Source organism: Streptomyces gelaticus (genome assembly GCF_014649535.1).
Classification (GTDB): Bacteria; Actinomycetota; Actinomycetes; order Streptomycetales; family Streptomycetaceae; genus Streptomyces; species Streptomyces gelaticus.
This window is the reverse complement of record NZ_BMTF01000014.1, coordinates 1-115,343: the sequence shown is the minus strand read 5'-3', so window position 1 is coordinate 115,343 and position 115,343 is coordinate 1. Positions and strand designations below refer to the sequence as shown.

96 protein-coding genes, 1 tRNA gene and 7 pseudogenes are annotated in these 115,343 nt (G+C 69.6%); 63 read left to right on the top strand and 41 right to left on the bottom strand.

Going from position 1 to position 115,343, the window contains the following annotated elements; translation table 11 throughout:
* The first annotated feature begins 42 nt into the window (after positions 1-42).
* On the top strand, positions 43-621 hold the full coding sequence (locus tag IE107_RS20770) for a hypothetical protein (RefSeq protein WP_189545328.1): 579 nt from the start codon (positions 43-45) through the stop codon (positions 619-621).
* A gap of 23 nt (positions 622-644) precedes the next feature.
* Here the strand turns inward: IE107_RS20770 and IE107_RS20765 are convergent, their stop codons facing one another.
* The 4 genes from IE107_RS20765 to IE107_RS20750 all read right to left on the bottom strand — a co-directional run bounded on the left by IE107_RS20765 (position 645) and on the right by IE107_RS20750 (position 3,859).
* Positions 645-1,172, bottom strand: a complete 528-nt coding sequence (locus IE107_RS20765; protein WP_229867136.1) for a GNAT family N-acetyltransferase — start codon at positions 1,170-1,172, stop codon at positions 645-647.
* 88 nt (positions 1,173-1,260) lie between these two features.
* Positions 1,261-1,614, bottom strand: a complete 354-nt coding sequence (locus IE107_RS20760; protein ID WP_189545327.1) for a hypothetical protein — start codon at positions 1,612-1,614, stop codon at positions 1,261-1,263.
* Between the two features lie 449 nt (positions 1,615-2,063).
* The gene (locus IE107_RS20755; RefSeq protein WP_189545326.1) at positions 2,064-2,684 is read right to left on the bottom strand and encodes a dihydrofolate reductase family protein; all 621 of its coding nucleotides are present in this window, start codon (positions 2,682-2,684) and stop codon (positions 2,064-2,066) included.
* 140 nt (positions 2,685-2,824) lie between these two features.
* Positions 2,825-3,859 carry a hypothetical protein gene (locus IE107_RS20750; protein ID WP_189545325.1) on the bottom strand — a complete coding sequence of 345 codons (1,035 nt, stop codon included), beginning with the start codon at positions 3,857-3,859 and terminating at the stop codon, positions 2,825-2,827.
* 102 nt (positions 3,860-3,961) lie between these two features.
* Here IE107_RS20750 and IE107_RS20745 point away from each other — a divergent pair.
* Positions 3,962-4,558: pseudogene (locus IE107_RS20745) on the top strand (LysE family translocator); the annotation flags it as partial.
* Positions 4,559-4,602: 44 nt separating this feature from the next.
* Positions 4,603-5,061 carry a PaaI family thioesterase gene (locus IE107_RS20740; protein ID WP_189545324.1) on the top strand — a complete coding sequence of 153 codons (459 nt, stop codon included), beginning with the start codon at positions 4,603-4,605 and terminating at the stop codon, positions 5,059-5,061.
* A 428-nt stretch (positions 5,062-5,489) separates the two neighbouring features.
* Here the strand turns inward: IE107_RS20740 and IE107_RS20735 are convergent, their stop codons facing one another.
* Together IE107_RS20735 and IE107_RS20730 are read right to left on the bottom strand one after the other, a co-directional pair.
* Positions 5,490-6,566, bottom strand: coding sequence for a protein kinase family protein (locus IE107_RS20735; RefSeq protein WP_189545323.1), 1,077 nt, complete (start codon positions 6,564-6,566; stop codon positions 5,490-5,492).
* A 233-nt stretch (positions 6,567-6,799) separates the two neighbouring features.
* Positions 6,800-8,386: an FAD-dependent monooxygenase gene (locus tag IE107_RS20730; RefSeq protein ID WP_189545322.1), complete on the bottom strand. Its 1,587-nt coding sequence runs from the start codon at positions 8,384-8,386 to the stop codon at positions 6,800-6,802.
* Between the two features lie 195 nt (positions 8,387-8,581).
* Between IE107_RS20730 and IE107_RS20725 the strand changes: the two genes are divergently transcribed.
* Positions 8,582-9,121 (top strand): CGNR zinc finger domain-containing protein, encoded by a 540-nt coding sequence (locus IE107_RS20725; RefSeq protein ID WP_189545321.1) that lies wholly within the window; start codon positions 8,582-8,584, stop codon positions 9,119-9,121.
* Between the two features lie 108 nt (positions 9,122-9,229).
* Here IE107_RS20725 and IE107_RS20720 read toward each other — a convergent pair whose 3' ends face one another.
* Positions 9,230-10,174, bottom strand: a complete 945-nt coding sequence (locus IE107_RS20720) for an N-acetylmuramoyl-L-alanine amidase (RefSeq protein WP_189545320.1) — start codon at positions 10,172-10,174, stop codon at positions 9,230-9,232.
* 535 nt (positions 10,175-10,709) lie between these two features.
* On the opposite strand from IE107_RS20720, the gene IE107_RS20715 reads away from it, so the two are divergent.
* A complete protein-coding gene (locus IE107_RS20715) occupies positions 10,710-11,198 on the top strand; it encodes an LGFP repeat-containing protein (RefSeq protein ID WP_229867129.1) in 489 nt (162 codons plus the stop codon).
* Positions 11,199-11,335: 137 nt separating this feature from the next.
* Here IE107_RS20715 and IE107_RS20710 read toward each other — a convergent pair.
* Positions 11,336-12,147, bottom strand: a pseudogene (locus IE107_RS20710) (EamA family transporter).
* A 39-nt stretch (positions 12,148-12,186) separates the two neighbouring features.
* On the opposite strand from IE107_RS20710, the pseudogene IE107_RS35125 reads away from it, so the two are divergent.
* The 3 genes and pseudogenes from IE107_RS35125 to IE107_RS20700 form a co-directional block, all read left to right on the top strand.
* A pseudogene (locus IE107_RS35125) lies at positions 12,187-12,500 on the top strand (LysR family transcriptional regulator); the annotation flags it as partial.
* A 62-nt stretch (positions 12,501-12,562) separates the two neighbouring features.
* Entirely contained in the window at positions 12,563-13,141 is a 579-nt protein-coding gene (locus tag IE107_RS20705) for a sugar O-acetyltransferase (RefSeq protein WP_189545318.1), read from the top strand.
* A gap of 10 nt (positions 13,142-13,151) precedes the next feature.
* A complete protein-coding gene (locus tag IE107_RS20700) occupies positions 13,152-13,697 on the top strand; it encodes a TetR/AcrR family transcriptional regulator (RefSeq protein ID WP_189545317.1) in 546 nt (181 codons plus the stop codon).
* A gap of 14 nt (positions 13,698-13,711) precedes the next feature.
* Here IE107_RS20700 and IE107_RS20695 read toward each other — a convergent pair whose 3' ends face one another.
* Positions 13,712-14,668, bottom strand: coding sequence for a hypothetical protein (locus IE107_RS20695; RefSeq protein WP_189545316.1), 957 nt, complete (start codon positions 14,666-14,668; stop codon positions 13,712-13,714).
* A 513-nt stretch (positions 14,669-15,181) separates the two neighbouring features.
* Here IE107_RS20695 and IE107_RS20690 point away from each other — a divergent pair.
* Entirely contained in the window at positions 15,182-16,063 is an 882-nt protein-coding gene (locus tag IE107_RS20690) for an alpha/beta fold hydrolase (protein WP_189545395.1), read from the top strand.
* Between the two features lie 611 nt (positions 16,064-16,674).
* On the opposite strand, the gene IE107_RS20685 is transcribed toward IE107_RS20690, so the two are convergent.
* Positions 16,675-17,937 (bottom strand): phosphatase PAP2 family protein, encoded by a 1,263-nt coding sequence (locus IE107_RS20685; protein ID WP_189545315.1) that lies wholly within the window; start codon positions 17,935-17,937, stop codon positions 16,675-16,677.
* Between the two features lie 708 nt (positions 17,938-18,645).
* Between IE107_RS20685 and IE107_RS20680 the strand changes: the two genes are divergently transcribed.
* A complete protein-coding gene (locus IE107_RS20680; protein WP_189545394.1) occupies positions 18,646-19,761 on the top strand; it encodes an AI-2E family transporter in 1,116 nt (371 codons plus the stop codon).
* Positions 19,762-19,846: 85 nt separating this feature from the next.
* Here the strand turns inward: IE107_RS20680 and IE107_RS20675 are convergent, their stop codons facing one another.
* Positions 19,847-21,970 (bottom strand): amylo-alpha-1,6-glucosidase, encoded by a 2,124-nt coding sequence (locus tag IE107_RS20675; protein WP_189545314.1) that lies wholly within the window; start codon positions 21,968-21,970, stop codon positions 19,847-19,849.
* Positions 21,971-22,095: 125 nt separating this feature from the next.
* On the opposite strand from IE107_RS20675, the gene IE107_RS20670 reads away from it, so the two are divergent.
* From IE107_RS20670 to IE107_RS20655, 4 genes are all read left to right on the top strand, one after another.
* Complete coding sequence (locus IE107_RS20670; RefSeq protein ID WP_189545313.1) at positions 22,096-23,145, top strand: LacI family DNA-binding transcriptional regulator; 1,050 nt, start codon at positions 22,096-22,098, stop codon at positions 23,143-23,145.
* A 176-nt stretch (positions 23,146-23,321) separates the two neighbouring features.
* Positions 23,322-24,566, top strand: coding sequence for a sugar ABC transporter substrate-binding protein (locus IE107_RS20665; RefSeq protein WP_189545312.1), 1,245 nt, complete (start codon positions 23,322-23,324; stop codon positions 24,564-24,566).
* A 5-nt stretch (positions 24,567-24,571) separates the two neighbouring features.
* Positions 24,572-25,720, top strand: a complete 1,149-nt coding sequence (locus IE107_RS20660; RefSeq protein ID WP_189545311.1) for a carbohydrate ABC transporter permease — start codon at positions 24,572-24,574, stop codon at positions 25,718-25,720.
* The gene (locus IE107_RS20655) at positions 25,717-26,637 is read left to right on the top strand and encodes a carbohydrate ABC transporter permease (RefSeq protein WP_189545310.1); all 921 of its coding nucleotides are present in this window, start codon (positions 25,717-25,719) and stop codon (positions 26,635-26,637) included. The genes IE107_RS20660 and IE107_RS20655 overlap by 4 nt, the downstream gene beginning before the upstream one ends.
* A 49-nt stretch (positions 26,638-26,686) precedes the next feature.
* Here the strand turns inward: IE107_RS20655 and IE107_RS20650 are convergent, their stop codons facing one another.
* Positions 26,687-27,892 (bottom strand): hypothetical protein, encoded by a 1,206-nt coding sequence (locus IE107_RS20650; protein ID WP_229867127.1) that lies wholly within the window; start codon positions 27,890-27,892, stop codon positions 26,687-26,689.
* Positions 27,893-28,098: 206 nt separating this feature from the next.
* Between IE107_RS20650 and IE107_RS36165 the strand changes: the two genes are divergently transcribed.
* Positions 28,099-28,362: a hypothetical protein gene (locus tag IE107_RS36165; RefSeq protein ID WP_189545309.1), complete on the top strand. Its 264-nt coding sequence runs from the start codon at positions 28,099-28,101 to the stop codon at positions 28,360-28,362.
* 15 nt (positions 28,363-28,377) lie between these two features.
* Here IE107_RS36165 and IE107_RS20640 read toward each other — a convergent pair.
* Both IE107_RS20640 and IE107_RS20635 read right to left on the bottom strand, forming a co-directional pair.
* Positions 28,378-28,451: transfer RNA gene (locus IE107_RS20640), tRNA-OTHER, on the bottom strand.
* 312 nt (positions 28,452-28,763) lie between these two features.
* The gene (locus tag IE107_RS20635; RefSeq protein WP_189545308.1) at positions 28,764-29,687 is read right to left on the bottom strand and encodes an RNA polymerase sigma-70 factor; all 924 of its coding nucleotides are present in this window, start codon (positions 29,685-29,687) and stop codon (positions 28,764-28,766) included.
* A gap of 199 nt (positions 29,688-29,886) precedes the next feature.
* Between IE107_RS20635 and IE107_RS20630 the strand changes: the two genes are divergently transcribed.
* Complete coding sequence (locus IE107_RS20630; RefSeq protein ID WP_189545307.1) at positions 29,887-30,372, top strand: carboxymuconolactone decarboxylase family protein; 486 nt, start codon at positions 29,887-29,889, stop codon at positions 30,370-30,372.
* 224 nt (positions 30,373-30,596) lie between these two features.
* Positions 30,597-30,743 carry a hypothetical protein gene (locus IE107_RS20625; RefSeq protein ID WP_189545306.1) on the top strand — a complete coding sequence of 49 codons (147 nt, stop codon included), beginning with the start codon at positions 30,597-30,599 and terminating at the stop codon, positions 30,741-30,743.
* An 8-nt stretch (positions 30,744-30,751) separates the two neighbouring features.
* Here the strand turns inward: IE107_RS20625 and IE107_RS20620 are convergent, their stop codons facing one another.
* Positions 30,752-31,468 carry a hypothetical protein gene (locus IE107_RS20620; RefSeq protein ID WP_229867126.1) on the bottom strand — a complete coding sequence of 239 codons (717 nt, stop codon included), beginning with the start codon at positions 31,466-31,468 and terminating at the stop codon, positions 30,752-30,754.
* Between the two features lie 376 nt (positions 31,469-31,844).
* On the bottom strand, positions 31,845-32,381 hold the full coding sequence (locus tag IE107_RS20615) for a hypothetical protein (RefSeq protein WP_189545304.1): 537 nt from the start codon (positions 32,379-32,381) through the stop codon (positions 31,845-31,847).
* Positions 32,382-32,745: 364 nt separating this feature from the next.
* Here IE107_RS20615 and IE107_RS20610 point away from each other — a divergent pair, with 364 nt between their 5' ends.
* Together IE107_RS20610 and IE107_RS20605 are read left to right on the top strand one after the other, a co-directional pair.
* The gene (locus IE107_RS20610) at positions 32,746-33,456 is read left to right on the top strand and encodes a class I SAM-dependent methyltransferase (protein WP_229867125.1); all 711 of its coding nucleotides are present in this window, start codon (positions 32,746-32,748) and stop codon (positions 33,454-33,456) included.
* 117 nt (positions 33,457-33,573) lie between these two features.
* Entirely contained in the window at positions 33,574-34,230 is a 657-nt protein-coding gene (locus IE107_RS20605; RefSeq protein WP_189545303.1) for a hypothetical protein, read from the top strand.
* Positions 34,231-34,557: 327 nt separating this feature from the next.
* Here the strand turns inward: IE107_RS20605 and IE107_RS20600 are convergent, their stop codons facing one another.
* Together IE107_RS20600 and IE107_RS20595 are read right to left on the bottom strand one after the other, a co-directional pair.
* Entirely contained in the window at positions 34,558-34,887 is a 330-nt protein-coding gene (locus IE107_RS20600) for a thioredoxin family protein (protein WP_229867124.1), read from the bottom strand.
* 80 nt (positions 34,888-34,967) lie between these two features.
* Entirely contained in the window at positions 34,968-36,026 is a 1,059-nt protein-coding gene (locus IE107_RS20595; protein ID WP_189545302.1) for an RNA ligase family protein, read from the bottom strand.
* Positions 36,027-36,360: 334 nt separating this feature from the next.
* Between IE107_RS20595 and IE107_RS20590 the strand changes: the two are divergent.
* The 6 genes and pseudogenes from IE107_RS20590 to IE107_RS20570 all read left to right on the top strand — a co-directional run.
* Positions 36,361-36,603, top strand: a pseudogene (locus IE107_RS20590) (MBL fold metallo-hydrolase); the annotation flags it as partial.
* Between the two features lie 140 nt (positions 36,604-36,743).
* Entirely contained in the window at positions 36,744-37,103 is a 360-nt protein-coding gene (locus IE107_RS20585; RefSeq protein ID WP_189545301.1) for a rhodanese-like domain-containing protein, read from the top strand.
* Positions 37,100-37,840 (top strand): sulfite exporter TauE/SafE family protein, encoded by a 741-nt coding sequence (locus IE107_RS20580; RefSeq protein WP_189545300.1) that lies wholly within the window; start codon positions 37,100-37,102, stop codon positions 37,838-37,840. The genes IE107_RS20585 and IE107_RS20580 overlap by 4 nt, the downstream gene beginning before the upstream one ends.
* Before the next feature lie 49 nt (positions 37,841-37,889).
* A pseudogene (locus IE107_RS35115) lies at positions 37,890-38,105 on the top strand (hypothetical protein); the annotation flags it as partial.
* A 200-nt stretch (positions 38,106-38,305) separates the two neighbouring features.
* Positions 38,306-39,283 (top strand): SGNH/GDSL hydrolase family protein, encoded by a 978-nt coding sequence (locus tag IE107_RS20575; protein ID WP_189545299.1) that lies wholly within the window; start codon positions 38,306-38,308, stop codon positions 39,281-39,283.
* A 243-nt stretch (positions 39,284-39,526) separates the two neighbouring features.
* Positions 39,527-40,195, top strand: coding sequence for a response regulator transcription factor (locus tag IE107_RS20570; RefSeq protein WP_189545298.1), 669 nt, complete (start codon positions 39,527-39,529; stop codon positions 40,193-40,195).
* A gap of 292 nt (positions 40,196-40,487) precedes the next feature.
* Here IE107_RS20570 and IE107_RS20565 read toward each other — a convergent pair whose 3' ends face one another.
* From IE107_RS20565 to IE107_RS20550, 4 genes are all read right to left on the bottom strand, one after another.
* Positions 40,488-41,267, bottom strand: a complete 780-nt coding sequence (locus tag IE107_RS20565) for a helix-turn-helix transcriptional regulator (protein WP_189545297.1) — start codon at positions 41,265-41,267, stop codon at positions 40,488-40,490.
* 31 nt (positions 41,268-41,298) lie between these two features.
* The gene (locus IE107_RS20560) at positions 41,299-43,002 is read right to left on the bottom strand and encodes an amidohydrolase (protein WP_189545296.1); all 1,704 of its coding nucleotides are present in this window, start codon (positions 43,000-43,002) and stop codon (positions 41,299-41,301) included.
* 348 nt (positions 43,003-43,350) lie between these two features.
* Positions 43,351-44,397: a hypothetical protein gene (locus tag IE107_RS35795; RefSeq protein ID WP_189545295.1), complete on the bottom strand. Its 1,047-nt coding sequence runs from the start codon at positions 44,395-44,397 to the stop codon at positions 43,351-43,353.
* On the bottom strand, positions 44,388-45,185 hold the full coding sequence (locus IE107_RS20550) for a hypothetical protein (protein ID WP_189545294.1): 798 nt from the start codon (positions 45,183-45,185) through the stop codon (positions 44,388-44,390). The genes IE107_RS35795 and IE107_RS20550 overlap by 10 nt, the downstream gene beginning before the upstream one ends.
* Positions 45,186-45,801: 616 nt before the next feature.
* On the opposite strand from IE107_RS20550, the gene IE107_RS35105 reads away from it, so the two are divergent.
* Positions 45,802-46,146, top strand: coding sequence for a hypothetical protein (locus IE107_RS35105; protein ID WP_229867122.1), 345 nt, complete (start codon positions 45,802-45,804; stop codon positions 46,144-46,146).
* A gap of 262 nt (positions 46,147-46,408) precedes the next feature.
* Here IE107_RS35105 and IE107_RS20545 read toward each other — a convergent pair whose 3' ends face one another.
* Positions 46,409-47,425 carry a LacI family DNA-binding transcriptional regulator gene (locus IE107_RS20545; protein WP_189545293.1) on the bottom strand — a complete coding sequence of 339 codons (1,017 nt, stop codon included), beginning with the start codon at positions 47,423-47,425 and terminating at the stop codon, positions 46,409-46,411.
* 102 nt (positions 47,426-47,527) lie between these two features.
* On the opposite strand from IE107_RS20545, the gene IE107_RS20540 reads away from it, so the two are divergent.
* Positions 47,528-49,408 carry an amidohydrolase gene (locus tag IE107_RS20540; RefSeq protein ID WP_189545292.1) on the top strand — a complete coding sequence of 627 codons (1,881 nt, stop codon included), beginning with the start codon at positions 47,528-47,530 and terminating at the stop codon, positions 49,406-49,408.
* A 234-nt stretch (positions 49,409-49,642) separates the two neighbouring features.
* Positions 49,643-49,822: a hypothetical protein gene (locus tag IE107_RS20535; protein WP_189545291.1), complete on the top strand. Its 180-nt coding sequence runs from the start codon at positions 49,643-49,645 to the stop codon at positions 49,820-49,822.
* 507 nt (positions 49,823-50,329) lie between these two features.
* Here IE107_RS20535 and IE107_RS20530 read toward each other — a convergent pair.
* Positions 50,330-50,890 carry a hypothetical protein gene (locus IE107_RS20530; protein ID WP_189545290.1) on the bottom strand — a complete coding sequence of 187 codons (561 nt, stop codon included), beginning with the start codon at positions 50,888-50,890 and terminating at the stop codon, positions 50,330-50,332.
* A gap of 45 nt (positions 50,891-50,935) precedes the next feature.
* Positions 50,936-51,076: a hypothetical protein gene (locus IE107_RS20525; RefSeq protein ID WP_189545289.1), complete on the bottom strand. Its 141-nt coding sequence runs from the start codon at positions 51,074-51,076 to the stop codon at positions 50,936-50,938.
* A gap of 219 nt (positions 51,077-51,295) precedes the next feature.
* Between IE107_RS20525 and IE107_RS20520 the strand changes: the two genes are divergently transcribed.
* Positions 51,296-52,840, top strand: a complete 1,545-nt coding sequence (locus IE107_RS20520) for an FMN-binding glutamate synthase family protein (RefSeq protein WP_189545288.1) — start codon at positions 51,296-51,298, stop codon at positions 52,838-52,840.
* 226 nt (positions 52,841-53,066) lie between these two features.
* On the opposite strand, the gene IE107_RS20515 is transcribed toward IE107_RS20520, so the two are convergent.
* From IE107_RS20515 to IE107_RS20505, 3 genes are all read right to left on the bottom strand, one after another.
* Entirely contained in the window at positions 53,067-54,068 is a 1,002-nt protein-coding gene (locus IE107_RS20515; RefSeq protein WP_189545287.1) for an alpha/beta hydrolase, read from the bottom strand.
* 161 nt (positions 54,069-54,229) lie between these two features.
* The gene (locus IE107_RS20510) at positions 54,230-55,456 is read right to left on the bottom strand and encodes a radical SAM protein (protein WP_189545286.1); all 1,227 of its coding nucleotides are present in this window, start codon (positions 55,454-55,456) and stop codon (positions 54,230-54,232) included.
* A 1,129-nt stretch (positions 55,457-56,585) separates the two neighbouring features.
* The gene (locus IE107_RS20505; protein WP_189545285.1) at positions 56,586-57,254 is read right to left on the bottom strand and encodes a CGNR zinc finger domain-containing protein; all 669 of its coding nucleotides are present in this window, start codon (positions 57,252-57,254) and stop codon (positions 56,586-56,588) included.
* An 84-nt stretch (positions 57,255-57,338) separates the two neighbouring features.
* On the opposite strand from IE107_RS20505, the gene IE107_RS20500 reads away from it, so the two are divergent.
* From IE107_RS20500 to IE107_RS20470, 7 genes are all read left to right on the top strand, one after another.
* Positions 57,339-58,250: an arginase family protein gene (locus IE107_RS20500; RefSeq protein ID WP_189545284.1), complete on the top strand. Its 912-nt coding sequence runs from the start codon at positions 57,339-57,341 to the stop codon at positions 58,248-58,250.
* The gene (locus IE107_RS20495) at positions 58,247-58,756 is read left to right on the top strand and encodes a hypothetical protein (RefSeq protein ID WP_189545283.1); all 510 of its coding nucleotides are present in this window, start codon (positions 58,247-58,249) and stop codon (positions 58,754-58,756) included. Before IE107_RS20500 ends, IE107_RS20495 begins: the two co-directional genes overlap by 4 nt.
* A 381-nt stretch (positions 58,757-59,137) precedes the next feature.
* Entirely contained in the window at positions 59,138-60,013 is an 876-nt protein-coding gene (locus IE107_RS20490; RefSeq protein ID WP_189545282.1) for a MurR/RpiR family transcriptional regulator, read from the top strand.
* Positions 60,014-60,365: 352 nt separating this feature from the next.
* The gene (locus tag IE107_RS20485) at positions 60,366-61,253 is read left to right on the top strand and encodes an NAD(P)-dependent oxidoreductase (RefSeq protein WP_189545281.1); all 888 of its coding nucleotides are present in this window, start codon (positions 60,366-60,368) and stop codon (positions 61,251-61,253) included.
* A complete protein-coding gene (locus tag IE107_RS20480; RefSeq protein ID WP_189545280.1) occupies positions 61,250-62,806 on the top strand; it encodes an aldehyde dehydrogenase family protein in 1,557 nt (518 codons plus the stop codon). Before IE107_RS20485 ends, IE107_RS20480 begins: the two co-directional genes overlap by 4 nt.
* Positions 62,807-62,815: 9 nt before the next feature.
* Positions 62,816-64,042 (top strand): M20 family metallopeptidase, encoded by a 1,227-nt coding sequence (locus IE107_RS20475; RefSeq protein ID WP_189545279.1) that lies wholly within the window; start codon positions 62,816-62,818, stop codon positions 64,040-64,042.
* Positions 64,039-65,400 (top strand): DUF3100 domain-containing protein, encoded by a 1,362-nt coding sequence (locus IE107_RS20470; protein WP_189545278.1) that lies wholly within the window; start codon positions 64,039-64,041, stop codon positions 65,398-65,400. The genes IE107_RS20475 and IE107_RS20470 overlap by 4 nt, the downstream gene beginning before the upstream one ends.
* A gap of 670 nt (positions 65,401-66,070) precedes the next feature.
* Here the strand turns inward: IE107_RS20470 and IE107_RS20465 are convergent.
* Positions 66,071-66,409: a YciI family protein gene (locus tag IE107_RS20465; RefSeq protein WP_189545277.1), complete on the bottom strand. Its 339-nt coding sequence runs from the start codon at positions 66,407-66,409 to the stop codon at positions 66,071-66,073.
* A 338-nt stretch (positions 66,410-66,747) separates the two neighbouring features.
* On the bottom strand, positions 66,748-68,250 hold the full coding sequence (locus tag IE107_RS20460) for a long-chain-fatty-acid--CoA ligase (protein ID WP_189545276.1): 1,503 nt from the start codon (positions 68,248-68,250) through the stop codon (positions 66,748-66,750).
* Between the two features lie 686 nt (positions 68,251-68,936).
* Between IE107_RS20460 and IE107_RS20455 the strand changes: the two genes are divergently transcribed.
* The 8 genes from IE107_RS20455 (at position 68,937) to IE107_RS20420 (ending at position 77,060) form a co-directional block, all read left to right on the top strand.
* Positions 68,937-69,956: an AraC family transcriptional regulator gene (locus IE107_RS20455; RefSeq protein WP_189545275.1), complete on the top strand. Its 1,020-nt coding sequence runs from the start codon at positions 68,937-68,939 to the stop codon at positions 69,954-69,956.
* Positions 69,957-70,127: 171 nt separating this feature from the next.
* Complete coding sequence (locus IE107_RS20450) at positions 70,128-71,186, top strand: beta-keto acid cleavage family enzyme (protein WP_189545274.1); 1,059 nt, start codon at positions 70,128-70,130, stop codon at positions 71,184-71,186.
* A 26-nt stretch (positions 71,187-71,212) separates the two neighbouring features.
* Complete coding sequence (locus IE107_RS20445; protein ID WP_189545273.1) at positions 71,213-72,184, top strand: quinone oxidoreductase family protein; 972 nt, start codon at positions 71,213-71,215, stop codon at positions 72,182-72,184.
* Between the two features lie 35 nt (positions 72,185-72,219).
* The gene (locus tag IE107_RS20440) at positions 72,220-73,095 is read left to right on the top strand and encodes a TauD/TfdA dioxygenase family protein (protein WP_189545272.1); all 876 of its coding nucleotides are present in this window, start codon (positions 72,220-72,222) and stop codon (positions 73,093-73,095) included.
* Positions 73,079-74,368 (top strand): MFS transporter, encoded by a 1,290-nt coding sequence (locus IE107_RS20435; RefSeq protein WP_229867120.1) that lies wholly within the window; start codon positions 73,079-73,081, stop codon positions 74,366-74,368. Before IE107_RS20440 ends, IE107_RS20435 begins: the two co-directional genes overlap by 17 nt.
* Complete coding sequence (locus IE107_RS20430; RefSeq protein ID WP_189545271.1) at positions 74,365-74,952, top strand: RBBP9/YdeN family alpha/beta hydrolase; 588 nt, start codon at positions 74,365-74,367, stop codon at positions 74,950-74,952. The genes IE107_RS20435 and IE107_RS20430 overlap by 4 nt, the downstream gene beginning before the upstream one ends.
* A 156-nt stretch (positions 74,953-75,108) precedes the next feature.
* Positions 75,109-75,774 (top strand): hypothetical protein, encoded by a 666-nt coding sequence (locus IE107_RS20425; protein WP_189545270.1) that lies wholly within the window; start codon positions 75,109-75,111, stop codon positions 75,772-75,774.
* 29 nt (positions 75,775-75,803) lie between these two features.
* Positions 75,804-77,060, top strand: coding sequence for a sensor histidine kinase (locus IE107_RS20420; protein WP_189545389.1), 1,257 nt, complete (start codon positions 75,804-75,806; stop codon positions 77,058-77,060).
* A gap of 296 nt (positions 77,061-77,356) precedes the next feature.
* Here the strand turns inward: IE107_RS20420 and IE107_RS20415 are convergent, their stop codons facing one another.
* Positions 77,357-77,779 carry a hypothetical protein gene (locus IE107_RS20415; RefSeq protein ID WP_189545269.1) on the bottom strand — a complete coding sequence of 141 codons (423 nt, stop codon included), beginning with the start codon at positions 77,777-77,779 and terminating at the stop codon, positions 77,357-77,359.
* 488 nt (positions 77,780-78,267) lie between these two features.
* On the opposite strand from IE107_RS20415, the gene IE107_RS20405 reads away from it, so the two are divergent.
* From IE107_RS20405 to IE107_RS20395, 3 genes are all read left to right on the top strand, one after another.
* Positions 78,268-80,331: a discoidin domain-containing protein gene (locus tag IE107_RS20405; RefSeq protein WP_189545268.1), complete on the top strand. Its 2,064-nt coding sequence runs from the start codon at positions 78,268-78,270 to the stop codon at positions 80,329-80,331.
* A 316-nt stretch (positions 80,332-80,647) separates the two neighbouring features.
* The gene (locus IE107_RS20400) at positions 80,648-82,708 is read left to right on the top strand and encodes an alpha-galactosidase (RefSeq protein WP_189545267.1); all 2,061 of its coding nucleotides are present in this window, start codon (positions 80,648-80,650) and stop codon (positions 82,706-82,708) included.
* Complete coding sequence (locus tag IE107_RS20395; RefSeq protein WP_189545266.1) at positions 82,705-83,967, top strand: MFS transporter; 1,263 nt, start codon at positions 82,705-82,707, stop codon at positions 83,965-83,967. The genes IE107_RS20400 and IE107_RS20395 overlap by 4 nt, the downstream gene beginning before the upstream one ends.
* Positions 83,968-84,105: 138 nt before the next feature.
* Here IE107_RS20395 and IE107_RS20390 read toward each other — a convergent pair whose 3' ends face one another.
* Positions 84,106-84,741, bottom strand: a complete 636-nt coding sequence (locus IE107_RS20390; RefSeq protein WP_189545265.1) for a TetR/AcrR family transcriptional regulator — start codon at positions 84,739-84,741, stop codon at positions 84,106-84,108.
* 61 nt (positions 84,742-84,802) lie between these two features.
* On the opposite strand from IE107_RS20390, the gene IE107_RS20385 reads away from it, so the two are divergent.
* Positions 84,803-86,137: a GH1 family beta-glucosidase gene (locus tag IE107_RS20385; RefSeq protein ID WP_189545264.1), complete on the top strand. Its 1,335-nt coding sequence runs from the start codon at positions 84,803-84,805 to the stop codon at positions 86,135-86,137.
* Here the strand turns inward: IE107_RS20385 and IE107_RS36160 are convergent.
* Positions 86,125-86,481, bottom strand: a pseudogene (locus IE107_RS36160) (hypothetical protein); the annotation flags it as partial. The gene IE107_RS20385 and the pseudogene IE107_RS36160 overlap by 13 nt on opposite strands.
* A 63-nt stretch (positions 86,482-86,544) precedes the next feature.
* Between IE107_RS36160 and IE107_RS35090 the strand changes: the two are divergent.
* Positions 86,545-86,742, top strand: coding sequence for a hypothetical protein (locus IE107_RS35090; protein WP_229867137.1), 198 nt, complete (start codon positions 86,545-86,547; stop codon positions 86,740-86,742).
* Between the two features lie 91 nt (positions 86,743-86,833).
* Here IE107_RS35090 and IE107_RS35085 read toward each other — a convergent pair.
* Positions 86,834-86,983: pseudogene (locus IE107_RS35085) on the bottom strand (IS21-like element helper ATPase IstB); the annotation flags it as partial.
* Positions 86,984-87,047: 64 nt separating this feature from the next.
* Entirely contained in the window at positions 87,048-87,695 is a 648-nt protein-coding gene (locus tag IE107_RS20375; protein ID WP_189545263.1) for a TetR/AcrR family transcriptional regulator, read from the bottom strand.
* A 270-nt stretch (positions 87,696-87,965) separates the two neighbouring features.
* Here IE107_RS20375 and IE107_RS20370 point away from each other — a divergent pair, with 270 nt between their 5' ends.
* The 3 genes from IE107_RS20370 to IE107_RS20360 all read left to right on the top strand — a co-directional run bounded on the left by IE107_RS20370 (position 87,966) and on the right by IE107_RS20360 (position 91,642).
* A complete protein-coding gene (locus IE107_RS20370; RefSeq protein WP_189545262.1) occupies positions 87,966-89,363 on the top strand; it encodes an MFS transporter in 1,398 nt (465 codons plus the stop codon).
* A complete protein-coding gene (locus IE107_RS20365) occupies positions 89,360-90,580 on the top strand; it encodes an FAD-dependent monooxygenase (RefSeq protein ID WP_189545261.1) in 1,221 nt (406 codons plus the stop codon). The genes IE107_RS20370 and IE107_RS20365 overlap by 4 nt, the downstream gene beginning before the upstream one ends.
* 498 nt (positions 90,581-91,078) lie before the next feature.
* A complete protein-coding gene (locus tag IE107_RS20360) occupies positions 91,079-91,642 on the top strand; it encodes a hypothetical protein (protein ID WP_189545260.1) in 564 nt (187 codons plus the stop codon).
* Between the two features lie 710 nt (positions 91,643-92,352).
* On the opposite strand, the gene IE107_RS20355 is transcribed toward IE107_RS20360, so the two are convergent.
* Positions 92,353-93,945 (bottom strand): hypothetical protein, encoded by a 1,593-nt coding sequence (locus IE107_RS20355; RefSeq protein ID WP_189545259.1) that lies wholly within the window; start codon positions 93,943-93,945, stop codon positions 92,353-92,355.
* 748 nt (positions 93,946-94,693) lie between these two features.
* Between IE107_RS20355 and IE107_RS20350 the strand changes: the two genes are divergently transcribed.
* From IE107_RS20350 to IE107_RS20330, 5 genes are all read left to right on the top strand, one after another.
* Positions 94,694-95,179 (top strand): trypco2 family protein, encoded by a 486-nt coding sequence (locus tag IE107_RS20350; protein WP_229867119.1) that lies wholly within the window; start codon positions 94,694-94,696, stop codon positions 95,177-95,179.
* 1 nt (position 95,180) lies between these two features.
* The gene (locus IE107_RS20345) at positions 95,181-97,406 is read left to right on the top strand and encodes a VMAP-C domain-containing protein (protein WP_189545258.1); all 2,226 of its coding nucleotides are present in this window, start codon (positions 95,181-95,183) and stop codon (positions 97,404-97,406) included.
* Positions 97,403-98,392 carry an AAA family ATPase gene (locus tag IE107_RS20340; RefSeq protein ID WP_189545257.1) on the top strand — a complete coding sequence of 330 codons (990 nt, stop codon included), beginning with the start codon at positions 97,403-97,405 and terminating at the stop codon, positions 98,390-98,392. The genes IE107_RS20345 and IE107_RS20340 overlap by 4 nt, the downstream gene beginning before the upstream one ends.
* Before the next feature lie 4 nt (positions 98,393-98,396).
* Positions 98,397-102,083 carry an SAV_2336 N-terminal domain-related protein gene (locus IE107_RS35935; protein WP_308434246.1) on the top strand — a complete coding sequence of 1,229 codons (3,687 nt, stop codon included), beginning with the start codon at positions 98,397-98,399 and terminating at the stop codon, positions 102,081-102,083.
* 569 nt (positions 102,084-102,652) lie between these two features.
* Positions 102,653-103,603, top strand: coding sequence for an SDR family NAD(P)-dependent oxidoreductase (locus IE107_RS20330; RefSeq protein ID WP_189545256.1), 951 nt, complete (start codon positions 102,653-102,655; stop codon positions 103,601-103,603).
* A gap of 388 nt (positions 103,604-103,991) precedes the next feature.
* Here IE107_RS20330 and IE107_RS20325 read toward each other — a convergent pair whose 3' ends face one another.
* Entirely contained in the window at positions 103,992-104,264 is a 273-nt protein-coding gene (locus IE107_RS20325; RefSeq protein ID WP_189545255.1) for a hypothetical protein, read from the bottom strand.
* A gap of 110 nt (positions 104,265-104,374) precedes the next feature.
* A complete protein-coding gene (locus IE107_RS20320) occupies positions 104,375-105,646 on the bottom strand; it encodes an MFS transporter (RefSeq protein ID WP_189545254.1) in 1,272 nt (423 codons plus the stop codon).
* Positions 105,647-105,875: 229 nt separating this feature from the next.
* On the opposite strand from IE107_RS20320, the gene IE107_RS35080 reads away from it, so the two are divergent.
* Together IE107_RS35080 and IE107_RS35075 are read left to right on the top strand one after the other, a co-directional pair.
* Positions 105,876-106,016, top strand: a complete 141-nt coding sequence (locus IE107_RS35080) for a hypothetical protein (RefSeq protein ID WP_229867118.1) — start codon at positions 105,876-105,878, stop codon at positions 106,014-106,016.
* 37 nt (positions 106,017-106,053) lie between these two features.
* Positions 106,054-106,320, top strand: a complete 267-nt coding sequence (locus tag IE107_RS35075) for a hypothetical protein (RefSeq protein WP_229867117.1) — start codon at positions 106,054-106,056, stop codon at positions 106,318-106,320.
* An 83-nt stretch (positions 106,321-106,403) separates the two neighbouring features.
* Here the strand turns inward: IE107_RS35075 and IE107_RS20310 are convergent, their stop codons facing one another.
* Entirely contained in the window at positions 106,404-107,561 is a 1,158-nt protein-coding gene (locus IE107_RS20310; protein WP_189545253.1) for a TetR/AcrR family transcriptional regulator, read from the bottom strand.
* Between the two features lie 94 nt (positions 107,562-107,655).
* Between IE107_RS20310 and IE107_RS20305 the strand changes: the two genes are divergently transcribed.
* The 3 genes from IE107_RS20305 to IE107_RS20295 all read left to right on the top strand — a co-directional run bounded on the left by IE107_RS20305 (position 107,656) and on the right by IE107_RS20295 (position 112,778).
* A complete protein-coding gene (locus IE107_RS20305) occupies positions 107,656-108,861 on the top strand; it encodes a glycoside hydrolase family 1 protein (protein WP_189545252.1) in 1,206 nt (401 codons plus the stop codon).
* A gap of 143 nt (positions 108,862-109,004) precedes the next feature.
* Positions 109,005-110,243 carry an MFS transporter gene (locus IE107_RS20300; RefSeq protein ID WP_189545251.1) on the top strand — a complete coding sequence of 413 codons (1,239 nt, stop codon included), beginning with the start codon at positions 109,005-109,007 and terminating at the stop codon, positions 110,241-110,243.
* Positions 110,244-110,294: 51 nt separating this feature from the next.
* Entirely contained in the window at positions 110,295-112,778 is a 2,484-nt protein-coding gene (locus tag IE107_RS20295) for a beta-glucosidase family protein (RefSeq protein ID WP_189545250.1), read from the top strand.
* 264 nt (positions 112,779-113,042) lie between these two features.
* On the opposite strand, the gene IE107_RS20290 is transcribed toward IE107_RS20295, so the two are convergent.
* Together IE107_RS20290 and IE107_RS20285 are read right to left on the bottom strand one after the other, a co-directional pair.
* The gene (locus IE107_RS20290; RefSeq protein ID WP_189545249.1) at positions 113,043-113,819 is read right to left on the bottom strand and encodes an enoyl-CoA hydratase-related protein; all 777 of its coding nucleotides are present in this window, start codon (positions 113,817-113,819) and stop codon (positions 113,043-113,045) included.
* A 212-nt stretch (positions 113,820-114,031) separates the two neighbouring features.
* Positions 114,032-114,778 (bottom strand): GNAT family N-acetyltransferase, encoded by a 747-nt coding sequence (locus IE107_RS20285; protein ID WP_189545248.1) that lies wholly within the window; start codon positions 114,776-114,778, stop codon positions 114,032-114,034.
* 376 nt (positions 114,779-115,154) lie between these two features.
* On the opposite strand from IE107_RS20285, the gene IE107_RS20280 reads away from it, so the two are divergent.
* Positions 115,155-115,343: TetR/AcrR family transcriptional regulator (locus tag IE107_RS20280; RefSeq protein ID WP_189544888.1), on the top strand; the 189-nt coding region annotated here is incomplete at its 3' end.

The window sequence follows — 115,343 nt, the reverse complement described above, 5'->3', positions numbered from 1 at the left end:
CCTTCGAGACTCACCGGAGTCCCGGTGGGGGAGGAGTTCGGCATGTGGGAGTTCGAGGAGTTCGGCGCCGACCACGAGGGCCGGCCCGGTGTCCTCCTGGCCGACGGCACCGAGCCGGGCCCGGTGTACTTCGACGCCGGGAGCGGCCCGACGGTGCACCAGAGCACTGATTGGTGGATCTACGACGGGACCCTCAGAGCGCCGCTCGCCACCGAGATGCGCGCTGCGTGCTCGTGCGGCTGGCGCGGCACCCCGCGATACCCAGTGGACTGGGAGGCCGTCGACCGGCGGCGCCCGTTTCTGTACGACACCAGCGGCCCGGAGGGCGACTGGGACGCCCACATGGCCGATGTGCAGGCCCGCGCCGTCCCCGTACCCGCAGACGTCAATGCTCTCTTCGACCAGCTCGAAACACGCTTCACCGTCCTGATCGAAGACGAACCACTGGCCGCGCTCCGGGCCGCCGCCACCTTGGAACGCCTCACCCAGCGCCTGGCGGCGGATGCCGTGTACAACGTCGACGGCGTGGACGGGCCGGAGTGGGACACCGTCGCCCAGGGGCTCGGCGTCAGCAGGCGGACCGCCCGCTCCCGTCTGACCCGTTATGCACTCCGCCGCTGACCGGCGTGCGAGAGCGTGGTCGCTCAGCCCTCGAGACCGGTCCGCAGGGACTTCTCGAGGAGCGCGAACGACTTGGGTACACCGCCCGGCTGTTGCTTGCCTGTCTTGTGGCTGACGAGCCGGTAGCCGTCGTCCGCGTAGTAGGCGTTCAGCCGTGTGTTCCCGGCCAGGCAGTCCAGCCGGACGAACGCCCGTCCCGCCGCGGCCACACGGCGCTCCGCAGCCCGGAGCAGCAGCCGCCCCGCCCCCGGCCGGGCGGTGCCGCGGTCCACCATCAGCCGGTGCACATATCCGGCCACCGGCGGCTGCGGACCCCAGGCGTCCTCGTCCGCCCACCACAGCTCCCAGGCCCCGGCCACGCGGCCATGGGTCTCGGCGATCCAGACCTCGCCGCTCGCCATGACCCGGCGGAAGTGGTCCTCGCCCAACTCGCCCGGCCGCCACTGGCCGGTGACGCCCTGGGCGAGCATCCAGCGGGCTGCCTCGTCGCGCAGGCGGACGAGAGCGGAGAGGTCGGTTTCGTCGGCGAGGCGGAAGCGCAGATCGTTCACGTCTTTCACGCCGTGATCCTTGCACGGCCCATGTACTGTCGCCGACCTGACGAACCGTGCAGGGGCATCGCACCCGGACCGGTGCTGCTCAGCGGAATGTGTGGACCACCTGGATCTCACCGACGATATGGGCGTTGAAATCGTCGAGCTCCTCGGCCGGAACCCAGAGTTCGAGGATCGTGCGCCCGCCGGCCTGCTGGACGGGGTAGCGGCGCAGGAACTCCGATTCGACCTCGAATCGCGTGACGAACCCGGCGCCGTCGTGCTTCACGTTCCAGTCCCTCGCGATCCTGATTGCGTAGTCCTCGTTGAGGACCGGATAGAAGATGGGCTGCTCGGGAAGGCGAGGCGGCCAGGCACGCCAGTTCAGTTCCCGAACCAGATCCAGCTCCTCGGGGCCGGTCGGGCGCCACAGGGTTGTCGTCGCTTGCCGGCTGGTCATGGAATCGCTCGCTGAATGTCGGAGAAGGCCGCCGTAGCGGCTGGTTGGAGGAGTGGACGATACCCGCACGGTACGTCTGCGGGCCACGGCGTTTGCGTACCCGGCAGCGGCACCCGGACCGGCGGGCGGGTACGGCGTGTGCCTGCTGAGTCCGACTTCGCGTCCCCGCAGATGGCGTAACCGTCGCTGGGCCGTGCTCACCCATGCCACGCAGAGCGACCCGAACGCCGCATTCGACGCCCGAATCATGCTTGACGACCGCGGCGCCGAACGCGAGGTCCGGGCCCACCGAGGACTTCCACCTGGCTCGCTCCCAGGTGGAAGTCTCCCCGAGGACGACCTGTTCGCCGGTGTGCGGCCCGAGCCGCCTGCGGCGTCTGCCTCCGGGGGAAGGACAACGGGCTACATGGTGGCGTCCCGGCCAGGGCGGCGCGGATTCGTGCCGCTCGTCACGACGTGCTGGGCCGAGGCGGGGTGGCGGCCTTGCGGGAGTACGTGAGGAAGGCGGCCCCGCACTTCAGGACGGTGTGGTCGGTGAGGTCCCAGCCGCGCGGGTCGAATGCCGCCTTGTCGGAGAAGAGCGGGATCCCGGTGCCGATGGTCATCGGGCTCAGCTTGACGATCAGTCCGTCGATCTCGGAGTACAGCGCGCCGGCGAGCTCGGCCCCGCCGATCAGCCAGATGTCCTTGCCGTCCTGCTGCTTCAACTCCCGTACGGTCGACACCGGATCGTCGGCAACCATTTCCACGGCCGGGTCCGGGCTCTCGCTCAGTGTCCGCGAGAACACCAGGTGGCGCAGGTGCGGGTAGGCATCGGTCACTCCGGCCCGGAGGCCGATCTCGTAGGAGCGCCGTCCTTCGAGGACGGTGTCGAAATGCGTACCGTCGGCAGTGACGGACAGCGCGGCCCGGGCCGGGCCGGGCAGGGTCTCCGGGTACTCGGTGATGAGGTGCTGAACGTACTCCTCGGGGATCGGCCAGAAGCCGTCCGGGCCGGTGGGGTCGGAACCGTCCGGTCCGGCGATGAATCCGTCGAGGGTGGACGCGATGTAGTACACGAGCTTGCGCATGGATGACCTTTCGTTGATCGAGCGGCAGTGGTGGCAAATCGGCGGGTGGCCGGGTGGCCGGTGTGCGTGCCGCAGCCCGGAACCGAGTGCATCACCGAGCGAACGGCGGAACCGAACCGGATCCGGATCGGCGTGACGGGTTACTGGATGCTCCAGCGGTGCGGGTGGCCGGGATCGGTGGGGCAGGCGAAGACGTTGAGTTCGCCGGCGCGGCCCACGACGACCTCGGTGGGCCTGGCGGACAGGAACGCGGGCAAGTCTCCTTCTTCCAGTGGTTTCCAGCTCCCGCTGCCGCCGTCCCACTCGGAGCTGTCGATGGTCAGCAGCAGCCGCATGGGCGTCGCGCAGGCCGGGCAGTCCATGGGGAAGGGGTCGGTCGCGTGCCAGGACGCGAATCCGCCGACGCGCCAGCCGGGCGGGATGGACAGGTCGTACTGGTAGCAGATCGGCTCGTCCGCGTCCCCGTCGCCCTCCTGCTGCTCGGCCGCCTCCTCAAGGGCTTCCTCCCAGGCGTCGATCCGTGCGCACAGCTCCTCGGACAGGAGACCGGCGAACGGGTACGTGACCACCTGCTCCGGTCGCAGCACACAAGGCTCCGGTACATAGCCCACGAAGCCGACGACCTGCGGCTGCGGGGGTATCTCCAGTACTTCGCCGACCTCCGCCGACCTGCGCCAGCGCGGGTGGAGCAGCAGGCCGTGCCCGCTCGGGCCGTGCGCATCGAACGGGCACCAGAACAACTGGAGGAGGTCGCATCCGTCCGGGCCGGCCGGCAGGTCGGGGACGTCGCGCCGGTAGAGCTGCGCCAGGCCGATCAGCGGCAGCGGATCGGTCTCGTGGATGCCCAGGACCCGGTGTTCGCGGCCCAGCTCGTCCAGGAGCCGCAGATCCTCCTCGGTGGGGCCCGAGAGCGGTTCGCGGGCCCACGCGCGTGCCAGGACCTCTCGTTCCCGGTGTACGTCCGCAGGACGGCGGCCATGCCCGCGACCGTGGGCGTCGGTGCACACTGGCCACGGCTCGTCCGCCGGCCACAGCATCGGCCCACCCACGGAACTGGCCGACACGCCCGGAGTCCCCGGCCTCGGGTGCAGCCGGGTGGTGGTGCCCCGGTACGCGGCGAGCTCCGGGAAGAGCGCTTCGACGTCCAGCGGGCGCGGCGGTGTGGTCCTCGTCATGGGGTCGACCCTAAACACCCGGCATCCTCGACGACTTGGCACCCCTGTGCCGCCCTTCCACTGCTGCTGTTCGCCGGCAGTACGGCCGCTCCCCCATTCACCATGACACTGGCGGCCTCCCTGGCTGTGGACCTGCTGCTGGTGTTCACCCCCGGCGCGGACTGGGCCTATGCGATCTCCGCCGGACTGCGGGACCGGTCGGTCGTCCCGGCGGTCGCCGGGCTGATAACCGGATACGCCGGGTACACGCTCCTCGCTGTCGCGGGCCTGGTGGTGATCGTGGCGAGCTCGCCCACCGTGCTCACCGTCCTGACCGTCGCCGGTGCCGGCTACTTGGTCCGGCTGGGCTGGGGCGTGCTGAGGCAGCCGGTGCGCCGGCGGCCTCGGAGGAGGCCATGGGCTCCTCCCGCTTGCAGATCACGCTCAAGGGAGCCGGTATCAGCGGCCTGAACCCCAAGGCGCTGCTGCTGTACTTCTCGTTGTTCCCGCAGTTCATCGACACCGCTCACGGCTGGCCCGTCGCCGCCCAGACCGGACTGTTCGGCACCCTCCACATGACGGCCTGCGCCCTGGTCTACCGTCGGCGCCCTGGCCCGTACGGTCCTCAGGACCAGACCCTCGGCTGCCCGGGCCGTCCCCCGGGCCTCCGGTGCCATGATGATCGTCATCGGCGGGTTCCTGCTGGTGGAACGTCTGGCCGGCTGGCGGACCCGCTTCACCCCGTACGCCATGAAGGAGAGCACATGGGAGACCGGACACAGCAGGAACAGGCGAGCCCCGAGGTCTGCAAGCGCGTCCGGGAGAGCTTCGACCGTCAGGGCCTCATGACCCACCTCGGCGCACGTATAACCCGCATCGGCCCCGGCCGGGTGCACATCGAGCTCCCGGCCCGCCCCGAGGTGACCCAGCAGAACGGCTATGTCCACGCGGGTGCCACCAGCGCCGTCGCGGACAGTGCCGGCGGCTACGCGGCGCTCACCCTGTTCCCCGAGGAGTCCGACGTCCTCACCGTCGAGTACAAGATCAACCTCCTTGCGCCCGCCGTCGGCGACCGCATCGAAGCGATCGGGACCGTCCTGAAGCCCGGACGCACCCTGACCGTATGCCAGTTGGAGGTGTACGGAGTTCGGGACGACGGCGAACGGCAGCTCGTCGCCAACGGGCAGCAGACTTTGTTCCGGGTGAACAGGCCCGCGGAGTGACCCCGCAGCCGTCGCTGCCGGCCTGGACGAGATGGTTGCAGCGAGCTCCTTCCCCCGAGGCCCGCATCGTCCTGTTGCACGGGCAGCAGCCCGGTCATGACCATGCTCGGAAACGGCTCGATCGTCCAGCACGCCGACGCTCACCACATCCCGGTCGCGGCCGGGTCGCTGCGCGTCCGCCGTCCGCGCGGCCGGACGATGTCGGAGCCGCGCCGACACGGGGCGGGAGCGACTCGTGACGGAAGGGCTGTCGCTGAGGTGAGCCCGAACTAGCCCTTGATGAGCGGGTCGTAGGGTTCGTCCTCCTCCGTGAGGACCAGGACGAAGCGACGAACCCAGGTGAGGAACGCGCATCGGCCCGCACGGTGCAGTGCGGGCCGATGCGTTTCGCAGGGCCGTGAAAGCAGGTCCCGCCCTCCGGACAGGTTCTAATCCGCCGAACGGCCTCCTTGCCCGGCCTGCTCGATCTGGTCGGCCGGATACGGTGTCCGCTTGCTCTCGGAGAGCAGGCGGCGGTGGAACCCGTCGAGGACCACGGAGGTCCGGGCATGCCGGTCGGTGATCGCGGCGATCGCGGGCGGTGTCCTCTCGGGCCTTTCGCCCGCGATCCAGTTGTGCAGGAACGACTCGTGGTCCACGTTGCCGCGCAGACCGTCGGGCAGATGGTGGCGGAGCAGATGGCTGGCGATGTAGTGGCGGTCGTACGCGAGATGGTCGGAGAGGAACCCGGCCTCGATCCGCGAGAGTTCGAACTCCGAGCTCAGGGCGAGACCGAAGTCCGCGAAGTAGACCAGTCTGCCGTCGGTCAACACGTTGTCGAAGTGGGCGTCGAAGTGGACGAGCCCTCGGGATCTCATGAAGTCGGCTCCGCGCAGCAGGGTTTCCTCCGCCCACGCGTACCCCGGGCCGTACCCGCCTTCGGCCGCGGCCTCCCTCCGGTCGCCGAGCCACGCGGCGAGCGTCTGCGGCAGGTGTTCCAGGAACACCACGAGACTGGAGGAGGAGCGGCCGATGGCCTCCAGCCGCCCACGCACGGCCGACGAGCCTTCCCAGTACGCGACCGCCCCGTCGACGCCCCCGAACTCGTCGGCGACACCCGGGGGAGGGGAGTCCGGCAGGACTCGCCAGTGAAACATCATCGGAAAGCTTTCGTGCTCGCCGCCGATGACCCAGCCCGTGGTCATCGTGTGCGCGGCCAGCTCGCGCCAGGCCCCGAAGCCGGTTGAACCCGCCCCGTACTGATAGAACGTCGGCAGCCCGAAGACATTGGCCGTCGACCGTACGTTCTCCGGCCGCATCTCGACATCCGTCAGGGGGATCCGTTTGACGAAGACCCGGGTCCCACCGACCTCCAGCTCGGCGGACCGGCCTCCGATGCCGGATCCGAGAGGGGTGGCCGCGGCCACGGCCTCGCCGAGTCGGCGGTCGCTCAGCAACGACAGGTGCGTGGAAACGGATCCGTAGGCGGCCAGACGTGCGGCATGCTGCGGGCCCGAATGATCCATGAACGACTCCTCAATGCCCGACCCGATGCGCAACCGACGATGCCGCTGATCCGTGAGTGGGGCCGATCCTATCGGCGGCGGCCGGCTCACCTGCTCTGGGTCGCCACTGCGATCGGGCAGCCGTTCGTCGGGCGCCTCATAGACTTCGTCGGTGCCGCGGGCCGGATGTTCACAGGGTTGACGCGTCATGACTGCCCACGCCGCCTCGCCCTGACTTCCTTGCGTGGTCGGGTCTACCGGACGCCGGTGAGGATGCTCCGGACGGCGCGAAGGAGATCCGGTTCGGCGGACGGGGAGGCGGCGCGCCAGGCGATGTGTCCGTCGGGGCGGACCAGAACGGCTCCGGCTGCGGACAGGGCGCACAAACGGTTGAAGGATCCGGGGTGTTCCTCGCGCAGCCGGCCGCTGCCGAGTCGGTGGACGGTCATGGGGAAGCCTGCTGCTGCCGCGGCGTCGGCCTGCTGCCGCCAGGCCGGGGTGTCCGCTGCGGTGATGAGGGTGAAGCCGGGGCCGATGAGATCCAGGGTGGAAGTGATCCCGGGCGGTCCGCCGAGCGGTGTGTGCGGGACGCGGCGTCCCGGGGCGCCGTTCGGGTGGTAGCCGGAGATGTCCAGCGGTGGCCGGGTGGGCGCGTCGGGGTCGTCGGGGCCGGGGACGACCGCAGCGGAGCTGTAGGCGGCGGTGAGCAGCAGTTCGTCGTCGATGCGGTAGCCGGCGCGGGCACGGGCGTTCTCGGCGGACAGATCGATGACCTGCCGGGCCACCGGGCGGCGTTCGGCCTGGTAGGTGTCCAACAGTGCCGCGGTGGCGCGGCCGGCCGTGACGGCGGCGAGTTTCCAGGCAAGGTTGTCCACGTCGCCGATCCCCGTGTTCATGCCGTGCCCGCCGGTCGGAGGGATGACGTGGGCGGCGTCTCCGGCCAGCAGGATGCGTCCGCTGCGGTAGGCGGACGCCAGTCGGGCGTCCATGCGCCAGACCATGGTGTCACGGACAGCCACCTCCAGGTCCGGGATGCCGGCCGCGGCCCGGACGAGGTCCTCAAGGTACCGCTGGTCGGTGAGGTCCTCGTCCCCGCGCCGGTGATCGGGGTCGAAGGGGTACTGGTAGATCCAGTGACGGTCGTTGTCCACCGCCATGAAGCCGCCCCGGCCGGGTGGGGCGAGGAAGTAGGAGGCGCTCGCCCGGTCGGCCACCACCTCACCGAGCGGCGCCTCGAAGCGCACACTCAGAAAGTGGCCCAGGCCCGTCGGGCCCTCCATCCCTACGCCCGCACCCGAACGGACCGTACTCGCGGCACCGTCGCAGCCGACGAGCCACCCGGCACGCACCGTGTGCTGCTCGCCGCCGGCGCTGTCCTCCAGTACGGCGCGCACGCCTTCGTCGTCCTCGGTGAAGGACAGCAGACGCACGCCGAACCGGATCCGGTCGGCCGCCGACTCACGGGCCCGCCGCAACAGGACCGGCTCCAGCGCGTCCTGGGAACAGATCACCCCCGGCGAGGGTGTGTTCACGGCGCCGCCCGACGCGTCGTGGGTGACGCCGCTGCGCACGAAGTCCGGGTCGACCAGATCCCTGCCCCGGTAGAAGAAGACCTGGGAGGCCGGAAGTCCGGCGGCGCGGACCGCGCCTTCGAGCCCGCAGCGCCGGAAGATCTCCATCGAGCGGGCGGAGACCCCGCGGGCCTTGGGATGTCGGGAGGTGTCCGGACGGGCTTCGATCAGCAGGTGGTCCACGCCGTACCGCGACAACAGGTTCGACAGGGTCAGACCCCCTGGTCCACCACCCACGATGAGTACGGAAGTAGTCGTCGGAAAATGCATGTGCTCTCCATGGGGCGGTACGCGGCCGATGTCGGAGCGGCCTGCTGCGAGACGGACCGGCCGACTGCTCGGCGTCGTGGATCGGGAGCGGCCGGATCCGGCAACCACCAGCCGTAACGCTCATTTTCTTATTTTGACGTTACCATGGAGGGAGTGTCACCCGCGGAACGAAGCCACCTGGAGAGGGCGAAGCCCATGACCGAGGACCTGGCCGGGGCCAACCCCCGCGGCCTCCACTTCATCGCCGAACTGGCCAACACCGTCCAGGACGACGCCGAAGTGAACGCGGCAGCGCTCCAAGCCCTCCTGGAGCGGCATGGCGGGCCATTGTTCTCTCTCACCGAGGCCGACGCGCGACGGCTGCGCGAAGCGACCGCCCGACTGACCGGCATCCTGGCCATGCACGACGAGGACCGGGCCGCCGAGGCGATCAACGCCCTCCTCGACGAACACCCTGCCCGGCCCCGCTTGGTGCGCCTCCCCGGGCGCCCCTGGTCCCTGCACAACAGGGCGCCCCAGGGCGCCGACCCGGTTCACTGGCTGCTGTCCACCACCGCCCTGGCCCTCGGGCTCTGGCTCAGCGAACGGGGCCGGTGCGCCTGGGGGCAGTGTGCCGCACCCGACTGCGACCACTACTTCATCGACACCGGCCGTCGCACCCCCCAGCGCTACTGCACCCCCCGCTGCGCAACCCGGGTCCGGGTGGCCTCGCACCGAGCCCAGCGGGGCAGGTAGGGCCGCCGTGATCGCGGGCGCCAGCCCTGGGGTCCCGGACACGCCACCGGGCCCCGGTTCGACGAGAGTTCGTCGAACCGAGGCCCGGCTGGAGCGTCGTGGTGAGCGTCAGGCCCCTTCGGTACCGCCGTCGGCGACGGCCCGGTCGATCGCGGCCTTGACCGCGGCGACGATGGTCTCGGAGTCGGCGCCCGTGCCGACGTGACCGGCGAGCGCGGTGATCGCGGCGGTCTGAGCGGCCATCCGCTTGTCCATGGACCGGATACGGGCCTGCATGTCCTTCAGGATGGACTGCGGCTGCCATGTCGGGTTCGTCGCATGGTCCGCCGCGTCCGTCGGGCCGCCGATCGCGTCGGTCTTCCACACGGCGTCGAAGATGTCGCGCTTGGTGATTCCAGCCATGGGGTCCTCCTCGTGGTCGGAGCCGGGGTTCCAGCTCGCGGGGTGCTTGAGTCGCTCGGATATGTCGGCACGGAGCTTGGCCATGGTGAAACCACGGGGGTCGATCTTGTCGTTCGACCACTCCAGGTGCCCGATCACGGACTTCGCCGACCATTTGTGCGCCCGGCACAGCGCTGCCTGGACGCGGACGATCGCGTCGTACTGCGCGGCCGGCCAGGGATCTTTGCCGTCGCCGAGGTTCTCGCACTCCCACCCGTAGAACCGCGCGTTGCCGTCGACCCCGTTGCTGTTGCCGCGAGTGGGCGGAGTCGGCCGCGTGCCGTACGACTCGGCTATGACCTGCTCCAGCACCTTGGGGTCACCACCACCGGCGTGATTCGCGCGGCCCCAGCCGACCATGTGCACCTGACCGTTCTTCGCGATCATCCCGTGGCACAGCGGACCGGGCAGCTCGGGATAGCCGTCGCGGACGATCCGGACCGTCGCTGCGGTGCCCTTGGTCACGGTGTGATGCACGATGCTGCCGTTGACCGGGCCCCAGGGGCCCTTCGAGTTGCGGTTGTGGGTACGCCAGTTGCCGACCTCGACCACGCGCACGCCCTCGGCGCGCAGCGCCTTGAGGACCGCAGAGGCGGACAGAGGAGTAGCCATTCGTTTCCCTTTCAGCCCGAGGTGTACGAGGCGTTGCGGCGGCCCTTGCCGGGGAAACCGTTGTTCGTGCCGCCGTCGATCGACTCGACCGCTTCCACCCACGACTCCGGACTGCGCCGCATGCTGTCCGCCTTCGACACCTTGTACTTCGTACCGTTCGCCGCCTTCCGCCTGCATGAGCGGCGGGTTGCGGTGACGTCCGGTTCATAGGAGTTCCATACCCCTGTGGCGACACCCGGACTCGGCCGAGTGGCCAGCAGTGTGTACGACCTGTCAGCAGTGCAAGCCGATGCGGGCTCCCATCGTTGTCGGCGAGGAGTCGCTGGGGGCGATAGTAGTTGATCTTGTATGTCCGGCGGATGGGCCGTCACCCTTCGGTGTCCAGGGCGTTGATCGTGGCGTAGGAGGCTGCCGTCCGGAGCCGGGGGCGGGTCCGGCATCGTCCCGGGCCCGCCGTTCACTTGTGACGTCCGGTGAATGTCCGGTGGCTGCCGACTGCTCAATCAGTCTCCGGAAGAAGGAAGGCGGACGCGAAATGAATGCTGGTGCAGTCGTCCGGCGAGAGATTCAAGGCCGGATCACCGCCGTACTGGGCGTGCTGGCCCTGTTGGTGAGCGTGGTCATCGTGTCGGCGGCGTCGCCCGCGGGGGCCGTCCCGCAGTGCGACCGCGAGGTCGGAGGTGAGATCGGCCGGACCTACAGCCACATGGGCGGTCCCGGTGGGGCTCTCGGGTGCTCCCTCACCGACGAGTTGGTGAACCCCGACGGGGTGGGCCGGCGCATGCAGTTCGAGCACGGGACGATCTACTGGTCTCCGCGCAGCGGAGCCTTCCCGGTCTGGGGAGAGATCGGTGTCTGGTGGTGCGACGAGGGCTGCGAGGCGGGCTGGCCGCGCTACCCCACCTCCTACGAGTACACGGTGGGCGACGAGATCCGTCAGAACTTCGAGTGCGCGGTGGTTCACTTCAAGGCTCTTCCCGGAGGGGCGACGAAGACGTGGTCGGACGGCAACACCTGCGTCTGACACCGCGGATCCGGCGGTCGCGGGCCGTCGGGGCGCCACAACTGCCCCGGGCCGCGACGCCGCCCGCACGGCTCGGCCGGGACGCGGCCGGGCCGTGCGGGGCCGGGGCGCTCCCGTCGGACACCCGATGAGGCCCTTCACGTCGCCGGCCGCCATGAGGCGGAGACCACGGCGGTGTTCGCACCGACGATCACGGCGATGGCGAGCCAGGAAAGCGCGTCGAGCCGTTGCCCGAGGACGGCGATACCGGCCAGGGCCGCGAAGACCGGGTTCACGCTCATGAACACACCGAAGAAGTGCGCCGGAACGCGGCGCAGGGCCAGCAGGTCGGCCAGGGACGGCACTGCGGAGGAGAGCACCCCGGCCGCCAGCGCACAGCTCAGCGCCGCGGCCGTGGGCGGGTGGTGCCACAGCACCCACGCGCCGACCGGCAGGTACAGGGTGCCGGACACCGCCGCCGCGGCGGCCGAGCCACCAGGCCGGGCAGCCGGGCCCCGACAGTCCGGTTGAGCAGGATGTAGCACGCCCAGCACGTCGCGGCCAGCAGAGCCAGGCCGATGCCCGGACAGTCGGTGGACGGCGCGGGACGCGTGAGCACCGCCACCGCACCCGCAGCCGCCACCGCGGCAACCAGGTCGATACGGCGCCGCGAACCTGCCAGGGCCACGGTCAGCGGGCCCAGGAACTCCAGCGTGACGGCCAGCCCGAGCCCGATCCGCTCGATCGCCGTGTACAGGGACAGGTTCATCCCCGCGAACACCAGCGCGAGGCCCAGCACAGGACGCCACTGTGCCGCGGTCAACCGCCGCAGCCGCGGCCGGCCGACGGTTCCGAGCACGACGGCGGCCACCCACTGGCGGACCGCCACGACCCCGACGGGCCCGATCACCGGGAACGCCAGCGCCGCGATCGAGGCCCCCGTCTGGTTGGCCAGGCCACTGCCCAGCATCAGTGCCACCCCGGCCCCGCGCCCCTCGCCCGGGGAAGTGAGATCCCCGCCCGCACCCTGGCCATCGACCGCCTAACCGGCACCACCGCCTTGGACCTCTGGCCCGAGGAGGACCGGCCCGCCGTCGAGTACACCCACGACATCGACGACTGGCTGGCCGCGATCACCACCGGCCGCTGCATCGGACTGACCCCCGGGCCACCGCCGCCCAGTACCGTCGCGACGGCATCACCTACCGCCCTCTCCGTGGCGCCGAGCCGGTACCCGTCCGTCTCATCTGGCGCGCCCACACCACCCACCCCGCAACTTACGCAGTGATCGCCCTTGCTGCGAGTCTCTACCGCGAGGGCCGAAGAGCCCCGCGCTCGCGCGCATGCACTCCCAGGAGCGTACGATCGTACGCTTCAGCGTACGCATGCCGACGGACTACTTCGCTGACGATTCGCGCACCAACCTGGAGCGGATGCTCGCGGGCGACCTCTACATCGCCGATGACCCGGAGATCGCCCGGCGCCAGCGGCAGGCGATGCAGCTCACCTTCCGCTACCAGACGGCCTACATCGAGGACGCCGAAACGGCCCGGCCGCTCCTCGCCGAGCTGCTCGGCTCCGTGGGGGACGGCGTCGACGTGCGGCCACCGCTCTTTGTCGACTACGGCAGCAACATCACCATCGGGTCCGAAACCTTCATCAACTTCAACCTGACCGCCCTGGACGTCGCGCAGATCGTCATCGGCGAGCACTGCCAGATCGGCCCGAACGTCCAGTTGCTCACGCCCACCCATCCCGTGGAGCCGCAGCCGCGCCGGGACAAGCTGGAGGCGGCGCTCCCCATCATCGGTGACAACGTCTGGCTCGGCGGCGGCGTCATCGTGTGCCCGGGGGTGACGATCGGCGACAACTCGGTGATCGGTGCCGGCGCGGTGGTCGTCAAGGACATCCCTGCGAACGCCGTCGCCGTCGGCAACCCCGCCCGCGTCGTCCGCGAACTCTGACGGCGCTCGCATGGCCACCGGACGTACCGACCCGCAGCGACGCGAACGGATTCTCGCCGCCACGCTCGACCTCATCGCCGACGAAGGCGTCGCAGGAGTCTCCCACCGCAAGATCGCCGTGCGCGCGGGTGTGCCGCTCGGCTCGATGACGTACCACTTCTCCGGCATCGACGAGCTGCTGCGCGAGGCCTTCACCGGGTTCGTCGACCAGATCGTGGCCGCTTTCGACGTCCGTCTCGGCCAAGCCGACAGCCTCGAAGAAGCCCGTGAAGCCGTCACCGACGTCATCCATACGCTCTCCGAGGGACCCCGCCGCGACCTCATCCTCACCCAGGAGCTCTATACCCTCGCCGCCCGTCGCCCGGAGTACCGGCAGCTGTGCCAGACGTGGATGCGGCGAAGCCGTGGCATCCTCGAACGGCACTTCGACGCCGTCACCGCGCGCCAAGTCGACGCGCTGATCGAGGGGTTGACCCTGCATCGAGCCCTCGACGACACCCCCCTCGATCGCGAGCTGACGCGCCTGGCCGTCACCCGTATCACCACAGCGGCGTAGCCGCCCTTCGACTGCTAGGGATGAGGGCGGGCAGCGCCGGGCTCGGTGGATCCGCGTCGGTGTGAGCCGATGAGCGGTCCCAGCATGCCGACCCCCGCCACGACGGCTGCGAGATGCAACACCGCGGCAACCGCGAGGCTTTCCGGCAGGGTGGTGTCGGCAGGGTGAGCGAGGGCGACGAACAGGGTGAGGGGCAGCTTCCAGGCGCTCCACGCGAAGAGCGAGCCCGACCCGAGCCAGACGAGTGCCGACAGGATTCGTCTGCACACGGGGGCAGAATGCTTGCGGCCGAGCATCCGGAGAGCGGCGGCACCGGCGAGCGCCCAGAGCGCTCCCAGTCCCGTCAGCAGATGCCAATCGATGTCCCGTTCGGACGGGTTCGAGAGTCCGGCGGTGCCACCGACTGCCCAGTACAGCCGGACAAGGCCGACGACCGCCGCGACGACGGCCGCCCATGGTGCGGCGGTTGCTTCGCCACCCCCGGTCCGTCCCGTGAAGGCATCCGGCCGACGCCGCCGCAGGTAGGCGGGGAGCGCGAGTGCCAGGCCCAACCCCGTCCCGATGAAGCCGAACTGGACCAGCGCACTCTCCCAGCCGGGCATGGCAGGGTCGTCGCCCCCGCCGCCGGCCGCGCCCCCTTGCCCGGCATCGAGCACCGTGCTGAGCACGGCGTACGGCAGGACCGAGACGAGGAACCCTGCCCCCGTCCATGTACAGAAGGCCACCAACCACCCCGGAATCCGCATGCCCCAGGGACGCACCAGGGCGAGCGACATCGCGATCCCGACCCCCGCCATGCCGATGGTCACCGCATTGAGCAGTACCCAACCGGCCAGACCGAATCCCTTCCCGACCGGCGCGAGGCCGAGCAGCGAGCCGACGACCCACGACACCTTGATCAGCAAATAGGGCGTCAGCGCGAGCGCTGCTCCGTACCCTCCGTATCGCCCGACCCTGTCCCGGCGCGTCACTTGGATGTCCCCTCTTCGGCAGCGACCCCAGCATGGGACGTCGACCCGCCCGGGTGCGTCGGCCACCGGGAGCGTCCACCTCCGCCGCGCGGCGGAGCCGAGTCTCGTCATCCAGGCGGACGCGCCCGCAGACCCGCTCTCTTCTCCGCGGGGGTAAATGATGTGCTGGGCACGGTCGTTGCGGAGAGACCGCATTGCCGTGGATGTGGATACGGGACGTGCGGATCGACAACTCCGCCTGATCGCCGAGCCGGTGGAGATTTCCGGGGCCCTTGGAGCCCCGGTGGGGCTTCGCGGTGGGCGGGCGACGAACCAAGGATGCCGCGGACATTGCCCGCCTGGAGGCGGCGCTCCGCACACGGGGCAAGTGCTCCGAGTGAGGCTCGCACTCCTTGTGTCGTCCCGCGGATCCGGGCTCAGCAGTGGCGGGTCGCACCTGCCGCTGCCGAACGCGAAGGTCAAGCGTCGACAATCCCGATGCGGGAGGACGGCCGTTGCTGGGACACTCTCAGCATGCCGATTGCCGAAGCCTCGCCCGGAGTGTTTATCGAGTACGAGACGTTCGGTGATCCGTCTGATCCGGCTGTCCTGCTCGTGACGGGTTTCGGCGCTCAGCTGATCGCCTGGCACGAGGACTTCTGCCGTGCACTCGCAGAACGTGGACGCCATGTGATCCGGTACGACAACCGCGACTGCGGGCTGTCCACCAAATTTGACGATCACCCCGTCGACGTGGACCGGTTCACCAGCGCCGTGAGTTCGGGGGACATCTCGTCCGCCCTCGCGATGGCGCCCTACACCCTGCAGGACATGGCCGACGACGGCCTCGGTCTGCTCACCGCGCTCGGGATCGAACGGGCCCACGTGGTCGGGTCCTCGATGGGTGGCGTGATCGCTCAGACGATGGCCATCAGCCATCCGGCTCGTGTACTGACCCTGACGTCGATGATGTCCTCGACCGGTGAGCCGGAATACGGCCGGAGCAGCCCCGAGGCCCAAGCAGTGCTCCTCAGCCCGAAGCCGGCGGATCGCGAGGGGTACATCGCAGCAGCGGAAAAGGACCTGGTGTGGGGCTCGAAGCGGTACGGCAGTGCGGCGCTCCTTCGTGGGCTGGCTGCCGAGAGTTACGACCGTGCCTACTACCCGGCCGGAAGCGGGCGGCAGCTCGCAGCGGTGATCCTCAGCGGCTCGCGCGCCGACGCGCTTCGCGAGCTGCGCGTTCCGACGCTGGTGATTCATGGTCTGGACGACATCCTGACCGACCCCAGTGGTGGGAGGCGTACCGCCCAACTCGTACCCGGAGCGAAGCTCTTGCTGATCGCCGACATGGGGCACGACCGCCCCCGCGAAGTGTGGGGCGAGATCATCGACGCTTTGGTCTCGCACACCGGCTGATGCGGCCGGGCCCCCGAGGGGTTCGGCCGCGAGCCGGTCGACCAACCCTCCTTGATGTGAAGTCGACTTGAGGCTCTGCGTTGATCGCGTTCTGTGGATCGTTGTCGTTCACGGGAGGTGCATGAACGTGACGTTGAAGGGAGTACTCACGGGAAGAGCCGGCGGCCCAGCTGGTCGGTGCGTGGACCGGTGAGGCGTGCCGCCTGGTCGTCGGTGCCTTGCCGCGCGCAGTTGGCGGTCGAGGATCTCACACAGCCTCATGGTGGACGCTGAACCACATCGCCGGTGACCCGGGGAGGATCAACGTCCTGCGTCGCATGGCTGTCGGCCTCGGCGGCGACGGCGACCTGCCCGGCTGGGCCGGGGCAACGGGACCGGAGTGCGCAGGCGGGAGCATCCCGGCGTGGCCCGGCGCGGCCTCGCGTGATCGCGGCGTCGCAGCAGTCCCGAACGTCCCCGGCCCGAATGAGCCGCTGGCCGGTGGCGCGGCGTCCCCGTCGATCCGGCCCCCGCAGGCCGACGCTGCGGCCTGCGGGGGCCGGATCGATCAGGACGGGAGGGGCTCACCCGGTTCGCGCCGGGGATGCGTGTCCCTCCTGGTGCCACACGATTCAGACCAGTTCGGGTTGCGGCTCAGGCTGCTGCGCCGGTGCGTCCTTCGGTTCCCACCGCCTGGTGGTGCGTACGTAGCCGTAGATCACCGAGACCATCGCCAGAATGACCAGTGGTCCGAACACCCACGGATATTCGGCCATCTGCACCGACAGATAGCGGTAGGACACCAGGAGTGCGGCGAAGACCACTGTGCCGTAGGCGACCAGCTGGATTCCTGCCCGGTCCCAGTCGCGATCGAACGAGCGCAGTGCCGTCTCGATCGTGAGCGTGAACACCACTCCGGCGACGATGTCCGCGCCGTAGTGGTAGCCGAAGCCCAGCGTCGCGGCGAGTGTGGCGATCAGCCAGAACGCGCCGGCGATTTGCAGGAACCGCGGCCCCTTGCGGGAATGGATGAAGATCGCGGTGGCCCATGCGGTGTGCAGGCTGGGCATGCAGTTGCGCGGGGTGATCTCGTCGAACGGCATGTGGTGCGGGGTGCCGATCGGCGGCGGCGTGTTCGGCCACAGGTCGGCCACCGCCCAATGCCCGCCGTCGGCGCCGTAGGCGAAGATCGGCCCGACCACCGGGAAGATCATGTAGATGCCCGGCCCGAGCAGGCCGATGACCAGGAAGGTGCGCACCAGGTGATGGCCCGGGAAGCGGCGCTCCACCGCCACCTTGCGCAGCTGGTAGACCGTGACGACGACCGCGGCCACCGCGAGCTGGGCGTAGACGTAGTCGAGGAGATGGGCGCCGATCGGACCGGTGGAATTGACGAGCCGGCCCACCAGCCACGACGGATTGCCCAGCGCGTGATCGGCGGTCGCCACGTACTGGTCGAGCACCTGGGTGCGGGTCTTCGATGTGATGAGGAGCCAGGTGTCGCCGGTCTTGCGGCCGGCCACCAGCAGCAGGCCCAGGCCGACACCCTTCAGGAGCAGGAGGCGCTCCGAGCCCGTGCGGCGCGTGACGGCGATGACGGCACAGCCCAGAATCACCCACAGCGCACCGTTGCCGAAGGGGTGGCCTTCGGTCACCCGGGTGTCAGTCGCCCATCGCACCAGAAAGATGACGAGGTCGATGCCGATCGCGACACCGGTCGCGATGAACCGTTGCCGCCAGGTGAGCACCACCATCGTCAGGCCCATGCTGGCGTACAGCAGGAAACCCGATTTGGGGGCGACTATCACCTCTTGTGCCTGGGTGGTCATCGGCCCCGGTAGGCCGTAGTGACGCGCGGCGATTTCCAGTGCGACCAGGAATCCGAGGGTCACCACCGCCGCCGCGGTCCACAGTATCGCCCGTGGTTGACGCCACGCGGCGAAGATGGTTTTGCGGTCTATTCGCGAAAACACCCGCGATGCTCTAGGTATCAATTGTCTGGCCGATTTGTTAGATGTTGGCTGAATGGGTCACTCTTCGTGCCGGATCGCATGGATTTCCGGTGAATGACGGGCGATTAGGGTGCTCGTCGTGAGTTCGAACATGCTATCGGAGTGGTGTGAGTGGGTTTGCTGGTCATGGATGGTGCGAAGGTCCGTCGGCCCGACCCCTGTTGTTCAGCGCCTCGGCAATGGCCGTCGAGCCCTTGAACGCCCGGCGGCATTGAAGGCGTCATGAGCGGCCCGGCGGCTCGGAGATGAGTGCGGAGGCCGTGAACCGGCGGCCAGGGCAAGGGGGAATGGCTTGCCTCGAAAACCCTTGCCGGATGTCGCAAGCGGATTTCTCCCGGTGACGACGCCGGGGCCGCGGCAGGAAGCAAGCCGGAAACTCGCGGGGCGGGGCTTCCGGCGACCGGAGGCTCCGCCCGTGGGGTGACATCCTGCGCATGTCGGCCCGAGTGCCCGGAAAGATGTGGAATCTCCTGGTACCAGCAGGGAATGCCCAGGCCCTCGTATCCGCAGCGCGACCACACGGACCCCGGCGCACCACCCGAAGGGCGACGGCACCGGATCCGCGCCGCGTCACGCCGGGCGCTGCGCGGTATGACCGGCCCCGCGGCCCGAGACCCGGGTGCGCGACAGCCGCCGCCCGGCCCGCAGTACACGCCACACGTCAACCCCACGCTCCAGACGGCCGCCGCCTATGCCTGGCGGATCCTCGCGGTGGGGGCCGTCGTGTACGCGCTCTTCGCGGCGCTGGGGCGGTTCCACGAGCTGGCGGTAGCCGTCTTCCTCGGCCTGGTCACGACCGCGGTGCTGCGCCCGATCGCGGATCTGCTGGCCCGTCCGATGCCGCGTCCGCTCGCCGTCGCCGTGGCACTGCTCGGCAGTATCGCGCTCGTCCTGGGCGTACTGACACTCGTCGGCGAGGCGGTCGCCGGAGAACGTGCCGGGCTGGAACGGGAGTTCAGTGACGGCCTGGGCAGAATCGAGCACTGGCTCGAAGGGCCGCCGTTCCGGCTGGACCCGAAGACCCTCGACGACCTCCAGACGAAGATCGGGCAGTACCTGTCGAGCCATCGCTCCACCCTCATCAGCACGGCCGTCAGCGGAGTGGGCCGACTGGTCGAGGCGGTGACGGTGCTCGTACTGGCGCTGTTCTGCTCGGTCTTCTTCATGCACTCGGGCGACCGGCAGTGGGACTGGTTCTGCGAACAGCTTCCGGAAAAGGTCCAGGACCGGGTGGCGATCGCGGGCCGGGCCGCCTGGCGTACCTTCACCGGCTACACCCGCGGCATCATCCTGGTGGCGGGGACCAACGCCGTATTCGTGGGACTGGGACTGTTCGCCCTCGGAGTGCCGCTGGCTCTGCCACTGGCGCTGCTGGAGTTCTTCGCCGCCTTCGTCCCGTTGATCGGATCGCCGATCGCCCTCGCGATCGCGGCCGTGGTAGCGCTGGCGGCGAAAGGCCCGGTCGTGGCGGCCGTCGTCCTCGTCCTGGTCGTGGTCATCGGCCAGATCGAAGGCCATCTGCTCCACCCGCTCGTGATGGGCTGGGCGGTCCGGCTCCACCCGGTCGTGGTCGCGCTCTCGGTGATCGGCGGCGCGATCGCGGCGGGAGTGCTCGGAGCGGTGGTGGCCGTACCACTGGTGTCAGTCCTCTGGTCGGTCCGTCAGGCACTGCGCCGGGCAGGTGAAACAGTGCCCGCGCAGGGATGAGTGGCCTGTGCAGAGGAGAGGCGGGACACCGCCCTGCCCGCTCCGGTCCCGCCGGGGTACTGCGGAGCGGGCGCACCGGCTTGCGTCAGCGAGGTGTCAGGTGCTGCCTCCTCACCAGCAGGCCCTTCGGTGCCTCGACGTGCGCCGAGCCGTCGGCATCGACGGTGATGTCCAGTCGCTCGCCCGCGATGTCCAACCTCTCGACCTTCAGCGGCCGGTATGCCTCCGCGAATCCGGGCGCGACCGTGAGCGTTCCGCCGGGGACATCGGCCGAGAGCCCCAGTACCGACTGGAGGACCATCACGGACGAGGCCGCCGCCCACGCCTGCGGGCGGCAGGACGCGGGATAGGGCGACGGACGGGTGCCGGTCGCCGATCCATGGCCGGCGAACAGTTCGGGAAGCCTGCCGTCGAAGGCCGCCGACGAGGTCAGCAGTCCCTCGGACAGCGACGCGGCCTCTTGCGGGAACCCGGCCCTGACCAGGCCGTGCACGGCGATGGCCGTGTCGTGCGGCCAGATGGAACCGATGTGGTAGCCGTACGGGTTGTACGCCACGGAGTGGCTGCTCAGCGTCCGCAGACCATGGCCCGAGTCGAGGTCGGGTGCGCTGAGCCTGGCGGCCAGCAAGGCGCTTTCCTCATGGTCGAGCAGCCCCGTGCCCAGCAGGTGTCCGAAGCCCGACGTGACCGAGTCCACCGGCCTCCCGTCCCCGTCGAGTGCCACGGCCGGGTACGGTCCCCGCTCGTCCTCCACCCAGAAGTGGCGGCGGAACCGTTCGCGGAGCCGCTCGGCCCACTCCTCCCACCGGTCGGCGCCGGGGCGGTCGAAGGCGCGCAGCAGATCGGCACCGCCCCGGGCAGCCTCGTACGCGTACGCCTGGACCTCGCAGAGCGCGATCGGGGAAGCCGCGATGCGCCCGTCGCCGTAGCGGATGGAGTCGCCCGAGTCCTTCCAGCCCTGGTTGGCCAGGCCCCGGCCGGTGTGGTCGATGTACTTCAGGAACCCGTCCCCGTCCGCGTCGCCGTGGTCGCGCATCCAGGCGAGGGCGGACTCCGCGTGCGGCAGGAGTTGCTCGACCTGTTCGGGCGCCAGACCCCAGCGCCAGGAATCGTGCAGCAGGGTGATCCAGAGCGGGGTGGCGTCGACCGTGCCGTAGTAGCAGGGAGGCAGGGAGAAGTTCTCGTTGAAGTCCTGGGTGGCGCGGCGCACTTCGTGCAGGATCTTGCCCGGCTGTTCCTCGGTGCCCGGGTCGGACTTCGTGCCCTGTCTGCGGGCCAGGACGCGCAGCGTACCGGCGGCGAGCCCGGTGCCCAGCGGCAGCAGCATGCGGGCCGCCCAGAGGGAGTCGCGGCCGAAGAGGGTGAGGAACCACGGGGCTCCGGCAGCCAGGAACTGATCGGCCGGGTTCGCCGGATCGGTGAGCCGCAACCGGTCGAGGTCGGCCGCGGACCGGCTCAGCCAGTGGTCGAAGCGCCGGTCCGCGCTGCGCAGCCGAGGCGTGCGCCAGGGCAGGCTGTCCGCAGCAGGCGCGGGGAACTGGTCACCGTCCTCATGCGCCGCCTCGCAGCGCAGTTCGGCGGTCCACGAGGCGCCGGGAGCGAGCTCGATCTCGTACTCCAGCCGTCCGGTGGCCGGGTCGACGGCAGCGGGCTCCGGTGAACCGGTGAGACGTACGGCGAAGGTGTCCCGGGACCAGCAGAGGCCGCGCCCGGCGGCGGTGGCGGCCACCGGGCTCTGCGCGTGCCCGGACTTGACGCGCTCGATCGGGGCGAGGTCCGTCCCCGCGGTGACGATCAACCGGACACCGACGTGCTGCCGCCCCGCGTTGGCGACTTCGATGACCTCCTCCAGGCGCCCGGGAGCCAGGTGCCGGCGCCGGTGCAGGGTGACCGCCGGGTCCGGCGTGTCCTCGCCGAGGCCGCGCAGCACACCGCGGAAGGCCGCCCGGTCCGCTCCCTCCGGCCCTCCGGCCACCGGGGCGAGGACGACGCCGTCCGCCGCGACGGTCAGGCGGGCGAGCGCTCTGCTGTCGCCGTGGTAGAAGCCGTCGGCGGCACCGTCGATCTGCCCGTCCGCGCGCGAGATCACGAAGCTCGGCGCGTACAGCGTCACACAGGCGTCATGCAGGAACGGCTGGAGACCTCCCGCCGACGGGCCTGCCCCCGTCTCGGAGTTCGTTATGTCGTGGGTCTTGACAGTGGTGTCCAAAAGAGCAGAACCTCTCAGGCATTGGAGCGTTCCAAGAACCCTAACGACGACCTCAGGGCGTTGACAACGATTTTGGAACGCTCCAATGAACTCGTCCATTCGCACAACCGGTTCCGGAGACCCTCATGCCCCGCTCCTCCAACACCCCCACGACCAAGGCCGCTTCGGTGACCCTGGCCACGGTCGCGCAGCGGGCCGGAGTATCTCCGCAGACGGTGTCGAATGCGCTCAACTCGCCCGAACTGCTGCGTCCGGAGACCCTGGACCGCGTCCTGCGCACCATCGACGAACTGGGCTACCGTCCGCACCGGGCGGCGCAGACCCTGCGTACCCGCTCCAGCAAGCTCATCGGCTACGGCATCCGCCCCACCGCCCCGGGCGTCTCGGCCCCGGTCATGGACCGGTTCCTGCACGCCCTGTCCCAGACCGCCGCCGAGGCCGGCTACCGGATCCTGCTCTTCGCCACACCTCCCGACAGCGCGGGGCTCGACGGCTACGAGGAGCTCCTCGACCTCCACAGCGTGGACGGTTTCGTGCTGAGCGGCACCGAACGGGGCGACCGGCGACAGGCCTGGCTGGAGAAGCGCGGTGTGCCGTTCGTGGCCTTCGGCCGGATGTGGTCCGGCCGGCAGATCGGCGACTGGGTCGATGTGGACGGCGCCTCGGGCACGGACGCCGCGGTCGAGCACCTGGTGGGTCTGGGCCATCGCAGAATCGCGTTCCTCGGCTGGCCGCGCGGTTCGGGCGCCGGCGACGACCGCGCCGAGGGCTGGCAGCGCGCCATGCAACGGCACGGTCTTCCGGTGCGTGGCCGGCGGGCGCAGAGCGTCGACGACATCGGCTCGGCACAGGCCGCCGTCGGACCACTGCTGGACGCGGGCGCGACGGCCGTGGTCGCCGCCAGCGACATGCTCGCGCTGGGCTGCTATCACGCTCTGCGCGAGCGACGGCTCCTGCCGGGCACCGACGTCGCCGTCGTCGGTTTCGACGACAACCCCATGGCGGAGCTCCTGTCTCCCGGACTCTCCAGCATCGCCCAGCCGCTGGAAGCCGTGGGCCGCGAATGCGTCCGGCTCCTGCTGGCCCGGATGTCACGGGCCGGAGCCCCACCCGAGCGTGTCCTGCTCGAACCGGCCCTCGTCGTACGTGACAGCACGTCCGCGTCGGACGACTGAGCCCCCTCGCGCCGATCTGCTGACCCGTCACCCTCGCGCGCCGTCCCCCCGAACCACCCCCCGGCGCCCGTTCCACCGAACCACCACCCCCGCGCGCCCGTTCCACGGGCCACCGATTCACAGCGTGCCCTTTCCGGGCCGCTGAGCCGCAAGCCCCACCCCTCCTGGAGGAACTCATGGGAACCCGTATGGCCGTCGCCGCGCTCGCCACCTGCGCGACGCTGCTGGCCGCGACCGGCTGCTCGTCCAACTTCGGCAACGACAAGGAGCCGGAACAGGACAAGGCGGCCAAGCAGAAGCTGACCGTACTGATCGCCACCTCCGGGGACGCCGAGACCCGGGCGGTCAAGGCCGCCGCCGCCGCGTACGCGAAGCAGTCGGGCAACACGGTCTCCGTCGAGATCGCCAAGGACATGAACCAGCAGCTCGCCCAGTCCTTCGCCGGGCACAAGCCGCCGGACGTCTTCTACGTCAACTCCGACCAGTTCGCGAACTACGCGAAGGGCGGCTCGCTGTACCCGTACGGGGACCGGATATCCGACGCCGCCGACTTCTCCGAGCAGTTGCGCAACTCCTTCTCGTACGACGGGAAGCTGGTCTGTCTGCCCAAGGACACCTCCACCCTCGGACTGGCCATCAACACCGACCTGTGGAAGAAGGCCGGGCTGACGGAGAAGGACTACCCCAAGAGCTGGGAAGAGCTGAGGACCGTCGCGGCCGAGCTCACCAGGAACGGTGTCACCGGCCTGGTCACCAGCGACGAGTACCAGCGGCTCGGCGTCTTCATGCAGCAGGCGGGCGGCTGGCTCACCGACCCGGACCAGAAGAAGATGACCGCGGACACCGCGGAGAACGCCAAGGGGCTCGCCTTCGTCCAGTCCCTGCTCAAGTCGGGCTCGATGAAGTTCGCCAAGCAGGTGGACACCAGCTGGGGCGGTGAGGCGCTCGGCAAGGGCAAGGCCGCGATGACCATCGAGGGCAACTGGCTCGAAGGCGGCATGAAGCTCGACTACCCCGAGGTGAAGTACGCCGTCGCGCCGCTGCCCGCGGGGCCGGCCGGCCAGGGCACGCTCGCCTTCAGCAACTGCTGGGGCGTTGCCGCCGACAGCGCGCACCGCGATGCGGGCGTCGACCTCGTGAAGCACCTGACCTCGGCCAAGCAGCAACTCGCCTTCGCCGACGCGTTCGGAGTCATGCCGTCGCGGACGAGCGCACTCAAGACGTACGCCGAGAAGCGGCCCGCCGCCAAGGCCTGGGTGGACGGCAGCGCCCACGCCCAGGGCCCGGTGACGATCGCCGGCTTCGACAAGGTCCTGAGCCAGTTCAACACCGATCTGCAGTCGCTGCGCACCGCCGACCCGAAGAGGATCCTCGCCGACCTCCAGCGCAACGGCGAACAGGCGATCGCGAAGGGCAACTGAGCCCCATGCCCATCCGCACGACGCGCGTGCGCGGAGTCTCCCGTACCACCGGCTCGCCCGGCGCACCTGACAGCGCGCCCGGCGAGGCCGGCACGACCGCGAAGGCCCGCACCCGGCGCGCGGGCCTTCGCGGGGAGGGCACCTGGGGCTGGCTGTTCGTCAGCCCCATGGTGCTCGTCCTCGGACTGTTCATGGTGCTGCCCATCCTGATGGCGCTGTGGGTGAGCCTGCTGCACTGGGACGGCCAGTCCAACCCGTTCTCCGGGCAGGCCGATTTCGTCGGCCTGGACAACTACCGGTCGCTGCTCACACAGGACGGGCTCGACCGCACCCTGTTCGCCACGTCCCTGCGCAACAACCTCTATTACGTCCTGCTGACCGTCCCCCTGCAGACCTTGCTGGCACTGGTCCTGGCCCTGATCGTCAACCAGAGACTGCTGCGGGGGCGCGGGGCCCTGCGCACGACGTTCTACTTCCCGTCCGTCACCAGCTCCATCGCCGTCTCCACGGTCTTCCTCTTCCTCTTCCAGGGCAGTGGAGCCGTCAACTCCCTGCTGTCCTGGATCGGGATCAAGGGACCGAACTGGTTCGCGGACCCGCGCGGGGTGCTCTCCCTGGTCCTGGGAGGGCTGGGAGCCGTCGACCCCCAACGCCCCACCGGCATGCTGGCCGATCACTCCACGCTGGGGCTGTCGTGGTTCGAGTGGCTCTCGGGCCCCTCGGTCGCGATGTGCACGCTCATCCTGCTTGCCGTGTGGACGACCTCCGGCACCTTCATGCTGATCTTCCTCGCGGCGCTCCAGAACATCCCGCGCGAGCTGGAGGAGTCGGCGGCGATGGAGGGCGTCAACCGCCGGCAGATGCTGTGGCACGTGACGCTGCCCGCCCTGCGGCCCGTGCTGTTCCTCGTTCTGACACTCGGGCTGATCTCCACCTGGCAGGTGTTCGACCAGGTGTACGTGATGGGCCAGGGCGCCCCGGGCAATACGACGCTCACGCCCGCCTTCCTGTCGTACTCGGCGGGCTTCGACAACGCGGACTTCGGGCAGGGCTCGGCGATCGCGTTCATCCTGCTCGCCCTGATCCTCGTCCTGACCGCGTTCCAGCGCTGGGTGCTGCGGGAGCGCGGCGTACGTACCGGGAGAAACCGATGACCGCCGCCACGGCCGTGAGCGACCGGGCCCGCCGCACTCCGCAGGACCGGGGCCGACCCGTCCTGAGCCGATTCCGCCTGCCCTGGCGGCTGGTGGGGTACGCCGCGGTGGCCGGGCTGGGCCTGCTCTACCTGCTGCCGTTCGCCCTTCAGTTGGTGACCGGCTTCAAGACGGACCCGGACGCCGCAGCGCACCCGTTGGCCCTGCTGCCGACCACTCCGACCACGGCCGCGTACCAGCGGCTGTTCGGGCTCAGCCAGGCCGCGGACGGGGTGCCCTTCCTGCGCTGGCTGGGCAACTCGGCTCTGATCGCGGTGCTGGTGACGGCGGGCCGGGTGCTGTTCGACTCCATGGCGGGATATGCGCTGGCACGGCTGCGGTTCCGGGGCCGCTCGATACTGTTCGGCTTCGTGCTCGCCGTGATGGCGGTGCCCGGTGTGGCCCTGCTCATCCCGAAGTTCCTGGTGCTGAACACCTTCGGCCTCTTCGACACCTACACCGGCATGATCCTGCCGTTGCTGGTGGACGCGGCGGGCATCTTCATCATGAAGCAGTTCTTCGAGTCGGTGCCGCGCGAGGTCGAGGAAGCGGCACGGGTCGACGGGGCCGGGGTGTTCCGGATCTTCTGGTCCGTCGTCCTGCCGATGGCCAGACCGGCATTGATCACCCTGACGATCCTGTCGTTCCAGGGGTCGTGGAACGAGTTCACGCACTTCCTCGTCAGCACGCAGTCGGGTCAGTACGAGACGCTGACCACGGGTTTGGCCCGCTTCGTCTCGGGCGGGCTCGGCGGTGGAACGCAGTACCCGCTGAAACTCGCGGCGGCCCTGCTGTCCACCCTTCCGGTGGCCGCGCTCTTCTTCTGCTTCCAGCGCTACTTCGTCAGTGGCGCCAACGCGGGCGCGGTCAAGGAGTGAGGATGCTCGGCGTGCGCCCCGGGGACGGTCCGAGGGCCGCCTTGTTTCGTCAAGGCGCCGCGCCTCGGGCTGTCGCCGTGGGCTGGGTGTCCAGCAGGTCCAGCCGGTGCCGGACGGCATCGACCGCTCCGGGGCGCCGGCCGGGCACGTGGTGGCGCAAGGCGTCCAGGGGCGGGCCGAGTTCCCGGGCCCGCTGCGGGTCGCGAAGTTGCTGCCACTGGTGGTGGGCGCGGTCCACGGCGCTCTCCACGGCCGGGTCGTCCGGCGGCTGCTGCCGGGCCAGGCGGGCGTCGGCGGCAGCCATCCACAGCTCGCAGCTGCGCGCCGGATCGTCGGCCAGACGAGCGAGGTCGGCCCGGACCTCCAGCCAGTGGATGGCCTGCACGGAGCCCACGCCGTGGGTACGCAGAGCCCACCCCTCCCATATCGCCGCGAGCGACGCGGCCTCGCCGTGCCGCCCCGCCTGGGCCGCGGCAAGAATCGCGGGCAGCGGATCCTCTTCGGCCGTCGCCCCGGTCGTCTCCGCGACCGGAACAGGCGCCTGGTGGGGCTGCTGCGCTGCCTGGGCAGCCGGCGCCACAGGGGAGGGGACGGAGAGCGTGGCCGGGTCGCCGATGGACAGGAAGAGTGCGTCGTCGGGGCCGACCTGGGCGGCGGCCTGTTCGTGGAGCCGGGCGAGCGGCGGGTTGAGGCCACTGCGCCAGGTGGTGGCGAAGGCCTTCAAATAGGCCGGCTCCGCGATCTGACGGCGGGGCGGTGGCGGGACGATCCGGCCGTACAGGCGGATCCCGTAACCGAGAACAAGGCCCTCGGCACGGAGCTGCTGCCAGGCGTCCTGGGCGGCGACCATGTCGATGACGACGGTGGTGGAACCCGGTCGGCGCAGCTTGAGTTCGCTGGCCAGCCAGTGCCAGGGCAGTGCGGTGTAGCGCAGCGTGGCCGGCGTGGTCGTCCGGGCGAGTGCGAGATGGATCAGGCGCTGCTTGTGGTCGAGGTGGAGCTGACCGGCTATGTAAAGGGTGAGCGGGCCGGGCGCGGCTGCTGCCGCGCGGATGCGGGTGAGGACGGTCTGCGGGTCGGTCGGGTCGGCGAGTTCCACGAGGGTGGCCGCCGCCGCGCCGGCCAGGACGCCGGGCGGGACCGCGGCGAGCGTGGGCAGAGCACTGGTCGCGTCGATGAGACAGCCCTTGCCGGCCGGGGCCGCCGCGATCAGCAGCGCGGTCCCGGATCCCATGTCCTCCCCGTTGATCAGCACAACAGCACGGTAGCCGCTGCCCGGCCCGGGAACGTAATCAGCGGCCGACTCGCTTCCGGCGCGGGGCCGGCCAAGTGGCTGCTCCGCCGTCGACGGCCCGTGCGCCCAGCGGCACCGCGGGCCGACAGCTCATCCGCGGCGGCAGGCCGCCGACGGTGCCGCCGAGTCCCCGGCAGCGACGATGCGTACTGGTCAACGTCTCGTCCATGAGCAAGCGGCCCAGGGCGCCGGTGCTCGGTGCGCTGCGTGCGGCCAGGTCCGGCACGCCGGATCCGGCGTGCCGGATGGTCAATTTGCTCGGCGACCGAAGCCCGTCGCTGAGCCGCACCGCATCGCGGGTCACCGCCGTCGCTTTCGTGCCGGGGCCGTTGAGTACGCTCACACCGAGCCCGGTCAACTGCCCGGCGACCGCGCTGCGGCACCACGCGTGCAGGAATTCAACCGACAGCCACCTGGACATCAACGGGTGACCTGCTGGGACGGGATGGGGCCGGCCGGATTCGAACCGGCGTCCTCCCACACGCGGTGAAGGCGCGACGACCACTGCGCTACGAGCCCCATCCCGCTGCTGATCATACAACTCACCCGCATTCGGGCGCCCTTGAATTGCCGAAGGCGACGATGGCTCGATCTCCGTCCGTACTGCGGGCCGGAGTTCCAGCGATGGCGGCGGGCCCAGCGCGTCATCCAGATCCTCGGCGGCGACAGACGATGTCCGGCTCGCATGTGCGACCGGCCACGTGGTCCCTCGTCGACCAGGGCCGGATCCCCTGGACGGATCTCGCCCACTGCTACGGTCCGACGACCGACGGGGAGTAGGGCCGGTACGACAACACGGTGACCGACGCGTGGGCGCGCCTTCCCTTCCGGTTCAGCGGCCGATCGCAGTCTCCCGGTCGAGGCGTGACAGCTTCTCGGGATTGCGGACTGCGTAGAGGCCGGCGATGAGGCCGTCTTCGACGCGCACCGCCAGGACGGTGTCGATCCGGCCTTCCTTGCGCAGGATCAGTGCAGGGCGGCCGTTGACCCTGGTCGGCTGCAAGGTTGCGGACATGAGCCTGCTCAGCACGTCGACCACTGTCTCGGCGCCCACGACGGGCTCCAGTGCGGCCCGTACGACTCCACCGCCGTCGGTCAGCAGCACGACATCCGGAGCGATCATGTCGAGCAGGCGCTGCAAGTCGCCGGTTTCGACAGCCTGTTGAAAAGCGGCGATCACACTGCGCGTCTCGGCCGGGGAGACCGCCTCACGCGGTCGGCGCGCCGTGACGTGGGCCCGCGCGCGGTGGGCGATCTGCCGGACGGCGGCCGGGGACTTGTCGACCGCCTGCGCGATCTCGTCGTACCCGAGCTCGAACACCTCGCGCAGCACGAACACGGCCCGCTCGGTCGGCGCGAGCGTCTCCAGCACGAGCAGCATCGCCATGGAGACGTTGTCGGCCAACTCGATGTCCTCGGCGACATCGGGCGCGGTCAGCAGGGGTTCGGGCAGCCACGGGCCGACGTAGGACTCCTTGCGCCGGCGCAGCGTACGCAGCCGGGTCAAGGCCTGGCGGGTGGTGATGCGGACCAGGAAGGCGCGAGGGTCCCGCACCGTGTCGTGGTCGATGTCCGCCCAGCGCAGCCAGGTCTCCTGAAGGACGTCCTCGGCGTCGGTGGCGGAGCCGAGCATCTCGTAGGCAACGGTGAAGAGCAGGTTGCGGTGGGCGATGAACGCCTCGGTGGGGGAATCCGTCCGCCCGGCGTGAGTGCTGGGCCCGGTCGTGCCGGTCGCCCGCTCGGTGCGCTCGTCCATCGTCGGCTCCTGACTGTCGCGCCTCTTGTCCGTGTCGCGCACAAGACGCCGCCCATCGCTCTCCTGTGACGGAGCGCGGCGGTGGCTTTCGTCACATCGCCGTGCTGTCACAGGGCCGCGGCGACCGGCGCCTTGTGTGCGTCAGGATGCTGCGCGGACGATCCGCGCGGCACACGATTCCACGAGCGAGGACGTTGTGATGGAACCCCGTATGAACCTGTTCGCCCACGAGATCGGCGCCAGGATCGGCAAGCGGATCTTTGCCGTCAGCCAAGTGATCCAGGAGTCGCCTCTGCCCAAATCGACCCAGGAGCTGGTGCAGCTGCGCGCCAGCCAGATCAATGGCTGCGGTTTCTGCGTCGACATCCACACCAAGGACGCCGCCGCCTCCGGCGAGACCTCGGCCCGGCTGAACCTGGTCGCCGCCTGGCGCCACTCCACCGTTTTCACCGAGGCCGAGCGGGCCGCGCTCGCTCTCACCGAGGAGGGCACCCGCATCATCGACGGCCACGAGGGCGTCTCCGACGAGACCTGGGCCCAGGTGCGCCAGCACTATGACGACGACCGGACCATCGCGCTGGTCTCCCTGATCGCCGTGATCAACGCGACCAACCGGCTCGGCGTGATCCTCAACAACCGGGGCGGCGCCTACGAGCCCGGCGATCTCGCCACCGTCGCAGGCTGATCACATCCATGTCGTCGGGCCGGCCCGGATCGAATGATCGAGGCCGGCCCGACGGCATGGCCACCTGACACACCCTGCGCAGGGCGGGCAAGATCTCGGGCCTGCATGGTCCGCGATCACTGCAAGGCGACACGGAAGCGTGTTCCTCCGGGCAACCGAGGGGTGACAGCACGCGTCTCCAAGATCGAAGCGAGCCACGGGGGCAGGCATGAGGGGACAGGAACATGGAGGAGGTCGCGGGTTCCGCGGTCGTGCGAGTCCTGAAGGGCGTGGGCTGGCTCGCGGTCAACGTGGTCGGCGCGGTGGGTGACCTGCTCGCCACCCACATCCCTTGGAACAAGCGGAGCGGGCGCTCATCCACGGACAAGTAGCCCCGGGGTCACGCGTCCGGCAGGAGAAGCCAGACCTCGGAGAAGGCGAGGCCGTGATCGTGGGTCACCACCCCGCACGGACAGCCCAGCGAGATCAGGCGCCCATCACAGGTCACCGTCCACGGGCCGTCCTCACCGCCGCACGCCGGGCAGCTCACGGTCTCGGCCGTCCACACCCCGAAAGCGGGCCTGCCGTAACGACGGAAGCGGCCCGCGTACCGGACCTGCCAGGGCTCGACCGGGGGAGCGAGCGGGGTGGTACCGGCCCTGCTTGCCGAGGCCAGCATGGTGAACAGCGTGATCAGCTCGGGGAGCAGGGCCTCGCCGGCCTCTGTCGGCGGCACGACCAGGCCGTTCGCTGTCCCTGCCGGGGTCCCGTATCTCGGTGCCGCCGCTGCGCGCGGCGGGTTCGGGGCGGCGTGCCAGGGCAGGAAGGCGCGTGCGACGGCTGCCAGAAGGGCCACTGCGGGCGGGCTGACGACGCCTGCGTCGAGGTGGTGGAGGGCGGTGCGCAGGATGCGTTGGAGGCGCCGGTCCCGGTCCGTGGCCAGTATCCGTGCAGCCGTTGCACGCCTGGCCGGAAGCGGGGCCGCGAGGCGGGCCAGGACGGCCGTTGCTGCCTCGGAGTCCGCCGTGACTGGGCGCCACTCTCCACTGGTCAGGAGCCGCCGCGCCCGATCGGCCTCACGGGCCAGGGCTCGCGACGGCAGTGCCCGGGCATTCAAGGCCGCCCCCTGGTTCTCGTGCACGCTCGTCCCGGCCCCGCCATTCCCGTTCTGTGTCTGTCGCGGCGTCCCCGAGCACCCGCTGCGTACGCCGGTGGACATTCCATCAATTGACTGCTCCGGTTCACAAGGGGCCTCAGCAGGGCCCCCCGCACGTAGCCCGAAGTCCGCCCTCGGCCGCCCGTGGCGTCACGAAGGCCGGTCGGGCCGAGGGGGACGCGCAGCAAGGTGGTGACGATCAGCGCCGCGTGCAGCTCGGCGTCCTCGGCCGTGGGCATGGCGGCGCCGATCTGTCGATCTGTCGGACGAGGGCGGCGCGGACGTGATCGGCTGCTGACGGATCGGTGAGCATGGAGCGCAGACGTGGACGGACGCGTCAGTCCTGGGTCGTTGCGGAAAGAGCTTCGGTGATCATGCGGGCGGCGAAGTCGCGGTCGTCAGTGAGCCGATTGATGTGCTCCGCGAGCAGCAAGGCAGTGGCTTCCAGCGAATTCATCTCGTCCCCGGTCCAGTCTCCGTACTGCTTGCGCCACAGGCTGGGGCTCAGGCCGGTGCCGGCCGCGACCACCAGGCCGGTCATGGTGGGGATGACTTCCGGACGGATGCTCCTGGGCATCATGCGCAGCGAGGTCACGAAGCCGGGCACCACGTATTCGATGACGTCCTTGTCGTGTTCTTCGTAGGCCATCCGGAGCCACTGCATGAACATGTAGATGAGTGTGCACGCGCCGTCCAGTACGTCATTGGCTTCCTCGGGTCCCAGTGACGCGGTGAACTGGTCCATCAGCTGCTGCTGTTCGGAGTCTGTACCGGTCCGGCCGTCGTAGATGGCCTTGAGCCGGGAGTCGATCGCCATGAGCGCTACACCCACATCGCCGGCAGGAGCGTATGCGGGGTCGCAGGGTGATGACACAGGATTCCTTCCGGAGTGACTTTGGGTAATGTGGCGAGTTCATACGGTAGCTGCTGCTGGGGTGGTCGTCCGAGGAATCGCGGATGATCGCTCCGCAGGGAGCGGGCCTCGAGAAGGTCCGTCGGGAGGTACCGTCCACTGCGCGTCCGAAGGCTGCCGAGGCGAGGCCGAGGCAGAAGCCGAGGGCGCAGCCGGCATCGCAGGCCAGGCCCGTATCCGCGCCGACCTGCATCCCTGAGGGTTGTGACGGGACCGTCATCGATCTCACGGTCCTCATGGCCCTCGCCGGTCGGCGTGACTCCGGTCGTCGGGCGCGCCTCACCAACTCCGCCCGGCTCACCGGCATTCGCCCGGCTCGGAGTGCGTGCTCGACTTCACCACGGTGAGGAGGCGGTGCCGGTACCCTTCGGCCATGAGTGATCATCCAGCTCCAGCCGCGGCCGGTCGGTATCCGCGACGCGGAACCGCCGGGTATGCCGAGGCGGCGGATGCGCTCGCGGTTCAGTACGAGGAAGTCACCTTCGACGAAGTCCACCGCGACGTGCTGCGGTTCGTCCCTGTGAACCCGGGCCGGATTCTGGACGTGGGCGCGGGAACCGGGCGCGATGCCGCCGCGTTGGCGGCTCGCGGACACAGGGTCGTGGCTGTCGAGCCGACGCCGGAACTCCGGCATCACGCCCAGCGACTTCACCCGGGCAGTGGCATCGAATGGGTCGATGACGCCCTCCCGGACCTGACACTGAGCGGGCTCCTGGACCGGTTCGACGCGGTCTTCGTCACCGCGGTGTGGATGCATCTGGACGCCGAGGAACGTCGACGGGCGATGGCCAGGATCACCGCGTTGCTGGTTTCCGGCGGACGTTTCTTCGTGAATCTCCGTCACGGCCCTGTGCCCGAGGGCCGCCACATGTTCGACGTGTCTGCGGCTGAGACAGCCGAGTTGGGGAGCGTGCACGGATTGCGCATCGTCCATTGCGGCGAGCGTCCCGATCTTCATGGTCGTGACGACGTCCGATGGAGCTGCCTGGTCCTCCGAGCGGAAGGGGTCGGCAACGCGCCTTCCGGGACCGCATAGGGATGCGTAACGGCAGCCGCGCGTATCAGAGTTGATGTTGTGGCGAGGCGGTCCGGGTGCGTCTTTCCGTCATGGCGGCGGTGTTCGCTTGTCAGAGGCGTCTGCTGAAGTGAGGGCATGACCGTTCATGACATCGCACGGCGACTTCCCGACATTCCGACCCTGCGTGATCTGTGCCGCTCCATGGCAATGGTGGAGGCGATCCTCGCGCCCGGTAGTCCGTACCGCAGACACGGATTCGATGCCCACTGGTCCCCAGGACGCGAACTGGGCTGGATGAACAGCGGAGCAGGCGACGAGTACTCGGTGATCTTCTCGCCCGAGGGCGTGTACATCCGCGGGTTCGATCACGAGTCGCCCATGAGCCCGTACGCGGGCGACGGGAGCGTCTGGCCTGGAGTCGTGGACTCGGTGCCGGAGGTGTTCCGGTCCTGCGTCGACGAGCCGTGCTTCGCCGCGGGCGGGATTCCGCATGTGACGGCCTGCCTGTGGCGCGAGAGCGGCGACGACCGGTGGCGAACGGGAGAGATCGATTACGACGGCGAAGGCGGTGACCCCGATGGTGCGTCGTACTTGTTCTCGTTCCTCGTGGACGGTACGCCCGAGACGTTTGCCGACTGGGCCCGGAGTTACTTCGACACCCCGGTGGACACCGACTGCGTACGCCACATCTACGCGATGCGTCCGCTGACCCCAGAGGTCGTCACGGCGCTCAACCCCGATGTGACACTGGAACAGTTGGCGGCCGAGATCAGGGGCATCGGCTACCCGTAGGCGGTCCACGCCCCGCCCCGGCCGGACAACCGATGACCCTCGGGTCCGGGCCCGGCCGGCTGCGGCTCGCCGCCGCTCACCGAGTACCTCGGCGGCGAAGGGCGACGCGAATCCCTGTCCCACCCGGACAACCACTGCATCGCCGTCGCGGTCACGGTTGTGGGATGGGTGCCGCGGGTGAAGTGGCGGTGCCGGCCGATTCGGAACGGGACCGGCCGTTGGCGGCGAGGTGAGGCTGTACTGCCTGCTGCACCGCCCGCAGCCCGCCCTCCACCGGGGCGACACGGCCTTGCCCGCCCTGGCCCACCAGGGCGGAGGCTCCGGACCTCAGCAGTCCGCGTCCGCCGGTGCGGCCGGGCCCGCCGCAGCAAGGGCCTTGCTCAGTGCCTCCACGCTCGGCGCACCGTCCGCCCTGCCGTCGGCCTCCCGATAGATGCGGCATGACACGCTCGGCACCGCCCCGGCCCGCGCGAACGGATCAACACCGTCGAGGAGGACGGTGGGTGAGCCGGTCATCCCGACGCGCTCTGCCTCCGCCTGGTCGGACACCTCGACCAGCTGCACTTCGGCCTGCCGCCCGGCCAGCGCGGCTGCGATCCGCTCCCGCACGACCGGGCCGTTGGGGCACTCCGGTACGGTCAGCACGGTGATCCGCATGATGTCGTCCTCCCAGCTCGTAGCTCCTGGAACGACGTTAGACGTTCCGGCCCGTTCCGGACATCGGCCGTTGGGTGCCGTCACCGTCCACGGTTCCTTCCTCTCCGGTCGGTACGAGAGGGGCGCCGGTCCTCGGCGTCGAACGCGGCCAACGAGTGCACTCCGGGCCGGAGAGCCTGTCCCAGAGCATGCAGGAGTGACTCCTCCATTCCTCCCAGGGCTTCGGAGAGTTCTTCCGTCACGTCCCGTGTGATCTCCTCTGCAACAGCGTCCGCGGGGGCATGGGGTCCGAGCTTGCTCACCGCGGCGGCAGCGCGGGCGGGGGTGAGCAGAGCCGATGCCTGGACCAGGAGCCAGGCGGGAACGCCCGCCGCACCCTGCGGCGGCGCCAGATAGGGACGTGCGCCGTCGAAGCGCTCGTCCTCGGCGAATGCCTTCTGCTTCACTTTCACCACCGGGCGGATGCCGATGCCCGCAGGACCCACCTCCTGCCATTCGCCGGCCGGCTTGAGGACGTAGCCCTCGGCGAGGTTGTCCACCAGCTCGGGCAGCCCGAAAAGGGCCGGCACCTTGGTGGGGAAGGCGCAGGGCAACTCCTGAAGCCTGTTCAGCGCGCCGTACGCGACAACGGGAACGCAGGTGAGCCCTGCGGCGGCCGCCGATTCGCGCAGAGCACGGTCGGAGATCCACCACCGGCCTTCGTCGTTCTCGACCGAGGCATCGAACGGCAGCCAGTCCAGGTTCGGCGCGTACCACACGCCGGTCTGCACCGGCTCGGTTCCTGCGACACCAGGGACATCCGGGTGCGGGTAGCGTCCGCCGGCGAGCTCGCCGTAGATCGTCACCACGGCAGCTTCGCCCCACGCGCTGCGCGTGGCCGAGGCGAAACGTGCAGCAGCCACCGACAGCGTCGGCCAGATTCGGCTCACGCCGAAGAAGTCGTCCAACGCCTCATCACCCAGCAACTCACGCCGCTTCGCCGGATGGGCCCCGGTGTCGTCGCAGACCACCGCGAAGTGTGCCCCGTGCACCTTCTCCGCCGCGATCCACTCCCGGGCCCCGGACAGGCCGAGCCGCTCCCTCGCGGAGATCTTGGGATACGGCCGCAATGCGGAACCCGCAGACGCAGTGTCAGACATCCGGGAATTGTCGCTGTGCGCCCCACACCCGGGCAACAGAGATTCACTGCCGAAGAGCCCGATCGTGATCGGAGAGGCAGGGCCTGGGTCAAGGGGCGCCGGGAGTGCTCGGGGGTAGTGAACGGGGTCACATCCGCGCGTTCGGCGAGCGGATTCTGGTTCCTCCACGCCCACGGCCGTCGACGCGTACGGTCCGGTCCTATCCCGTGGTCTTCCTTCCTGAGTGCGGATGTGGGGTATGAGGGTGATTTCCCGTTCGATATACCCCCGGGGGTAATCTGCTACGGTGGGTTTAATACCCTGGGGGGTATCAATCCAAGGAGGTGAGCGGCACATGTTCTTCATCGACACCATCGAGATCGAGAGTCTGGGCAACCGGCACGGCCTGGCCGGGGGAGCGCAGGCCGCGGTGGCGGTGGACGCGCCGTGCGACAGCGACCGAGTGATCGGGGCGGCCGCGCGGCGCGGGGTGCGCATCACATACGTGGTGGAGACGCACCTCCGCAACGACTGCGTGACCGGCGGCCCGGAGCCGACCCGGTTCACCGACGCCGCCTGCCTGGTGCCGCCCGCCGCGACCGGCGCCCCGTCCGGCTGGCTGCGCCCGGGTGAGGCCCCGGCCTCGTTCCGCCGCACGGTCTTCGCCGGGCGCCAGAGGCCGGCCTGACCGTCCGCGCCGCCGTCCGAGCCCTTGTCGACACCGAGAGGATTCCCACCATGCCCATCTTCCGCTCCGGCACCGCACGCCTCGGCGTCGTGGAGGCCCACCGCATGCTTCAGGAAGCCACCGCCGTTCTGCTGGACGTGCGCGAGACCGACGAGTGGCGGGCCGGTCACATTCCCGGCGCACAGCATCTGCCGCTGTCCCGGCTGACGGCCGGAGCCGAGGTGCCCACCGCGTACGCCGACTCGCGCCTCGTACTGATCTGCCGCTCCGGACGCCGGTCCCAGGACGCCGCCCGCCTACTGCGCGCACGGGGCGCGGACGCAGTCGATGTCACCGGCGGCATGCAGGCATGGGGCCGGCAGGGGCTGCCGGTCCAGGGCACTGCCGGGGGAGCGGGAACCGTCATATGAGCGAGCTCGTCCTCGCCCTGCTGGCGGGAGGGGGAGTCGGGCTGGCCCTGGGCGGACTCGGCGGGGGCGGCAGCGTGCTGGCCGTGCCCCCACTGATCTACCTGCTCGGCTTCAGCCCCGTTGCGGCCACCACCGCGAGCCTGATCATCGTTGCTGCGACCTCCATCAGCTCTCTGGTCGCCCACGCCCGGGACGGTAACGTCCGTTGGCGGGCCGGGCTGCTGTTCGCTGCTGCGGGCATCGTCCCCGCCATGCTCGGCGGCCTCGCTGCCGGCCGGATCCCGGCCCCGGTTCTCACGGTCGCGTTCTCGGTGATCGCCGCACTCGCGGCTTGGCGGATGCTACGTCCCAGTCGTCCCACCGATTCCCCGGTGCGGCCGGCCAGGGCCGCAGGGGCCGGGGCCGGACTGGGCGCCGTCACCGGCGTGCTCGGCGTCGGCGGTGGCTTCCTCGCCGTGCCCGCCCTCGTCGGCGTCGTCGGTCTGCGCATGAAGGCAGCCGTCGGCACCAGCCTCCTGGTCATCATCATCAACTCGCTCGCCGCGCTCGCCACCCGCACCGGTACCGCGGACGGTCTCGACTGGGCCGTCATCACCCCCTTTGCCGGAGCCGCGATTCTCGGTGCCTGGGACGGCAAACGCCTCGCCGCGAAGATCTCCGGCAACCGCCTGCAGCACGTCTTCGCCTACGTCCTGCTCGCAGTGGCTGCCTTCATGCTCCTCGACAGCCTGATCTGATCCACCCTCACCCACTTGTCCGACCCGGCCCCACCCGAACCAAAGGACGGTCCGTCCCGCCTTCCAGCTGCTCTCCGCCGGCATCGCCGGCGGTCTGGTCCACTCCCCCCTCTCCAACAGCTGCGCCATGGCCACCCTGCTCGGGAAACTCCCCTGCAACCGCACCAACCGCACCTGCCTCAGGAGGGCATCAGCAGGGGGCGAGCATGTAGGTGATCGAAAAGGAGACAGCCGCCGAGACGCCTGGGCCGGATCGGGACGATGAGCATTGGTCATGGACCGTCTCCGCTCGCGCAGATGGCACGGCTGCCCGGTCAAATGACAGGCGCGACCGGTCATACACCGATCCCGCCCGCTCCTGTCGGGAGGCGCCCCGTACCGACAGTGACTGTCCGCATTGAGTCCAGTGCGAGTCCTCCGGATCTACGGTTCAGGCGACCCGACCGTCACATCTCTGGAGGATTCATGGAAAATACCCGTAAGCGTCTGGCCGTGCTGGGCTCGGCCGCAGCTCTGGCGGCAGGCGCGCTCGCGCCCGCGCAACTCGCAGGAGCGCACCCGGCGGCAGCCGCGGCGGCTCATCAGTGGGTCGCACTGGGTGACTCGTACGCTGCCGGCGTCATTCCGGCCGCGGGTGACACCTTCGAGGTGCCCCGTGACGGCTGTGAGCGTACCGACCAGTCCTATCCGCAGGTCATCGACCGCGACCTCGGCTCGCACTTCGACCTGGCCAATGTCAGCTGCGGCGCCGCCACCATCGAGAACGTCACCTTCAGGGCCCAGGAGCCGATCGGCCGTCACCTGCCGCCCGTCTCCGAAGACCCGGACTACCCCTTCCCCGCCGTGCCTCCCCAGTCAGCAGCAGTGGGTCCCGGCACCGACGTGGTCACCGTCGGCGTGGGTGGCAACACCCTCGGCTTCGCCGACATCCTCTTCCAGTGTCTGCAACTGGGCGGGGGCAGCGGAGGCGTGGGCACCCCGTGCCGGGACGACCTCGCCGACGACATCCCCAGCCGGCTGAACAAGGTCGGCAGGGACTACGACGAGATGCTCACCGTGCTCCACGAGCGCGCCCCGCACGCGAAGATCCTGACCGTCGGCTACCCCACGGTCATCCCCAAGGACACCTCCAAGTGCCAGTACAACAACCTGGAGCAGTTCGGCTCGATCACCCAGGGCGACCTGGACTGGCTGCGCCAGGACGTCATGGAACCCCTCAATCAGATCATCGAGAAGTCGGCCGGTGCACACGACGCCGCCCGCTTCGTCGACCTCTACGACTCCTCCCGGAACCACAGCGTCTGCGACACCGGCAAGTGGGTGGAGGGCATCTTCACCCGCGTCCCTGACCAGCCGGCCTTGGTTCACCCCAATGCCCGCGGCCACCGCAACGCCGCCGACCACGTCGCAGCGGCGATGCTGGAAGCCATCGGCGTGGGCTGACCGGCACACGGCATCACCGGCCGATCCCGTGCCAACCCCCTCCGGCCGCAGACCGGAGGGGGCTCCGGGCCCGGCTCCGACCGGTCCGCCCCACCGCGTCGGTGGATGGATTCGCCGGTGATGTGGGCGGCATCGTCGGAGACACCACCTGCGCGTGCTGGAGATCGTCCGGCCCGGTTATCGCTAGGACCCACAGCACAGCGGGGCCTGTGCCCCGGCATTCACCGTCTAGAGTCGGACGACATGCGCATACTCGTCGTGCAGCACGACTCGGAACTTGCGGCCGTGATTTCCGGGTGTCTGCGCCGGATCGGTTACGACGTCGTCGTGGCCGACAACCTCACCGACGCCGACCTCGAGCTGGGCGGCACCGTCTATCACGCCCTCGTGGCCGACCGGGCGCAGCCCGACGGAGACGTTCTCCGCCTGGTGGCCGCCCACCGCCGGGCGGGCTGGACCCGCCCGGTCCTGATGCTCACCGCACTCGATTCGCATGCCGAACGCGTGGTCCTCGTCGAGCACGGAGCGGACGACTACCTGGTCAAGCCCTTCAACACCGCCGAACTGGCCAGCCGGATGCGCAATCTCTGCCGCGCCCCGGTGATCCCCGACCCGGCATCCCGGCTATGCGTCGGCGACCTGGAACAGGGCCGACGCGGCGGCCGGTTCACCCGCGCCGGGGTACCGCTGTTCTTGACCGTCACAGAGGCAGCGGTCCTTCAGACCCTGATGCTGGCAGGTGGCGCGCTGGTCACCCGCGAACGACTGGCCAAGGACTGCGCCGACGAACAGCACCAGCCGGAATCCCACGCGGTCGACGCGCTGATCGGCCGACTTCGCATTCGGCTCGGCCCCCCGGACCTGATTCAAGCCGTCCGAGGGATCGGCTACCGCCTGGTCGACCCTGCCTGAGACAGCGACCCCGGCGGTGAACCCCAGCCGGCCTTCGGTCCTCCCTGGCAGGCCCGGCCCCGAGGGCGCCCCCGCAGCCGCTGCTTCGGCGGCCGAAGAACTGGAGTGCGGCCCGTGGTTCGCCGCTGTCTCCGGCGCGGGCACGGCCGTGGCGGACGGCCTGCGCAAAGGTTCGCGCGGCGGAGGGTTACCGGGCTTCGACGAAGAGATCCGAGAACCGGGCGACGCGACGTCCGGGCCGATGCTGGAGTGCTCGCAGCGTCCGGTCGGCGTCGTGGCGGACCGGACCAGGTCAGCGGGCGGGATCGATTCCCCAGGCAGCGGCCCGGGCGGCGGCGGCCGCGCGGTTGGGGAGGGCGAGCTTGGCGAGGATGTGCTCGATGTGGGTCCCCACCGTCCGCGGCGTGATGTACAGCCGCTCGGCGATCTCCCGGTTGGTACGGCCGGCCGTCAGTTCGGCCAGCACCTGGAGCTCCCGCGGCGAGAGTCCGCCGGGCCGCCGCGCGTCCGGGCGTTGCGTGTCCGCCTCGGGGCCGAACGCGGCGAGCTCCTCGGGCGACAGGCCCGTGCGGGGGTCGACGGCCGCGGCGAGTGCCTCGGTGAGCAGGGTGATCGCGGCGCGTGCCGGATCGGGTCCGTGCCGCGGCCGACGGGTGCTGACGTTCAGCATGCCGACGTACCGGCCGTCGGCGGCGAACAGGCACTGGGCCACGCCGTCCTCGATACCGAGGGGGGACAGCACCTCCTGGAAGCCGGGGGATGCCGCCAGGAGGTGCCGGGGGACGTCCCTGAGCCAGAGGCCGCCCCGGGCCGGGCTGCGGAGCACGGGGAACACCGGGTCGTGGTGGAGATGGGTCTCGATGTACGCCGTGGCATCGTCCGGGTAGCTCCCGGCCAGGGTGATGTGGCGCCGCCGCAGCGGATCCCACCGGGTGAGGGAGGCGTGGTCGTACTCCACCACCTCCGACAGCGCCGCCAGGACCGTGCCGATGCCGGTCGCGCCGCTCCTGGCGGCCTCACGGACCTGCACCGCCGCGTCCAGGATGTCCGCCGTGCTCTGCTGCGCTGCCATGGTCCAAGGATGATCAAGCGTCCGGATTACGTCAATCGCGAAGGGTGTCGTGCACGACCTGGCCGTCCATGACGGTGAGGACGACGGGCATTTCCGGGATGTCGTGGGGGTCGGCGGTGAGCAGGTCCCCGTCCAGTACGCAGAGGTCGGCGGCCTTGCCCGGCTCCAGGGAGCCCTTCCAGTCGTCGGCGAAGTCCTGCCAGGCCGCGCCGATCGTGTACGTACGGATCGCCTCGGCCAGGGCGATGCGCTGCTCGGGGCCGCTGACCCGACCGGCGGCCTTCGATTCACGCAGCACCATGGTCGCGACGCCCTGGCGCCAGTCCGGGTATGTGACGGGCGCGTCGGACCCGCTCGCGACCCGTACACCGGCGTCGATGGCATCGCGGTAGGGCCACGCGTACGCGGCCCGTTCGGAACCGACGAATTCCTCCTCCATGTCGGCGACGGTCCACTTGATGGTGGGGTTCATGTTGACGCCGAAGCCGTGCGCGGCCAGCACCTTCATGCTGTGCGCGGTGAGGAAGTCGCCATGGATGACGTAGTGGCGGGCGTCGGGCCTCGGGTGCTCGGCCACGGCAGCGGCGAAGGCGTCCGCAACGGTGTCGCACGCCCGGTCGCCGGTGACGTGGACGCCCAGCTGGTGCCCGGCGGCGTGGGCATGCCGGATCATGGCGCCGATCTCGGCGGTCCGCTCGGCGTCGGTCTCGCCGCCGACGCACAGGGAGCCACAGCCACCGCCGACGTACGGCTCGTGCATCCAGGCCGTCTTGTTGGGGACGATGCCGTCGGCGAAGATCTTGACCCCGTGGATCGCGAGGCGGCGCGGATCGGCGTCTCCGGTCTCGCCTGGGGCGGCGAGGGCGCGGGCGAACTCCTCCGCGGTGCTCGCCATTCCGGTGGGCAGGAGCAGGACGCCGACGCGGGCGGTCAGTTCGCCGTCGGCCAGCAGCCGGCGGTAGACGTCGAGGGTCTCCGCACCGAGCGCACCCCGCATGATGCCGTCGCCGCCGGGGCCGAGGCCGGGCTCGGTGTAGCTGGTCACGCCGAGCCGGGCCAGCGTGTCGAGGGCCGACTTGACCGCGTCGGTCCGCTCCTGCCGGCTGAGCGGCGGCAGCGCGTTCTGGACGAGGGCCTGGGCCCCCTCGTGGAGCAGCCCGGTCGGCTCCCCGGACTCGTCCGCGACGATGGCTCCGCCGGGCGGCGCGACAGTGTGCCGGTCGATCCCGATGAGCTCCAGGGCCTTGGAGTTGACCCAGGTGGCGTGCCCGGAGAAGGAGTACAGGACGACGGGGTGATCCGGGCTCACGGCGTCGAGGTCGCGCCGCGAGGGCAGCCGCGACGGATCGGCGACGCACTCGTCGAGGTAACCGGTGTCCCAGCCGTGCCCCGTGATCCACTGCCCGCCGGGAACCCGGCCGACGGCTTCCCGTACCGCCTCGGCCACGTCCGCGAGGGAGGAAACAGCGGGATGGCCGAGCTCCAGGGAGAGCGGCGGCGTCGACATGCCGAAGGCGCACGCGTGCAGATGGGAATCGTTGATGCCGGGAAGCAGCGTCGCTCCCCGCAGGTCGACGACACGGGTGTCGGGGCCGACGAGCGGCGCGACGTCGTCCCGCCCACCGACGGCGGTGATGATCCCACCGGTCACCGCCAGGGCCGAGGCGACGGAGAACTCCGCGTCGACCGTGACCACCTGCCCGTCGAGAAAAACCAGATCCGCATACGTGCCCACAGCAGGTCCTTTCAGGAAACGGGCGCACCACGGCTGCCCGCGAACGATCTCCCGAGGACTATGACCGTGCGCCCGCCCCCCGCACATCGGTCATCCCACCGATACGCACACTCGCGAGGGCAGGTCGACGGCCGGCCTCCCGACGCCCCCTCGGGTGGACGGTCCGACGGCACCGTTCGCGATCACCCGTCCAGGTGCGTACCGACCGCCCGGCACCGCTCACGGCCCGTAGCCCCACAGCTGTCCCGGCGTGGCGCCCGTGCGGGGCTTGTGAACCGGACGCGCGACGGAACGGCGGAATGCCGGGCCCGTCGGGAGCCGGCACCCCGTCAGCGGAGGCGCGCCCGGTCAGTCCCCGACCGCGCCGCCGTGGTCATCGGACAGCAGCCGGGCCCGGCTGAACTCGCCGGTGCCGACCCGGGCGGCGAGGGTGTCGTCGGGGCCGGACAGCAGGGAGCCGTAGCCGGTGGCGGCCCACAGACTGTGTTCGGCGGGCACCTCGAAGTAGGGGACGGTGCGGCCCCGGTGCCGGACCGCCATCACCTGCGGCGAGCGGCGGGCCCGCAGGGCCTGGCCGCAGTCGTCGCAGACCGCGACATCGGCTCGTTCCCGGCGGCCGAGCGGCCGCCAGGTGGTCCGGCGGACGGCGGTGCCGTGCCGCGGATCGAAGAAGCACAGCGGGAGTCCGGGGGTCGGGGCCAGGGCGGAACGTCCCTCGGCCGCCAGGGCCAGCACTCCGACCAGGTCGGGCAGGCCCCGTGCGGCGTCCAGCACCCTTCCGGCGGCGTCGTAGGCGTCCAGGGCCCGGCTCAGGCCCGAAGCAGCGCCGTCAGCGTGCTCCACGGCCTCGCCCAGCGCGAGCATCTCGGCAGCCGCCTGTCGGCGCAGCCCGGCTTCGTCGGCGGCCTCCTCGGCGGCGAAGACGGCGTCCGGGAAGGCGAAGGAGGTGTGCCGGGGCAGGCGGTGGCGCACCAGGAGAACCGCGCCGACGACGGCGAGGACCAGCCCCGCGGCGATCGCGATCAGTGTCCCCGGGCCGCTGTCGGAGGAAGAGCCGGAGACGTGCTCCTCGGCCTCGGGCCGGGCCGAGTACTCCTTGTCGATCCTGGCGGTCTCGGCCTTGTACACCTCGGTGCCGTTGCCGGCCTTGATCAGCTCCACGGCCCTGCCGATCCGGGCGGCCAGCCCGGCGTCGTCGAGTTCCTTGAGAAAGCCGACGGCGGAGGCTGCGTCGCGGGTCTGATGGGCGTCGGTGGGCCACTCGGTGCCGGTGAGCCACTTCCCGTACTCATTGTTGGTGATCAGGATCAGCTGCTGCCGGCCGAGCCGTTCCCTGAGCACCGCGGCGAGAGTGCGGGAGTCGCCGTCGAAGGCGTCACCCTTGTTCAGCGGCACCAGCACCACGTTGATCGGCAGGCCGGTCGCGGCGATCTGGTCGACCAGGGCCTGCTGCTGGGCGGGGTTGACTGCGGCCGCGTAGGACGGGTCGACGTAGACCGGACCGGCGGCCGGCGCCTCGGCGATCGTCGTGGCGATCGTCGTGGCGGTCGGCCCGGTCCCCGCGGTCTCCGCACGGGCGGGGGCACCGGCGCCGAGCAGCGCCGTGCAGGCCAGCAGCAGGGCGGCGAGCAGACCGGCGGCGAGACCGTGCGAGGTGCCGGTCGGGCGGTCACTGGGACACTTGCGGACTCCCTGGCCTTGAGGATGAGTGCTTCGAGCCCTTCACGGGCGGCCGGCAGGACGTGCCCGGCCTCGTGCCAGGCGGTCCGGTCGTGGCCGGAGGCGATCGCGTCGACGAAGGACTCGAACGCGGTGAGTGGACCGGCCCCGTACGGCGTGCCGTACAGGGCGATGCGGCGGGCCTCCTCGACCGGTACGTCGACGCCGAAAGCGGAGGCGGTGACGCTGCTGTGGTCGCCGATCAGCACGTAGAGGCCCTTCGCGCCGAGCCGGTCGTGCACCAGGGCGAGCAGTGTGGCGTCGCCCGCGGGCAGCGCCAGCACATAGGTGGGCACGCCCGTGCGCTCGGCGAGGGCCGCGATGTCAGGGGCGAGCGAGCGGGGCAGTCGGCGTGGACGGTCGGCCGAGACGTAGACCGGGTTCTTGCGCAGCTCCTCGGCCAGGCGCTCGGACTGGGTTGCGTCGTCACCGGGTTGACCTGGCGAGGCGGTGGTGGTCGCCATGGACGTTGCTGTGGCGTTCGGCGCTGTGCCCGGGCGGGCCCTGAACGTCCCGTTCCGTCTCCGTATCCCTGACAGCGTCCGCATCGGGCCCTCCCGGTGGTTCGGCCGGTCACTCTACCGGCGCATGATTCGGGCGAGGACGGACGCTTCCCCGGCGCGCGACGGCGTGAGGTGGTCGCGAGGTGGTTGTGGGGTCGGCGCATCCGGCCGTGCCACGGGCCTGGCCGGATCCACGGCCTGCCTGTGGCGCTGTCGTCGTCCCACGAGTTCCTCGGTAGCGCAGCACGAGACACCGCGGCAGCGGAGCACGAGAAGGCGCTGACGGACCGTTTGAATGGCGGCCACGGTCCCCTTCGGGGATGGTGATGGAGCGAGGACACACCCCCCGACCGTCCGACCTGGTAGTCCCGTCTCCTCCGTCCAGCCAAACCCTTCGGGCCGAGGCGAACGGCTGCGTGAACGGCGTGGATTGCGCAGAAATCGGCCGATGGGCCTGGTCACCCGCTTCCCGGCGCCCGGTGCACAAGCTCTGCGACCGGGCGCCCCCGCATTCCCACGGCCGATGGACAGACCCGGCCTCCATGACATGCAAGGAGACAAGAAGATGAAGGCGTCGATGAGAACTGCAGCCGCAGGTGCGGTCGGCATCGCCGTGCTGGCCCTGACGGCACCCGCAGCGAGGGCCGTCGGCGAGAACACGGGCGAGGCCACCGGTGTCATGTGCGGGACCGATGGCGCATCGGGGCTCATGGTGGGGGCGGCTCGAGCCGGCGACTGCACCACGGCACTCCGGGTCGCGAGCGCCTACACGCGGAGCTGGAACAGCGGCGGCGAAGCAGCTACGACCGTCCGGGCCGCAGGATCCGTCTGGAGCTGCCGGGAACAGCCCGGCACGCTGAATCCGTACCAAGAATGCGTCGAAGCAGACGGCTCCGGTCGACGGGTCATCCTGATGTCCTGACCAAGACGCCCGTGGTTGCCGACGGCGGACAGCCGGACGCCTCTCAAGGCCGAGCACTGGCCGACGAGGACGTCGAGTGGGCCGAGGACCGAGCTGAGGCCGAAAGGATCTGCAACGGCGTCCGACCGGGAAAAAGGCGGCGGCCACTACGGAGCTGCCACGCCTGAGCTGCCGCTCCTGAGGTCCCGCTTCGTCGGGTGTGGCGGACCCCTGGGCCAGGAGCGTGGCGGTCTCGGCGGGCGGGGCGAGCAGAAACCCGGCATCAACCTCCCGGCCGGGTTTCGCCGGACGGGCTCCGGAGTGAGGAGCGGCGGGGGTGGAGAAGTGCCGGGATCGTCAGGGGGCCGGGCCGTGGTGGCGGGAAGGTGGGCGACAGGCGGGAGACCAGGGCCGTCACCGCGGTCTCGGCGATCGTGGCGGGGTGCAGAGACACGGTGCTCACCGGCGGATCGTTCTCGGCGTAGGTCTGGTCCTCGCTGGCGCAGACGAGGAGGAGGTCGTCGGGGATCCGCAGGCCATGACGGGCCGCTGAGGCCAGGACCTGGCGGCCGCCGGGGTCGTAGACCGTGTAGACCGCGTCGCACGCACGGGCGGTGAAGACGGCGTCGAAGCCGTGGCCCGAGGTGTCGTACGGGTCGAAGGTGAGGACCAGGGGAGTCCGGGCGTGTTCGTGGCACCACTGGTGGTAGGCGCGGGTCACGGTCCGGGTGTAGTGCTCGTCGCCGTATCCGGCGTGCAGAGCGATCCCTTGGGCTCCCGAGGCCGCCAGGTGGCCGAGAACCTCGCGGGTAGTGGCCGTATGGTCGTTGTCGACCCAGATGTCCCCGGGTTTCGGATCGACGGGTCGGCCGTCGAAGACGAGCGGGATGCCCCGGGCGCGCAGCGCACGCAGCACCGGGTCGTCCGTGGGGCTGTCGAGGAGCAGCATTCCGTCCACGGTCAGTGTGTGCCAGGGCGTCTCCGCCCCGCAGGTGGCGGGGAGGATCGTCAGGGCGTAGCCGTGGGCGTGCGCGGTGGCAGTGGCGGCGGTGAGGAGCCGGGCGAAGTACGGGACGTCGAGGAAGTTCCAGGCCGAACCGGCATAGGTGGTGACGGCCACGCCCAGGGTCTTCCCGGTCCGCGTGGCTCGCTGCGAGCCGTAGCCGAGCGAGGTGGCCACCTCGCGGACCCGGCGGCGCGTGGAGTCGGAGAGCCGGCCCGTGCCGTTGAGAGCGTGCGAGACGGTGGCGGTGGAGACCTCCGCGGCGCGTGCCACATCGGCGAGAGTGGTCCCTGGCATGTCGTCATCCTACGGATTCCGTCGTTCCGGGCGGGTTCTGGTTACGGCGTTACTCAAAGAGGGTCCAGCCACAGCGAATGCAGCTCAACCCTGGGAGTGGCTATGACTTCTTCTCTCGCCCGGCGGACCATGCTCGCCGCCGGCGCGGCCGGACTGGTAAGTGCGGCGGCCGGCCCCGCCGCGGCCGCCGCAAATCGGAGTGCCGCGGCCCTGGTCGTCCACAACGCACGGGTGTTCACCGGGCTCCCCGGCGCTCGCCCCGTCGAGGCCGTGGCCGTCGGGCACGACGGCCGGATTCTCGCCACGGGCCGGGGCAGCGAAATGCGCCGCCTCGCCGGGCGGGGCACCGAAATCGTCGACGCGCGCGGGGCGACCGTGATGAGCGGCATCCACGACGGCCATGTGCACCCGCTCGGCGCGGGCGGCCACTCACTGCGCCCCTCCCTGGGGGGCGCCGAGACGACTGCCGAGGAACTCCTGGCGATCCTCACCGGTTTCCTCCAGGACACGCCCGGCCAGGAGCCCGACGGCTGGCTGGTGGTCTCGGACTGGAACCCGAGCGGGTTGCTGCCGCAGGGCACCCTCCCCCACCACTCCCTGCTCGACGCTCTTCCCACCCGCCGCCCGGTCGCCCTGCTCGGGGGCGACGGCCACAACATCTGGGTCAACGCTCGCGCTCTGGAGATCGCCGGCATCACCGCGGCGACCCCCGATCCGGTGGGTGGAAAGATCGTGAAGGGGCCGGACGGGCGGCCCAGCGGGGTGCTCAAGGACGACGCCCAGTCCCTGGTGACACGCCATATCCCGAAGCCGAGCGAGGCCGATCTGATCGCCGCCTGCTCCCGGGTCCTCGCCCAGGCGGCGGCCTCCGGCGTAACCACGATGATGGACGCGATGGTCGGGCAGAGCGACTTGGCGAGGTATCGGGCCCTGGCGAACGCTGGGATGCTGCCGCAGCGGATCGTCCCCGCGATCAAGATCGACGCAGACCTGGCGAAAGACCCGAAGGCGGCGCTCGCGTATGCGCGCGGGCTGCAGCGCTCTTTCCGTGACATACCGGGGCTGCGGTTCGGGACGATCAAGGTGTTCCTCGACGGGGTGATCGAGTACCCGGCGAACACGGCGGCGCTCCTGGCGCCGTATCTGGACGGCTTGGGGAACCCGACGGACAACCGCGGTGAGTTGTATGTCTCTGGACAGGATTACGGGCGGCTGACCGCGGTCTTCAACCGGGCTGGCTGGCAGATGCATGCCCATGGGCTCGGTGACCGTGCTGTGCGCACGGCGCTCGACGGGTACGCGTACGCCCGGCGCGCGACCGGGCTGCGCGGTGCCCGAAACAGCGTCGGTCACCTCCAGCTGGTGGATCCGGCGGATCTGGGGCGGTTTGCCGCGCTGGACGTGGTGGCCTGCATGCAGCTCCAGTGGGCGAAACAGGACACGTGGACGATGGAGGCGCTGCTGCCGTACATCGGGCCCGAGCGGCACCGATGGATGTACCCGGCCCGCTCCCTGGAGCGGCACGGGGCCCGGCTCTCGGGCGGTTCGGACTGGCCGGTGGACCCGCTCCAGGTATGGAACCAGATCCGTACGGCGATCGACCGCACGGGTGCGGAGGGCGAGGGTCCGCTCTACCGGGAGTTGGAGGGGTTGAGCCGTGCGTCGGCGCTGCGGATGCACACGCACGGGACGGCGTGGCAGCTGCGCATGGACCGGCTGACGGGAACAGTCCGGCCCGGTCTGGCGGCGGATCTGATTGTTCTCGACCGTGATGTAACGGAATGCCCGGTGGCGGACATCAGTGACACCCGTGTCGAGCTGACCCTGGTGGGCGGCCGGGTCGTCCACGACGCGGGCTCATCGGCGGGACGGGCCGCAACCGCGCGGCTTGACCGGGCCGCTGCCGCGCCGCGCCCGTCGGCGTACGCGGCGGTGCACGGCGGACGACACCGCGCCTGCGGTCACGGCGACGACCGACCGTAGCGATCCGCACACCGCACGGCGACGGCCACCTCGGACCGGATCGGTGCCTCAGCGGCATCGGGCGGGAATCGGCACGCGACCGTAGCCACAGGTGGCTCCCGGGCAGTGATGAGCTTGAACAAAGGGGGAGTTGACGGAGCGTGTCTGCGTGTATGGTGGAGAGGAAACGCATCAACGAGCCCACCCCAGGCAGTGAGCCAGGTGGCCGAACAGGGGGAGAAAGGTGCGTGCCCGATGGCGATCGGGCTCCTCTCCACGGTTGCTGCTGTGTTCTACGGGGGCACGATCTCGATCCTTGCTCTGACCGCGACCTTTGCTCGGCGCCGGACACTGCGGCGTGAAGCGCGCAGCACCCTTGCAGTCCTGGTGCCGGGGAGGTTGGCGGAGTCGCAGCACGTGGACCGCGTGCAGTAGGTCTGGCAGCCGAGCGGCTGCGATGCGATCAACCGGCCGCATAGAGCGGGGTTGTTCAGACCCCGAGTGGGCGTCCGCCCCGGCGGGCGCCCTTCTCGCTGCGGATGCGCGCGCGTCTACGACAGTTGGCGCACTGCCAACAAGTCCTGGCACCGCCATTTCTGAGAAGGTGAGGAACAATCACCTTGCGAACAGCCCAGCATCGCAAGCCAGTTGCTTCCCGGGCCGTAACGGTACGGGTGCGCCGAGGCCCCCGTCCCCGCACCGACAAGCATGCCTACGTCCTTGGCCCGCCCGCAGGCTGCTGCTGTCCGAGGAGCGTGTCCCCCTCCATGCTGCGCCGGTAGCGGACGACATGCCGGTCGCGTTCGCGCAGCACCAGGCCGGAGCGGTGCTTCTCGTGTCGAGTGCCGCGGCATTCGTCCTCCAGAACCCCTGGTCGGTGTGGCCGGGAAGCGGACCGGAGTGCCGGGGGAGAGCAAGAAAGCCGAGGCGTGAGCGGGGCCGCTACCCCGGGAACGGGGCGACCGCCTGCCTGCCGGCCCATGCGTTGAGCCGTCCGGCCGCGTCGTCGTCGAGGAAGAAGAGCGTCATGGCCTGGCCGTTGTGCCGGACGTGGAAGCGCCGGCCCCCGCATTCCAGCTCGTCGATGAGATAGCCGACCAGCATCAGGTCGGCCCAGTCGTCCCTGACCTCGATGGGCCAGTTGACCCGCCGGTCGCCGACCGTGTACTCGATCCACGCTTCCTCGGCGCCGAGGTCGACGTGGTCCCGCAGGTCGGACAGGGCGTCCGGCCGGCCGGTGATCCGGCACAGCTGCCGGGCGATCGACACGTACGAGCCCCGGCCGCGGACACACTCGGTGTCGAAGTGCCACGCTCGGTCGCAGAACCATCGCCCCCACGGCTCGGCCTCGACCGCGCAGCCCAACGCGAACAGCACCAGATCGAATGGCTCGCGCTCGTACGCCTCCCGCGGCCACGAGTACAGCAGCTCGTCCACGGTCCGGCCGGCCGCGAGCGGCAGCCCCAGTTCCGCCAGCCGGTCCAGCTGTTCTTCAAGACGCATGGCCGGGATTGTAGCCACCCCTCGGAGCGGGCGCCCTGCTGCGCCTCAGCGGCGGTTCGACGGCGTCGCCGGCCGTTCGAAGGACAGGTCGTAGTCCATCATGTGGCACCAACTGTCAGGCTGGCGCTTCCGGGCCGGCGAACGGAACTCCGGCACGACAACGACCCCGTCGCTGAGCACCTCCATCGTTCGTTCGTCGATACGCCCCGACTTCACCGGGGGATGCCGACGGCGCGGCCGGACTCACGCACCCTGACCCGCCTGCTCATGCGTGCGACATCTAATATCATGTGGCGTTTCGTCGCCGGATGCCGGTGCCTGCCTGGCCGTGTCCGCCGCCCAACGCCCACGACGTCCGCCGCACAGCGGCAGTCGGGTATCGAGCAGTCGAGGAGAGGAACGTTTATGCGCGCTCGGAGCATCGGCGCGGCCGCCGCAACAGCATTGGCTCTGGTGGCTGCCCGCGACCTCGTCCAGAAGAAGCACGCGCTGCTCAGAAACTTCCCCGTGATCGGGCACGCCCGGTACCTGCTGGAGACGATCGGGCCGGAGCTGCGGCAGTACGTCGTGACGTCCAACGAGGAAGAGCGCCCGTTCAGCCGTGACCAGCGCACCTGGATCTATGCGTCGGCGAAGGAGGAGAACAACTACTTCGGGTTCGGAACCGACGTGGACGTCGAGCACGTGCAAGGCCACGCGTACGTGAAGCAGCGTACGTTCGCCGGCACGCTGCCCGACCTGCACGACCCGCAGGCCCCACTGCCTTCGGCCAAGGTGCTGGGCGGCCCGCGCGGGCGCGCCAAGGCATTCCGGCCGGCAAGTGTCGTGAATATCTCGGCCATGAGCTTCGGATCGCTGTCCGGCGCGGCCATCACGGCGCTCAACAAGGGCGCGGCGCTGGCCGGCACCATGCAGAACACGGGCGAGGGCGGCCTCTCGCCGTTCCACCGCAACGGCGGTGATCTCGTCCTCCAGATCGGGACGTCCTACTTCGGTTGCCGCAACGAGGACGGCACCTTCAACCTCGACAAGCTCAAGGACGTGGTCGCCGGCGCCCCGGTCAAGGCGATCGAGATCAAGCTCTCCCAGGGCGCCAAGCCGGGGCTGGGCGGGATGCTGCCGGGTGCGAAGGTGACCCCCGAGATCGCCGAGATCCGCGGCATCCCGGCCGGCAAGGACTGCGCCTCCCCCTCTCGGCACACCGCGTTCCACGACGTCGACTCGATGCTCGACTTCGTGGAGCTGCTCGCCACCGAGACCGGTCTGCCAGTCGGGATCAAGAGCGCTGTGGGGGAGATGAGCTTCTGGCAGGAGCTGGCCACGCTGATGGCGCGTGGTGATCGAGGGGTCGACTTCGTGACCATCGACGGGGGCGAGGGCGGCACGGGGGCGGCTCCCCTGATCTTCACCGACTCGGTGTCGCTGCCGTTCCGGATGGGCTTCTCCCGCGTCTACGGCACGTTCGCCGAGCGGGGTCTGACCGACGACCTCACCTTCATCGGCTCCGGCAAGCTCGGCCTGCCCGAGAACGCCGCCGTCGCCTTCGCCCTCGGTGCCGACATGATCAACGTCGCCCGTGAGGCAATGCTGTCCATCGGCTGCATCCAGGCACAGAAATGCCACACCGACAAGTGCCCCACCGGCATCGCCACCCAGAACCCGTGGCTGGTGCGCGGCGTCGACGCACCCTCGAAGGCCACCCGGGCCGCTGTCTACCTGCGCACCCTGCGCAAGGAGCTGCTGAAGGTCTCGGGAGCCGTCGGCGTCGTCCACCCGGCACTCATCACCACCACCGACATCGAGATCATGAACGGCGACTATGACGCCCGCACCCTGGCGAGCGTTTACGGCTACAAGGACGGCTGGGGCGAACTCGGCCCGGAGCTCGCCCAGGAGATCACCGCACTGCTCACCAGCGGACCGACCCCTCTCCGGAAGCCGACCGGCTGAGGCGTGACTCGCGGGGATCGATGGCCGGGCCCCTGGCGTACCGGAGTGCTTCGTCATGCAGTTCGGTGGGCCGGTCGTCGACTCGCTGCCGGAGCGTGGCCCAGCCGTACGTCCCCCAGCATTCGCAGCCGTCAGCCCGCACGACCGATCGGCCGGGGGACCGATCCGGGCGGACGGTCCCCCGGGGCACGTACGGGCTGGGCCCGCTCGCCCGTACGCCGTGCGTTCAGCGTTTCAGAACGCGGCACAGCCAGCGGAACCGGGTGTGACGGGCATCCCTCGCGATGTCGGTGTGAGGTGCCAGCTGATCGAAGCCGTGGAACCCGCCCGCCCAGACGTGCAGTTCGGCGTCACCGCCCGCTTGCCAGATGCGCGTCGCGTAGAGGACGTTCTCGTCGCGAAAGGTCTCCGCGGCACCGACATCGACATAGGCAGGTGGCAGACCCGAGAGGTCCGCCGCGCGGGCCGCAGCGGCGTACATGGAGAGGTGTGCGCTGCCTCGGGCCGCACCGAGGAGAGAGACCCAGCCCAGATCGTTGGCATGCCGATCCCATACTCCGAGGCCCGCCATCTGGTGGGCGGAAGGGCTGTCGTTGCGGTCGTCGAGCATCGGACACATCATCAGCTGACCTATGAGCCGGGGACCTTGACGGTCTCGTGCCATCAGCGCGAGTGAGGCGGTAAGACCCCCGCCGGCACTACCACCCACGATGACAATGCGCTGCGGGTCCCCGCCGACGGCTGCGGCGTGGCGGGAGATCCACATGAGTCCGGCGTAGCAGTCCTCGATGGACGCCGGGTACGGGAACTCCGGGGCCAGTCGGTAGTCGACGGAGACTACGACGAGTTCGAGGGGTTCGGCCCACTCCCGCAGGATTGTCTCCATCCCTGTCCGGCTGGTTCCGCTGATCATGCCTCCGCCGTGCATGTGGTAAATGACCGGTGCGCCTTCGTACAACCCGGCGGGCCGTGCGACGAGCAGGGAAACGTCCGGCGCGCCGGACGGGCCGGGCACCAATCGTTCGTGGACTTCGAACCTGCCCCGGTCGCGCAACTCGTCGAGTGTCGGGTCCGCTTTCGCGAGGAGCGCGCGCCACCGGGGAATCTGGTCGGCCGACGCGGGCGCGTTCTCGTGCGGGGGCCCCAGTGTCTCCAGGGTGGGGTTCAGTTCCGGGTCGAAGGGTACGGGCGGGGCCGTGTGCTGACCTCGGTCACGATGGTTGTTCATACGTCCTCCAGGACTGAGGGCGGGTATCAAGGCTGCCGGGGGCGGGGCATGGACCACCGACGGGCCGTTGTGCTTGCATGATGCGGACGGCGGACGGCGGACGGCGGACGGCGGGACGGCAGCGAGCCTCCGGTCGTCGTGCCGATGCCCCGTAGCGCGCTTCAGCCGGTTGCCTTCCGACGAGACTCCGACCGACTCGGCCGTCCGATCTGCAGCAGCCGGTCATCGGCGGGACTCATCGGCGGAAGAACGGTGAGGGGATCGTAGGGAGGGGCTGAGGCGGCGTAACGGGCGTGGAGTTGGCCGCAGGCGGCATCGATGGACGAGCCGAGTTGGCGTCGTCTGGTGGCGTGGACACCGCGTTCGCGCAAGCCTGCGACGAACTGACTGACATGAGTCTTCGAGGGCGCCTGGTAGGCGGGATGTGCTCCCAGGGCCTGGTTGTACCGGATCACGCTCACGTGGAAAAGTTCCGGCCGGGATCGCGACGCCACCAGTCGGGCAAGCTGATGCAAGTGTTCTTCGGTGTCGTTGACGCCGGCGATCAGCAGATAAGCGAGGTAGATCTTGCGGCGTGCCGTGACCGCGTGCTCATCCAGAATCGCCAGGTTCTCGGTGAGGGGAAATCTCTTCTCCAGTGGAATCAGTCGCGCACGTTCGTCCGTGAACGGTGAATGCACGGACAGCGTGATCGTGACCTGCGGGTATTCGTTGGTGAGTCTGGACAGATTGGGTGCGAATCCCACAGTGGAAACGGTGATACGTCGTTGCGACAGTTCCCCGTAACCGGCTCCCGAAAGCAGGTGCAGCGCATCGAAAACATGCGGGTTGGCCAGTGCCTCGCCCATGCCCATGAACGCCACGCTCTCCGGCACGGATCTGTCCGGAAGCCGCCAATGCGGATGCATGACCTGCGCGTAGATCTCGTCGGCCGTCAGGTTTCTTGCGAGGCCGACGGCGGCCGTGGCGCAGAAAGTGCAGCCCAGTCCGCATCCAGCCTGTGACGAGATACAGAGAGAAGTCCAGCCGGCTCTGTAGCGGGAGAGAACGGTCTCGAAACGGGTTCCCGGGTCCGACTCGAAGACGACCTTTTCGACCTGGTCATCCGATTGGCGGGCGACCGGCGCGATGGGAAGTATGCGCGGCCCGAACTTCTCGGTGAGCCCCGCCCTGAGTTCGGCGGGCAACTCGCGCACGGTGTCGAACGTCTCGGCTTCCGCGCGGCGAAGGGCACTCACGAACTGCCGGTAGCGGAAGTCGGGCGCGCCCATTGATTCGAGATGCTCTCGAATGCGTGCGAGTCGGGTACCAGGGGGAGGGTTGGCAAGTGCGATGCGGGACCGACGGGCCCGGTCGCTCGATGCGTTCGCATGCTGCTGGTTCGTCATGAGGTGATGCTCGCAATCTTCCACGTGATCTCTCTCCCGGCGGAACAGGCATGGTGCTGAAGAGAGAAAGCCCTCGAAGGGAATGGGCGCCGTCCGACGCATGGCGACGGGAACACAGGACGGAGTGCACATTGCGTCCCTCGAACGACGTCAGCTGTTCAGGACCGGAGGAATCGCCGACTGAAGAGAATTTCTACGTCGCTGCAAGGAGTCAGTGCATGCTGTGAAAGCGCCGCGAGGGGAGGCTGATTCGGGGAACTCCGGCAGGAGGCAAGGAGGAATGTGAGGAGCGCTGGCGCCAAAGCCAGGGTATGCACCTACGTGCGGCAGTGTGCAACCGTGCGCGTAATCCACATCCTGGCCATTGCGGACCGGAGTCAGTGGCGCGGGCCGATGGCGTCTTCGACGCCCGGCGGTTACGGTCTGTCAACCTCGATAAGCATGCCGGTACTTTAGCACAAAATGAATCTTGGTCCAGCGAATAGCTCTGGGGGCTCCACGGCCGGCACCTGTGCACCGGGTCCGTCCTCGCGCACCAGTTGCGGTGATCGGCAGGGGCCACGATCGGGGCTGCGGTGGACCTCACTGCAGCACCGAGCAAAGTGCCCCCCGCGTTGTGGCTGCCCCAGGCCCGGCAAGCCCCGCTCGGCGACACCCGGCACTGGCCTCACCCCCGCAACACCCCGGCCGAGCTCAAACCGCTCGTCCGCGCCTTCGGGCACCTGCATACCCGGACCGACCACCAGATCGGCGGCCACGCCGTGCCTGTACAGGGCCCGGTGGCGTACGAGATCGCGAACGCGACGCTGGGCAGCATGCATCCGTGGGAGGGCCGACCTCTCGATCAGGAAGCTGAACGGTCGGTCCTGCTCGCCCAGTTCGGCAGGGACAGTGACGCGAGGACGAACCTGGGCGACGAAGGCACCCTGTACAACCGGCCATCCCGGCCATCACAGTCGCAGCGACGAAGAAGTCCTGAACGAGCTTCTGGCCCCTCTCGGCGAGCAGGGCCACCGCCCGGCTGCGGACTGTGGGCCACGGACGACCCGGTGGCCGGGCTGAAGCTCGGCCCGGCCGGACTCGTCCGGCACGGGCCCCGGCGGATGGCTCGGTATCGGGAAGCCTGGATCTACTGGTCGTCGGGCGGCTGATGGCGGCCCTGTCGGCTGGTTGCTTGTCGATTCCGCTGGTAGTGGGTTCGGCCTTTCGAGGCGTTCCCGCAGGTGGCCATGGAGCACCAGCGGCGGCGGCCGGCTCGGGAGCTGTCGATGAACACCCAGCCGCATCGCAGACCGGGGCAGATGCGGGTGCGTTCCAGCGGCAGTGCCCGAAGCAGGTCGAAGGCCTGCAGGGCGAGTTCGTGGTTGAGGTATTCGAGCCCCGAGGTCTCGACGCCGACGCGGAGCTGCGGCGTGTTCCCGCGGACGGTGAGGCGCGCACGGGCGACTGCGTGCTTCCAGTGATCCTCGACCTGGTCGACCGCCGTCGCGGGGGTCGGAGCGTCTTGGTGGAGCAGTGCCGTGATGAGGTCGTGCAGAGCCTCACGCAGCTCGCGGGTGCGGTCCAGAGCCGGCGCAGCTCTGCAGGGTTCGGCCTCGGCCAGCCGTTGCAGGTCCGTGAGGGCGGCGGCGTCGAACTGGCCGGTGAGGGCTGCCCATTCCAGCAGGCGCGGGTAGCCGTCGAGCCAGTCGATCGGCTCCGCGTCACGAGCAGTGACCGTATTCACCAGGTCGATGACGATGTGCCCGCCGACCAGGTCACGGGGTTTGAAGGTGTGAGCCCGGATGGTTCCCGTCACGCACGACCGCCTTTCTTGGGCTTGCCTCGCTTCATCCAACCAGTGTAGAGATGTTATCCGGTTAGAACGTGAAGGGAGACAGTCATGGCTGCCACCGTTGAGCTCATCGCGGCCCCCTGGAATCTCGGCCTGCGACCGCCCGCGCCGGGGCGTGAGCCCGGAACGTGGCGGGCCCCGCAAGCGCTGCTGTCGGCGGGGTTGGAAGCGCGGTTGCGGCCGGACCGCGTGGTGGAGCTCGACCGTCCGCCGTACGCCTTCGACGCGCAGCCGGCGACCCGCATTCGCAACGGGGTGACCCTCCGCGAGCAAACGCTGCGGCTCGGCGAGGCGGTCCAGGCCGCGCTCGCCGCCTCCCGGTTCGCGGTGGTGCTGGGCGGCGACTGCAGCATTGTGCTGGGGTGCCTGCTGGGGGCCCGGCGCGACGGGCGCTGCGGCCTGGTTCATCTCGACGGGCACAGCGACTTCCGGCACCCCGGCAACTATGACGCCGGTTCGTCCCTCGGCTCGGCGGCCGGGATGGACCTGGCCCTGGCCACCGGCCGTGGCGAGCTGCTGCTCACCCACTGGCCGACGGTGGGCCGACCGCTGGTCGCCGACGAGGACGTGATCCAGATCGGCGACCGGGAGGACGGGGAAGCGCCCCCGCTCACCCGGTTCACCGCCCAGGAGATCCAACAGCTCGGCGTCGCCGACCTGGGCGAGCGGGTCATCAGCCGCCTCGAGCAGCGCGGGCTGGACCGCGTCTGGCTCCACCTCGACCTCGACGTGCTCGATGAACACGTCCTGCCCGCAGTGGACTCCCCGGGCCGCCCGGGCCTGGACTTCCCCCAGCTCGCCGAACTCGTTGCGACCCTGGTCGGCACCGGCCGGGTGGTGGGGCTCGACCTCGCCATCTACGACCCGGAACGCGACCCGGACGGCGTGTACGCCGCCCCCATCGTCGACTGCCTCGCCGCTGCCCTGACCCCGCTCGCGACCGTGGAGGCACACGCATGAAGACGTTGCTCGCCGACGGCCCCAGCGCCCTGTACGCGACCGAGATGGAGCAGTTCGGGCGCCTGGCCGGACACTGGGCAACCACGATCACCTACTACCCCGCCGACGGCTCACCGGCTCGACGAGTCAGCGGTGAATGGGAGTTCGGCTACGCACTGGAAGGTCGGGCAGTCCTGGACGTCTGGCAGTGGCCCGGGCGCGAGGAACTCCCCGTCACGGGGCGCTCGCCCGACCAGGAGTGCGGCCTGTGTGTGCGCATCTGGGACCCGCGCCTGCACCTGTGGCGTTTCACCTTCCACGGCACCGCCCACGGCGACCAGGTGCACATGTACGCCCGCCAGATCGATGACGAGATCGTCATGGAACGCGCCGCGGGCGGCGACCTCGTTCGCTGGACCTTCGCGGACATCACCGCCGGCACCTTTCACTGGCGAAACGAACGATCGACCGACGGCGGACGCACCTGGCGGCTCGACCAAGAGGTCGACGCTCGCCGCCTACGGTGAGAGCGATGCCAGGCCCGCGCGAACCGCCGGCGGGGGACCTGCACGCGGATCCGCACCCACCGGTACCGGCGCTTCGGGGCGATCCGACGGTTCGCCTCGGCGGCGGTGAGTACCGCTAGAGCGCGGCGCCATGACCGACTCGTCCGAGGTGGGCGAGCGGGATCTGGCTCTGGCTGCGCAGTGCCGGGAAGCGACAGGTCATGCCTTCGGCAGGGGTAACGGTCGTACCGGGCCCGACCGCGAAAAGAGAAACGGGGCGAACCCCAGTGCGCAGATCGGCCTGCTTGGAGCGCAGAGGGGTTCCTGCAATTGGAATTGCGATGTACGATCCCTGCAATCGCGCTTGCAGCGTGCTGCGTCTCGTACCAGGGAGCAAGACCTGTGTCCGCATTGCAGAACCACATCCCTGCCGACGGTGACGGTCAGTGGCTGGGTGACGCCCTGCCCGACGTGCCGCTGTCCAAGGCACAGGCCCGGGTCGTCGACGTCATCGTCCGCAATCCACAGCTGTCCTCGTACGCGGAGATCGCGGAGATCGCCGAGCGGGCGGACGTGAACAGTTCGACGGTGGTGCGGGCAGCCCAGACGCTGGGCTACCGGGGCTGGCCGGATCTGCAACGCGAGTTGCGGGCCCGCTACTTGGTGCACATCTCCACCGAGGAGACCCTGACCGAACACGGCGAGCACCGCAGCCCGCTGCACGACGCGCTCACGCACGACATCGAGAATCTGCGTCAGACCCTGGAGAGCAACTCCGCCGCCGACGCGGAGGCGGCCATCGCCACGCTGGCCTCGGCCCGGTCGATCCTGGTGGTCGGGGTCGGCTCCTTCGCCGGTCCGGCCAGTGTCATGGCGCACCTCGGCTCCACCATGGGCTACCCCGTCACGCTGGAGAGCCGGGCCGGCGTCCATCTGGCGACCGCCGTCAACTGCCTCGGTCCGGGCGACGTGCTCGTGGTCGTCAACATGTGGCGGTCCGCGAAACAGATCATCGTCGCAGCCGACGCAGCCCGTGCAGCAGGTGCCACGGTGGTGGCGATCACCGACATGCGGCGCGGCCGGCTCGCCACCTCCATCGCCCACCATCTGCTGATCGTGCCGTCGGAGGGCATCTCCTTCTTCCAGTCCGTCACGGCCGCCACCTCGGTGGTCTACGGACTTCTCGCCGGCATGCAGACGGCTCGGCCCGAGCGCAGCCGTGCCGCTATCCGCCGCACCCAGCAGCTCTGGAAGGACCTGGACGTCTACCTCGACTGAACCGCTCTCCCTGTCGCGCCGTGTGGACGTTCGATCCTGTCCGCGCGGTCGGCAACGCACCGCGACACAGCCCGTACCGGGCGGCGCGCCCCACCGGCTGTCGCCGCCGTACCGCACATGCTCCCTCGCCGCCCGACCGGCGTTGCCTTCGGAGCGCGGGTGGCCTACGCGCCTTTCAACACACCCCTTTCACTGCCGCGTGTGAGCGCCGACCGCGCCGACGGGCTTGCCCCGGCTGCCCCTGCCCGGGGTCTGTCGGGCCCACTGAAAACCGTCTCCCCCCGACCGGCGAGGCCCGTTTTCCCGGCCTCGTTCGTGTCCGTACGCACGTCCCCTCATGACAGGAGCACTGATGAGCAAGCACATCGCCGTTGTCGGCCTCGGCTCGATGGGTGGTGCCATGGCTTCCGCTCTGCTGCGGGCGGGGTGGCAGGTGCGCGGATTCGATCCGGCGCCCGCCGCCCGGTCCGCCGCCGCAAAGGAGGGTGTGGAGGTCGTCGAGGACCTCGACCGGTTGGCCGGCACGCCGTATGCGGTCCTGTCGCTGCCCTCGGCTCGCGTGGTCGAGGCGACCGTGCCCGCTCTGCTGGCGCGGCCTGGCACGCTCGCCATTGTCGACACCACGACATCGGAGCCGGGCACGTCCGCCGAGTGCGCGGCCCTCGCGGCGGACAAGGGCGCCGCCTTCGTGGACGCACCTGTCTCGGGCGGACGTGACGGCGCGGCCGATGGCCGGCTCGCCGCGTTCGTCGGTGCCGACCTCGACGCGCTCGACGTGGCGCGGCCCGTGCTGGACGCGCTCACCGGCGGCCAGTACCGCCACCTAGGCGCCCCCGGCTCCGGAAACGTGGTCAAGCTCCTCAACAACGCCCTTGCAGCGGTCAACCTGGTCGCGGTCGGCGAGGCCCTCGCCGTGGCGAAGGCGTACGGCGTCGACCCCTCCTCCGCGGCAGCGGGCATCAGCGGCGCGTCCGGCGCCAGCAAGGCGTCCGCGGCCATGTACCCGGACTGGGTGCTCACCGGCACCTACGACTCCGGCTTCGCGCTGGGACTCATGGCCCGGGACGCCGCACTCGCCGTCGAGACCGCCGGGCAGCGCGGTGCGAACCCGCAACTCCTGACCGCCGCCAGCCGCGTCTGGCAGGAGGCCCTGGCCGCGCTCGGTCCCGACGCCGACTTCACCGAGATCGCCCGCACCGTAGCCCCCTCCCTCACCTCCGAAGGAGCCAGCGCAGCATGAGCCCCACCACCTTCCCGACGGATCTCAGCACGTCCGGCGCCGCCAGCGCCCGTGCCGCTCTCGACGCCGCCTTCCCGGACGGCCTGGGCTCGTTCGTCGACGGTCAGGTCGTCACCGGCGGTGGCGAGACGGTGCGCCTCACCGCCGCAGCGACCGGAGAGGGCTTCGCCGACTACGCCGACGCCGGGACCGAAGGCGCCGACGCCGTGCTGGCCTCCGCGGTCCGCGGGGCCGAGGTCTGGGCCGCGACCGACCCGTTCGAACGGGCCGCGATCCTGCGCGAGGTCTCCCGGACGATCGGCGAGCACACCGAGGAACTCGCCCTCCTGGAATCCGCCACCACCGGCAAGCCCGTCCGCGACACCCGCGCCGAGGCCGCCAAGGTCGCCGAGATGTTCGGCTACTACGCAGGGTGGGCGGACAAGCTGCTGGGCCACACGATCCCCGTACCGGGCAACTGGCACACCTACACCGAAAGGGTCCCCTGGGGCGTAGTGGTGGCCGTCACCCCGTGGAACGCACCCCTGTTCACGGGCGGCTGGAACTCGGCCGCACCGCTCGCGGCCGGCAACGCCGTCGTCGTCAAACCAAGCGAGTTCACCCCGGCCTCCACACTGCGGCTGGCCCAGCTGGCCCACCGGGCGGGGCTGCCGGACGGTGTGTTCAACGTCGCCACCGGCCTCGGCGCCACTGTCGGCGCCGCCCTCACCTCCGACTCCCGGGTCGGCAAGGTTTCCTTCATAGGCTCGGTCGCCACCGGCCGCCGGGTTGCGGTCGCCGCGGCGGGCGCCGGTATCCCGACCGTACTCGAACTCGGCGGCAAGAGCGCCAACATCGTCTTCGCCGACGCCGACCTGGACCGGGCGGCCGACGGCGCCGTGTCGGCCGTCTTCTCCGGAGCGGGCCAGTCGTGCGTGGCCGGCTCCAGACTGCTTGTCGAGCGTTCCGTGCACGCGGAGTTCATCGCACGCGTGGCCGAGCGGGCGTCCCGGCTGCGGCTGGGCGACCCACTCGATCCCACCACCGAGGTCGGCCCCATCATCACCCGGCCCCAGTTCGGCACGGTCACCTCGCTGATCGAGGCCGGGCTCGGGGGCGGCGCCCGCCGTGTGACCGGCACACAGCTGCCCGCCCGGTTCACCGACTCCGCGCTGGCGAGCGGACACTGGGTGCCGCCCACCCTGCTGGACGGGGTCACGCCCGCCAACCCGCTGGAGACCACCGAGGTCTTCGGACCGGTGGTCGGCGCCGACGCCTTCGACACCGAGGCGGAGGCCATCGCCCGCGCCAACGCCACGAACTTCGGTCTCGCCGGGGCGGTATGGACCCAGGACGTCGCCCGCGCCCACCACGTGGCGCGCGCCGTGAAATCCGGCACCTTCTGGATCAACGCCTACAAGACCATCCACGTCGCGGTGCCCTTCGGCGGCTTCGGGGACTCCGGACACGGCCGCTCCTCCGGTCCCGGAGTGCTGGACGAGTACACGCAGACCAAGGCCGTCTGGACCCCCACCCGGGCCGCCGGCGCCCCGTTCCCCTCACTGAGCTACTAGGAGGCACCCGTGACCACGAAGAATCCCGCCGGCTCCGGCAGCCGGCTCAAGTCCGACACCTCCACGGGCGTGTCGGACTGGCAGGACCGCGTGCTCGAGCTGGCACGCGCCCTGCACGCGCGTCCCGAAATCGCCTTCCAGGAAACCGAGTCCGCCGCGGCGATCAGCGAGCTGCTCACCGAGGGCGGGTTCACCATCGAGCGCGGCACGGGCGGTCTGCCGACCGCGTTCACGGCCACCGCGGGCAGCGGCGAGCTGACGGTCGCCCTCTGTGTCGAGTACGACGCGCTGCCCGAGGTCGGTCATGCCTGTGGCCACAACCTCATCGCCGGCGCCTCGGTGGCCGCCGCGCTGGCCCTGGCCCCGTACGTCGACGAACTCGGCATCACGCTGAAGGCGATAGGCACCCCGGCCGAGGAGCACGGCGGCGGCAAGGCGCTGCTGCTGGAGGCCGGCGCGTTCGACGGAGTGGGCCTGGCCCTGATGGTCCACCCGGTGCAGGACGGGGTCGGCTACAACCCCGCAGGGAGCACCGCGCAGGCGGTCGGCCGGTACCGGGCCGTGTTCCGGGGACGTGCGGCGCACGCCGCGGCCGCACCGCACCAAGGAGTGAACGCCGCCGACGCCGCCACGCTCTCCCAGGTGGCAGTCGGCCTGCTGCGCCAGCAACTGCCGGGCGACCAGCGGGTGGCGTTGTTCGTCTCCGAAGGCGGCGTCGCCACCAACATCATCCCCGAACGGGCCGTCGTCGACTTCGAGTGCCGGGCGTTCACCCTGCCCGAGTACGAGGCGCTGCTGGAACGTGTCCGGAGGTGCTTCGAGGGCGCGGCCCTGGCGACCGGCGCCGAGCTTACCGTCGAGGCCACCGAGCCGCTCTACGAGCCGCTCGTGCAGGACGACGCGCTGGCAGGCTTCTGGACATCGGCCATGGCTGCCTTCGGGCGGGACGTCACCTCCGGTGACCGGCTCGCAGGCGGTTCGACCGACATGGGCAACGTCAGCCAGGTCATCCCCAGCCTGCATCCATGGCTGAGCATTCCGGGAGCCGACGCCCCCATCCACTCCCATGCCTTCGCGGCCGTCGCCGACACATCCCAGGCGTACGACATGATGTTCGAGGCGGCACGCGCGCTCGCCTGGACCGTTGTCGACGCCGCGGGCCATGACGAGCACCGGGCCCGTTTCATCGCCGCGGCCTACCACCGTGACGTCCGTAGAGAGGCGGTGGCGAGATGAGCAACCTCACCGCTGCGGGCAAGGACCACGTCGCCGGGTCGCGTCAGACCCTGCCGATCGCCGCCCTCGCCCTGGTCATCGCCCTGGTCGTGCAGGCCGTCGGGCAGCTCGACATCGACCTGGGTGTCGGCTCCGTCATCGTCTTCCCCATGGTGTGGGGTCTGATCCTGGGCCTGCTGGTGTCGGTCCAGAAGGTCCGGCCCCTCGGCATCCGTCTCCAGAAAGTGGCGTCCGCGCTCGTCGGGGTGGCCGTGATGCTCCTGGTCGCCCGTCTCGCCTTCAACATCGGCCCCAGCCTGCCGACGCTCGTCAAGGCCGGGCCCGCACTGCTGCTCCAGGAGATCGGCCATCTGCTGGGCACGGTGGCCGTCGCCCTGCCGCTCGCCGTCGTACTGCGCCTGGGCAGGGCCACGGTCGGAGCCACCTTCTCGCTGGACCGCGAGCCGTCCTTCGCGATGGTCTCGGAGAAGTACGGGCCGGACTCCGACCAGTACCGCGGCGTCCTGGCCATGTATGTGTTCGGCACGATGTTCGGAGCGGTGTTCATCACGCTCCTGACCTCGTTGGTGTCGAACTGGAACATCTTCGACCCACTGGCCCTCGCCATGGGCGCCGGCGTCGGTTCGGGATCGATGATGGCCGCGTCCTCGGCCAGCATCGTGGCCGCGTACCCGGCGCACGAGGAGGCCGTCCTCGGCATGGCGGCGGTGTCGAACCTCATCACCACCATCCTCGGGGTCTACGTGGGCATCTACGTAGCACTGCCGTTGGCGGACCGGTTCTATCGCTTCCTCACCCGCCGTCAGGGCACCCACAGGCCGGAGACGACGACGCCCGACGCACTATCCGCCCCGGACGGCCCGACGGACGACGCCGCCGCGAACCGCGCCTTCCGGGAGGAAGTCGCCGCCGCCTCGGGCGAGATCAGGATCCCGCTCTGGCTTTCGCTCGGCGTCCTGACGGTGCTCGGCCTCGGCACCGCCTCCGTCGCGGCCGGCACGATCGCCTGGGACATCGTCGGAGGCTACGCCGTGCTGCTGGGCCTGGTACTGCTCGGTCTGTTCCTCGCCAAGGTCAGCCGGAAGATCTCCGCGATCGTATGGATCACCACGGTGGGCGCGTACGTGTCCAGCCCGTGGTTCTTCGCCTCCGACAGCTTCAACAGCCTGGTCGGCTCGGTGGACTTCCTGTCCATCGCCACGATCATGCTGACCCTCGCGGGACTGTCGCTGGGCAAGGATCTGCCGTTGCTGCGCCGTATCGGCTGGAAAATCATCCCGGTCGGGCTCGTAGCGATCACCGCTTCGTTCCTGCTCTCGGTAGTGATCGCCGAGTTCACCCTCGGCGCGTGGGGCTGATCTCCCCTCCACAGCGGGCCCGACCGCGCGACAGCGTCGCCCCCCGGCTGCCGAGAGGGATGGGATGCCGACGCTGACGGGGCTGCGAAGTGCCTCGGCTGCAAGACCGGCCGCAGTCCCGTTCTGGAGTGCGGTGAGTGTTCGGCCTGCACCGGCCGCACGGTCGACCTGGCGGAGGGTGCGGTGTTCACCACAACGGCCCCGTACAGCACGTGCGGGGCCGTTCTGGTGCCCGAGCCGTGGGTTGGGCCGACGGCTGGACAAGTGTCTCGGGCGTCTGTCGACAGTTCTGCGGATCAGTGGCGAAGCATGGGCTACGAATGTCTCAATCGCATGTCTCGCCGTGGCATCATGCGTCCGGCTCGGCCTGGTCTCGTACAGTCGACACGCCCCGCAGGGACACTTCACCCGGACCTCGTCGAGCACCGCGGCGAACTGCGGGCTGTCGCCCCGCTGCCCTGCGGTGACAACCATCCCTCATGGGCTTCTGCCCCTGCTCGCATGCTGCGTGGATCTTCACGGTCCACCCGCCCCGGGAACGACCCGGCCCGCGATCGGCCGACTCGGCCTCTGACGGCTTCGCGCGTCGCCCACAGGCCCGCAGCATGCCGATCCCGCAGGTCACAAGCCACTTCCCAACCAGGCCCCAGCCGCGGCGGGTCGTCTTCGATCAGACGGTCGGGTCGGGCATGATCTCCCGGACCTCTTGGGCACAGCGGCACGCGGCAGCGATCTTGGCAGCCCACTCCAGTGCGTCCTCATGTGAGGGCACATCGATGATCGAGAACCCGCCGAGCACCGCCTTGGTCTCCGGGTACGGGCCGTCGGTGACGGTCCCGTCGGTGGCCACGACACTCGCCTGCTGCCTTTCCAGTCCACCACCGAAGACCCACACACCGGCGTCCCGAGCCTTACGCACCACCTCGAGCGAGGCCTCGGCCACCTCGGGCAACTCCTCCTCGGGGAAGGTCATCGTGCCGTCATCGAACGAGATCAGGTACCGCGTCATCCATGGCTCCCTCGGCCTTCGGCCTCCTTCGGCTCCCTCTCACCCTACGACGAACCCCTCCTTCCAGAACCGAAACTCTCCCCGGCTTCCGAAACAGGTTCCTTGATCTTCAACCTGTGCGGTGGGGCCATGGCGTGGTGGCCTTCTTGGTCCTCGGCTTCGCGGTGTCTGTTGTGCGGGCTGCGCGCACGTCGTGGGGTGGACCGGGTCCAGCGGTCGGCCGCTTCCGGGGGCGGATCTCCGGGCAGGTCCAGCCGAGGATCGTCCTACGCTGCTCGGGCTGCAGCGCCCGCGCCTAGCAGGTGTCGCAGAGGCCCTCGGATCACCGGTCGTGAGGGTCAGGCGTCCATGGGATCCGGCGGAGCGACCACGATGTCCCGCTTGAGGATCTTGCCGGTCGCCCCCTTGGGCAGTGCGTCGACGAACTGCACCATCCGCGGGTACTTGTAGGCCGCCACCCGCTGTCTGACGTAGTCGCGCAGTTCGTCCGGCGTCGTGCGCGCGCCGGGCCGCAGCACCAGCACGGCGGCGATCTCCTCGCCGTGCGCGGGGTCGGGAACACCTACCACCGCGGCCTCCGTGACGTCCGGGTGCTGGTACAGGATCTCCTCGACCTCGCGCGGATACACGTTGTAGCCGCTGCGGATGATCAGGTCCTTCCTGCGGTCGACGACGAAGTAGTAGCCGTCCTCGTCGACGCGGGCGAGATCGCCGCTGTGGAACCACCCGTTGCGGAAGGCGCCCGCGGTGGCGTCCGGGCGGTTCCAGTATCCCTTCATGACGTTCGTGCCCCGGATCGCCAATTCACCGACCTCCCCGGGGCCGACCGGGGAACCGTCTTCTGCGACGAGCCGCAGCTCGACCCCGCGCACAGGAAGCCCGATGGAGCCGGCCTTGCGGGGCCTGTCCGGCGGGTTGAAGCAGGCCACCGGAGACGTCTCGGAGAGGCCGTAGCCCTCCAGGACGGTGACGCCCAGTTCACGTTCGGCGGCGTGCAACAGCTCGACGGGCAGCGAGGCACCGCCCGAGACAGCGAGGCGCAGCCGAGGCAGGGGCTGCCCGAGTCCGTTCCGGAGGAGCGCGTTGTACATCGTGGGCACCCCCAGGAAGACGGTCACCTCATCCCGGCGCAATGTCTCCAGGGCTTCGGCCGCGTCGAAGCGGGGGAGCAGGGTAAGGCAACAGCCCGTCGCAATAGCGGTGTTGAGTGCGCAGGTCTGCCCGAATGCGTGGAACAACGGGAGGCCTCCGAACAGGACGTCGTCCGGTCCCACGCGCAGCAGCGTCTGCGCCGTTGTCAGCGCGTTGCTGACGAGGTTGCGGTGCGTCAGCTCCGCACCTTTCGGAGTCCCCGTGGTGCCGGACGTGTACAGAATCACCGCGGTGTCGTCGTCGGCACAGCAGGCCGCCCCGGTCATCGCCGGAATCGAGCGCAGCAGCGCGGCGAACACCGCCGGATCCGCGACCAGGCATTCCGTACCGGCCTGCGCCGCCGCCGGTATGGCCTCGTTCGAGCAGGAAGGAGCGGCCACCACCAGACGGGCACCGCAGTCACGGAGCACGAAAGCCATCTCGCCGGACTTCAGCAGTGGATTCATCGGAACCACCACGCCACCGGCGCGCAGGATGCCGTAGTACACGACGGGGAAGTGGATGACGTTGGGGAGGGCCACCGCCACGCGGTCGCCCGCCCGCAGCCCTTTGGTGCGCAGGAGCGCAGCGAACCGGGCGGTCATGTCGTCGAGTTGGGCATACGTGAGCAGGTCTCCGCCCTGCCGCACGGCCGTCCGGTCAGGGTGGGACCGGACGGATCGGGCCAGGAGTGCGAACAGGTCGGTCATGCGGCTTCCTTGTCGTCGGGAATTGCGGTGATCACATCGCGTGGCGCGACTCCGTCGCGGCCACCGGCAGGGGGTGCGCATCGCCCCAGAACGTCGGGGCAGCTTGTGAAGGCGATGCGGGGTGAGCCACAACCGGAGTGTGTGAAACCGTCGTTCGGGCTCGTTGTTGTCCGTCGATGCCTTGAGGTGCCCGGAGCTCGTGCGTGTCCTCGATATGGCCGAGCGTGTGCCCCGTCGCGTTCTGCGACACCGGGATGCCGAGGTGCCGGCCCAGGTCGGACGAGACCGGCGGCCCGCCGCGAGCCGTACCTGTCGACCGGGACATGCGGACCAGGACGAATCCCCGGCCGCTCTCCAACTCAGCGACAAGATAGAAGCGTTGGGAATAATGCTCGGCGCGGAGAAGCAGCCGGCGGTTGTTCTCAGTAGCGGGTGGCCCGCGCACCATGTTTTCTCCACTCGTCGTCGGTGCATTCCTTGACACCGAGAGACAGAATCCTGGATTCGTTCGCCAAGCCGAGCCGATAGCGAGGTCTTTTCAACAGGCCGAGAATTTGCCAAGGTTTTTGTGCCGGAATTCTGTGAGGACTCCGCGGTGGTGCCACGCTAGGTCACGGCCCGGCGCATCGCTTGACCTGACGGGACAGATGGCTTATCAGTTTGGGACAGAGCCTTGGAGCGCCCCGATGAAACCACTGGTCCGCAACGCAGCACTCAGCAGCTACATAGAGCTCAGCCAGTCCCTCGGCATCGATCCGCGCACCCTGATGAAGCGCGTGGGTCTCGATCCGGTCGGGCTCGCCGTCCAGGACCGGTGGATCTCGGGCGCCGCGGTCACCGAACTCCTCGAGCTCTCCGCCGCGGCTGCCCACCGCGAGGAGTTCGGCCTGCTTCTCGCCGAGCGCCGCCGTTTCTCGAATCTCGGGCCCATCAGCCTCGTCCTGCGTGAGGAGCCCGATGTCCGCAGCGCCATCCAGCTCCTGATCCGCCACGAGCGCATGTACAACGAGCTGCTGCGCAGCCGGCTCACCGAGGTGAACGGGCTCGCCACCATCAAGGTGAGCCTGGAGCTCGGTGAGGTGCGGCGGGCCCGGCAGGCCGTCGAGCTGGCCGTGGGTGCCTTCCACGGATTCGTGCGGGTCTTCCTCGGTGCCCATTGGAGGCCGGTTTCCGTGTGTTTCACCCACGGAGCCCCCCGCGACATCGCCGCGCACCGTCGCCACTTCGGTCCAGTGGTGGAATTCGACCAGGAATTCAACGGCCTCGTCTTCTACGCAACCGATCTGGACACCCCCAATTCGATGTCGGATCCCCATTTGCGCGGCTACGCCCGCCAGTATTTTGAGTCCATCGCGGTGACCTCGGAGATCACCGAACTGGACCGGGTGCGCGAGCTGATCGAGGTCCTGCTGCCGACCGGACGCTGCTCGATCGAACAGGTCGCGGGGAGCCTCGGTGTCGACCGCAGGACTGTCCACCGGCATCTGGCGACGTCCGGTGAGACATTCTCCTCGCTCGTGAACACCGCGCGTACACAGCTGGCCGGGCAACTGGTGGCGAACCCGCGCCGCTCCCTGACGGAGATCTCCGGCCTGCTCGGCTTCTCCGCCCCCAGTGCCTTCTCCCGCTGGTTCCGCGACCAGTTCGGCACCAGTGCACGCGAGTGGCGCGCCCGCCGGGCGGCCACTGGCTCTGTCCCCAAGTGACAAGTCTTCTGTCACCTCCGGTGAAGCGCGGCGCGTAACCCGCTCCTAACGTGGCCGTACCGCAAGGGAAACCGCCGCTTCGTCTGGCAACGCCCTTGTGAACAAACCGAGTTGGTACGGATGGTGCTCGACGGCCATCCGCCTCCGCGTCTGCTTGTCAGGAGATGACCCATGCACTTCCTCGACGACTCCCTGCTGCCCGAGAACCAGGAGAAGCTGGTGATCCAGGCCGCTCCCTACGGCCCGGAGTGGCTCCCCGGCGACGCCGACGACCTCCCCCTGACCATGGACGAGCACGTCCAGGCCGCCGTCGACTGCTACAACGCCGGCGCCACCGTGCTCCACATCCACGTACGCGAACTGGACGGTCATGGCTCCAAGCGCATGTCCATGTTCAACGAACTGCTCGGACGGCTGCGCGAGGCCGTTCCGGACATGGTCCTGCAGATCGGGGGATCCATCTCGTTCGCTCCCGGGGACGAGGGCGCCGATGCGAAATGGCTGAGCTACGACACCCGCCACCTGTTGGCCGAACTCACCCCGCGCCCCGACCAGGTGACGATCGCCATCAACACCAGCCAGATGAACATCGTCGAGATCATGACGGACGACGATCTGGCCGGCACCTCCATCGCCAAGCCCGACTACTACAAGGCCTATCGGGACATGGTTGTCGAGGCCGGTCCCGACTTCTACCTCGAGCACCTGAAGCGCCTGCACGCCAACGACATTCAGCCCCACTTCCAACTCGCCACCATGGCACAGCTGGAGACCGTCGAGCGCCTCATCCGCAGCGGCGTGTACACAGGTCCCCTGGTCCTGAACTACGTGGCCATCGGCGGCGGGTTCGCGGGACGCCACCCCGCCGACCTGATCGAGTTCGTCCGCCGCGTTCCCGACGGTGCCGTCCTCACCATCGAGTCCTCGATGCGCGCCGTCGCCCCCATGAACGCCATCGCCATCGCCCTCGGTGTGCACGTCCGCGTCGGCAACGAGGACAACCTGTGGGCGCGGAAGGGCGAGCGCATGAGCTCCGTCCGACAGGTCGAGCAGATGGTGCGCATCGCCGACGCCCTCGGTCGCGACATCGCGACTGGCGCGGAGGCCAAGGAGATCTACCACATCGGCGAGTACTACGCCGACACCGACCAGACGCTGGCCCGGCTCGGCATGGTGCCCAACCGGCGTCCCGGACAGCGCGGTTTCATGCTCCGCGACACGACCCGCTGACCACCGCCGAACGAAGAGAGCATCCCATGGCACACGCCATCCGCTTCCACGAGACCGGCGGCCCCGATGTCCTGCGACTGGAGCAGGTCACCGTGGGCGACCCGGGCCCCGGAGAGGTCCGCGTTCGGCACGAGGCCATCGGCCTCAACTTCGCCGACACCTACTTCCGCACCGGACTCTACCCGGCGCCGCTGCCCGCCGGTCTCGGTGTCGAGGGCGCCGGCATCGTCGAGGCCGTCGGCGCGGGAGTCACCCACGTCGCCGAGGGCGACCGCGTCACGTACACCGGCAGCCCGCTCGGCGCCTACAGTACCGAACGGATCATGCCCGCCGACCCCCTGATCCGGCTGCCCGACGGCATCGACTGCGAGACCGCTGCCGCGATGACCATGCGCGGTCTCACTGCCGCCTACCTGCTGCGCCGGATCCATCCGCTCAAGCACGGCGACACGATCCTGCTGCACGCCGCCGCGGGCGGGGTCGGGCTGATCATCTGCCAGTGGGCGAAGCTGCTCGGCCTCACCGTGATCGGCACGGTCTCCACGGAGGCGAAGGCCGAACTCGCCCGTGCCCATGGTTGCGACCACACCATCCTGTACCGCAGGGAGGATGTCGCCGAGCGGGTACGGGAGTTGACCGACGGGGTAGGCGTGCCCCTCGTCCTCGACAGCATCGGCAAGGACACCGTCGCCGGGTCCATGGCCTCGCTTCGCCGCCGCGGCCTACTGGTCTGCTTCGGCACGGCGTCCGGTGTGCCGCCCCTCGACGCGATGCAACTCGCCGTCCACGGCTCGTTGTTCGTCACCCGACCCGCCCTGGCCGACTACATCGCCGAGCCCGCCGAACGGGACGGTCTGGCCGACGAACTGTTCGGACACGTCGCCGCCGGCCGGATCGCGATCCGTGTCAACCAGCGATACGCCCTCGACGACGCGGTGGCGGCGCACCGCGCACTGGAAGCGGGCCGTACCACTGGTTCGTCCGTCCTCATCCCCTGAACCCCTCATTTCCTCAACCGCCCCAGGAGAGTGCAATGACGCAGACCTCCACCCGTACCCGGATCCAGGTCGAACCGCTGACCTGCACCATCGGTGCCGAACTGCACGGTGTCCAGCTCAGCGATGCCGCCCACGACTCCGCCCTCCACGCCGAGATCAAACAACTTCTGCTCCGCCACAAAGTGTTGTTCCTGCGTGACCAGGACATGACCCGCGCCGAGCACGTCGCCTTCGCTTCCCGCCTCGGCCCGTTGGAGGACCACCCGGTCCTCGGCAGCGACCCGGACCACCCGGGCCTCGTCCGCATCTACAAGGACCTGGACAGCAAGCCCGAGCACTACGAGAACGCCCTGCACTGTGATGCGACATGGCGCGACTGCCCGCCCATGGGTGCCGTGCTGCGCTGCGTCGAGACCCCCGAGGTGGGTGGCGACACGATCTGGGTGAACATGGCCGAGGCGTACCGCAGGCTCCCCGAGCACATCCGCACACAGATCGACGGCCTGCGAGCCCGGCACAGCATCGAAGCGAGCTTCGGCGCGGTCCTGCCGATGGAACAGCGCCACCGGCTCAAGGCCCGCTACCCGGACCCGGAGCACCCGGTGGTCCGCACCCACCCGGAGACCGGGGAGAAGATCCTCTTCGTCAACGCCTTCACCACCCATTTCGTCAACCACCACACCCCCGAGAACGTTCGGTACGGTCAGGACCACGCCCCCGGCGCCAACCTCCTGCTGAACTACCTGATCAGCCAGGCCGCGATCCCCGAGTACCAGGTCCGCTGGCGCTGGACCACGAACAGCGTGGCCATCTGGGACAACCGCTCGACCCAGCACTACGCCGTCCAGGACTACTGGCCGGCCGTCCGCAAGATGGAGCGCGCCGGGATCGCCGGTGACCGGCCCTGCTGAGCCGGTGACCCGCCGATACGCGTGGCTGGTGTTCGCCCTCAGCTTCGGCCTGCTTCTGTCCGACTACATGTCGCGGCAGGTCCTGAACGCGGTGTTCCCGCTGCTGAAGGCCCAATGGCTGCTGTCCGACGCCCAGTTGGGCTCCCTGAGCGGCATCGTCGCCCTGATGGTCGGGCTGCTGACCTTCCCGCTGTCGCTGCTCGCCGACCGGTGGGGTCGGGTCAGGAGCCTTGTCCTGGCGGCGGTGGTGTGGAGCCTGGCGACCCTGGGCTGCGCCGTTTCCGCGAGCTACGGACAGATGTTCCTGGGCCGCTTCATGGTCGGCGTGGGCGAGGCGGCGTACGGGAGCGTCGGCATCGCGGTGGTGCTGAGCGTCTTCCCGGCGGGCCTGCGGGCCACCCTTTCAGGAGCGTTCATCGCGGGCGGCGCCTTCGGATCCGTACTCGGGGTGTCGATCGGCGGTGTCGTGGCCCAATACCTCGGCTGGCGCTGGACCTTCGCGGTCATGGGCCTGTTCGGACTGGTCCTGGCAGCGGTCTACGGCATCGTCGTTACGGAGCGGAAACTGGCAGCGGCAGACGTCGGACTCGGCGGCGCACCGGACGCCGCCGGGTGGCCGGTGCGGACGCTCCTGCCGAGGCTGTTCTCCTCCGTCTCCGTACTGTGCGCCTATGTGGGCAGTGGGCTGCAGATGTTCATCGCGATGGCGCTGCTGGCCTGGATGCCCAGTTTCCTCGATCGCTCCTACGGCCTGGCAACCGCCGAGGCCGGACTCGCCGCGGGGGTCTTCGCACTGATCACCGGGATCGGCATGATCGGCGGCGGTATGGTCTGCGACCGGCTCGGACGCGGGAATCCGCATCTCAAATGGACCGTCGCCGTCATCTGCAGTACCGGATCGCTGACACTGCTCACGGCAGGGTTCCAACTCCCTCCCGGCGCACCGCAACTCGTTCTCGTCGGCGCGGGCATACTGCTGTCCAATGCCACCGCGGGACCTGCCGCCGCCATGGTGGTGAGCCTGACCCCGGCCGCCGTCGCGGCGACGGCCATGGCCACGCTCACCCTCGCCAACAGCCTGCTGGGCCTGGCACCCGGACCCGCGGTGACCGGGATGCTCGCCGACCGCATGGGCCTGCGCGCCGCACTCCAGGTGATCCCGCTCGTCTCGCTCGTGGCCGGCCTGGCCTTCGCTCTCGGCAGACGCCACTACGACAGGGGCCTCGTCTCGGTCTCGGCCTGGGCCCTCAGAAGATCGGAGCTCCCGACATGAATCCCACCCCCACGGTCGTGCTGGTGCCCGGACTGCGCGACCACGTCCCCGACCACTGGCAGACGGTGCTCGCCGCCCGGATCGCCGGCGCCGTCACCGTGCCGTCCCCGACGGACGCCGGACTCAGCCGCGACGCACGGGTGATGGCCTTGAACGACACGCTGTCCCGGATCCAAGGGCCGGTGGTGCTCGTCGCGCACAGTGCCGGAGTGCTCACCACCGTGCACTGGGCGGCCCGGCACCGCCGCCCGGTGCACGGCGCGCTGCTCGCGACACCGCCGGACTTCGACACCCCGCTGCCCGACGGTCACCCCGGACCGCAGACCCTGCGCGAGAACGGATGGCTGCCGGTCCGCCGTAACCCGCTGCCGTTCCCCAGCGTCGTCGCAGCGAGCACGAACGACCCCCTGGCCCGCCTCGACCGGGTCGCCGAACTGGCCCGCGCCTGGGGCAGCCGCCTGGTGAACATCGGCCCGGTGGGACACCTCAATCCCGCATCGGGCTACGGGGAATGGCCGCAGGCACTGGAGTTGCTCCAGACCTTTGGCTGCCGTACCACCCCGGACACCGAGGTGTCCGTATAAGCCCGTACAACTCCAGATCGCCGCCCGAGTCCTGCTGCTGTGCTTTCGCCGTCGCCATGGGTGGGGCTTATCATCTCTTCTGTATGTCTTCGCCCTGCCCCTGGACGCTCTGTGTCTCTTCTCCGTCGCCTGCCTGCCGCCCGTCCGTTGCGGACCATGTCGGGTGTTCTCGCGGTGACGGGCGCGTCAGCGCTCCTGGGCGGGTGCGTGGAAGCCGGGGAGCCCCAGTCCGCCGGACACGCCTCGGTCGCGCCCGCCCCGGTTCGACTGTGGCCCGAGAAGCCCCCGGCGCCGCGCCCCGCGCCGGACTGGTACGGACCTGAGGAACCGACACCTCTTCCCGGGTTGCCCGAGGTGCCCTCCGGAGACATCCGGCAGCTCGACGCCGACTCCGTCGTCGCGGCGCAGATTGCAGCCGATGCCCGGCGCCAGCGGCCCGCATTCGACGAGAACATGCAGAAACGGATCAGCCGCTGCTCCGCCGAACCAGACCAGTGCCCCGTGCGGACCCCCGAGTACAAGGACCTGACAGGAGACGGGAAGGACGAGTTGATCATCGGCATCGAGGAGAGGCAGCACGCGCTGGTCCTGTGGGTCTACAGGATTCGGAACGGGGCAGTGACCCAGATCCTGAATACCGTGGGAAGGGTGCTGTCCGTCGAGGTGGCGGACGGCGATCTGGTCATGCGGGAGTCCTCGGACTCCGCCGGATACGAAGCACGCACAGTCTTCTCGTGGGACAGCGCCCATCAGATCATGATGAGCAAAGAGATGGAGTACGACCGAAAGACCCTCGCTCCCTCCCCGGAGCCCGGGCAGTGAGCACACCGCCCCTGAAGAACCGTTTGCGGATGCCCTCCTGGACGAGGACACTGCACTGGAAGTTCGCGGCTTTCCTCACCGCCGTCTGCTGCCTGCTGGCCGTACTCCTCGGAACTCTGGTGCACGTCCAGGTCAGTGCGGACAGTCAGAGCCGCGCCCGCCGAGCGGCCCTGGACGAACTGGAGCGGACCCTACCCGCGTTCACCGCGGGCCAGCCGCTCGGTCCCAACACCGCGGTGGATCCGCCGGGCCTCCCCGCCGCTCTCCGCCGCATCGTCCTCAAGGACCAGGAACGCGCCAGTCAGCTCGCCGACCATCGCGGCCGCCCGACGATGTGGGCCGCCACCCCCGTTTCCGGGGGCAAGGTCCTGGCGGTACGCCAGGACTACAGCAGCCGGGCCGCCACCATCCGCAGACTGGACCGGGCCATCCTTGTCTCCTCGGTCGCCGCGACCGGCATCACCCTGCTCGCCGGGCTGATCTCGGTGTCGCGACTCACCAGAAGGCTGCGCCGCACCGCCCAGGTAGCCCGCCGGATCAGCGCCGGGGATCTCGACGCCCGTGTGAACGCCCCCCACACCCCGGGCTCCGGCCGGGACGGGGACGAGGCGGCCGCCGTGGCGGCCGCGCTCGACGCGATGGCCGCCACCTTGCAGTACAAGCTGCACAGCGAGCAACGCTTCACCGCTGATGTCTCCCACGAACTGCGCACCCCTCTCGCCGGACTGCTCATGGCGTCCGAACTGCTGGAGCCCGGCCGCCCCACGGACATGGTGCGCGACCGCATCCAGACGCTGCGTCGGCTGACCGAGGACCTCTTGGAGATCTCCCGCCTCGACGCTCAGGTGGAGCGCGCCGAGCACGACACCCACAGACTGGGGCCAATGGTCGAGCGCGCGGCACGGGCCACCGGTCTTGAGACAAAGGTCCAAGTCGTCCGGGACGTCAGCGTGCAAACCGACCGGCGCAGGCTCGAACGCGTAGTGGGCAACCTCGTGGGCAACGCCCACGAGCACGGCCGGCCACCCGTGACGCTGACCGTTGACGGCCCGGTCGTGACCGTACGGGACCACGGGGACGGTTACCCCGACCATCTCCTCGACCACGGTCCGCAACGGTTCCGGAGCCAGTCGCAGAACGGCAGGAAGCTCGGGCACGGCCTGGGCCTGACCATCGCACTCGGGCAGGCCCGCGTGCTCGGTGCCGGCCTGGAGTTCTCGAACGCGCCCGACGGCGGAGCCGTCGCCACGCTCCGCCTCCCCGCCACGCCGTCCCTACCGGATTGAGTATCCGCGTGAAGGAACTGGGTCGTGGTCCTCGGGGCCTTCGGGGCGCATGACACGGATACCATAGTCAACCGTCACCAGGCCGGCGGGAGCGATTTCCCCGTTGATCAGCCTCGTCGCCAGCCGACGCACCGAAGAGAGCATGGCCACCATCTACGCCACCGTCGACACCGAGGCCCTCCCCGGCACTACCGAAGGCTGATTCCCTTGATCACGGCAGGGGGACACGATCGACTAAAACCGCTCATGTGCGATGCCGGACCGTGTGCAGCTCGCCCGGCCACGCGGCAACCGAGTCAACTCGCCGGGCTGGTCAGGACACAGTTCGGATAATCGTTGTCCGGATCGCCGATGGCGACCCAGAGCTTCAGGACCTTGCCTTGCCTCAAGGCGGCGTAGGGGGCAGGCTCCCGCTCACCCCTTTCGGGGTGATAGGGGTCGACGGAGTGATCGGCGTCGAAGGACAGACCGACGAGGCTTTGCTTCTTGTTGGAGCCTTGCTCCCAGGTGCCTGTTCCGGACCAGGTCAAGCCGTCGTACCAGCTGACGGCGACGCAGACTTTATCGGCGATGAACGTTCCGCCCTGCTTCAGCGTGAGGGTGCCGCCTTCGGCATCGGTCCACGTGGTCGCAAGTTCGGCAGGCTTCAGAACGACCGGTTCACCCTCGGGCGGCGGCATGACGGTGAGCCTGCCGCAGGCCGTGAGGGCAAGGGCCATGGCGAGCAAGATCAGCGCAGTACGACAGTATCGCAAGACACTCCACCCCTAGCGGGGTCCGCAGGCCGCGTGCGCGACCAGTGGAATCAAGAACCCACGCCGTACCCTGGCACGGAGTTTGAACATGTTCAAGTCTCGGTCGTCGGCGGCCGCTCTTCGCGAGGCGTGAGGCGGTACGGCAGTGAAGTGCCGCAACCACAGCGGCCGTTCACGGTCGGGCCGTGTACAGGACGACGGCCCGCCCGGGAAATGTCCCCAGACGCCACAGTGCCACGGTGACGGCGGGGTTCAGATGTCCGCCGCGCACTCCGTGATCTCGGCAGCCGGAATCGGTGCCCCTGCTCCCGGGTGTGCGAGCACCGCGTCTCCGGTGGCGAGTTCTTCCCTGGTTCCCGGCGATAGCCCTCGTCGAGGGGTTGGCGTTGCGGGCTCGGGTGCCTAACGTATGAGCGGAACATGAGCCCAACTCACATTTAAGGATTCATGTGATGATCACGGTTCAATCTCTGCGCCACAGACTCAGATCCCTCGCGGTGGTGTCACTGCTCCTCACCGTGATGGCCCTGGTGCTCGGTCCGATGCCCAGCTCCGCGGCGGAGACCGGCTGGTGGAACCCGGCCGCGCGGCCCGCGCCCGACTCGCAGATCAACGTCACGGGCGAGCCCTTCAAGGGCACCGATGCCCAGGGGCGTGTCAGGGGCTTCGCCGACGTCCACGACCACATCATGTCCAACGAGGGCTTCGGCGGCCGGCTGATCTGCGGCAAGCCGTTTTCGGAACAGGGTGTCGCCGACGCCCTCAAGGACTGCCCCGAGCACTACCCGGACGGCACGCTCGCCGTCTTCGACTTCATCACCAAGGGCGACGGCAAGCACGATCCCGACGGGTGGCCCACGTTCAAGGACTGGCCCGCCCATGACTCGCTGACGCACCAGCAGAACTACTACGCCTGGATCGAGCGGGCGTGGCGCGGTGGCCAGCGGGTGCTGGTCAACGACCTGGTCACCAACGGCGTGATCTGCTCGGTCTACTTCTTCAAGGACCGCGGGTGCGACGAGATGACCGCCATCCGTCTCGAGGCGCAGAAGTCGTACGACATGCAGGCCTTCATCGACAAGATGTACGGCGGTCCGGGCAAGGGCTGGTTCCGGATCGTCACCGACAGCGCGCAGGCCCGCGAGGTCATCGAGCAGGGCAAGCTGGCCGTCGTCCTGGGGGTCGAGACCTCCGAGCCGTTCGGCTGCAAGCAGGTCCTGGATGTCGCGCAGTGCGGCAAGGAGGACATCGACCGCGGCCTGGACGAGCTGCACAAATTGGGCGTGCGCAGCATGTTCCTGTGCCACAAGTTCGACAATGCCCTGTGCGGGGTGCGCTACGACTCCGGTGCACTCGGTACGGCCATCAACGCGGGCCAGTTCCTGTCGACCGGCACCTTCTGGAAGACGGAGACCTGCCGCGGCCCGCAGCACGACAACCCCATCGGAAACGCAGCGGCGCCCCAGGCGGAGAAGCTGCTGCCGGCGGGGGTGTCCGTCCCCACGTACGCTTCGGACGCGCAGTGCAACACCCGTGGGCTGACCGACCTGGGTGAGTACGCGGTACGCGGCATGATGAAACGCGGCATGATGCTGGAGCTCGACCACATGAGCGTCAAGGCCGCGGGTCGGGCCTTGGACATCCTGGAATCCGAGTCGTACCCGGGTGTCATCTCCTCGCACAGCTGGATGGACATGGGCTGGACCGAGCGGCTCTACAAGCTCGGCGGATTCGCCGGCCAGTACATGAGCGGCTCCGAGGCGTTCAGCGCGGAGGCCAGGCGCACGGACGCGCTGCGCGAGAAGTACGGGGTCGGCTACGGCTACGGCACCGACATGAACGGTGTCGGCGGCTGGCCGGGCCCGCGGGGCGGGGACACCCCGAACCCGGTGAAGTACCCCTTCCGCAGTACGGACGGCGGCTCGGTGATCGACAAGCAGACCACCGGTGAGCGCACGTGGGACTTCAACACCACGGGCGCCGCGCACTACGGCATGGTCCCGGACTGGATCGAGGACATCCGGATCGTCGGCGGCCAGAAGGTCGTGGACGACCTCTTCGCGGGCGCCGAGTCCTACCTCCGTACCTGGGGGAACTCCGAGAAGTACAAGTCCGGGGAGAACCTGGCCTCGGGCGCGGCGGCCTCGGCGTCCTCGTCGGAGTGGTGGAACCCGTTCGTCAGCTTCGCGCCCGGCCGGGCCGTGGACGGCGACACGGGCACCCGCTGGGCCAGCGAGTGGAACAACGACCAGTGGCTGCGGATCGACCTCGGATCCACGAAGCCGGTCAAGCGCGTCACCCTCGACTGGGAGGCGGCGTACGCGAAGTCGTACCGTGTCGAGCTGTCGGAAGACGGCACGAACTGGAAGACGGTGTGGTCCACGGCCGCCGGTGACGGCGGCCTGGACACGGCGCGGTTCGCCGGAACTCGCGCGCGCTATGTACGGATCCAAGGGCTGGAGCGCGGCACCGAGTGGGGCTACTCGCTCCGAGAGGCCGGCGTCTACAGCGACTGACGGCACCGGTGCGGCGGTGTCCGGGGCCGGGGCCGGCCGGATCAGCTCTCCTGATCCGACCGGCCCCGGGCGGCTTCCCGGCGCGTTCGCCGCCCGCGCCGCGCGGCGCGCAGGGATTCACGCGCCGCGAACCCGGTCACCGTCCATCCCCGGGAGACCCTCGCGCCCGACAGCCGGAATCGGCGTCCCTCCTTCCGGACGTGCGAGGGCCACGCTGGAGCGATCTTCGATAGGCCCCGTCAGGGGGTTGGCGTTGCGGGCTCGCTTGCCTAACGTATGAGCAGAACATGAGCCGAGCTCACATTTAAGGATCCGCGTGATCACTCACCACTCCGAAGCCCGCCTGTGGCTGCTGAGTACCCCCGGCACCTCCTACGCCTTCCAGCTGGACGCCGACGACGTCCCCCGGCACGTGCACTGGGGCCGGCCGCTGACCCTGGAGCAGGCCGTCGCGATCGCGGCCGACCTGCCGACCGAGGACCCCGGCAGCGACGACCCCGGCGGTGAGGAGTACGCGGTCGAGGGCGGCCTGCGCTTCGGGGCGCCGTCGCTGACCGTCCGGTTCGACGACGCCGTCCGCGGCTTCGAGTGGCGGTTCGTCTCGCACACGGTCGAGGACGACCGGCTCACGCTCTCCTTCACCGACCGTGTACGCTCCCTCGGTCTCGACCTGCACTACCGGATCCGGGACGGCCATGACCAGATCGAGCGCTGGGCCGTCCTCAATGCGGAGGAGCCGGTGGACGTCCTGCGGTTCGACTCCGCCGCCTGGACGCTACCCGCCCGCGACGACTACCGGGTCAGCCATGTGGTGGGGGAGTGGGGCCGGGAGTTCCAGCTCCAGCGCGACCGGGTGCCCGTCGGGGAGACCGTGTTCACCAGCCGCCTCGGCATCACGGGACAGCACGCCGGACCCTGGCTGATGCTCGACGCCCATGACGCCGCCGAGGAGCACGGCGAGGTCTGGAGCGCGGCCCTGGCCTGGAGCGGCAGCCGCCGGATCACGCTGCGCCGCGACCCCTACGGCCGCGCCTCCTGGACAGGCGGGTTCGGCCACGAGGGTCTGGTCTGGAAGCTGCTCCCCGGCGAGCGTCTGGAGACCCCCGTCTTCACCGGGCTGTATGCCCCCGACGGCTTCGGCGGCACCAGCCGCCGCTGGCACGCCTACGTCGAAGACCAGGTGCTGCCCGCCCGGCCGGCCGAACGCCCGCTGATCTTCAACTCGTGGGAGGCGACCGAGTTCGACATCACCGAGCAGCAGCAGACCGAGCTGGCCGAGCTGGCCGCGGGTCTCGGCGTCGAGGTCTTCGTCGTGGACGACGCCTGGTTCGGCGCCCGCACCAGCGACATGGCCGGGCTCGGCGACTGGTGGCCCAGCCCCGACCGCTTCCCGGACGGCCTGGGCCCGCTCGCCGACCGTGTCCGCGCGCTGGGCATGGGCTTCGGCCTGTGGGTCGAGCCCGAGGCGGTCAACCCCGACAGCGACCTCTTCCGTGAGCACCCTGACTGGATCCTCTGCCAGGACGGCCGTACACGCACGCAGCGTCGCAACCAGCACGTGCTCAACTTCGCTCGCCGCGATGTCCGCGAATGGGCGGTCGAATGGCTGGTCAGGACCGTCACCGAGCTGGACGTCGTCTTCCTCAAATGGGACATGAACCGGCCCTTCAGTGAGGCAGGGCAGCCCGGGGCCTCCGATCCCGACCGGGTCTGGATCGGGCACACGCGAGGCGTCTACGAGGTGATGGACCAGCTGCGCGCCGCGCGTCCCGGCCTGTACCTGGAGTCGTGCGCGAGCGGCGGCGGCCGGGCCGACCTGGGCGTGCTGGCCTACGCGGACCAGGTCTGGACGTCCGACAACACCGACGCCGCCGACCGGGTCGCGATCCAGCACGGACACTGCCAGCTGCTGCCCGCCCGGACCATGGGTGCCTGGGTCACCGACAGCCCGAACAGCTTCACCGCCCGCCCGACCTCGGTCCGGTACCGCTTCCATGTCTCGATGGCCGGGGCGATGGGCATCGGCGGCGACCTGCGGAACTGGAGCGAGGAGGATCTGGCGTGGTCCCGGATGCTGGTCGAGCAGTACAAGAGGATCCGGCCCGTGGTGCACGGCGGCGTTCAGTACCGCTTGGAGCACCACGCCGTGCAGTACCTCACCGAGGACGAGGTCGTCGTCTTCCAGTTCCAGCCGTCTGCGCTGACCCGCACGGCTGCCCGTACCCGCCTGAAGGGCCTTGACCCCGATGCCCGCTACCAGGACGAGGCCACCGGCGCCGTGTACGAGGGCGCCGTCCTGCTCAGCCACGGTCTCCCGCCGCTGCTGTCCTTCGACTGGACGAGCGAGCTCATCCACCTCAAGAGAGTGCCCCGATGACCCTCGCCCCCGAACGGCCCGAGGCTCTCGCCGAGCCGACCCGCAAGGTCGGCTCCGGCTGGATCGCCCTGTACGTCCTGGCCAACATCGGGATGTTCGTCCCGATGCAGGCGCCGACCACGTTCCTGATACCCGCGCAGATCGCCCAGATCGACCCGGCGGGGAAGGTCGGCAGTTACGCCTGGGTCAGCATGATGGGCGCGATCTCGGGAATCGTCATCGCGCCACTGGCCGGCGCGCTCAGCGACCGCACCACCAGCCGGCTCGGCCGCCGCCGACCGTGGCTGATCGCGGGCTCGCTGGTCTGCATGGCGGCGCTGGCCTGCATCGGCGTCCAGACGACGGTCGCCGGAGTCGCGCTCGGCTCTCTCGTGCTGTCCGCCTCCTTCATGGTCATCGGTGCCGGGCTCTCCCCGGTGGTGCCCGACCGGGTCCCGGTCGGACAGCGCGGTGTGGTGCTGGGCTGGGCCATGGCCCCGCAGGCCGGCAGCATGATCGCGGGCGGGCTGCTGCTCGGGCTGGTCACGGGCTTCCCCGCGCAGTACCTGCTGATGGCCTCGTTGCCGCTGCTGATCCTGCTGTTCGCGACCGCCATGAAGGACCCGCCGCTTCCCCGCCGGCACCGCGAGCCGTTCTCGCTGCGTACCTTCCTGGACGGCTACCGCATAAGCCCGCGCGAGCACCCCGGCTTCGTCTGGGCGATGAGTTCCCGGTTCATCATGGGGCTGGGCTACGGCCTGGGCACGCTCTACATGCCGTACTTCCTGGACGACGTCCTGCACTACGAGCAGTTGTTCCCCGGCCAGTCCACCGAGGACGGCCTGCTCATCGTGATCGGCGTCAACTGCCTGGCCACGATCTCGACGGTCGTCCTCAGCGGCTGGCTGTCCGACAAGCTGGGCAAGCGCCGCATGCTGGTCTTCCTCGGCGGCGTCACGATGGCCGTCGCCGCGATCCCACTCGCGCTGTCGCCCACGTGGACCATGACGCTGGTCGCAGCCGTCATCCTGGGCCTGGGCTACGGCGTGTACCTGGCCGTCGACACCGCCCTGGTCACCGAGGTGCTCCCTGCCTCGGCGGACCGCGGCAAGGACATGGCCCTGGCCAACCTGATGACCTCCCTGCCCTACGTTCTGGCTCCGCCGATCGCCTCGATCGTGCTCGGCAGTCCCGGGGGCTACCGCTCGCTCTTCCTCTGCTCCGCTGCCATGTCCGCGCTGGGCGCGGTATTGGTATGGAAGGTCAAGAGCGTCCATTAGCGCTCAGGAGGGTGGCGGTGCCTTCCGGCAGCACGTCGGTGATTCGCTCGATGTGACCACGACAACGCCCGGGCGGCCCCAGTCGTTCGCGCTTTCGGACGATGCGTCACGACGGGGCGAACGCAGTCTGATGCGGCACTAGTTGCCAAGGGGCCGGATTCGATCGTTCAGATAGCTGTTGAGGACTCGCTTGCACTCGGCGATCAGCTGCGAGTCGCCCTGCGGATCGGTACGGAAGGCCAGTTTCAGCACGCTGTCCGCGCACTCCAGGGCCACCCGCACAGCGATCTCGAGTTCGGCGTTGCCCTGGGCGCCGGTCAGGGTGGCGGTCAGTGCGCGCAGCCGTTCGGCGACCGCGGTGTTGTTGTCCAGGGCGGGCTCCAAAGTGTGGTCCTGTCCCGCCGCGCCGAAGTCGACCACGCCGAAACCGGTGATCGTCCGGCGCATGGTGACGAACTCGTCGACGGTCATATCCACGATGCCCGAGATGTCTTCGGGTTCCTCGTGTTCCAGCCGGGCCGCGACCCGCTCCAAGAAGGTCTCCAGATTGCGGGCGGCGAGCGCGCCGATCAGCCCCTCCTTGTCGGAGAAGAACTGGTAAAGGGTGCCGATGGGCACCTCGGCTCTGCGGGCCACCTCCTTGGTGGTCAGCGCGGCATAGCCGACCTCGTCCAGGAGTTCGGCGCAGGCGTCCAGCAGCCGTTCGAAGCGTTCGACGCTGCGCTTCTGGACCGGCAGCCGGCGCAGCGTCCCTGCGGTGCGATCTTGATTCACGCTTCCATCATCCCATCGGAAGGACTAACATGAGCCCCACTCATGTTTTAGGAGGTTGGGTGTGACACTGGACCATCTGCCCGCGGACTTCATCTGGGGCGCCTCGACGGCGTCGTATCAGATCGAGGGCGCCACCAAGGAGGACGGCCGCGGACCGTCGGTATGGGACACCTTCACCGCCCGACCCGGTACGGTCCGCGACGGGCACACCGGTGACGTGGCCTGCGACCACTACCACCGGTACGAGGAGGACCTCGCGCTGATGGCCGAGGCGGGCCTCACCGGCTACCGCTTCTCCATCGCCTGGCCCCGGATCCAGCCGACCGGTGAAGGTGAGGTCAACCCCCAGGGCCTGGACTTCTACGACCGCCTGGTCGACGGCCTGCTCGCACGCGGCGTCGAACCCGTCCCGACCCTGTTCCACTGGGACCTCCCGCAGGGCCTCGAAGACGGTGGCGGCTGGCTGAACCGCGACACCGCGCACCGCTTCGCCGAGTACGCCGCCATCATGGCCGACAAGCTGGGCGACCGCGTCCAGAAGTGGATCACACTCAACGAGCCGTTCATCCACATGGTCTGGGGCTACGGCCTCGGGATCCACGCGCCGGGCCGCACCCTGTTCCTGGATTGTCTGCCGGTCGCCCACCATCAGCTGCTCGGCCACGGCCTGGCGCTGAGAGAGCTGCGGGCACGCGGCCTTCAGGCGATGATCGCCAACAACTGCACCCCGGTCTGGGCCGCCTCGGACGCTCCCGCCGACCGCGCCGCCGCGCAGGCCTATGACAACCTGCACAACCGCCTGTTCAACGACCCGATCCTCACGGGCGCCTACCCCGACCTGTCGGCCTTCGGCGCGGACGCCACTCTCGGCGGCTCCGTCCAGGACGGCGATCTCGAACTGATCTCGGCCCCCCTGGACGCGCTCGGCATCAACTACTACAACCCGACCCGGATCCAGGCGCCGGCGTCCGAGGGGCTGCCCTTCGAAGAGGCCCCCATCGAGGGCTACCGCCGCACCGCCTTCGACTGGCCCGTCGTCCCCGACGGCCTGCGGGAACTGCTCGTCGGCCTCAAGGAGCGCTACCCGGCACTCCCGCCGGTCTACATCACCGAGAACGGCTGTTCGGTCGAGGACGTCATCACCGCGGACGGCACCGTTCCCGACCTCGACCGCATCGACTACTTGGACACCCACCTCCAGGCCGTCGACGCCGCGGTGGCCCAGGGCGTGGACGTGCGCGGCTACTTCACCTGGACCCTGATGGACAACTTCGAATGGGCCGAGGGCTTCCACCAGCGCTTCGGTCTCGTCTACGTCGACCACGACACCCAGGTCCGCACCCCGAAGGCATCCTTCGCGTGGTACCGCGACCTCATCCGCGCTCAGCGCGGTTGAGCCGCCCGCCGAACTCGCACGGATTCCGCACGCGCTCCGGCCGATCCCGGATGCCGGACTCGCACCCGAGCCGATCGGCAGGAACGTCGGGGTCGAGGAGCGACCCCCATACCCCTGGAAGCGGGGGATGCCTCGCGCAGGAACGGCGAGAGTGCGGCGGTTGCCCGGGCGTAGGCGCTGTCCGGGCCCGCCGGCTGCGGGCCGAGGAACGCGAGGCGGCCGGCCGGTACGAGCGCGCGCCCGAGATGGGTGAAGGCTGCAACGTGGTCGGCGAAGAACATGACACCGCCACGGCTGATGAGGACATCGAACCCGCGGTCGGGGAACGCGTGCACCTGCGCGTCGCCCTGCTCGAAGGTGACGTGGTCAAGACCTTCCGCGGCCGCATCACGGCGGGCGCGTGAAGCATGGCGCTCACCGGCAGCCGCAGGCGGTTGCCGAGCCCTGCCACCCGCCGCTTCTCCTCGCTGGCCGCCTGGATCCCGAAGGTGTTCTCCAGCAGCCACTGCTGCACGGACACCAACTGCTCCCGCCCGTGCCTTTGCGCACCCACCGCCCCGGCCGAGGTCCTCGCCCTGGACGTCGATGCCGCCCGCAGCCGTTAGAGGAATGCATGTGAGGTGAGGGCCTCGCGCCGGACAGGCCGGGCTCGCCGCCCTCGCGGGCGGCGAGCCGTTGAGATGGAACCCGCAGGGCTCAACCGACCGCGGCGGCAGGCTCTTCGGCTCGGGCCCGCGTGCCGGGGAGGCGGTAGGAATCGGTTCCGGTCTCGATGATCGTGCCAGTGAAGGTGAGATGGTCGACGATGGCCGAGCAGAGGCAACGGTCGGTGAAGGTCTTGACCCAGGGTGCGCTGTGAGGCGCTTCGTTGTGTCCCCGAGATTGAACCGGCTTTCGTGCTGCCCCAGCCCTACACGGTTCGGTACGCCCGGAGAAAGGTCCGCACTCCCTCGACGACGAGTGGCCGGACGCGGGTGTCCTCCTCGGCATTCGCGGAACCGAGCCTGTCCAGCGCGACGCCGAAGGTCAGCGCGATGAACTGGTCGGCCGCGAGTCGGGGGTCGGGGACGTCGAGCAGCCCGGCCGCGGCGAAGGCGGCGAACCGTTCGGCAAGGGCCTCGTCGGGGGTGTCGGCCATGGAGTTGTATCCCCGGTGCGGCAGGTGGCCGGATTCAGCCCGGACCAGTCGTTGCAGCGTTGCGTACTCCGCTGAGCCGAGCATGTCGGTCGAGATGCGCATCGAGAACGTGACCAGGGCGTTCTCGAGGTCGGGTGTCTCGGTGAGGTCGGTGAGGGTGTCGTCGAGGGTGCGTCGGATCGTGGTGATCAGTGACTGGCCGATGGCATCGACGACTGCTCGCAGCAGTGTCTGCTTGTCGCCGAAGTAGTCGTAGACCGTCCGCTTGGACACCTCGGCCCGGGCGGCTACCGCGTCGACGCTGGACCGGTCGAAGCCGTCGGCGAGGAACAGTTCCCGGGCCGCCGAGAGGATGGCGGCCCGTTTCCGTGCGGACCCTTCGCGCAGTGTCTTCGTCGTCGGTGTCTTCGTGGTCGGCATGGGAACATCGTAACGGTTCTACACTGCACGGTGTAGTGTAATAATGGCTCGGAGGGTGTCGCAGTCGTGCACCTGCCCCTCCTGGGGGAGCCATGCATGCGTCACCTCGGGTGCCGCTTCCCCGGGTTCACCTCTCCGGACGACCTCGGACCTGTCCACAAAGCACCATGCACACTGCGCCCCGCGTGATGGCCGCCGGGCCCGGCAAAGCGGCAGCACTACGCCTACGGCCGACCCCTTGCTCGCCCGGCAATGACGGAAAGGACGTCCATGACCGCAACTCTGGCTCCCCCGGTTCGCATCGGGAAGGCCGCTGTCGGGGCTCTCGGCATGCTGGCAGTCGCCACCGGTGCCTTGGAATCGGTGGTGACCCCGACGCTCCCGCTCCTGCAACGCGAGCTGGACATGAGTCCCGCCGAAGGGGCGTTACTCAGCATCGTGCTCCTCATCACCGGCGCGCTCGTCACCCCCGTCGCAGGCAGATTAGGCGACCGCTACGGCGGAAAACGGGTCCTGATCCGGCTGATGGCGGTGGTGAGTGCCGGTGGTCTGGTGTCCGCCCTGGCGCCGAACCTGCCGGTGCTGCTGCTCGGTCAGGTACTGCAGGGAGCAATGGTGGGCGCGCTGCCCCTGTCGTTCATCCTGGTGCGCGAACACCTCCCTGCAGGAGAGTCGAAGGTGGCGATCGGGGTGGTCAGCGGGTTGTTCGTCGGGGGCGGGATGGCGGGAACGCTGTCGGCCGGGCCGGTGGCGGAAGGGCTGTCCCGGCACTGGATGTTCGCACTGCCGACGATCGCGGTCATCGGGGCCACCATGCTCGTCAACAGGCTGATGCCGCACGATCCGCCGGGCCGGTCGGACGACGCCGGGGTCGACTGGCCCGGCCTGCTTCTTCTGAGCGGGATGCTGGTCACGCTCATGCTCGTGCTCGCCCTGGCGCCCGACATCGGCTCGCAGCCACGCGTGCTCGGCGCCCTCATCGTGGTCCTGGCCGCCTTCGTGACCGGATGGACAGCCGTCGAGCGTCGTGCGGCCTCGCCGATGGTCGACCTGCGCATGCTGGCCCGGCCTGCGGTGTGGAAGTCGTGTGTGCTGACGTTCGTGATCTGCGCCGGCACCTCGGTGGCGGTCTATCTCGTCCCGCAACTGTTCGCGGTGCCCGCCGACGAGTACGGATTCGGGGCCGGGGCCACCGAGATCGGTTTCTTCCTGCTGCCCGGCGCCGTGGCCGCGTCGCTGGCCGGGCCGATCAGTGGGATCGGGGCGCGGCGTTTCGGCTCGCGCGCCGTGGTCACCACCGGGATCGTCATCATGGTCGCCGCCCTGATCGCCCTGGCAGCCTTGCACACCGAGGTCTGGCACCTCGTCATCGGCAAGATGATGATCGCGCTCGCCAACGGCCTGTGCGTCACGGCGATGGTGACCAGCACCGCCATATCCGTCGATCGAAGTGACACGGGCATCGCCACCAGTCTGGTCCTGGTGACGCGTGTGCTCGGCTACGCCGTGGGTGCGCAGGTCAGCGGTGCGATCCTCACCGCCAAAACCCCTGCCGGGTCGGATGTCCCGGCCGAATCGGCCTTCGTCACAGGCTTTGTCATGGCCGGTGCCGTTACGGCGCTGTCCCTGCTTGTCGCCCGAACCATGAGCAATGGAGTCAAGGAATGACCCACACCGATGTGTTGAGGGATATCCGTACCACGCCGAGGCGCAAGGTCCTGATATCCGGGGCCGGCATCGCGGGGCCCGCCCTCGCGTTCTGGCTGAACCGCTACGGATTCGCGGTCACGGTGGTCGAGAAGGCGCGCACACTGCGTGACGGCGGCTATCCCATCGACGTGCGCGGCACCGCACTGGAGGTCGTCCGGAGGATGGGAATCCTGCCGCGGTTGCAGGACATGCACATCGACCTGCGCCGGCTGACCTTCCTCGAAGGGGACGGCAGTCAGGTGGCTTCGGTCAACCCGCATACCGTCACCGGCGGCGTCGCGGGACGGGACCTGGAGGTGCGACGCGGGGATCTGACCGACGCTCTCCACACGGCGGTCCGTGACGACGTGGAGTTCTTGTACAACGACTCCATCGACACCCTCGAACAGTCCGGTCACGGGGTCGACGTCACCTTACGCGGGGGCAGCAGGCGTACGTTCGACATGGTGTTCGGCGCGGACGGCCTGCACTCACGTACCCGCGAGCTCCTGTTCGGCCCCGAAGCGCAGTTCCACCGGTACCTCGGCTACTGCTTCGCCGGATTCACCATGCGCAACACCTTCGGGCTCTGCCGCGAGACCACGTTGTGGAACACCCCGGGCAGGGCCGCGGCACTCTACGCCGTCGGGGACGACGACGAGGTGCACGCCTTCCTGAACTTCGCCCACCCGGAACCGCCGTTCCACGCGTTCCGGAACCCGGAAGCCCAACGGGACCTGGTCGCCGCGGTCTTCGCCGACGCGGGATGGGAGGTCCCGGGCATGGTTGCCGCCATGCGCGACGCGGACGACCTGTTCTTCGACGTGGTCAGCCAGATCCGCGTGCCCCGCTGGTCCAGCGGCAGGGTCGCGCTGGTGGGCGACGCCGCGTACTCGCCCTCGTTCCTTACCGGACAGGGTTCCAGTCTCGCGCTCGTCGGCGCGTACATGCTCGCCGGTTCCCTGGCAGACCGGGACCACGCCGCAGGTTTCGCTGCCTACGAACACAACACCCGTGAGTTTGTGACCCTGAACCAGGATCAGGTCGGAGAGGGCGATGCCGTACTCTTCCCGACCACCGCTCAGGCCCTGGAGCGGCGCAACGACATGCTGCGCAATCTCAGTGCCATGCCCTCCACGCAGGGACGACCGGCCCATTCGGCCCTCACCCTGCCCGAATTCATGCCCATGACGTGAGCCCGGCCCCAGAGCTGGTGACGGTGGGTGCGCTGATCGCGGAGCCCTCGCTTTGCTGGTGCTCGGGTGGGCAAAGGAGACATAGGTGATCAGGGTTACGAGTCTGCCCTGGCGTATTCCAGTCGCTGTCGATGCGGGCGGTCGGGAGGGTCGGCATGACTGACCGCGGCTGGGACGTCAGCAGGAAAGTGAACGGAAGTAAGCGGCATGTCGCGGTGGCCCCCCTCAGACTGCTAATTTCCGGCGTTTTCAAAAAGGCTTGATGTAGACCATCGCGTGGGAACTTGTTCCCTATTTTCTCGCCTTGATCATTTCCTGCGTCGGCTTCTCAGCGATTCTCTTTATTCGGCGGGCGACTGCGTCGCTGAGTATGCCCAGCGGTGGCATTGGCTTGGAGATGAGAACGCCACCGGGCTAGGTTCTGTCCGGCGGATCACGTGAGCGCAACGCGCGCTCGCGTCGCTGATTCGGGTCTTGCGTGAAACGGAGGAGTTCTGCGTGCTTGTGGTGAGGATGTCCGCCCGAAGCGCGGCAGTCGACGACGACCGCCGTGAGTTCAGCCTTCTGGGCAAGCGCCAGGTCAGCGGGCTGGCCCTCGCGCGCCCTGTCACCACAGGCGTCCGGTCCCGCTCGGTTCTGGAGCTCCAACAAGACCACGGTGGTGCGCAGTTCAGGGCTCTGGTGGGTGGTGAGTTCGTGCCGGGAGAAGGGGACCGACTGGCCTGGCGGGTCAGGCACTGGGAGACGGTCCGGCCTACGCCACAGCAGGGGATGCTGCACGGTACGCTGCTGCCGGGCCTACCCGAAGGGCTGGATCACGCTGCGGAGGCCGGTCTGCATGCAGACCTCAACAGTGGGGCGCTGCCGGCCGGACGGCTGGTGATCGACCGGGCGGGCTACGACCAGGATTCCTCCTTGGTGCTGTTCGCAACGGCCGCCGAGCTCCTGCTGCACATCCTGCTGGCGGGCGCCTTCGGATCGCCCGCGGAGCCGATCATCAGGTCCTGGGTGGCCACCGGCCGAATTCCGGTGGCGCTGCCCAGAGTTGACGTCGAGGTGTAGGCATGGTCCATGCGATATGGGCCACCACGGATTCCCACCACGCCCAGCCCGCCGCCACGCAGAACAGCGCGGTCGCCAGTGGCAGCAGGACCGGCGGTGCCCACTGCGCGACGTCGCCGCGGGGGAGCTGCTGTTCGGTTCGGTGGCCGACCTTGGCCAGCCACATCAGGTACACCGACACCTCGACCGCGATCACCAGCCACATCAAGAACCGTAGTTCCCGTGGTTCCCGTAACGTGCCCACTCACTCATCGACTGGCCCTCCTCCTCGATCACCAGGCCGGCGGGGCAAGTACTGGCCCGGCGCTGCCGCCCACCAGGGGCGCCGTCACCCTCAGGAGTGGTTGATGATGCGCAGTTCACCGTGGCTGACGACGGCGCCAACCTCGCCAAGCCAGTTGGCATGGGCAGCTGGTTCTAAGGCGGGCGCGGCGGGACTCTGCACTGTACTCGGCCCAGTAGGGGAGTTTGAGGGACTCCCACGTGGAGCGGCTGCTCACGCCAGTGCCTTCCTGACGTGCCCCGTCCCGATCCCGGCACGCCAACGAACACCGACGAGCTGCTGAGAGTGATCTCGGCGGTGCGGGCCGGTGCAATGCCATGCTCCTTGCGTTCCAGTACGCCGGATCGGGCGGCGGCTGGAACGTGGCTTGCCTCGGGCCATGCCGCCCGTCATCCAGCGGGCCCACGGGCCAACGCGGATGACACCGTCACGGGTTCACTCGGACGAGTGCTGTACCTCGAGCCTCGGTCCGGCCCGGCCAGGTGAGGGGGCAGGTGAGCGGGAGAACCCGTTCGGTCAGTCGGCCAGTGAGAGAGGTGGTGGTGAGGGCGGGTTCGGTGAGCCAGTCCGCTGCGGCCAGCCGGTCGGCCAGAGAAGCCAGTTCGCCGGGGTCGACGGCGCACCAGGAGGCGAGGTGGTCCAGGTCGATGCCCTGGTCGCCGGAGCCAAGTCGTCCGTCAGGGGAGCTGTGGGTGGCCAGGACGAGGGCGAGCAGCCGGGTGCCGGCGGTGGTCTTGGCCTTGCGGAGCTTCTTGTCCAGGACGACTCTCTGGGCCCATCCGCTGAGCTTGGGCCGCAGTTTCCTGCCGAACGTGAACGGTCCCGGCTTGTCCTCGTCAGGAACCAGGGAGGGGATGGTGATGGGGGTGGGGTTTTCGGGCCGGGAAGCGAGCAGTTCGGCCGGGGTTCCGGGAAGGCGCAGCCAGTCGGAGTCGGCCAGCTGCGTGATCAGGGCTTCCGGCTCGCTCAGGCCCAGTCCGGTGAGGTCCTGGCCGACGAGGTTGCCCGTGCCGGTGCGCGCGGCGCGCAGAGTCAGCATCACCACCAGCAGGCGTACCTCCGGACCGGGCAACGGGGCAGTGTCGGTGGCGTGGGCCAGGACGGACCGGGCGTGGTCCCACTGGGCGGGGCCGATCAACAGGCGGGCCACGGCCGGGCCGCTGCCGTCCGGCTCGGTGCCGCTCGCCGTGTGGCCGGTGCGCTGCTGGTGCTGGAGGCGGGCGGCTGCGGCGGCCTGCTCAGCACGCTGGGCGTCCAGTCGCAGGCGGGTGTCGCCAGTGGCCTCGGCCCACGCCGCGAAGGCGCTCGCCTTGCGGGTGTGGAGATCGGCCAGGAGCGCCAGATCGGGCTCGCTGCGCTTCTGGTAGTCACGGAAGAGGTCACCGAGTTCGACGAGTTCGTCCCGCAGGGCGACGGGCCGCAGATCGTGCGGGATGACGCGCTGCGCAATCTTCGCCTGCCGTGGACGACGCCGCACCGGTGCGGAACGGGGAGCCGGCACCCCCGTCCCGGCCGCGACCTGCCGGTCGGAGAACTGCGGCGCGCCCGCGCGCGGGGCTACGGAAACCCGAGGTTCGGAGTGTGGGGAGGCGGGGGCCTGGGAGGTGGCTGCGGTCCTCGCTCCGGGGGTGGCGGCTGCGCACCGTGAGCAGCACTCCGTGGCCTGCCACCAGCGTCCTTCCCGGTCGGTGACCACGGCCAGGACGACTGGCCCGCCGCACCGCCAGGGTTCGGCACGCGCATCCCGGCCGGTGTCGGGCAGATGAGTGTGGCAGCCCTCGGCCCTGCACGCGCAGTACGCCCCGGCCCTGGGAGCGGGGGCTGCGCGAAGGTGGGCCTTGAGGTGGGCGACCGCGGCCGCACGGCCGGCGGCCGCGGACGGCAGACGCTGATCGGTACAGGCGGGTCGGCTGCACGAGATGCGCACCGCCGTACTGCCCCGGCCGACGGCGTCCAGACGCACCGTCCACCGGCGTCCCGGCACCCGCTCATCCAGTTCGCTCCCCGCAACCTCGGTCATCCCGTTCTCCCTCCCGCTTTCGCGTCCCTGGCCGCCACGCGCCGTCTGCCATCGTGGCGGGCCCAGCGTATGCGGCACAGGGGGCGAAAATCGGTGAACTCGCCCTGTACGTGCGGCAGACTCGTAGCCTCGCACAGCGAAGATCCTTCTCAGGACGGTCTATGCGTCGCGGGCGTGGATGGCACTGAGGGATCACGTTCTCGATTTGCTCCTTCTCGTGGTTTACGCGGGGGGTCGGCGCGGCACTCCATCCGAAAATCGAACAGATATGGCATTGTTGTTGTGTCCAGGGGCTCGCAGAGAATCAACATGCGGGTTTGATCTCCTTGGGGGCAAGCTGCTGTACGTGTCGAGGTGGGGGGCCGCGTCCGTCGGGGTGCGGAATCCGGCGGTTGAGGGCGGGATCGCATGCTCGGCCTGGAGGGGCAGACCGTCTTGGACGGCCCGCTTGAGCGTGCTTCCGGCGACGCCGAAGAGGTTCAGGCCTTCGCCGAGTCCGGCGCCGCCGACCGTCGTGAAGCAGTACATCGAGCGGCAGCAGCGCCCCATGACCGAGGTTGACGTGCCCGATTGCTAGCGTTCGCATGAGAGCTACAACCCTGTTGCGTGTGAGCAGCATTGGCGACACCGAGTCGGTATGTGAGCTCCTTCAGGTCGAGCCCGACATCGAGGTGCGTGCCCGGGGAATGGGAAGAACGCCCCCTGGCTGCGGCCTCAGCTGCCGGCGACGGCTCAAGAAGCATCGATCATGCTGGGTTACGAGCTGTATGGACTGATCGCCAGACAAATCGCTATCATCCGCTGGGTATGCCGTTGGCAGCTCAACACGCTTGTGTTGCCGCCCACGCGTTGCCGATACGTGGCAGTGCTGTCGCGGATCGGCGCGAGCGGAGCAAGAGTGGTTACGGGGGCGGGAATGTCGACCATCGGGCTGGCCGCGGCCATCGAAGAGCTGCGGGAGGAGTTGTACCAGGCCCAGGTTCAGAGCGCCGGGCAGCAGTTCGCCTTTCAGGTCGAGGAAGTCCATCTGGAGCTGCTTCTCGAGCTCAGGGACGGGCTCAAGGGCGACGGCAAGTTGAATTTCGGCGTGGCGACGATAGGCGCGAGCGGCGAGCACTCCACCGCTCGCACGCACAAACTGACTTTGAAACTGCAGGTCAAGGACCGTGCCGCAGGGGGCTCAAACCCCGAGATCAGCCAGGACGTGTCAGGGTCCTGGGCCGACGAGGATTGAGTTGGACCAGCGGAGGCTGGCACTCATCCGCAGTGGTGATGTCGACAAGTATCACTGCGTCGGAACTGGCTATCTGATCGCGCCTCGTCTGGTGCTCACTGCCCGGCATGTCCTGGTGGACAAGAGCAGTGGTGAGCCGTGGTCGAAGATCAATGTTCAAGTTGGACACCCTCGGGATTCCGACGCATCGCCCCGCAGGGCGACCGTGCTGTGGGCGCCTGACCAAGGTCGTGACGTCGCTCTGCTGCGGTTGGGGGACCCGGTCGAGGTTTCCGGGACGGTGCAGTGGGGCCGCCCAGTCGGCAGCGCTCCACTGCGCTACGAGGCACTGGGGTATCCCCTGGCAACTGTCAAAGAGGGGCAACGCAGCGTCGAGCATCTGAGGGGAGTGTTACCTCCGCTGGCCGGTGGTGCCGACGCCCGGGATCTGTACGTCCTGGACCAGGACCCGGCGCCGGGGAAGCGCGCGGACGGCAAGCAGGCGTGGTCTGGAGCATCCGGCAGCGCGGTTTTCTGCGAGGGCCATCTCGTCGGAGTGGTCATACACGATGACGACGCCTTCGAGAACCGCCGTCTGCACGCCTGCCCGGTTCGCTCCTTCGCCGACGACCCGCATTTCGTGGATCTCCTGCAGAGATACGGCGATTGCTCGCCTCGGCTGATCGACATCAGTGCGGCACTGTCGTCGAAGTTGAGCGCATATTCCGGACAAGCCGTCCTCTTCAGCAGGCCGCCCGCCCCGCAGACACTTACGCAGGCAGAGGAAGACCTCCTGCGCCCGCTATGGGCATTGCTCGAGGACCCTTCTCTGTGTGTGGCCCATGCGCGGACGCTCGTGCAGCGGCTCGGTTTTTCTGTGCCCGACGGCTACTCACCGTCCGTTCCGGATCTCATCCCCCTTCTGTCGGAGCACCCGCGGGCGCTGGCTACCCTCAGCGAGTCGCTCGCTTCGACGTCTGGCGTCAAGAACGAGGCTGTGCGGGCGGAACTCACCGGCCTCCTCGCGCGCGGCCGGGTCTTGGGCAGCAGTGCGCTGCTGTCGGTTGGCGAACACGAGCGGCTGATGGCCGAGTTACGCGGGATCGTGGAAGACGATCCCGCCTTGGTGCCACGCGCGGCGCGGTCGGCACTGCGGTTCACGCCGCTGCCCGAGGTGTTGCGTCCGGTCCGGTTGTCTTCCGACGATCTCGAATGTGCTGTCGAGAAGTTGGAGGCCCTTTCAGACAGCGCTCCAGTGCCCGACGGCACACCGCAGGTTCCTGCCCTGTTGCATCTCGTCGAGTACGTCGCCGCAGCCGTGGACGAGCGGCAATTGACCACGCTGCGGGAGTGGAACAACCGTGTTGCCGAACGGCTCGGAATCCATCCCTCGGCACTCGCGGAACGTCGCTCCGATGCCGGCCGATGGGCAGCGCACCGCCCCGCACCCGTGTCCCGCGTACTGGTGGAGGCGAGCCGCAGCTACGGTGATCCCGAGGGCTGGTACCGATGCAAGGTCTGGCTCCTCCGTACGGACAGCCCGCCGGCCCCGCTCCCCTCTGTCACGGACCGCCCGCTGACGGCGGAGGAGGTGGCACGGGTCGTCCGCGACGCCGTCCACGACGTCCAGTCCAGTGACGGCCAAGACCGCGTCCCCCTCGTCAGCGTCGTCGTGGACCGGGCGGGACTGCACTTGCCCGTGGACGAGTGGAACCCGGGACCCGAGAACATGTTCGATCAAGGTGTGCCGCTCGGTGCCGAGTTCCAGCTCACGCTCAGCTGCCCTGAGATGAGCACCCTGGTGAGGAATCGAGACGACGCGCAGCGCCGTCGCTGGCAGAGCGGGCACGGGACGCCCCTCGTCGTCGACAGCGACTGCGGCACCGAGCAGCAGGTCGCTCTGCTGCTGAAGACCAGTCACCGCAACACCCGCCAGGTCGTGCTGCACGGGCCTCCTGAACAATGCGCCCGGCTGCTCGACGTGTGCCTCGCGCTGGGCGTCCCCGTGGTGCTCTGGGACCGAGCAGCCCAAACGTTCGGGCACGCCTCCCAGCTCGACCCGTTGCAACCCAATGGGCCAGTGACCGGTCTACCCGAACGTGTCTGGGGTTACCGGGGGAATGCCTACGGCGACCCTGTAGGGCATCCGGCCCGGCCGTCACTCGTGTGGGAGGACATGGACTCGTTCCCGTTGAGTGGCCTGCAGTTGCTCGATCCAGCCGCCTTGGAAGGAACCGCTCCCTCATGACAACGGAAGACATCACAAGGAGTACTCCGAACGACGGGTGGCGGCTCTTCCGCGGCGACGGAACAACCCGCCGAGTAGAGTTCCCCGAAGCACCGCCATGGCGTCGGTTCAATCCGCCCGCCGAGGTCTTCGCTCCGCCGAGGCCCTATCTCATCGGCTCCGCCGAGGCAGATGTCGTGAACGCGGCTATCCTCCTGCGCCGACCATTGCTGGTGTCGGGGTATCCGGGCACCGGCAAATCCTCCCTGGCACACGCCGTCGCCCACGAACTGGACCTCGGCCGCGTCTTGCACTGGCCGATCAACAGCCGCTCGACCCTGCAGGAGGCCCTGTACCGGTATGACGCCGTCGGCCGGCTGCGCGAAGCGAACCTGCACCGTGACAGGCATGACAGCCGTGACCCCAGCGCCACCGAGCCCGGGATCGGCAGCTACGTCCGGTTGGGTCCGCTGGGCACGGCACTTGTACCGCGCGCCCGGCCCCGGGTCCTGCTTGTCGATGAGCTGGACAAAGGCGATGTGGACCTGCCGAACGACCTGCTGAACGTCTTTGAGGAAGGCGAGTTCGAGGTGCCGGAACTCGCCCGGCTGACAGACCACGAGTCCGTGGTCAAGGTGCTGACCGATGACCCCGACGAACGGATCCCCGTCGTACGCGGCCGGATCCGCTGCGCGGAGTTCCCCGTCGTGATCATCACTAGCAACGGCGAGCGGGAGTTTCCTCCCGCATTTCTCCGGCGATGTATCCGACTCGATCTGCCCGAGCCGGACGAACAGACACTGCGCGGCATCGTCGAGGCCCATCTCGGAGCCGGCACCCTGCAGGACGTCGACGACCTGCTCCGGGAGTTCCTCGGGCGCCGTGCGCCCGGCGAGCTGGCCACGGACCAGCTGCTCAACGCGGTGTTCCTCCGCAAAGGAGGGGTGGATCTCGACGCCGGCGGACTGCTGAACGCCGTACTGCACCGGCTCGGCAGGACGGTGTAGCAACGTGCCCGACCGTCTGCGGCGCGTGCTGGCCGACAGCGGAGTGGATCTCTCTGGCGAGGAGCTGCTCGACGTTCTGTGGCTGGCCGAACGTCTGCCGCACAGTGACGGTGCCCCGCTGGCGCGTGCGGTGCGGCCTCGGGTCACTCCGCCCTCCGCACCCGGGGAGGAGCATCCACGGCCTGATGCGGACGAGGCCGGCACGACGGCGCCGCCACCCGCATCCTCGTTGACAGACGGAGCGCGGGAGCCGGGGGCCCCACTGCACGCAGGCCCTGCTGCGCCCGGTTCCGGAGCACAGCAGCGTTCGGGTCTGCCTGTGCGGACACCGGAAGGAAAATCCCTCGCGGCACACGAGCTCCACCTCGGCAAAGCACTTCGGCCGCTGAAGCAGCGGCTCCCAGATCCCTGGAAGCAAGAGCTCGACGAGGCAAGGACCGTCGCCGCCATGGCCGAGACGGGGCTGCCCGACGCCGTGATGCGACCGGCACGCGCACGCTGGCTCACTCTCGTCCTGCTGGTGGACGACGGCGTCTCCATGCTGCTTTGGCAGCGCCTAGCCTCGGAAATGCGGGTTCTGCTGGAGCGCAGCGGAGCATTCCGCGGCCTTCGCGTCTACGGGCTGGACAGCCGAGGCCAGCAGGCCCCGATGCTCCATAGCCGTCCCTACGAGGACGGCGGTGTACCCCTGCCGCCGTCCGTTGTGCGCGATCCGACGGGGAACACGCTGGTCCTCGTCGTGAGCGACGGCGTCGGTGCGGCCTGGCGGGACGGCCGGATGCAGACGGCGCTCGAGACGTGGGCGCGACAGGGACCCACCGCGATCGTCCATGCCCTGCCCACCCGCATGTGGCAAGGGTCGGGCATCCGGGCACAGCAGTGGCTGGTGACCACGCGGCGGCGAGGCGGGCCGTCCAGCGCCTGGCACGTGACGGATCCGGTGCTGCCTGCGGACATCGTGGCCTTCGACGGAGTTCCGGTGCCGGTACTGGCACCTGAGCCCACGGCGGTGGGGCGCTGGGCAAGCGTTGTCGCGTCCCCGGGCACCACGGCCGTACTGCCCCTCCTGGCGGACAGCGGAACACCCCCTTCACGCCCCTACGCCCACACGCGGCAGAGCGATACGCGGGAAGCCGTGCTGCGATTCCGCCACGCAGCATCGCCGGCCGCATATCGCCTAGCGGCCCACCTTGCGGCGGTCGCACCGATGTCGGTGCCTGCTATGCGCCTGGTGCAGGCTGCCTTGGGCCCGACCACGGACGCCGGGCACCTGGCGGAGGTCTTCCTCGGTGGGTTGATGCAGAGCACAGATCCGGCCGACCCGGCCCTGCCGGTCCGGCACCGCGCGTTCGACTTCTCAGAGGAGGCCCGGGACATCCTCCTCGGGACGGTGCCCGCACACGAACTCCTGCGCACTACCCGCACGATCACGGACGAGATCGGCCGGCTGGTCGGCCGTTCGCCGGACTTCCCCGCATGGCTCAGCCACCCCGACGGACCGGACAGGCTGAACGACGAGAGCCATCCCATCAGCCGGCTGGACAACCGGCTGATGACGCTGCTGGGGGTACAGCCCCTGGTAGCTCGGGCCGAAGACGCCTTCGAGAACGAACCGCAGCGGCATCCCACCGGACGGCAGGAATTCTCGCCCCTGTCGGAGCCCGTGCGGCCGTCCACGGATCGCGAGGAGCGTCCGCCCGCCCCGACCGGGCGGGAGACGGCCCCGACGGCGGCGCCGGACGGTCCCGAAGACGTCTCCTTCCAAACCCTTGACCTCGGTGCTTCCTGGTCGCCGCTGCTCACGGAGGACCCCCGTAGAGCCGGGCCCTACCGTCTGCACGCCCGCAACGTCGGCGGATGGCAGCGGGTGGTCATGTTCCTGGGGCGCGACGAAACGGGCGACACGGTGACGGTGCGGGTGCCGCTCCGTACGAGCCCCGAGGAGGCAGCAGAACTGCTCCGCACCGAGGCGGAGGCCCTGATCCGCATGGCCGGGACCGGAGCGCCCAAGCTGCTCGGCCACAGCGTGGAGGACTCCCCGCCCTGGCTGGCGACGGAATGCGCCCGCGAGCAGAGCGACGACGCGCGATCCCGTCCCGCGCACAACCTCCGTGCCCTCCTGGAGGACGGGGGACCGCTGGGGGACACCGCGCACTTCCGGCGCTTGGGACGGGACCTGGCCCAGGCCGCGCGGCACGCCCACAGCGTGGGGCTCGTCCACGGCTCGCTGACGCCCGACCGTGTGCTGATCACCGATCAGGACGTGCAGCTCGTCGGCTGGATGACGGCCAGCGTGGACGGTGTGCCGCATCGCCGGCGCGATTCGTTCCCGCAGGATCCTGCCTACGACCCCCCCCATGAACTGGAGGGCTTCGGCGGTCCGTTCGGTGTCACCACGGCGGGCGACGTGTACTCCGTGGGGGCCATTCTGCTCACCGCCGCGACGGGACAGTGGGGAGGGGGCTTCACTCCCCACACGCTGCGCGACGCCTGGGAGCACTCGGGCATGAACAGATCGCTCGGCAGGGTCCTGCTGGACTGTCTGGACTCGAATCCGGCGGCCCGGCCCTCAGCTGCCGAGCTGGTCGCGGCATTCGCCGCGCAGACCGACGGCCACCCCCATGGGAGTGGGGGCGAGCGCGCCAGGACTCGGGCCGCCGCCGGTGCGGCACCCGGTCAGTCCCAGCGCTTTCGGGACAGATTCACTCTGCTGGGTCATATGACCGACTGCCACGTCTTCGAAGGTGACGGCACACGGCCCATCCACGAGGAGAACGTCCAGATCCTTCACCGGGCTCAACGCGTTGCCCAGCCTCCCGTGGTCCAACAGTGGCGTGCCGAGATCGAAGCCGAGGAAAGCCGCAAGGCAGCCGCCGGTCTGCCGCACCGTTGGAACCGCCCGAGGTTCGCTGTCGAAAGCATCACCACCACCCGCACCCATCTCGGTGAGGACCCCATCGTCCAACTGCGTCTGTGCGCTGCGGACTACTACGACTTTCTGGCTGTGTCTCTCAACCTCGACCGTCCTCGCCCAGACCATGGCACCACGCTTCGCCACGAGTACCTGGTGGAGCAGGACCCCGTTTGGGCTCCGCCATTCCTGTCCTGCAGTTTCGGGGTGCATGTGGCAGTGGAGACCGGGGCCGACGGCAAGATGCTCTTCAGCCACCGCAGCGCCGGCGTCGCAGGCAATCCCGAGCGGTGGAATGCGTCTGCCAGTGAAGGTCTGTCCAGGCACGACATCCCCGAAGACGGCTCGCCGATCAGCCTGCACGCCACAGCGCGCCGGGCGTTGGAGGAAGAGCTCGGAGTCTTCCCCGAGGACAGGACGGATCTTGAACTGCTCGGCTTCGGACTGGACCTCCGCCGGCATCAGTGGGCCGCCTTCTTCCGGGCTGTGCTACCCGACCTCGGCGAGGAGGATCTCAGAAGGCGCTGGGCCCGAGGTGTGAGGGACAAGTGGGAGCACGACCGCCATGCCTTCGTGCCGGCCGACCCGGACTCCGTCCTCGACTTCATCCTGGAGCAGACGGTGGATGCGTGGGCGCCTTGCGCACCCGTGCTGCTCTACCTGGCGCTGGTGCGCGGAGCGGTCATCCGCCGTGGCGGGGACCCAGCAGGACGGCTTGACGTGGAAGCTGCCGAGCGGCGGGCTGAGCGACGCGGCCAGGAGATGACCGGTCCGGCGTAGTCCGAGAGCCGCAGGACTCAGTTGTGTTCATCCCTGAGCACCACTCACCCCGGCGCCCTCGCAGAACAAGCGCCGCCGATCCCTCCCTTGCCGCACTCCCCGTCCCATACGCCGAAGCCCGCTCCGTGCTGAGCCTATGGCTGGAGGCCGGAATGAGTCCGCCAGGCCCGGGGCAGCTCCCTACCAGCTCGTAACCCGAGCATGATCGATGCTTCTTGAGCACCGCGACATCCGCGATCGACGGGAACAAAAGCTCCTTCAACCGGAGCGCGACCGCCACTTCCTCGACCTGAACCCCCACACCTGGGCAACAGACCCCCAACTACCTCCAAAATAGCGAAAGAGCCCAGAAAGTGGGCCGGGACCCGTTCTCCTTGTGGGCATAGTCAGTCAGTTCTGTGCCGGTATGACGCAGCAGCCTCCTTGCTCTCCGTAGTTCTCCGGAGGGCTGTCGGATGCCTGTCGGCGGTGAACGTGAGCTGTCGGCGGTGTGTCGGTGGAGGCTGCGACCTTGGGCGGGTTGGTGCTCCCCATGAGCACGCTGACCCGAGTGCAAGGAGCCTGTCATCGTGTCTTCCGCGTCCCAGAGCCGACCGTGGAACGTTCAGTGGCTGCCGCCTGCCGAGGGCAGAATCTTCCTGGTAACCGGAGGTAACGCCGGGATCGGCTACTTCGTCGCGGAGCAGCTCGCCGCCACCGGTGCCGTCGTCGTACTCGGCAGCCGGGACACCGCGAAGGCCGCCGCCGCCATGGCCTCGATCCGCTCGCGCTTCCCAGGCGCGCACCTGCGGCACCTTCAACTGGACCTCGCCGACCTGTCATCCCTGAAGACCGCCGTGGACAGGCTGGGCCTCGAGCATCTCGACGCGGCGGTCTACAACGCAGGGGTCGCGCTCGATGACCCGCCGCGTCGAGAGACCGAGGACGGCCACGAGCTGATGTTCGGCACCAACCACCTCGGCCACTTCGCTCTCACTCAATGGCTGGCCCCATTGCTGTCCGCGGCGCCGACGGGCCGCATCGTGACGGTGGGAAGCTTCGCGGCACGGTCCGAGCGACTGGATCTCGGCGATCTGCAGTCGACCCAGGATTATCGGCCCAAGCGCACCTACGGCCGGTCGAAGCTGGCGCAGATGTGCTTCGGCTTCGAACTCGATCGCCGCCTGCGCGCAGTCGGCAGCGCGGTGCTCAGCGTGGTGGCCCACCCCGGCGGCGCACTGGACTCCCTCACCCCGTCCCGCCCGCCGGTACGCGTGACCACCCCCGGCGAGCGGCTGCTCGCTTTGCCCGCCGGACTCCTGGTGCAGGGCAAGGACGCCGGGGCATGGCCCGTTGTCCGTGCTGTCCTCGACTCGGAGGTGCAGGGAGGGCAGCTCTGGGGGCCGAAGGTCTTCGGGCTGCGTGGCACACCACGGCGCGAGCCCGTCCCCTCTCATATGACCGACCCGGCCGCCGCCGCTCGCCTCTGGGCGGCCAGCAGTGAGCTGGTCGGCGCCGATCCGCACCTCGGCTTCCGGTAGGTGTGCAGCTGCACCCAGCGCGGCCATCCAGCGGCCGACTGCGGTGCCCGGCCCGGCCAACCGGGACGCTCGGTCACACTGTGTCAGCAGTGCACGTCGGCTGCCGCCCATCCGGCGTTGGCCCGGTCGTACGCCTCGCGGACGGCGAGATCGTGCGGCAGGTCGAGGCGAGGGCGGTGGCCAGTGCGCGTACGGCGGGGTCGTCCAGGGTCAGCACGGCCACCGCCCGTTGCAGATCGGCGACGCACTGGTCGATGCTGCAATGCAGCAAACCCTCCTGGAGGTCCTGGAGCAGGCTGAGCAGGTCGTTGGTGCCCGGCTCGCCCGTCTGCGCGCGGCGCAGGACCTGGAGGACGGCGGCTCTGCCTGTGACGTCCCCGCCGCCCCCTCACGCAGCATGACGGTCGGCCGGGACGGGGGAGCGGTAGTCGGTGGATCCCGGCTGCTGTCCACACCGTGCGGATCTGTTCACATCGGGTGTGTGTTCATCATGAACGTGCAGGTCACGGGGGTGGCGTGGGCGGGTGATGTCGTACTGGTGCTGGTCGTCGGGGCCTGTCTGGTGTGTTGGGCAGCGGGCGATTTCGTGCTGGGTGAGGATCATCAGGGTCCGGACGAGGCGGGTGGCCCACTTCTCGTCGAGGCGGGGCTTGGTCAGCACGCGCCAGTTTTTCAGGTCGTCGCGACGGTAGCTCCGTCGCCGACTGGGAGCGAGATGTCAACGAGCAATGCCCCTGCCCTCGGGCAGGGCGTTGCTCGAGATGGTCTGTTTCAGGATGCCTTTTGGTCGGCGGGCTTCTCGATCTCGGTGGTCACCCGTGCCCCTCGGAAGAGCACCGGGAACCACAGGAGACATGCCAGCAGGGGGACCGCGGCGTAGGTGGCCATGCCCACACTGGAGCCCAGCCCGTCCATGAGCGCGCCGAGGACGAGATAGCCGATGCCGATGAGCGCCGACTCCACGAATGCGATCATCGACAGCAGGCTCGCCCGGTGGCGCGACGGCACGGCCTCGTTGAACACGTTGTCCACGATCACGGCGGTGATCTCGGGAATCCCGACCAGGGCCAGGAAGGCGGCGATGGTGACCCAGACAAGGCCGAGGCCGCTCAGGCCGAGTGCCGCGGCGAGCGTCAGGAGAGACACCGGGACGATGACCCGATACCCGATGCGCCGATCCGCGCGGTCCGACAGCAGCGGAGTGAGCCCGCCAGCGAAGAATCCCGCCGATATGACCACGCTGACCAATGCGGTGCCTGCTCCCTGATCGGAGAGGGTCTTCTGCGTAAAAATGATGTACGGCGTCAAAGTCGCATGCATCAATCCGGACACCACGACAAGCGTCACGAGCGCCGGTGTGGCGACCCGAAGCATCGCCCGCCATGCTGTGGCGTCGCTGTGCTTCTCCTCGGCTCCGTCCTGCTCGTCTACCGCGTCCGCGCCGCGGATCTCGGGTACCCGTGACATCAGCACCACCACAGCCAGGGCGAGGCACGCCGCCGAACCGATGTAGACGACTCCCCAGGAAATCTGCTGCAGTTGGCCGCCGAGGACGATGGCGGCTCCCGAGGTGACCGTCCCGAGCATGGTGAACCGGGACTTGACCTTGACGTAGCTGGCCGTTGCACCGCGACGCACGAGCAGGTCGTACAGCAGGGCGGTGTCCGAACCGGACACACATGCCATGCCCACGCCCTGCCCGATGAACAGCGCCAGGAACACCCAGTAGTTGGAGAACGCCACCTGACCGAGCAGGCATCCTGCTATCAGCATCTGGCCGATCACGATGCTGGCACGCCTGCCGACTCGGTCGGCGATGACTCCCGTCGGCAACTCCGCAAGTGCGCTGACCAGGTAGAGCAGTGTCTGCAGTAGGGCCACTTGCGCGGCGGAGAAGCCTCGCTGCTGAAGGAAGAGGACGAATACGCCGCGCTGGAATAGCGTGTTGGTGAGCACAGCGTATATGTAGAACGGGCGCGTGACGCTTCGTGCTGCATTGTCGACTGCAGCCGACCCGCTAAGGGCCTCTGTGGTGCCGGTCATGTTGCGGGCTCCCTGGTGACTCCGGTGATCATTGAACTGCGCCCAACCTGAATCGCTTCCGGTCAGCGGTGCTGGCGTGGGAGGGCGGTGGCGTACTCGCGCTGGTCGGGGGACGGGAGTCCGGAGCGTAGATCATCTGACACGTCGGGGATGAGGTTTCCGGCGATGTCTGCGTGGGTTGCGGCCGGGCTATATCCGGGCGGGGGCCTGGGTGTTCGGGAGGGAGGTTGTGTCGCCGCTGGAGAAGATCGCAGGTCGTCGTGCCGAGCTGGATGAGCTCGCCCAGGCGCTGGCCAAGCAATTGGCCGAGGCGGACGCCGAGCGTGAGGAACTCGCGGTCGCGAAGCGGGTAGCTGCGCCGTCTGTATGAGCAGGAAGCCGAGGCTGCCGCCGGGACACCGCAGCGGGTGCAGGTCGAGGGCCGGTCGGTGTTGAAGGTGCCGTACCGGGCCGAGGTGCCCGATGCGTCTGCGCTGCCGGGCGGCTACCAGCGGATGCTGGGCATCGTGGAGGCGGCGGGCGGGCCGGTGATGGTCGAGGAGGTCGGCGCCGAGCTGGGGATCGACGCTACGATTGCCGGTCGGCTGGAGCCGTTGCGCGGGAAGCTGTCGAAGCCGGCCGATCGGGGCCGGCTGCGCAAGCTGCCGAACGGCACCTTCACCACCCGGCCGTGACAGTCGCCTGGAGACTCCCATCTGCCGGGCCCCGAGGCGTTCGTTCTGGACGGCATGTTGCTGCCCAACCCCTTCACCTCGGATCAGCCTGAGGTTGGAAACGGCTCAGGGAGGTGGGCGAGGGCGCCGTCGAGGAGCGCCCGGGGGTCGACTCGGTCCGAGTCGTAGAGCCAGGAGATGACGACGCCCAGTGCGATGGAGATGATGCGGTCCGCTTCGGGTGCCGCCTGGGCCGGGGGGTGGTCCGCCGCGGCCAGGGCGGACACGACGCTCTGTCTGGCCTCGGCGAGGCACCTGGTCATGAAGGCGTGTGCGGGATGCGCCGGGACCGTCGCCTCGCACAACAGGACCACGTGCGCGGCGGTGACCCAACGGGGGCGCTGCGGCAGGGAGTAGAGCCACTGGGCCGGGTCTTCGCCTTCCGGCCTCGGGGCGTCGATGACCTCCGTGAGCACGGCGTCGAGCAGGTCGCGCTTGGTCCGGGCGATGTGGACCAGGGCTGCCTTCGTCAGGCCGGCGTCGTCGGCGATCGACTGTATCGAGGCCTCGTGGTAGCCCTGCTGGGCGTAGCGGCGCGCGGCGGCTTCGAGGGCGCGGCGGCGGCTCTCGGGTTCGATCACGGGCGGGGCCGGGTCGGTGATCTGTCCGCCGGTCTCCGCCGGGGCCTCCGGGGCGCCACTGTGCGTCAATCCCATTTCGTAGGCGGCTAGTTGACCGGGGATGTCGATCTCACCGGGGAAGTAGAGGGAGAGGATCTGAAGGCCTTCCCAGAGTGCGCCGAGGCGCAGTGCTGCGAGTGATGCGGAGCGTTCGTCGGGGCTCAGCGGCAGCAGGAACCGTGTCGCGAGGGTCAGGCCGGTCGCGCGGCGGCGGCGCATGAGTTCATGGCCGGGGTGCTCGGGGCTGGTCGCTTCCCCCAGCAGGGCGGTGAACAGCTCGATCCAGCCGGGGACCGTCTCGTTCCTCCGCGCGATCGCGGCCGCCGTGAGGACGGTGCCATCGGCCTGCTCCATGGGCCAGTCGCCGTATGCGGTGTCGAGCCGTTCGATCAGGGCCGTGAGGATCTCCTCGCGGGATCCGAAGTGGCGCAGCAGCGCGGGGTGCGAGATGCCGGATGCCGCGGCTACGTCGCGCAGTGACGTCGCCCGGTACCCGTTCTCGATGAACAGGACGTGTGCGGCGTCGAGGATGCGCGCCGCGCGCTCCCGCCCCGTGCGGTACGGACCTCGTGAACTTCCCATGATCCCAGTATCCCAGTGTGCTAGCCTCACCCAAAATTTACCACCACGTTGGTAACTTTTCGTCGCTGGCGACGACAACAGAACGGACAGCACCATGACGAACCTGCGGGACGACTTCCTCTGGGGCGCGGCGACCTCGCCGCACCAGATCGAGGGGAACAACGTCAACTCGGACTGGTGGGCGATGGAGCACGCCCCCGGCTCCCCCCTCCCGGAGCGGAGCGGCGATGCCGTGGACAGCTACCACCGCTACCCCGAGGACATGCGGCTGCTCGCCGACGCCGGGCTCAACGCCTACCGCTTCGGGTTCGAGTGGGCGCGCATCGAACCCGCCGACGGGGAGTTCTCCCGTGCCGCGCTCGACCACTACCGGCAGATGGTGGACACCGCGCACGACCTCGGCCTCGCGCCGGTCGTCACCCTCCAGCACTTCACGCTTCCCCGATGGTTCGCCGAGTCCGGCGGCTGGCTCGTCCCCGATGCCGCGGACCGGTTCGCCCGCTACATCGAGTTCGTCGCCCCGGCCCTGCGCGATGTCGGGTGGGTGTGCACCATCAATGAGCCCAACATGCTCGCGGTGTTCGCGAGCGTCCGGGAGGCGGCCATGGCCGCCGTTTCGGCCGACACCGGGCAGGCCGCCACCGAACTCGGCGGGCTCATGGCGGACATCCGGCCGGACGCCGCCGTCGCCGAGGCCCTCGCCGCCGTACACCGCCGGGCCGTCGAGGTCGTACGCGGGACGGCGGGCGCGGAGGCGGGCTGGACCATCGCCCAGCAGTCGTTCGAGCCCACCCCCGGCAACGAGGAGGTGTTCCGGCGCGTGCACCGGGACTGGGAGGGGTTCTACCTGGAGGCCTCCCGCGACGACGACTTCGTCGGGGTGCAGGCGTACACGAGCCAGCCCGTCGCCGCGAACGGCCCCGTGCCCCACCCGGAGCACCCCGACAACACCATCACCGGCTGGGCCTACCGCCCGGACGCGCTCGGCATCTCGCTCCGGCGCGCCTGGGAGGAGGCCGGCGGGGTACCCCTCCTCGTCACCGAGAACGGCATCGCCACCGCCGACGACTCCCGCCGCATCGCCTACACCGGGGAAGCGCTGCGCCACCTCCAGGCCGCAGTGGACGAGGGCATCGATGTACGCGGCTACCTGCACTGGTCCGCGCTCGACAACTACGAGTGGGGCCGGTACGCACCGACCTTCGGCCTCATCGCGGTCGACCGCGAGACCTTCGTCCGTACGCCCAAGCCGAGCCTCGCCTGGCTCGGCGCCTGCGCCCGCCGCAACGGTCTCGCCTGACCGCGCCTCACTCACCCACTTCCCTGGGGTCAACGATGCCGCTGCCACCGGATTCGCTCGCCGCCGGTTCCCTTTCTCCTGACTCCCCTCCTTCTGTTTCCGCCCCTCCCGAATCCCTCCCGGCCGAGGACGCGGGCACCGGGGTGGCCTCGCCCGCGGACAGGAAACTGCCTCGCGATCTGCGCAGGCTGTTCTTCGCCGCACCCTGGGCCTCGGCGCTCGCACCGATCGTCTACGGAGCGTCCGCCTTCTTCTTCGCCCTCCAGGTGCAGCTGATGGAAGGCGACAAGGGGAAGGTCGCCGGGCTTGCCGTGGTGAGCGCCCTCTCGGCCGGGGCGGCGATGATCGCCCAGCCCGTCATCGGTGTCCTCTCCGACCGGACCCGTTCGCGGTTCGGTGCCCGCCGACCGTGGATGCTCGTCGGCGGGCTCATCGGCTCCGTCGCACTGCTCACCACCGGCCTGGCTTCGAACCTCGCGACGCTGACCGGCTGCGTGATGGTCATTCAGTTCGGCTTCAACGCCTTCCAGGGACCGCTCGCCGCGGTACTGCCGGACCGTGTGCCCGAGCAGTTCCGCGGCCGGTACTCCACCGGTGCCGGCCTCGGCATGATCCTCGGCGCGGTCGTCGGACCGCTCGTCGGATCGCTGTTCGCCGACCGGATCGCCCTCGGCTACCAGGTGCTCGGCGGTGTCGTCTTCCTCGGCATCGTGCTGTTCGTCGTCCTCGTTCCCGATCGTGACAACCGAGGCGAGCCGCGCGAGCCGTTCTCGCTCCGTGCCTTCGCCACCGCCTTCTGGGTGAACCCCGTGCGTCACCCCGACTTCTTCTGGGGCTTCCTGGGCCGACTGCTGCTGTTCGGCGGCTACTACATGCTCAGCACGTACAACCTGTATCTCGCGCAGCAGTACGTCGGGCTCTCGCTCGACGAAGCGACCGACGTCGTTCCGCTGCTCGGCCTCGTCGCGTTGCCCGGGATCCTTGTGGCCACGGCGATCGCCGGGCCGCTGTCCGACCGGATCGGCCGCCGCAAGCCGCCGGCCCTGGTCGCCGGGCTGCTCATCGCGGTCGGCGCGGCCGTCCCGCTCGCCATGCCGACGGTCGCGGGCCTCGCGGTCTCCGGCGCGGTCGTCGGCGCCGGATTCGGGGCGTTCGTCGCGGTGGACCAGGCGCTGATGAGCTCGGTCCTGCCCAACGCCGACGACCACGGCAAGGACCTCGGGGTCCTCAACCTGGCCGCGACGCTCCCCGGCACGGTCGCGCCGGTCGCGGCGGGGGCCGTCGTGACGGTGTTCGACAGCTACGGCGCGCTCTACCCCGTCATCGGCGTCATCTCCGTACTCGGAGCCCTCTGCATCCTCCCCATCCGCAGCGTCCGCTGACCTGTTCCTCCCTCTTCTCCGCCTCGCTTCGACAGAAAGCACAGACGAGACATGACATTCACCTCGCCCCGCTTCACCGATCTGGTCGGCAGGCTCAGCCTGGAGCAGAAGGTCCGCCTGCTCACCGGCGCCTCGGTGTGGTCGCTGCACGACGAGCCCGCGGTCGGGCTCCGCTCCATCGTCGTCTCCGACGGCCCCAGCGGCGTCCGCGGCACGGCCATGGACGACCGCGACCCGTCCTCGAGCCTTCCCTCGGCCTCGTCCATCGCCGCGACCTGGGACCTCGACCGGGTACGACGCCTCGGCGCGTTGATCGCGGCCGAGGCCCGCCGCAAGGACGTCGACGTCGTCCTCGGCCCCACCGTCAACCTCCACCGCTCCCCGCGGGGCGGGCGCCACTTCGAGGCGTTCAGCGAGGACCCCTTCCTCACCGGTGAGTTCGGCGCCGCGTACGTCAACGGCGTCCAGGCGCACGGTGTCGCGACGACCGCGAAGCACTACATCGCCAACGACAGCGAGACGGACCGGATGACCGTCGACGTGCGCGCCGACGAGAAGACCCTCCGCGAGCTCTACCTCGCCCCGTTCGAGCGGATGGTCGAGGAGGGCGCGTGGCTGGTGATGTCCTCGTACAACTCCGTGGACGGCGTGACCATGTCCGCGAACCCGCTGCTCCGCTCGCCGCTGAAGGACGAGTGGGGCTTCGACGGCGTCGTCGTCTCGGACTGGACCGCGGTGCGCGACACGGAGCCCTCGGCACGGTCCGGTCAGGATCTCGTCATGCCCGGCCCGCAGGGGCCGTGGGGAGACCTCCTCGTCGAGGCGGTCCGCGCCGGCCGCGTCCCCGAGGCGGTGATCGACGAGAAGGTGGCCCGGCTGCTGCTCCTCGCCGAGCGCGTCGGAGCCCTCACCGAGGAGCACCAGCCGGTCGCCCCCTGGGAGGACGCCGAGATCGCGGCCCTGCTGCGCGAGACCGCCGCCGACGGCATGGTCCTCGCCCGCAACGACGGGCTGCTGCCCCTCGCGAGCGACGGCGACGGCGACGGTGTGCGCCCGCGCGTCGCGCTGATCGGGCAGCACGCCCTCCGCTCCCGTAACCAGGGCGGCGGATCGGCCACCGTCTTCCCCGCCTCCCTCGTCACTCCCCTCGACGGGCTCCGCGAGGCGCTGGGCGACGGCGCCGTGTCGTACGCGCCCGGGCTACCGCCGACGGACGAGCTGTGGCCGTTCGGCCGCGCCTCGATCGTCGACCAGGTGACGGGCGAGAACGGCGTGCGCGTGCGCTACTTCGACGCCGACGGGAACGTCTTCGACGAGGAGGTGTTCCCCAGCGGCCGTCTCGCCTGGCTGTTCGACGCCAAGCTGTTGGCGGCTGCGGAGGTGGAGATCACGACCCGCTTCGTCGCCGCGCGCGACGGGCGGCACGCACTCGGCTTCGCAGGGCTCGGCCTGCTGCGCTTCGAGCTCGACGGGCGGACGGTGCACACCGACCCGGTGCTCCCGGACCAGCAGGACACCATGGTGGCCGTCCTCAACCCCCCGAACCGCGTCTTCGAGCTCGACCTCCAGGAGGGGCAGGGCGTCGACATGCGCCTGGTGTTCACCCTCTCCTCCCCGGAGAGCGCCGCGTTCGCGCTGATCAGCCTCGGTGAGAAGGACATCCTCGGTGACCCCGTCGAGGAACTGGAGCGAGCCGTGGCGCTCGCGGCGGAGAGCGATGTCGCTGTGGTGGTCGTGGGCACGACCGAGGCGATCGAGTCGGAGGGCTCCGACCGGCCCGGCCTCTCCCTCCCCTCGGGGCAGGACGAGCTGGTCCGCCGGGTCCGCGCCGCGAACCCCCGTACGGTCGTCGTGGTGAACTCCGGCGCGCCGGTCACGATGCCGTGGCTGGACGAGGTGTCCGCGGTGGTCCTTTCGTGGTTCCCGGGGCAGGAGTTCGGGCACGCGCTCGCCGATGTCCTCACCGGCGCCCGTGAGCCCGGCGGGCGGCTGCCCACCACGTGGGCGGCGCGGGAGGAGGATGTCCCCGTATGGAACGTCGACCCGGTCGAGGGCCGTCTCGACTACACGGAGGGCATCCACATCGGCTACCGCGCGTGGCTGCGGCAGGCCGAGCACGGCGGGGCCGCACCGGCCCTCCCCTTCGGCTCGGGCCTCGGCTACACGACGTGGGAGCTGGATGAGCCGGGCGTGCGGGAGGACGGCCGTACGCGCGTCGTCGAGCTCGACGTCACCAACACCGGGAGCCGTGCCGGCAAGCAGGTCGTGCAGGCATACCTCGCGCGGCCCGGCTCATCGGTGGAGCGGCCGGCCGCGTGGCTCGCCGGATTCGCCGTCGTACGGGCCGCCCCCGGCGAATCCGTACGCGCCCGCATCGAGCTCCCCGAGCGGGCCTTCCGCCACTGGGACGAGCAGACGCACGCCTGGGACGTCGAGGCCGGGGCGTTCGAGCTGCGAATCGGCACCTCGGTGGCGGACATCGCCCACACGACCGTCGTCACGGCGCCCGACACCGTTACCGCCGGAGAGGTCTGATCCTTCGTGACCACCCCGACCCTGAGCACCAGATGGGGCCGCAGCCAGGAAGCGCGGCCAATCCGCCGGACTGCATGCCTCCGCCAAACCATGGGAACCCCGCCGGAAACCAGCCACCCGGGGTGACGCACTCGTACGGCACCCGCAACTGCTGCTCCCCGGTCTCCTGTCGGCAACCGCTGGCCCTTCCGAAGGCCGGCAGGTCCTCGCCCGTTCCGCCTCGGGCGGGCGCGCCCGAGGCGGCCGCGGTCGAGCAGGTCAGGTTCAGTCGGCTGCGGCCGTCCGGTCGAGGAACCGTCGCAGGCCGGTCCGTACGCCGTCTGTGGGGACGGCGGCTGCGAAGTACGCCGCTTCGATTGCCAGGGCCTCTTCGATCGGCAGGTTGATGCCACGGGTGACCGCGCGCAGACAGGCCGTTACGGCCGTCGGTGCATGCCTGATGATCCGTGCGGCCATGTCCCGCGCGGCGTCCATGAGCTCGTCGGCCGGTACGACGGTGTTGACCAGACCCAGCTCGGCGGCTCGGGCGGCCGGGATCGGGTCGCCGGTCAGGATCATCTCCGAGCCGCGCTTGCGGCCGAGTGCCGCGGCAGGCGCTGGGAGCCGCCGAAGGGGGGGCGGAAAACCGAGGGAGACCTCGGGTTTGGCTAAGGTCGCGTGTTCGGCGGCGATCGCGAGCGGAGCGGCCTCGGTGATCTCGCAGCCACCACCGTAGGCGAGGCCGTTGACCGCGACGATCAACGGCTTGGGAAACTCCTCGATCCGCCGGGTCAGCGCGTGGCCCCGGCGGACGAACTCGCGCAGCGCACGTTCGGGCCCGCCGGCGATGCTGCCCGCAAGCGAAGGGATGTCCGCGCCCGCACTGAACGCCCTGCGCCCGGCGCCGGTCAGGACGACCGCCCGGATGCTGTCGTCGGAGTCGATGAGGTCGAGCTGCGCGAGCAGCGCGTCGATCGTCGGATAGTCCAGGGCGTTGAGCTTCTGCTCCCGGTCGATGGTGATCACTACGACCTGGTCGTCTCGCTCGATGCGCACGGTCATGCCGGGATACTCCGTTTCGCCGGGGTTCGGACTCACCTAGGCTATGAGCCGTCATCCAGGACGATCCATTAATCGTCCTGGATACAATGGAGCTCTTCTCCCATCCGTCTCCGCGGCGGACAGCAAGTGCCGCATGCGACCGCCCTTCTACAAGGCCGTCGTCCACGAGTTCTGTGTGGTACCGGCCGCGGGGCGGGGAAGCGTTCCCTGGCCTACGGCACTACGACAGTCAGTGATGTGCCGGTCAGTTGGAAACCGAGCTTCTCGTAGACGTGGCGGGCGGGATTCGCGTCGCTCACGACGAGCGAGACGTCGGTGAGCCCGTGGGCCGCAGCATCGCTGAGTACTCGACGCAGCAGATTTGCGCCAAGGCCCGCGTAGCGGGCTTCGGGCCGGCGGAACACGTCCGCGATCCACGGCAGGCCGTCGCGATCGGTGAGGATCGCCCCGGCGACCACGCGGTCCGTTTCGTCCACCACCAAGGCGCTGCACGGAAGGACCGGCCCGAGGACGGAGCCCGCCAGCATCGGCGCCAGGAGCTCGTTGAGCGCTTCTTCGTCGCTGCCGGAGTGATGGTCGGGATGGTCGGCAGAAAAGGCGGCTCGCCATGCCGGGAACACCGCATCGGCATCTAGGTCGCAAGGAACTGCCCGAAGTCCGTTGCCCAGGTCCTGTGATGACCAGTCGACCGGCGGCGGACACGCGACCAGGTCTCTCCGCATTTCATGGGCATGCCGCATCACCCGGGCACCACGGCCCAGCAGTTGCTCACCGAGCTCCACGGACCCCGAGACCGCCCATCCGGACATGCCGGCGATGATGGAATCCACGGGGTCGGGGCCGACCACTTCGGCCAGGTCCGCCCATGGGTGCCCCTCCCGAACACCCTCCAGATATGTCAGTACCGGCACACCCTGCCCGTTGGTCAGGGTCTGGCGCTGCTCATCGTTCTCAGTCACTCTTCATCCTTGAAAGATCGCTTGTGCCTCAGCGCGGGCATTCTGCAGTTCCGCATCCGGTGTCACAACAGAATTTCCGCAGTTCAGAATGTTTCATACGGCGGCTTGACGGTCGCCGATCGTTGTGCAGCGGCCCTCAGTCACAGGAGGCCGGCGGATGGCCGTGCCCGGGAGATTCTCGGTCTGGTGCGCTCCGGCCAAGATCCGATGCCAGTGGACTCGCCTTCGGTCCGCGCCCGCGGTGGAACCCGAACACCCCGGACGGGGCCGATGCTTTCACCGCACCCAGCCTTCCCTTCACCCGGGCCTCTACACCTGTAGTGCCAATGGTACTCTACTTGCGTAGAGGGATTGGGTAGGTGAAGAGGGAACGGTTGTGGCGGAGAGCTCGACACGACGGAAACAACTGGCCGACGCGGCGATCGGGACGCTGGCCGCGGAGGGCATGCGGGGGCTGACCCATCGGGCCGTCGACCAGCGGGCGGGGTTGGCGGAAGGCTCCTGCTCCTACTACTTCAGGACGCGGCAGGCGCTGCTGCAGGCGGCCGTGGAACGGCTGGCCGAG

Coding starts and splice junctions, on each gene's coding strand:
- IE107_RS20510 (WP_189545286.1), bottom strand. CDS start 55,456: ATGACGAACCAGCAGCATGCGAACGCATCGAGCGACCGGGCCCGTCGG.
- IE107_RS20470 (WP_189545278.1), top strand. CDS start 64,039: ATGAGCAACCTCACCGCTGCGGGCAAGGACCACGTCGCCGGGTCGCGT.
- IE107_RS20550 (WP_189545294.1), bottom strand. CDS start 45,185: ATGGCGACCACCACCGCCTCGCCAGGTCAACCCGGTGACGACGCAACC.
- IE107_RS20705 (WP_189545318.1), top strand. CDS start 12,563: ATGCCGACGGACTACTTCGCTGACGATTCGCGCACCAACCTGGAGCGG.
- IE107_RS20635 (WP_189545308.1), bottom strand. CDS start 29,687: ATGGACGAGCGCACCGAGCGGGCGACCGGCACGACCGGGCCCAGCACT.
- IE107_RS20405 (WP_189545268.1), top strand. CDS start 78,268: ATGATCACGGTTCAATCTCTGCGCCACAGACTCAGATCCCTCGCGGTG.
- IE107_RS20450 (WP_189545274.1), top strand. CDS start 70,128: ATGCACTTCCTCGACGACTCCCTGCTGCCCGAGAACCAGGAGAAGCTG.
- IE107_RS20535 (WP_189545291.1), top strand. CDS start 49,643: ATGGCGATCGGGCTCCTCTCCACGGTTGCTGCTGTGTTCTACGGGGGC.
- IE107_RS20500 (WP_189545284.1), top strand. CDS start 57,339: ATGGCTGCCACCGTTGAGCTCATCGCGGCCCCCTGGAATCTCGGCCTG.
- IE107_RS20365 (WP_189545261.1), top strand. CDS start 89,360: ATGACCCACACCGATGTGTTGAGGGATATCCGTACCACGCCGAGGCGC.
- IE107_RS20545 (WP_189545293.1), bottom strand. CDS start 47,425: ATGCCAGGGACCACTCTCGCCGATGTGGCACGCGCCGCGGAGGTCTCC.
- IE107_RS20525 (WP_189545289.1), bottom strand. CDS start 51,076: ATGGAGGTGCTCAGCGACGGGGTCGTTGTCGTGCCGGAGTTCCGTTCG.
- IE107_RS20585 (WP_189545301.1), top strand. CDS start 36,744: ATGCCCATCTTCCGCTCCGGCACCGCACGCCTCGGCGTCGTGGAGGCC.
- IE107_RS20540 (WP_189545292.1), top strand. CDS start 47,528: ATGACTTCTTCTCTCGCCCGGCGGACCATGCTCGCCGCCGGCGCGGCC.
- IE107_RS20295 (WP_189545250.1), top strand. CDS start 110,295: ATGACATTCACCTCGCCCCGCTTCACCGATCTGGTCGGCAGGCTCAGC.
- IE107_RS20680 (WP_189545394.1), top strand. CDS start 18,646: ATGACCGGCCCCGCGGCCCGAGACCCGGGTGCGCGACAGCCGCCGCCC.
- IE107_RS36165 (WP_189545309.1), top strand. CDS start 28,099: ATGAGCAAGCGGCCCAGGGCGCCGGTGCTCGGTGCGCTGCGTGCGGCC.
- IE107_RS20720 (WP_189545320.1), bottom strand. CDS start 10,174: ATGGCTACTCCTCTGTCCGCCTCTGCGGTCCTCAAGGCGCTGCGCGCC.
- IE107_RS20430 (WP_189545271.1), top strand. CDS start 74,365: ATGAATCCCACCCCCACGGTCGTGCTGGTGCCCGGACTGCGCGACCAC.
- IE107_RS20660 (WP_189545311.1), top strand. CDS start 24,572: ATGCCCATCCGCACGACGCGCGTGCGCGGAGTCTCCCGTACCACCGGC.
- IE107_RS20595 (WP_189545302.1), bottom strand. CDS start 36,026: ATGTCTGACACTGCGTCTGCGGGTTCCGCATTGCGGCCGTATCCCAAG.
- IE107_RS20700 (WP_189545317.1), top strand. CDS start 13,152: ATGGCCACCGGACGTACCGACCCGCAGCGACGCGAACGGATTCTCGCC.
- IE107_RS20455 (WP_189545275.1), top strand. CDS start 68,937: ATGAAACCACTGGTCCGCAACGCAGCACTCAGCAGCTACATAGAGCTC.
- IE107_RS20420 (WP_189545389.1), top strand. CDS start 75,804: ATGCCCTCCTGGACGAGGACACTGCACTGGAAGTTCGCGGCTTTCCTC.
- IE107_RS20575 (WP_189545299.1), top strand. CDS start 38,306: ATGGAAAATACCCGTAAGCGTCTGGCCGTGCTGGGCTCGGCCGCAGCT.
- IE107_RS20375 (WP_189545263.1), bottom strand. CDS start 87,695: ATGCCGACCACGAAGACACCGACGACGAAGACACTGCGCGAAGGGTCC.
- IE107_RS20755 (WP_189545326.1), bottom strand. CDS start 2,684: ATGCGCAAGCTCGTGTACTACATCGCGTCCACCCTCGACGGATTCATC.
- IE107_RS20445 (WP_189545273.1), top strand. CDS start 71,213: ATGGCACACGCCATCCGCTTCCACGAGACCGGCGGCCCCGATGTCCTG.
- IE107_RS20425 (WP_189545270.1), top strand. CDS start 75,109: ATGTCGGGTGTTCTCGCGGTGACGGGCGCGTCAGCGCTCCTGGGCGGG.
- IE107_RS20740 (WP_189545324.1), top strand. CDS start 4,603: ATGGGAGACCGGACACAGCAGGAACAGGCGAGCCCCGAGGTCTGCAAG.
- IE107_RS20750 (WP_189545325.1), bottom strand. CDS start 3,859: ATGACGAGGACCACACCGCCGCGCCCGCTGGACGTCGAAGCGCTCTTC.
- IE107_RS20290 (WP_189545249.1), bottom strand. CDS start 113,819: ATGACCGTGCGCATCGAGCGAGACGACCAGGTCGTAGTGATCACCATC.
- IE107_RS20460 (WP_189545276.1), bottom strand. CDS start 68,250: ATGACCGACCTGTTCGCACTCCTGGCCCGATCCGTCCGGTCCCACCCT.
- IE107_RS20350 (WP_229867119.1), top strand. CDS start 94,694: ATGCTGGGTTACGAGCTGTATGGACTGATCGCCAGACAAATCGCTATC.
- IE107_RS20515 (WP_189545287.1), bottom strand. CDS start 54,068: ATGAACAACCATCGTGACCGAGGTCAGCACACGGCCCCGCCCGTACCC.
- IE107_RS20655 (WP_189545310.1), top strand. CDS start 25,717: ATGACCGCCGCCACGGCCGTGAGCGACCGGGCCCGCCGCACTCCGCAG.
- IE107_RS20715 (WP_229867129.1), top strand. CDS start 10,710: ATGAATGCTGGTGCAGTCGTCCGGCGAGAGATTCAAGGCCGGATCACC.
- IE107_RS20600 (WP_229867124.1), bottom strand. CDS start 34,887: ATGCGGATCACCGTGCTGACCGTACCGGAGTGCCCCAACGGCCCGGTC.
- IE107_RS20440 (WP_189545272.1), top strand. CDS start 72,220: ATGACGCAGACCTCCACCCGTACCCGGATCCAGGTCGAACCGCTGACC.
- IE107_RS20670 (WP_189545313.1), top strand. CDS start 22,096: ATGCCCCGCTCCTCCAACACCCCCACGACCAAGGCCGCTTCGGTGACC.
- IE107_RS20340 (WP_189545257.1), top strand. CDS start 97,403: ATGACAACGGAAGACATCACAAGGAGTACTCCGAACGACGGGTGGCGG.
- IE107_RS20320 (WP_189545254.1), bottom strand. CDS start 105,646: ATGACCGGCACCACAGAGGCCCTTAGCGGGTCGGCTGCAGTCGACAAT.
- IE107_RS20355 (WP_189545259.1), bottom strand. CDS start 93,945: ATGACCGAGGTTGCGGGGAGCGAACTGGATGAGCGGGTGCCGGGACGC.
- IE107_RS20465 (WP_189545277.1), bottom strand. CDS start 66,409: ATGACGCGGTACCTGATCTCGTTCGATGACGGCACGATGACCTTCCCC.
- IE107_RS20530 (WP_189545290.1), bottom strand. CDS start 50,890: ATGCGTCTTGAAGAACAGCTGGACCGGCTGGCGGAACTGGGGCTGCCG.
- IE107_RS20760 (WP_189545327.1), bottom strand. CDS start 1,614: ATGACCAGCCGGCAAGCGACGACAACCCTGTGGCGCCCGACCGGCCCC.
- IE107_RS20580 (WP_189545300.1), top strand. CDS start 37,100: ATGAGCGAGCTCGTCCTCGCCCTGCTGGCGGGAGGGGGAGTCGGGCTG.
- IE107_RS20565 (WP_189545297.1), bottom strand. CDS start 41,267: ATGGCAGCGCAGCAGAGCACGGCGGACATCCTGGACGCGGCGGTGCAG.
- IE107_RS20310 (WP_189545253.1), bottom strand. CDS start 107,561: ATGGGAAGTTCACGAGGTCCGTACCGCACGGGGCGGGAGCGCGCGGCG.
- IE107_RS20305 (WP_189545252.1), top strand. CDS start 107,656: ATGACGAACCTGCGGGACGACTTCCTCTGGGGCGCGGCGACCTCGCCG.
- IE107_RS20725 (WP_189545321.1), top strand. CDS start 8,582: ATGACCGAGGACCTGGCCGGGGCCAACCCCCGCGGCCTCCACTTCATC.
- IE107_RS20520 (WP_189545288.1), top strand. CDS start 51,296: ATGCGCGCTCGGAGCATCGGCGCGGCCGCCGCAACAGCATTGGCTCTG.
- IE107_RS20495 (WP_189545283.1), top strand. CDS start 58,247: ATGAAGACGTTGCTCGCCGACGGCCCCAGCGCCCTGTACGCGACCGAG.
- IE107_RS20690 (WP_189545395.1), top strand. CDS start 15,182: ATGCCGATTGCCGAAGCCTCGCCCGGAGTGTTTATCGAGTACGAGACG.
- IE107_RS35105 (WP_229867122.1), top strand. CDS start 45,802: ATGAGAACTGCAGCCGCAGGTGCGGTCGGCATCGCCGTGCTGGCCCTG.
- IE107_RS20735 (WP_189545323.1), bottom strand. CDS start 6,566: ATGGATCATTCGGGCCCGCAGCATGCCGCACGTCTGGCCGCCTACGGA.
- IE107_RS20665 (WP_189545312.1), top strand. CDS start 23,322: ATGGGAACCCGTATGGCCGTCGCCGCGCTCGCCACCTGCGCGACGCTG.
- IE107_RS20395 (WP_189545266.1), top strand. CDS start 82,705: ATGACCCTCGCCCCCGAACGGCCCGAGGCTCTCGCCGAGCCGACCCGC.
- IE107_RS20370 (WP_189545262.1), top strand. CDS start 87,966: ATGACCGCAACTCTGGCTCCCCCGGTTCGCATCGGGAAGGCCGCTGTC.
- IE107_RS20625 (WP_189545306.1), top strand. CDS start 30,597: ATGGAGGAGGTCGCGGGTTCCGCGGTCGTGCGAGTCCTGAAGGGCGTG.
- IE107_RS20630 (WP_189545307.1), top strand. CDS start 29,887: ATGGAACCCCGTATGAACCTGTTCGCCCACGAGATCGGCGCCAGGATC.
- IE107_RS20480 (WP_189545280.1), top strand. CDS start 61,250: ATGAGCCCCACCACCTTCCCGACGGATCTCAGCACGTCCGGCGCCGCC.
- IE107_RS20770 (WP_189545328.1), top strand. CDS start 43: ATGTGGGAGTTCGAGGAGTTCGGCGCCGACCACGAGGGCCGGCCCGGT.
- IE107_RS20415 (WP_189545269.1), bottom strand. CDS start 77,779: ATGGCCCTTGCCCTCACGGCCTGCGGCAGGCTCACCGTCATGCCGCCG.
- IE107_RS20605 (WP_189545303.1), top strand. CDS start 33,574: ATGACCGTTCATGACATCGCACGGCGACTTCCCGACATTCCGACCCTG.
- IE107_RS35090 (WP_229867137.1), top strand. CDS start 86,545: ATGGCGCTCACCGGCAGCCGCAGGCGGTTGCCGAGCCCTGCCACCCGC.
- IE107_RS20570 (WP_189545298.1), top strand. CDS start 39,527: ATGCGCATACTCGTCGTGCAGCACGACTCGGAACTTGCGGCCGTGATT.
- IE107_RS20485 (WP_189545281.1), top strand. CDS start 60,366: ATGAGCAAGCACATCGCCGTTGTCGGCCTCGGCTCGATGGGTGGTGCC.
- IE107_RS20730 (WP_189545322.1), bottom strand. CDS start 8,386: ATGCATTTTCCGACGACTACTTCCGTACTCATCGTGGGTGGTGGACCA.